Annotated in this window: 119 protein-coding genes, 2 tRNA genes, 2 pseudogenes and 1 riboswitch (1 of these 124 running past the window's edge); of the genes and pseudogenes, 76 read left to right on the top strand and 47 right to left on the bottom strand. The window is 64.0% G+C overall.

The genetic code is table 11. The features are described from left to right. Window positions 1–523: the 5' portion of a cob(I)yrinic acid a,c-diamide adenosyltransferase gene (locus Mspo_RS01910; RefSeq protein ID WP_159726266.1), read on the bottom strand. It extends 56 nt beyond the left edge of the window; 523 of the gene's 579 nt are visible here — the first part of the coding sequence; the start codon lies at window positions 521–523; the stop codon falls past the left edge of the window. 218 nt (window positions 524–741) lie between these two features. Beyond that, window positions 742–933: a twin transmembrane helix small protein gene (locus tag Mspo_RS01905; protein ID WP_201281605.1), complete on the bottom strand. Its 192-nt coding sequence runs from the start codon at window positions 931–933 to the stop codon at window positions 742–744. Window positions 934–1,383: 450 nt separating this feature from the next. Between Mspo_RS01905 and Mspo_RS01900 the strand changes: the two genes are divergently transcribed. The 3 genes from Mspo_RS01900 to Mspo_RS01890 all read left to right on the top strand — a co-directional run bounded on the left by Mspo_RS01900 (window position 1,384) and on the right by Mspo_RS01890 (window position 3,333). Beyond that, window positions 1,384–1,962 carry a hypothetical protein gene (locus Mspo_RS01900; RefSeq protein WP_159726264.1) on the top strand — a complete coding sequence of 193 codons (579 nt, stop codon included), beginning with the start codon at window positions 1,384–1,386 and terminating at the stop codon, window positions 1,960–1,962. 13 nt (window positions 1,963–1,975) lie between these two features. Continuing rightward, complete coding sequence (locus Mspo_RS01895) at window positions 1,976–2,215, top strand: hypothetical protein (protein ID WP_159726262.1); 240 nt, start codon at window positions 1,976–1,978, stop codon at window positions 2,213–2,215. A 299-nt stretch (window positions 2,216–2,514) separates the two neighbouring features. Beyond that, window positions 2,515–3,333, top strand: coding sequence for a lipopolysaccharide assembly protein LapB (locus Mspo_RS01890; RefSeq protein WP_159726260.1), 819 nt, complete (start codon window positions 2,515–2,517; stop codon window positions 3,331–3,333). 15 nt (window positions 3,334–3,348) lie between these two features. Here Mspo_RS01890 and Mspo_RS01885 read toward each other — a convergent pair whose 3' ends face one another. Together Mspo_RS01885 and Mspo_RS01880 are read right to left on the bottom strand one after the other, a co-directional pair. Continuing rightward, window positions 3,349–4,293, bottom strand: coding sequence for a DUF2778 domain-containing protein (locus Mspo_RS01885; RefSeq protein WP_306344915.1), 945 nt, complete (start codon window positions 4,291–4,293; stop codon window positions 3,349–3,351). A 690-nt stretch (window positions 4,294–4,983) separates the two neighbouring features. Beyond that, window positions 4,984–6,381: a DUF6270 domain-containing protein gene (locus Mspo_RS01880; RefSeq protein WP_159726259.1), complete on the bottom strand. Its 1,398-nt coding sequence runs from the start codon at window positions 6,379–6,381 to the stop codon at window positions 4,984–4,986. Between the two features lie 271 nt (window positions 6,382–6,652). Between Mspo_RS01880 and Mspo_RS01875 the strand changes: the two genes are divergently transcribed. From Mspo_RS01875 to Mspo_RS01850, 6 genes are all read left to right on the top strand, one after another. Next, window positions 6,653–7,642 carry a helix-turn-helix domain-containing protein gene (locus Mspo_RS01875; protein ID WP_159726257.1) on the top strand — a complete coding sequence of 330 codons (990 nt, stop codon included), beginning with the start codon at window positions 6,653–6,655 and terminating at the stop codon, window positions 7,640–7,642. 138 nt (window positions 7,643–7,780) lie between these two features. Beyond that, window positions 7,781–9,298 (top strand): aldehyde dehydrogenase, encoded by a 1,518-nt coding sequence (gene adh / locus Mspo_RS01870; RefSeq protein WP_159726255.1) that lies wholly within the window; start codon window positions 7,781–7,783, stop codon window positions 9,296–9,298. Between the two features lie 395 nt (window positions 9,299–9,693). Further along, window positions 9,694–9,885: a hypothetical protein gene (locus Mspo_RS01865; RefSeq protein WP_159726253.1), complete on the top strand. Its 192-nt coding sequence runs from the start codon at window positions 9,694–9,696 to the stop codon at window positions 9,883–9,885. Further along, the gene (locus Mspo_RS01860) at window positions 9,875–10,306 is read left to right on the top strand and encodes a hypothetical protein (protein WP_159726251.1); all 432 of its coding nucleotides are present in this window, start codon (window positions 9,875–9,877) and stop codon (window positions 10,304–10,306) included. Before Mspo_RS01865 ends, Mspo_RS01860 begins: the two co-directional genes overlap by 11 nt. 217 nt (window positions 10,307–10,523) lie before the next feature. After that, entirely contained in the window at window positions 10,524–12,215 is a 1,692-nt protein-coding gene (locus Mspo_RS01855) for a lysine--tRNA ligase (protein WP_159726250.1), read from the top strand. Window positions 12,216–12,326: 111 nt separating this feature from the next. Continuing rightward, a complete protein-coding gene (locus Mspo_RS01850) occupies window positions 12,327–12,875 on the top strand; it encodes an alpha/beta hydrolase (RefSeq protein ID WP_159726248.1) in 549 nt (182 codons plus the stop codon). Between the two features lie 58 nt (window positions 12,876–12,933). On the opposite strand, the gene Mspo_RS01845 is transcribed toward Mspo_RS01850, so the two are convergent. The 6 genes from Mspo_RS01845 to groES all read right to left on the bottom strand — a co-directional run bounded on the left by Mspo_RS01845 (window position 12,934) and on the right by groES (window position 18,349). Beyond that, window positions 12,934–14,331: an NAD(P)(+) transhydrogenase (Re/Si-specific) subunit beta gene (locus tag Mspo_RS01845; RefSeq protein ID WP_159726246.1), complete on the bottom strand. Its 1,398-nt coding sequence runs from the start codon at window positions 14,329–14,331 to the stop codon at window positions 12,934–12,936. 4 nt (window positions 14,332–14,335) lie between these two features. Continuing rightward, complete coding sequence (locus Mspo_RS01840) at window positions 14,336–14,785, bottom strand: NAD(P) transhydrogenase subunit alpha (protein ID WP_159726244.1); 450 nt, start codon at window positions 14,783–14,785, stop codon at window positions 14,336–14,338. A 45-nt stretch (window positions 14,786–14,830) separates the two neighbouring features. Next, a complete protein-coding gene (locus tag Mspo_RS01835; RefSeq protein ID WP_159726242.1) occupies window positions 14,831–15,961 on the bottom strand; it encodes a Re/Si-specific NAD(P)(+) transhydrogenase subunit alpha in 1,131 nt (376 codons plus the stop codon). A gap of 91 nt (window positions 15,962–16,052) precedes the next feature. Beyond that, window positions 16,053–16,190: an aa3-type cytochrome c oxidase subunit IV gene (locus tag Mspo_RS01830; protein ID WP_159726240.1), complete on the bottom strand. Its 138-nt coding sequence runs from the start codon at window positions 16,188–16,190 to the stop codon at window positions 16,053–16,055. A 183-nt stretch (window positions 16,191–16,373) separates the two neighbouring features. Beyond that, the gene (gene groL / locus Mspo_RS01825; protein ID WP_159726238.1) at window positions 16,374–18,011 is read right to left on the bottom strand and encodes a chaperonin GroEL; all 1,638 of its coding nucleotides are present in this window, start codon (window positions 18,009–18,011) and stop codon (window positions 16,374–16,376) included. A 50-nt stretch (window positions 18,012–18,061) separates the two neighbouring features. Next, a complete protein-coding gene (gene groES / locus Mspo_RS01820; protein ID WP_159726236.1) occupies window positions 18,062–18,349 on the bottom strand; it encodes a co-chaperone GroES in 288 nt (95 codons plus the stop codon). Between the two features lie 335 nt (window positions 18,350–18,684). Here groES and Mspo_RS01815 point away from each other — a divergent pair, with 335 nt between their 5' ends. Together Mspo_RS01815 and Mspo_RS01810 are read left to right on the top strand one after the other, a co-directional pair. Beyond that, window positions 18,685–19,104, top strand: coding sequence for a group II truncated hemoglobin (locus Mspo_RS01815; protein WP_159726234.1), 420 nt, complete (start codon window positions 18,685–18,687; stop codon window positions 19,102–19,104). After that, window positions 19,088–19,678 carry a hypothetical protein gene (locus Mspo_RS01810; RefSeq protein WP_159726232.1) on the top strand — a complete coding sequence of 197 codons (591 nt, stop codon included), beginning with the start codon at window positions 19,088–19,090 and terminating at the stop codon, window positions 19,676–19,678. Before Mspo_RS01815 ends, Mspo_RS01810 begins: the two co-directional genes overlap by 17 nt. Before the next feature lie 114 nt (window positions 19,679–19,792). Here Mspo_RS01810 and Mspo_RS01805 read toward each other — a convergent pair whose 3' ends face one another. The 3 genes from Mspo_RS01805 to Mspo_RS01795 form a co-directional block, all read right to left on the bottom strand. Then, window positions 19,793–20,551, bottom strand: a complete 759-nt coding sequence (locus Mspo_RS01805) for a 4Fe4S-binding leucine-rich repeat protein (RefSeq protein ID WP_256366334.1) — start codon at window positions 20,549–20,551, stop codon at window positions 19,793–19,795. Window positions 20,552–20,576: 25 nt separating this feature from the next. Further along, the gene (gene nifA / locus Mspo_RS01800) at window positions 20,577–22,322 is read right to left on the bottom strand and encodes a nif-specific transcriptional activator NifA (protein WP_159726231.1); all 1,746 of its coding nucleotides are present in this window, start codon (window positions 22,320–22,322) and stop codon (window positions 20,577–20,579) included. Between the two features lie 147 nt (window positions 22,323–22,469). After that, complete coding sequence (locus Mspo_RS01795) at window positions 22,470–22,949, bottom strand: hypothetical protein (RefSeq protein ID WP_159726230.1); 480 nt, start codon at window positions 22,947–22,949, stop codon at window positions 22,470–22,472. A 414-nt stretch (window positions 22,950–23,363) separates the two neighbouring features. On the opposite strand from Mspo_RS01795, the gene nifB reads away from it, so the two are divergent. From nifB to Mspo_RS01725, 14 genes are all read left to right on the top strand, one after another. Further along, window positions 23,364–24,923 (top strand): nitrogenase cofactor biosynthesis protein NifB, encoded by a 1,560-nt coding sequence (gene nifB, locus Mspo_RS01790; protein ID WP_159726229.1) that lies wholly within the window; start codon window positions 23,364–23,366, stop codon window positions 24,921–24,923. Window positions 24,924–25,069: 146 nt separating this feature from the next. Continuing rightward, a complete protein-coding gene (locus Mspo_RS01785; RefSeq protein ID WP_004448253.1) occupies window positions 25,070–25,303 on the top strand; it encodes a 4Fe-4S binding protein in 234 nt (77 codons plus the stop codon). Further along, window positions 25,300–25,650: an iron-sulfur cluster assembly accessory protein gene (locus Mspo_RS01780; protein WP_159726228.1), complete on the top strand. Its 351-nt coding sequence runs from the start codon at window positions 25,300–25,302 to the stop codon at window positions 25,648–25,650. Before Mspo_RS01785 ends, Mspo_RS01780 begins: the two co-directional genes overlap by 4 nt. A gap of 17 nt (window positions 25,651–25,667) precedes the next feature. Continuing rightward, a complete protein-coding gene (locus tag Mspo_RS01775) occupies window positions 25,668–26,210 on the top strand; it encodes a hypothetical protein (protein ID WP_159726227.1) in 543 nt (180 codons plus the stop codon). After that, entirely contained in the window at window positions 26,200–27,024 is an 825-nt protein-coding gene (locus Mspo_RS01770) for a 4Fe4S-binding leucine-rich repeat protein (RefSeq protein ID WP_159726226.1), read from the top strand. The genes Mspo_RS01775 and Mspo_RS01770 overlap by 11 nt, the downstream gene beginning before the upstream one ends. After that, window positions 27,005–27,301, top strand: a complete 297-nt coding sequence (locus Mspo_RS01765; protein WP_159726225.1) for a nitrogen fixation protein NifZ — start codon at window positions 27,005–27,007, stop codon at window positions 27,299–27,301. The genes Mspo_RS01770 and Mspo_RS01765 overlap by 20 nt, the downstream gene beginning before the upstream one ends. Further along, window positions 27,298–27,528 (top strand): nitrogen fixation protein NifZ, encoded by a 231-nt coding sequence (locus Mspo_RS01760; RefSeq protein ID WP_159726224.1) that lies wholly within the window; start codon window positions 27,298–27,300, stop codon window positions 27,526–27,528. The genes Mspo_RS01765 and Mspo_RS01760 overlap by 4 nt, the downstream gene beginning before the upstream one ends. 75 nt (window positions 27,529–27,603) lie before the next feature. After that, complete coding sequence (gene nifT / locus Mspo_RS01755) at window positions 27,604–27,816, top strand: putative nitrogen fixation protein NifT (RefSeq protein ID WP_159726223.1); 213 nt, start codon at window positions 27,604–27,606, stop codon at window positions 27,814–27,816. Window positions 27,817–27,819: 3 nt separating this feature from the next. After that, window positions 27,820–28,083 (top strand): hypothetical protein, encoded by a 264-nt coding sequence (locus Mspo_RS01750; protein WP_159726222.1) that lies wholly within the window; start codon window positions 27,820–27,822, stop codon window positions 28,081–28,083. Between the two features lie 6 nt (window positions 28,084–28,089). Then, window positions 28,090–29,241, top strand: coding sequence for a DegT/DnrJ/EryC1/StrS aminotransferase family protein (locus Mspo_RS01745; RefSeq protein WP_159726221.1), 1,152 nt, complete (start codon window positions 28,090–28,092; stop codon window positions 29,239–29,241). Between the two features lie 249 nt (window positions 29,242–29,490). Then, on the top strand, window positions 29,491–29,796 hold the full coding sequence (locus Mspo_RS01740) for a 2Fe-2S iron-sulfur cluster-binding protein (RefSeq protein ID WP_159726220.1): 306 nt from the start codon (window positions 29,491–29,493) through the stop codon (window positions 29,794–29,796). 19 nt (window positions 29,797–29,815) lie between these two features. Further along, a complete protein-coding gene (locus tag Mspo_RS01735) occupies window positions 29,816–30,031 on the top strand; it encodes a hypothetical protein (protein ID WP_159726219.1) in 216 nt (71 codons plus the stop codon). 38 nt (window positions 30,032–30,069) lie between these two features. Next, window positions 30,070–30,969 (top strand): SIR2 family protein, encoded by a 900-nt coding sequence (locus Mspo_RS01730; protein WP_159726218.1) that lies wholly within the window; start codon window positions 30,070–30,072, stop codon window positions 30,967–30,969. Between the two features lie 34 nt (window positions 30,970–31,003). Continuing rightward, on the top strand, window positions 31,004–31,336 hold the full coding sequence (locus Mspo_RS01725) for a ferredoxin (protein ID WP_159726217.1): 333 nt from the start codon (window positions 31,004–31,006) through the stop codon (window positions 31,334–31,336). A 129-nt stretch (window positions 31,337–31,465) separates the two neighbouring features. On the opposite strand, the gene Mspo_RS19770 is transcribed toward Mspo_RS01725, so the two are convergent. After that, complete coding sequence (locus Mspo_RS19770) at window positions 31,466–32,278, bottom strand: response regulator (RefSeq protein WP_244613045.1); 813 nt, start codon at window positions 32,276–32,278, stop codon at window positions 31,466–31,468. Window positions 32,279–32,298: 20 nt separating this feature from the next. Here Mspo_RS19770 and nifH point away from each other — a divergent pair, with 20 nt between their 5' ends. The 26 genes from nifH to Mspo_RS01595 all read left to right on the top strand — a co-directional run bounded on the left by nifH (window position 32,299) and on the right by Mspo_RS01595 (window position 55,999). Continuing rightward, window positions 32,299–33,186, top strand: a complete 888-nt coding sequence (gene nifH, locus Mspo_RS01715) for a nitrogenase iron protein (protein ID WP_159726216.1) — start codon at window positions 32,299–32,301, stop codon at window positions 33,184–33,186. 82 nt (window positions 33,187–33,268) lie between these two features. Beyond that, window positions 33,269–34,735 (top strand): nitrogenase molybdenum-iron protein alpha chain, encoded by a 1,467-nt coding sequence (gene nifD / locus Mspo_RS01710; RefSeq protein ID WP_159726215.1) that lies wholly within the window; start codon window positions 33,269–33,271, stop codon window positions 34,733–34,735. 122 nt (window positions 34,736–34,857) lie between these two features. Beyond that, window positions 34,858–36,417, top strand: coding sequence for a nitrogenase molybdenum-iron protein subunit beta (gene nifK / locus Mspo_RS01705; protein WP_159726214.1), 1,560 nt, complete (start codon window positions 34,858–34,860; stop codon window positions 36,415–36,417). 135 nt (window positions 36,418–36,552) lie between these two features. Beyond that, window positions 36,553–38,223 (top strand): nitrogenase iron-molybdenum cofactor biosynthesis protein NifE, encoded by a 1,671-nt coding sequence (nifE, locus tag Mspo_RS01700; protein WP_159726213.1) that lies wholly within the window; start codon window positions 36,553–36,555, stop codon window positions 38,221–38,223. Window positions 38,224–38,232: 9 nt separating this feature from the next. Further along, window positions 38,233–39,630, top strand: a complete 1,398-nt coding sequence (nifN, locus tag Mspo_RS01695; protein ID WP_159726212.1) for a nitrogenase iron-molybdenum cofactor biosynthesis protein NifN — start codon at window positions 38,233–38,235, stop codon at window positions 39,628–39,630. Window positions 39,631–39,645: 15 nt separating this feature from the next. Next, window positions 39,646–40,056, top strand: coding sequence for a nitrogen fixation protein NifX (gene nifX / locus Mspo_RS01690; protein WP_159726211.1), 411 nt, complete (start codon window positions 39,646–39,648; stop codon window positions 40,054–40,056). After that, window positions 40,049–40,516: a NifX-associated nitrogen fixation protein gene (locus Mspo_RS01685; protein WP_159726210.1), complete on the top strand. Its 468-nt coding sequence runs from the start codon at window positions 40,049–40,051 to the stop codon at window positions 40,514–40,516. The genes nifX and Mspo_RS01685 overlap by 8 nt, the downstream gene beginning before the upstream one ends. A 19-nt stretch (window positions 40,517–40,535) precedes the next feature. After that, window positions 40,536–40,736, top strand: a complete 201-nt coding sequence (locus Mspo_RS01680; RefSeq protein ID WP_159726209.1) for a CCE_0567 family metalloprotein — start codon at window positions 40,536–40,538, stop codon at window positions 40,734–40,736. Then, window positions 40,736–41,053 (top strand): ferredoxin III, nif-specific, encoded by a 318-nt coding sequence (gene fdxB, locus Mspo_RS01675; RefSeq protein ID WP_159726208.1) that lies wholly within the window; start codon window positions 40,736–40,738, stop codon window positions 41,051–41,053. The genes Mspo_RS01680 and fdxB overlap by 1 nt, the downstream gene beginning before the upstream one ends. A gap of 85 nt (window positions 41,054–41,138) precedes the next feature. Further along, window positions 41,139–41,735 carry a nitrogen fixation protein NifQ gene (locus Mspo_RS01670; RefSeq protein WP_244613044.1) on the top strand — a complete coding sequence of 199 codons (597 nt, stop codon included), beginning with the start codon at window positions 41,139–41,141 and terminating at the stop codon, window positions 41,733–41,735. A gap of 234 nt (window positions 41,736–41,969) precedes the next feature. After that, the gene (locus tag Mspo_RS01665; protein WP_159726206.1) at window positions 41,970–42,290 is read left to right on the top strand and encodes an iron-sulfur cluster assembly accessory protein; all 321 of its coding nucleotides are present in this window, start codon (window positions 41,970–41,972) and stop codon (window positions 42,288–42,290) included. Between the two features lie 20 nt (window positions 42,291–42,310). Next, complete coding sequence (nifU, locus tag Mspo_RS01660) at window positions 42,311–43,372, top strand: Fe-S cluster assembly protein NifU (protein ID WP_159726205.1); 1,062 nt, start codon at window positions 42,311–42,313, stop codon at window positions 43,370–43,372. A gap of 10 nt (window positions 43,373–43,382) precedes the next feature. After that, complete coding sequence (gene nifS, locus Mspo_RS01655) at window positions 43,383–44,585, top strand: cysteine desulfurase NifS (RefSeq protein ID WP_159726204.1); 1,203 nt, start codon at window positions 43,383–43,385, stop codon at window positions 44,583–44,585. A 14-nt stretch (window positions 44,586–44,599) separates the two neighbouring features. Continuing rightward, the gene (gene nifV / locus Mspo_RS01650; RefSeq protein WP_159726203.1) at window positions 44,600–45,772 is read left to right on the top strand and encodes a homocitrate synthase; all 1,173 of its coding nucleotides are present in this window, start codon (window positions 44,600–44,602) and stop codon (window positions 45,770–45,772) included. Next, the gene (gene cysE, locus Mspo_RS01645; protein WP_159726202.1) at window positions 45,769–46,512 is read left to right on the top strand and encodes a serine O-acetyltransferase; all 744 of its coding nucleotides are present in this window, start codon (window positions 45,769–45,771) and stop codon (window positions 46,510–46,512) included. Before nifV ends, cysE (Mspo_RS01645) begins: the two co-directional genes overlap by 4 nt. Next, window positions 46,509–46,844, top strand: coding sequence for a nitrogenase stabilizing/protective protein NifW (gene nifW, locus Mspo_RS01640; RefSeq protein WP_159726201.1), 336 nt, complete (start codon window positions 46,509–46,511; stop codon window positions 46,842–46,844). The genes cysE (Mspo_RS01645) and nifW overlap by 4 nt, the downstream gene beginning before the upstream one ends. Before the next feature lie 40 nt (window positions 46,845–46,884). After that, entirely contained in the window at window positions 46,885–47,736 is an 852-nt protein-coding gene (locus Mspo_RS01635) for an electron transfer flavoprotein subunit beta/FixA family protein (protein ID WP_159726200.1), read from the top strand. A 13-nt stretch (window positions 47,737–47,749) separates the two neighbouring features. Then, window positions 47,750–48,856: an electron transfer flavoprotein subunit alpha/FixB family protein gene (locus Mspo_RS01630; protein WP_159726199.1), complete on the top strand. Its 1,107-nt coding sequence runs from the start codon at window positions 47,750–47,752 to the stop codon at window positions 48,854–48,856. A 16-nt stretch (window positions 48,857–48,872) separates the two neighbouring features. After that, entirely contained in the window at window positions 48,873–50,180 is a 1,308-nt protein-coding gene (locus Mspo_RS01625) for an FAD-dependent oxidoreductase (RefSeq protein WP_159726198.1), read from the top strand. A 14-nt stretch (window positions 50,181–50,194) separates the two neighbouring features. Further along, window positions 50,195–50,488: a ferredoxin family protein gene (locus Mspo_RS01620; protein WP_159726197.1), complete on the top strand. Its 294-nt coding sequence runs from the start codon at window positions 50,195–50,197 to the stop codon at window positions 50,486–50,488. A gap of 53 nt (window positions 50,489–50,541) precedes the next feature. Next, window positions 50,542–50,709 (top strand): hypothetical protein, encoded by a 168-nt coding sequence (locus tag Mspo_RS19560; RefSeq protein ID WP_201281603.1) that lies wholly within the window; start codon window positions 50,542–50,544, stop codon window positions 50,707–50,709. A 160-nt stretch (window positions 50,710–50,869) separates the two neighbouring features. After that, a riboswitch (glycine riboswitch) is annotated at window positions 50,870–50,960 on the top strand. Between the two features lie 152 nt (window positions 50,961–51,112). Continuing rightward, window positions 51,113–52,267: a glycine cleavage system aminomethyltransferase GcvT gene (gene gcvT / locus Mspo_RS01615; protein ID WP_244613042.1), complete on the top strand. Its 1,155-nt coding sequence runs from the start codon at window positions 51,113–51,115 to the stop codon at window positions 52,265–52,267. After that, window positions 52,264–52,641, top strand: coding sequence for a glycine cleavage system protein GcvH (gcvH, locus tag Mspo_RS01610; protein ID WP_159726195.1), 378 nt, complete (start codon window positions 52,264–52,266; stop codon window positions 52,639–52,641). The genes gcvT and gcvH overlap by 4 nt, the downstream gene beginning before the upstream one ends. 3 nt (window positions 52,642–52,644) lie before the next feature. Beyond that, window positions 52,645–53,985 carry an aminomethyl-transferring glycine dehydrogenase subunit GcvPA gene (gcvPA, locus tag Mspo_RS01605; protein ID WP_159726194.1) on the top strand — a complete coding sequence of 447 codons (1,341 nt, stop codon included), beginning with the start codon at window positions 52,645–52,647 and terminating at the stop codon, window positions 53,983–53,985. Then, the gene (gene gcvPB / locus Mspo_RS01600) at window positions 53,985–55,496 is read left to right on the top strand and encodes an aminomethyl-transferring glycine dehydrogenase subunit GcvPB (RefSeq protein WP_159726193.1); all 1,512 of its coding nucleotides are present in this window, start codon (window positions 53,985–53,987) and stop codon (window positions 55,494–55,496) included. Before gcvPA ends, gcvPB begins: the two co-directional genes overlap by 1 nt. A gap of 206 nt (window positions 55,497–55,702) precedes the next feature. After that, window positions 55,703–55,999: a hypothetical protein gene (locus tag Mspo_RS01595; RefSeq protein WP_159726192.1), complete on the top strand. Its 297-nt coding sequence runs from the start codon at window positions 55,703–55,705 to the stop codon at window positions 55,997–55,999. A 23-nt stretch (window positions 56,000–56,022) separates the two neighbouring features. Here Mspo_RS01595 and cysE (Mspo_RS01590) read toward each other — a convergent pair whose 3' ends face one another. From cysE (Mspo_RS01590) to Mspo_RS01575, 4 genes are all read right to left on the bottom strand, one after another. Beyond that, window positions 56,023–56,874 (bottom strand): serine O-acetyltransferase, encoded by an 852-nt coding sequence (cysE, locus tag Mspo_RS01590; RefSeq protein ID WP_159726191.1) that lies wholly within the window; start codon window positions 56,872–56,874, stop codon window positions 56,023–56,025. Window positions 56,875–56,999: 125 nt separating this feature from the next. Beyond that, on the bottom strand, window positions 57,000–58,490 hold the full coding sequence (locus tag Mspo_RS01585) for a PLP-dependent aminotransferase family protein (RefSeq protein ID WP_159726190.1): 1,491 nt from the start codon (window positions 58,488–58,490) through the stop codon (window positions 57,000–57,002). Window positions 58,491–58,846: 356 nt separating this feature from the next. Beyond that, window positions 58,847–60,049 carry a murein L,D-transpeptidase family protein gene (locus Mspo_RS01580; RefSeq protein ID WP_159726189.1) on the bottom strand — a complete coding sequence of 401 codons (1,203 nt, stop codon included), beginning with the start codon at window positions 60,047–60,049 and terminating at the stop codon, window positions 58,847–58,849. Window positions 60,050–60,163: 114 nt separating this feature from the next. Beyond that, window positions 60,164–60,691: an adenine phosphoribosyltransferase gene (locus tag Mspo_RS01575; RefSeq protein WP_159726188.1), complete on the bottom strand. Its 528-nt coding sequence runs from the start codon at window positions 60,689–60,691 to the stop codon at window positions 60,164–60,166. Window positions 60,692–60,867: 176 nt separating this feature from the next. Between Mspo_RS01575 and Mspo_RS01570 the strand changes: the two genes are divergently transcribed. Together Mspo_RS01570 and Mspo_RS01565 are read left to right on the top strand one after the other, a co-directional pair. Continuing rightward, the gene (locus Mspo_RS01570; RefSeq protein WP_159726187.1) at window positions 60,868–61,500 is read left to right on the top strand and encodes a transglycosylase domain-containing protein; all 633 of its coding nucleotides are present in this window, start codon (window positions 60,868–60,870) and stop codon (window positions 61,498–61,500) included. 178 nt (window positions 61,501–61,678) lie between these two features. Next, window positions 61,679–62,335, top strand: coding sequence for a transglycosylase domain-containing protein (locus Mspo_RS01565; RefSeq protein WP_159726186.1), 657 nt, complete (start codon window positions 61,679–61,681; stop codon window positions 62,333–62,335). Between the two features lie 145 nt (window positions 62,336–62,480). Here Mspo_RS01565 and Mspo_RS01560 read toward each other — a convergent pair whose 3' ends face one another. Continuing rightward, complete coding sequence (locus tag Mspo_RS01560; RefSeq protein WP_159726185.1) at window positions 62,481–63,359, bottom strand: S-methyl-5'-thioadenosine phosphorylase; 879 nt, start codon at window positions 63,357–63,359, stop codon at window positions 62,481–62,483. Window positions 63,360–63,746: 387 nt separating this feature from the next. Here Mspo_RS01560 and Mspo_RS01555 point away from each other — a divergent pair, with 387 nt between their 5' ends. The 5 genes from Mspo_RS01555 (at window position 63,747) to Mspo_RS01535 (ending at window position 68,872) form a co-directional block, all read left to right on the top strand. Beyond that, window positions 63,747–64,310 carry a F0F1 ATP synthase subunit delta gene (locus Mspo_RS01555; RefSeq protein WP_159726184.1) on the top strand — a complete coding sequence of 188 codons (564 nt, stop codon included), beginning with the start codon at window positions 63,747–63,749 and terminating at the stop codon, window positions 64,308–64,310. After that, window positions 64,310–65,839, top strand: coding sequence for a F0F1 ATP synthase subunit alpha (gene atpA / locus Mspo_RS01550; protein ID WP_159726183.1), 1,530 nt, complete (start codon window positions 64,310–64,312; stop codon window positions 65,837–65,839). The genes Mspo_RS01555 and atpA overlap by 1 nt, the downstream gene beginning before the upstream one ends. Window positions 65,840–65,992: 153 nt before the next feature. Further along, window positions 65,993–66,874: a F0F1 ATP synthase subunit gamma gene (locus Mspo_RS01545; protein ID WP_159726182.1), complete on the top strand. Its 882-nt coding sequence runs from the start codon at window positions 65,993–65,995 to the stop codon at window positions 66,872–66,874. 29 nt (window positions 66,875–66,903) lie between these two features. Next, entirely contained in the window at window positions 66,904–68,340 is a 1,437-nt protein-coding gene (gene atpD / locus Mspo_RS01540; protein WP_159726181.1) for a F0F1 ATP synthase subunit beta, read from the top strand. Between the two features lie 133 nt (window positions 68,341–68,473). After that, complete coding sequence (locus Mspo_RS01535) at window positions 68,474–68,872, top strand: F0F1 ATP synthase subunit epsilon (protein ID WP_159726180.1); 399 nt, start codon at window positions 68,474–68,476, stop codon at window positions 68,870–68,872. A 168-nt stretch (window positions 68,873–69,040) separates the two neighbouring features. Here Mspo_RS01535 and Mspo_RS01530 read toward each other — a convergent pair whose 3' ends face one another. Together Mspo_RS01530 and Mspo_RS01525 are read right to left on the bottom strand one after the other, a co-directional pair. Then, window positions 69,041–69,754, bottom strand: a complete 714-nt coding sequence (locus Mspo_RS01530) for a hypothetical protein (protein WP_159726179.1) — start codon at window positions 69,752–69,754, stop codon at window positions 69,041–69,043. 59 nt (window positions 69,755–69,813) lie between these two features. Further along, the gene (locus Mspo_RS01525; RefSeq protein WP_201281602.1) at window positions 69,814–70,674 is read right to left on the bottom strand and encodes a hypothetical protein; all 861 of its coding nucleotides are present in this window, start codon (window positions 70,672–70,674) and stop codon (window positions 69,814–69,816) included. A gap of 362 nt (window positions 70,675–71,036) precedes the next feature. Between Mspo_RS01525 and Mspo_RS01520 the strand changes: the two genes are divergently transcribed. The 7 genes and pseudogenes from Mspo_RS01520 to cysN all read left to right on the top strand — a co-directional run bounded on the left by Mspo_RS01520 (window position 71,037) and on the right by cysN (window position 77,183). Next, window positions 71,037–71,354, top strand: a complete 318-nt coding sequence (locus tag Mspo_RS01520; RefSeq protein WP_159726178.1) for a 2Fe-2S iron-sulfur cluster-binding protein — start codon at window positions 71,037–71,039, stop codon at window positions 71,352–71,354. Beyond that, window positions 71,351–71,692 carry a DUF2849 domain-containing protein gene (locus Mspo_RS01515; RefSeq protein WP_159726177.1) on the top strand — a complete coding sequence of 114 codons (342 nt, stop codon included), beginning with the start codon at window positions 71,351–71,353 and terminating at the stop codon, window positions 71,690–71,692. The genes Mspo_RS01520 and Mspo_RS01515 overlap by 4 nt, the downstream gene beginning before the upstream one ends. Then, the gene (locus Mspo_RS01510) at window positions 71,689–73,413 is read left to right on the top strand and encodes a nitrite/sulfite reductase (RefSeq protein WP_159726556.1); all 1,725 of its coding nucleotides are present in this window, start codon (window positions 71,689–71,691) and stop codon (window positions 73,411–73,413) included. The genes Mspo_RS01515 and Mspo_RS01510 overlap by 4 nt, the downstream gene beginning before the upstream one ends. Then, window positions 73,397–73,834: pseudogene (locus Mspo_RS19555) on the top strand (DUF934 domain-containing protein); the annotation flags it as partial. The gene Mspo_RS01510 and the pseudogene Mspo_RS19555, both read left to right, overlap by 17 nt. A gap of 81 nt (window positions 73,835–73,915) precedes the next feature. Next, entirely contained in the window at window positions 73,916–74,644 is a 729-nt protein-coding gene (locus Mspo_RS01505) for a phosphoadenylyl-sulfate reductase (protein WP_244613069.1), read from the top strand. Continuing rightward, window positions 74,641–75,558, top strand: coding sequence for a sulfate adenylyltransferase subunit CysD (cysD, locus tag Mspo_RS01500; RefSeq protein ID WP_159726176.1), 918 nt, complete (start codon window positions 74,641–74,643; stop codon window positions 75,556–75,558). Before Mspo_RS01505 ends, cysD begins: the two co-directional genes overlap by 4 nt. Beyond that, window positions 75,558–77,183: a sulfate adenylyltransferase subunit CysN gene (gene cysN, locus Mspo_RS01495; RefSeq protein ID WP_159726552.1), complete on the top strand. Its 1,626-nt coding sequence runs from the start codon at window positions 75,558–75,560 to the stop codon at window positions 77,181–77,183. Before cysD ends, cysN begins: the two co-directional genes overlap by 1 nt. Before the next feature lie 203 nt (window positions 77,184–77,386). Here cysN and polA read toward each other — a convergent pair whose 3' ends face one another. Together polA and Mspo_RS01485 are read right to left on the bottom strand one after the other, a co-directional pair. Next, window positions 77,387–80,386: a DNA polymerase I gene (polA, locus tag Mspo_RS01490; protein WP_159726175.1), complete on the bottom strand. Its 3,000-nt coding sequence runs from the start codon at window positions 80,384–80,386 to the stop codon at window positions 77,387–77,389. A gap of 118 nt (window positions 80,387–80,504) precedes the next feature. Further along, window positions 80,505–81,134 (bottom strand): LexA family transcriptional regulator, encoded by a 630-nt coding sequence (locus Mspo_RS01485; protein ID WP_159726174.1) that lies wholly within the window; start codon window positions 81,132–81,134, stop codon window positions 80,505–80,507. 296 nt (window positions 81,135–81,430) lie between these two features. Here Mspo_RS01485 and Mspo_RS01480 point away from each other — a divergent pair, with 296 nt between their 5' ends. After that, complete coding sequence (locus Mspo_RS01480) at window positions 81,431–81,754, top strand: hypothetical protein (RefSeq protein WP_244613037.1); 324 nt, start codon at window positions 81,431–81,433, stop codon at window positions 81,752–81,754. Window positions 81,755–81,805: 51 nt separating this feature from the next. Here the strand turns inward: Mspo_RS01480 and Mspo_RS01475 are convergent, their stop codons facing one another. From Mspo_RS01475 to Mspo_RS01465, 3 genes are all read right to left on the bottom strand, one after another. Further along, the gene (locus tag Mspo_RS01475) at window positions 81,806–84,520 is read right to left on the bottom strand and encodes a valine--tRNA ligase (protein ID WP_159726548.1); all 2,715 of its coding nucleotides are present in this window, start codon (window positions 84,518–84,520) and stop codon (window positions 81,806–81,808) included. A 160-nt stretch (window positions 84,521–84,680) separates the two neighbouring features. Then, entirely contained in the window at window positions 84,681–85,964 is a 1,284-nt protein-coding gene (eno, locus tag Mspo_RS01470; RefSeq protein WP_159726173.1) for a phosphopyruvate hydratase, read from the bottom strand. Window positions 85,965–86,093: 129 nt separating this feature from the next. Further along, the gene (locus tag Mspo_RS01465; RefSeq protein ID WP_159726172.1) at window positions 86,094–86,900 is read right to left on the bottom strand and encodes a creatininase family protein; all 807 of its coding nucleotides are present in this window, start codon (window positions 86,898–86,900) and stop codon (window positions 86,094–86,096) included. A gap of 278 nt (window positions 86,901–87,178) precedes the next feature. Here Mspo_RS01465 and Mspo_RS01460 point away from each other — a divergent pair, with 278 nt between their 5' ends. From Mspo_RS01460 to Mspo_RS01450, 3 genes are read left to right on the top strand one after another with little or no spacing between them, the layout of a single operon-like run. Then, entirely contained in the window at window positions 87,179–88,198 is a 1,020-nt protein-coding gene (locus Mspo_RS01460) for an ABC transporter substrate-binding protein (protein WP_159726171.1), read from the top strand. Then, window positions 88,195–88,977, top strand: coding sequence for an ABC transporter ATP-binding protein (locus Mspo_RS01455; RefSeq protein WP_159726170.1), 783 nt, complete (start codon window positions 88,195–88,197; stop codon window positions 88,975–88,977). The genes Mspo_RS01460 and Mspo_RS01455 overlap by 4 nt, the downstream gene beginning before the upstream one ends. Continuing rightward, the gene (locus Mspo_RS01450; RefSeq protein ID WP_159726169.1) at window positions 88,974–89,777 is read left to right on the top strand and encodes an ABC transporter permease; all 804 of its coding nucleotides are present in this window, start codon (window positions 88,974–88,976) and stop codon (window positions 89,775–89,777) included. Before Mspo_RS01455 ends, Mspo_RS01450 begins: the two co-directional genes overlap by 4 nt. A gap of 38 nt (window positions 89,778–89,815) precedes the next feature. On the opposite strand, the gene Mspo_RS01445 is transcribed toward Mspo_RS01450, so the two are convergent. Further along, window positions 89,816–90,034, bottom strand: a complete 219-nt coding sequence (locus Mspo_RS01445; RefSeq protein ID WP_159726168.1) for a hypothetical protein — start codon at window positions 90,032–90,034, stop codon at window positions 89,816–89,818. Window positions 90,035–90,064: 30 nt separating this feature from the next. Further along, window positions 90,065–91,459, bottom strand: coding sequence for a murein L,D-transpeptidase (locus Mspo_RS01440; RefSeq protein WP_244613036.1), 1,395 nt, complete (start codon window positions 91,457–91,459; stop codon window positions 90,065–90,067). A gap of 260 nt (window positions 91,460–91,719) precedes the next feature. On the opposite strand from Mspo_RS01440, the gene ychF reads away from it, so the two are divergent. Then, on the top strand, window positions 91,720–92,817 hold the full coding sequence (ychF, locus tag Mspo_RS01435) for a redox-regulated ATPase YchF (RefSeq protein WP_159726167.1): 1,098 nt from the start codon (window positions 91,720–91,722) through the stop codon (window positions 92,815–92,817). A 26-nt stretch (window positions 92,818–92,843) separates the two neighbouring features. Here the strand turns inward: ychF and Mspo_RS01430 are convergent, their stop codons facing one another. Further along, on the bottom strand, window positions 92,844–93,200 hold the full coding sequence (locus Mspo_RS01430) for a hypothetical protein (RefSeq protein ID WP_244613067.1): 357 nt from the start codon (window positions 93,198–93,200) through the stop codon (window positions 92,844–92,846). 100 nt (window positions 93,201–93,300) lie between these two features. On the opposite strand from Mspo_RS01430, the gene Mspo_RS01425 reads away from it, so the two are divergent. From Mspo_RS01425 to Mspo_RS01415, 3 genes are all read left to right on the top strand, one after another. Further along, window positions 93,301–94,011, top strand: a complete 711-nt coding sequence (locus Mspo_RS01425) for an HAD-IA family hydrolase (protein WP_244613033.1) — start codon at window positions 93,301–93,303, stop codon at window positions 94,009–94,011. A gap of 49 nt (window positions 94,012–94,060) precedes the next feature. Further along, window positions 94,061–94,135, top strand: a tRNA-Val gene (locus Mspo_RS01420). Window positions 94,136–94,243: 108 nt separating this feature from the next. Next, window positions 94,244–94,318 (top strand) — tRNA-Thr (locus tag Mspo_RS01415). A 156-nt stretch (window positions 94,319–94,474) separates the two neighbouring features. Here Mspo_RS01415 and Mspo_RS01410 read toward each other — a convergent pair. The 15 genes and pseudogenes from Mspo_RS01410 to Mspo_RS01340 all read right to left on the bottom strand — a co-directional run bounded on the left by Mspo_RS01410 (window position 94,475) and on the right by Mspo_RS01340 (window position 105,811). Continuing rightward, window positions 94,475–94,765, bottom strand: coding sequence for a hypothetical protein (locus Mspo_RS01410; RefSeq protein ID WP_159726165.1), 291 nt, complete (start codon window positions 94,763–94,765; stop codon window positions 94,475–94,477). After that, a pseudogene (locus Mspo_RS01405) lies at window positions 94,756–96,353 on the bottom strand (terminase large subunit). Before Mspo_RS01405 ends, Mspo_RS01410 begins: the two are co-directional and overlap by 10 nt. Then, entirely contained in the window at window positions 96,350–96,682 is a 333-nt protein-coding gene (locus tag Mspo_RS01400) for a phage terminase small subunit P27 family (protein ID WP_201281601.1), read from the bottom strand. Before Mspo_RS01400 ends, Mspo_RS01405 begins: the two are co-directional and overlap by 4 nt. A 166-nt stretch (window positions 96,683–96,848) precedes the next feature. Continuing rightward, on the bottom strand, window positions 96,849–97,211 hold the full coding sequence (locus Mspo_RS01395) for an HNH endonuclease (protein WP_159726164.1): 363 nt from the start codon (window positions 97,209–97,211) through the stop codon (window positions 96,849–96,851). Between the two features lie 184 nt (window positions 97,212–97,395). After that, window positions 97,396–97,836 (bottom strand): hypothetical protein, encoded by a 441-nt coding sequence (locus Mspo_RS01390; RefSeq protein ID WP_159726163.1) that lies wholly within the window; start codon window positions 97,834–97,836, stop codon window positions 97,396–97,398. Between the two features lie 13 nt (window positions 97,837–97,849). Further along, window positions 97,850–98,107: a hypothetical protein gene (locus Mspo_RS01385; protein WP_159726162.1), complete on the bottom strand. Its 258-nt coding sequence runs from the start codon at window positions 98,105–98,107 to the stop codon at window positions 97,850–97,852. Between the two features lie 10 nt (window positions 98,108–98,117). Continuing rightward, the gene (locus Mspo_RS01380) at window positions 98,118–99,710 is read right to left on the bottom strand and encodes a phage major capsid protein (protein WP_159726161.1); all 1,593 of its coding nucleotides are present in this window, start codon (window positions 99,708–99,710) and stop codon (window positions 98,118–98,120) included. Next, window positions 99,707–100,939, bottom strand: coding sequence for a phage portal protein (locus Mspo_RS01375; RefSeq protein ID WP_159726160.1), 1,233 nt, complete (start codon window positions 100,937–100,939; stop codon window positions 99,707–99,709). The genes Mspo_RS01380 and Mspo_RS01375 overlap by 4 nt, the downstream gene beginning before the upstream one ends. A gap of 557 nt (window positions 100,940–101,496) precedes the next feature. After that, on the bottom strand, window positions 101,497–103,131 hold the full coding sequence (locus tag Mspo_RS01370; RefSeq protein WP_201281600.1) for a YfjI family protein: 1,635 nt from the start codon (window positions 103,129–103,131) through the stop codon (window positions 101,497–101,499). A 309-nt stretch (window positions 103,132–103,440) separates the two neighbouring features. Continuing rightward, window positions 103,441–103,620, bottom strand: coding sequence for a hypothetical protein (locus tag Mspo_RS01365; RefSeq protein WP_159726159.1), 180 nt, complete (start codon window positions 103,618–103,620; stop codon window positions 103,441–103,443). A 150-nt stretch (window positions 103,621–103,770) separates the two neighbouring features. Beyond that, window positions 103,771–104,553 carry a hypothetical protein gene (locus tag Mspo_RS01360; protein WP_159726158.1) on the bottom strand — a complete coding sequence of 261 codons (783 nt, stop codon included), beginning with the start codon at window positions 104,551–104,553 and terminating at the stop codon, window positions 103,771–103,773. A 299-nt stretch (window positions 104,554–104,852) separates the two neighbouring features. After that, on the bottom strand, window positions 104,853–105,086 hold the full coding sequence (locus tag Mspo_RS01355; protein WP_159726157.1) for a hypothetical protein: 234 nt from the start codon (window positions 105,084–105,086) through the stop codon (window positions 104,853–104,855). Window positions 105,087–105,161: 75 nt separating this feature from the next. Further along, on the bottom strand, window positions 105,162–105,389 hold the full coding sequence (locus Mspo_RS01350; RefSeq protein ID WP_159726156.1) for a hypothetical protein: 228 nt from the start codon (window positions 105,387–105,389) through the stop codon (window positions 105,162–105,164). Beyond that, on the bottom strand, window positions 105,386–105,577 hold the full coding sequence (locus Mspo_RS01345; RefSeq protein WP_159726155.1) for a hypothetical protein: 192 nt from the start codon (window positions 105,575–105,577) through the stop codon (window positions 105,386–105,388). The genes Mspo_RS01350 and Mspo_RS01345 overlap by 4 nt, the downstream gene beginning before the upstream one ends. 24 nt (window positions 105,578–105,601) lie before the next feature. Continuing rightward, the gene (locus Mspo_RS01340; protein WP_159726154.1) at window positions 105,602–105,811 is read right to left on the bottom strand and encodes a hypothetical protein; all 210 of its coding nucleotides are present in this window, start codon (window positions 105,809–105,811) and stop codon (window positions 105,602–105,604) included. Window positions 105,812–106,233: 422 nt separating this feature from the next. Here Mspo_RS01340 and Mspo_RS01335 point away from each other — a divergent pair, with 422 nt between their 5' ends. The 3 genes from Mspo_RS01335 (at window position 106,234) to Mspo_RS01325 (ending at window position 107,532) form a co-directional block, all read left to right on the top strand. Further along, window positions 106,234–106,650: a hypothetical protein gene (locus tag Mspo_RS01335; protein ID WP_159726153.1), complete on the top strand. Its 417-nt coding sequence runs from the start codon at window positions 106,234–106,236 to the stop codon at window positions 106,648–106,650. A gap of 199 nt (window positions 106,651–106,849) precedes the next feature. Further along, a complete protein-coding gene (locus Mspo_RS19765) occupies window positions 106,850–107,083 on the top strand; it encodes a hypothetical protein (RefSeq protein ID WP_244613031.1) in 234 nt (77 codons plus the stop codon). A gap of 137 nt (window positions 107,084–107,220) precedes the next feature. After that, window positions 107,221–107,532, top strand: a complete 312-nt coding sequence (locus tag Mspo_RS01325; RefSeq protein WP_159726152.1) for a DNA-binding transcriptional regulator — start codon at window positions 107,221–107,223, stop codon at window positions 107,530–107,532. A 31-nt stretch (window positions 107,533–107,563) separates the two neighbouring features. Here the strand turns inward: Mspo_RS01325 and Mspo_RS01320 are convergent, their stop codons facing one another. From Mspo_RS01320 to Mspo_RS01310, 3 genes are all read right to left on the bottom strand, one after another. Beyond that, the gene (locus Mspo_RS01320) at window positions 107,564–107,884 is read right to left on the bottom strand and encodes a HigA family addiction module antitoxin (protein WP_159726151.1); all 321 of its coding nucleotides are present in this window, start codon (window positions 107,882–107,884) and stop codon (window positions 107,564–107,566) included. Between the two features lie 14 nt (window positions 107,885–107,898). Continuing rightward, a complete protein-coding gene (locus tag Mspo_RS01315; protein WP_159726150.1) occupies window positions 107,899–108,180 on the bottom strand; it encodes a type II toxin-antitoxin system RelE/ParE family toxin in 282 nt (93 codons plus the stop codon). A gap of 194 nt (window positions 108,181–108,374) precedes the next feature. Further along, window positions 108,375–109,661, bottom strand: a complete 1,287-nt coding sequence (locus tag Mspo_RS01310) for a site-specific integrase (protein ID WP_159726149.1) — start codon at window positions 109,659–109,661, stop codon at window positions 108,375–108,377. Window positions 109,662–110,165: the final 504 nt, after the last annotated feature.

Here is a 110,165-nt window from a genome sequence, read left to right as displayed (position 1 = left end):
GTGCGGCGACGAAGAGAAAATCGGAGAGGCGATTGACATAGCGCAGCGCCGTCGCGCCGACGCTCTCGTCCGGCGCATTGGCGAGCGCCACCATCACGCGCTCGGCGCGGCGGCTCACCGTGCGGGCGAGGTGGAGATGGGCGGCGGCCGGCGTCCCGCCCGGCAGCACGAAAGATTTGAGCGGGGCGAGCGAAGAATTGAGCGCGTCGATCTCGCGCTCCAGCCGATCCACCTGCGACTGCACGATGGCGAGGCTGTTCTCCGGCGGCGTCGCGCCGGGCTCGACCGGCGTGGCCAATTCGGCGCCGAGGTCGAAGAGATCGTTCTGGATGCGCGCCAGCATGGCGTCGAGCGCCGCGTCCCCCGCCGTGGCGAGACGCGCGAGGCCGATGGCGGCGTTGGTCTCGTCCACCGCGCCATAGGCCTCGACGCGCAGATCGTCCTTGCGCCGGCGCTCGCCGCCGACGAGGGAGGTGGCGCCGGCGTCGCCGCCGCGTGTGTAGATCTTGTCGAGGCGGACCATCGTCAACTCTTCCAGTGTCGGCGGTTCTTCTAGTGGCCTGCGTCATTCGAACTGAAGATCCGAAGGCCCCCTCCCTCACCCTCCCCCGCTTCGCGGGAGAGGGGGTGGCAAACGCTACGCGAAGCTTCGATGAAGCGCCGGATCTGCCCCCTCTCCCGCATAGCGGGGGAGGGCTGGGGAGGGGGCTCGAGCATCTTCACTTTCATTGACGCAAGCCACTAGTGTCGAAACGCGAGGATCGCCAGGATCAGCAGCAGAGCGCAAAATTGCAAGCCCACGCGCCAGCGCATGAGCTTTTGCGAGAGATTGCCGTCGCCGCCGCGCAGCACATTGCCGAGACCGAGCAGCACGACGAGAGCGACCGCGGCGACCGCGCCCATGACGAAGAGATTGGACCAGCTGGACATCATGGGGCCGGGTCCTCCCGGAGGCGCGCGCTCTGTTGCGCTTTCATGACTAACGGAGCGGGGGGCGATGGGCAAGCGGCGATGGGCGAGGCCACGCTCCTGTTCGAATTTCCATTCGTGAGCCTGAGCGGAGCTCGGCGCCGCCCGCAAGCTCGTTGACGGAGCCGGCGAATCAGGAAACAATGGCTCGCAAATGTCATCCCCTCGAATACTCTATTTGTTGTCGTCTCGGAGACTGTCACGACGCTTTGGTTTTGCTCAGAACCAGCGTTACAGTCGGGTGCTGGCTCGTCATTCGTGAATTGCGCCTTGGATCTTGGCGTATAGAGCCCCTCCGATCACCATCCAAGCGCAAGAATTGCGCGTTCCGTGAAAGTTCCGCGTGCCGCTGCGAGCGGCGCAGACCGCCCAGTCGACACTGGGCGTCGATGGGGCTCGATTCGGGAGATGGAAATGACGGACACGCTCGAGGAATCCCAAACCATCGTTCAAGCATCGATCGAGGCTCAGCCCGCGAAGAGCGAAAGCAAGCTCGAGGCGGAGCCGGAGGCGGTTGCGGCGGCCGCCGAAACAGAGGAGGCCGTCGAAACTGCAGCAGGGGAAGAAGTCGTCGAGATCGAAGCCGTTGAGGCCGCTGCGGCCGTGACCGAGGATTCGGTCGACGCCGAAGCCGGTGAAGCGGAATCAGAGGAGGCCGTAGAGGCCGAGGAGGCCGCCGACGCTGTGGCGGAAACCGCCGAGGCGGAGGTCGTCGAAGCCGCGGATGAAACGGCGGCGGTCGGCGAGGCGGTCGAGGAGGTCGAGGCCGTTCAGGCGGTCGCCGCTTCGGATCCGCTCGAACACGTGCGGGAGCTGCTCTTCGGCGAGGCAAAATTTGCGCTCGAAACGAAGCTGGAGCACGCGCGAACGGAGCTTTCGGATCGAATCGCGGTTCTGGAGGCGCGCATGGAGACCGACCACGCGGCTTACTTCGGCATGGTCACGGCGATAATGCAGCTCGGGGCGTCGGTGCAAAATCTCAACGTGAAATAATGAGGGGGCGAGCATGACCACCCCCAGCGGAACGGACCCGGATCTCGATCGGATCAAGTCGCTCTCGCTGGGGGACGAGCTCTGCCGCCTCGACAAATTCGAGACGGCGGCCTTGCGCGTCGACGACAGCGCCCGCCTCACGGCCGCGACCGCGGAAGTTCTCGTCGACGCCTCGCGCGCGGCCGATATTGCGCGCGGCGTCGGGAATCGGCGAACGCCATCGCGCCGCGGCCGTGATCGCGACGCTCCGTGAGGATCTCGAGAAATCGAGAGAACCGCGAGCCGAGCCGCCGAGACCCGCCCGCAGAACGCCCTTCCTTCCGCTCGGCGTCCTCTTCATCTTCATCGCCGGGGCCGTTTGGGCCGGGATGCATCCGCCGCTGAGGCAGAAAAAGTCACGAGACGAGCGTTTCCAGCCGAGGTGGACGTCGGTTCGGCGTCGGAAACGCGTGAAAATAGTTGCCTAGAATCTTTCCGTGTTTCAATGAAGCACGAAAAGATTCTAGGCTTCGCCATCAATTGTCGACACGCGCATTTTCGGGATGACGGATCATGGAGATCGATCGCGGGGACCGTATCGTTCCGGCGCCTTCCGCGGAGAAAGGCCGTCTTTGGATCGGCGCCGCGGTCGCGATCGCCGGGGCTCTCACTGTCGCTTTCGCCGCATTCCCTGATCTGCGCGATTTTCTGCGCCGTGAGGCCTATTCGGCGGCGAGCGCCGTCGGCGCGCCGACGCCGGCCGACGAATATGCGCCGGTCTATGCGCGGCTCGAGGTCGAGCCGCTGCGAGCCGGCTTCGTCGCCAAGCCCAAAATTTCCACTGCGCTGGCCAAGCTGTTGCGCGAGCCCTGCGACAAGCGCGCGGTCGCCGCTCTCGCCGAGGCGCTGATTCTGGAAGGAGAAGAGCGCGTCGGCGCCCGAATCTATCGAGGCTTTTCCGCCGCCTGTCCGAACACCGCTACGGAGAAGGGACGCGCCGGCGAATTGTTCCTGCGCATCGGCGATACGGAGGCCGCCATAGCGATCGCCGATGTGCTGATCTCCGAGCAGCCGATCTTTCCGGATTTTCATTATCTACGCGCCCGCGCGCTCTTCGCGGCCAAGCGCTATGATGCGGCGATCGCCGAATATAAGACGACGATCGAGCTGTTCCACGACCGCGCCAGGGTGCATGAGCGATTGTTCGTCGAGCTCGCCAACGCCTATGTCGCCGTGGGCAAGCCCTGCGAGGCCGCTTTCTCCGTCTTTTCCTGGATCGCGCTCGACCCCGGCCGACGCAGCACGCCGGGCGCGCGCAAGCGTGTCGAGGAATATGGCGCGCTCGGCTGCCGCAATCTCCCCGCCTTCGACGATCAGCCGAAGAGGCTGTGAAAAGCCTCTTCGGCTTCAGCGCTTGCCGACGACGACGAGGCGCTTGATCTCGCCGCGCTCGAAGGCGCGCAGAAAGGCGGCGTAATTCTTGAACGAGATGCAGCCGTTGGAGTCGCCGCGCGGGCCGAGCATATAGGTGTGCGCGAGCAGTCCGGCGCGGCCGAAGATGGCGCTCTCGCCGCCCACCGGCGTCAGCCGGATCGCGCGCACGCCATGGAACAGGCGCTCGCGGAAAGTGAGATCATAAGTGTGCGGCGGCGTCGCGCCGCGCATGCGCACATGCACGAAGCGCGGATCGTCGAATTTGTCGCCGAGGCCCGAATGCGCCTCGAGACGCGCGCCGTCCGGCATATAGACCGTATGCGCGCTGATGTCGTAGACGGCCGTTTGATTGTCGTAAGCCGCCGTCGGATTGTGCGTCAGGGAGCGCAGGCCGTCGAAGAGGCCCGTCTCCGGCGCCGCATAGGCGAGCGCCTTGCCGGTCGGCTGCAGCGGGCCGAAGACCTTGTCGAAGAAGGAGCGATTGTCCTCCTCCTGCGCCGGCTCCGAAGCCGTCTTGCGCGCGCTTCGGACGGCGGGGACGAGGGGCGGACGCACGCCCAAGCCGAATTCGGAGGGACGCGGCGGCGGCAATGGCGCGCTCTCTTCCTCTTCTTCCGCAGTCTGCGGCCCGAGGCCGGCGTCCTTGCGGGCGGGCGGAACCGGCGCCTCTATCGACGAGGGACGAGACGAAAGCTGCGGCGCCTCGAGCGAGGCCACGACCGTCTTGGGCGCGGCACGCTCGGGCGCGGCATGCGCGCGTAGATCGCCGACGAGCACGCCGAAAGGAATGGAGAAGGACGGAGCCTCGATCGAGGCCGTGGTCTCCGTGGGAGAATCGACCTCGAGCGCGGCGGTCGCTGGCGGCGCCTCCACGACGATCTCGGCGCGTCGCATCGCCAGACCCGTCAGTCCGCCCACCGCGAGGGCGCCGGCGACAAAGAGGGTCGAAATCAGAATGCGGCGAGATGTTTCACGGCGGAGCAATGAATTGAGCAAGCATCGTTCACCGGGATTCTTTCTCATTCACCCCCACTTTCGGAAGGACTTCCGTTACTCACTCTGTCCGAGAGCTTCAAAGAGAAGACGCTCGACTACGCCACACGCGCCCGGAATGGAGTTTCGTCTCATCCATCCCGAGCATGGTTTAAGAAGCTGAAGTTACATTTTGGCGGTTTTTTGTCCGCTCTACGTAGCTTCAGCGCGACTATAGGTGAGCTCGACTTTGTTCGACTCGAGAATGACCGACGCGAGCTTCACCGAGCCCAAGAGCGAATTACGCCCGAACATAGTAAAAATTTCGGTAAACCCTTCGCATAATCCCGGTCGGCGCGAAGGGTCTAGAGCGCATTCGGACAAATCATGTCCGAATGCGCTCTAGAGCTATTTGAATTCGCATGTTCTTTTCCGAAAACCGCTTCGCGCTTTTCGGGAACAGGCCCTAAAGCGCTTCCAGCCGAAGTGGACGCCGGTTCGGCGTCGGAAACGCGTTAAAACAAAAGCCCAGGCTCGAGCGCGAGACCGCGCAGATCACGGTCTCGATCTCGTCGATGGAGAGAGCATGGGCGCGACGACCGGGCGCAATCTGTCGTCGCCTCACCGCGATCGGCGTCAGGAATGAAACGTCGCCGAGCGCCCCTCGCTGCGCCCGTGAAGGATGTAATGCGCCAGCGGATCGACGCCGGCGGCCGCCACGTCCGGATAGCGGAGGAGATAGCCTTCCGCGTCGAATTTCGCGCGACGCAACCTGTGCATCTCGCATCTTCGCGCCCACCAGACGAATAATCGGTCGAAAACGCTTCTCGCGGCGGCGCCGCTCCCGTCCGCCTCCGCCAGATATTTCTCTAACCAACTCTCGGATTGCGCCTGTTCGAGCCGGTCTCGCGCCTTGCGGAGGTCGTCGTGCGCTCGGGCCAGCTCCAGCCGCAATCGGCCCGTCTCGATCTCCGCTCGAGCGAGCCGCTCTCGCGCGTCCTGGAGATCATCGCGCGCTCGGGCCAGCTCCTGCCGCGATTGGTCTTTCTCGAGCGCAACGCCCTGGAGATCGTCGCTCGCCTCCGCCAGCTGCGGCCGCAATCGATCGATCTCGTAAATCAGTTCCTGGGCCAGAATCTGGGCCGCGTCCCGCTCCGCGCGCATCTTGCTGCGCTCGGCGGCCTGCTCCAGCAGAAAGTCGGCGGTCACATCCGCGACCAGCCGCGGCTCGACGAGCCGGAGCAGCTCCGCCTTCATCTGAAAATAATATTCGCGCTCTGGATGGAACTCCCATTCGCCCCAAGGGGCGTCGCGCGAGGTGAAAAACAGCTTCTCGTGGACGCCCAGCAGACGAATTCCCGGCGTGGCGCTCAAGCGTTCGTAGACCGACCGCAGTCGTCGGTTCCGCCGCCTGCTCGCCTCGATGTTTCCGTAGGGGAGGAAGCTCCCGCTCGACAAGCTCGTCTCGCACAAATATCGCTCGACGAAGAAAATCTTCGTGCCGGCTTTCCGCTTCGGCTCTAGAATTTCGCTGTGAAGCTTGGCGAAATGGGAAAACCACAAATCCCAATAGAAATCCGTATCCGCAGAAATGCTGTCGTAGGATGCGAGTTCCTCTATGCTGGAAAAATCGATCTGATCCTCGCCTTCCCCCAGGATGTCGCGGAAATCCGGAAAGATCGTGCCGCCCGTCACGACATGATTGGTCGCAAAATCCTGCGCGACGTCGAATGCCATGACATCGTAATGATTTTCTGAGATCCGCCGATAGAGAGGCTTCTCCATTTCACGCTGCAGGAGACGGAATGTCGTCCCGCTGCGGGAGGCGGTGGCGTGCAATGGGGTCGGCTCCGAAGCGAGGCCCGGAATCGTCGCCCGCCAAAAATGCTTATGGTCGAAGCGATCCGCGGGAAGCTCGACCTCGAAAAGTTGTTCGAGAGTGCAGCCGCCGAAGGACGCCGACTTCAGCACGGGCTCGCGAAGCGACTTCGTCTCCACGAGGAGCGGCGTGACGATCGAGTCGTGGGAATCCATCAGAGCCGTCCTCGCCCCAGTCGGCAAAATCGATTATTTCAAAAATTTTCGGGCGATATATTCGTTAGGTAGAAATTGTCAATGTGTTCCCGTTACAGGATGCGCTTTCGCGGGTCGCCGTTCGCTGGCGGCCGCCTGTCCGGCTCGACGCTGGAGCGAGACTCTCGCGGCGAGAGCCGGCGGGCGCAAGTCGCGCCGGCGCGACGACAGGTGAAAGCGTCCGCGCGTCGCGCTATGCTGGCCTCTCCTCCAACCGGAGAGAGACCCTGCAATGCGGCGCGAGGTGAGCCATGTCGACCGGATCCGCTCGGTCATCGATGACGACGCGGCCCCCGCGGCTTCGGCGGTCGCCGCCTCCTGGCGGCGCTGCGTCACGCTGCATGGGCTCGACCCGGAGGCGCGCCGCGCGCCGGATTTGATCGACGCGGCGGCTCTCCACGCGGCGCGCGAGCGGCTGGCCCCGTTGCTGCGCGCGGCGCAGAACCCGCTCGACCGCCTGTTCGTGGCTGTCGCCGAGCTCGGCTGCTGCACATTGCTCAGCAATGTCGAGGGCGTGCCTCTCGAGCGGCGCAGCGCCGAGGCGGATGCGGCGGATTTCGACGCGCGCGGCCTGCGTCCGGGCGCGGTCTGGAGCGAGGCGCGCGAGGGCACCAACGCGATCGGCGCCTGTCTCGCCGAAGGCCGCGCGCTGACCATTCACCGCGATCAGCATTTCCACACGCGCAACACGGGGCTGAGCTGCGCCGCGGCGCCGATCTACGATCACGAGGGACGGCTCGCCGCCGCGCTCGACGTCTCCTGCAGCCGCGAGACCCTGCCAGGCGGCATGGTCGCGCTCGTCGCCATCGCTGTCGCGGAGGCCGCCCGGGCGATAGAGGCGGCGCATTTCCGCGAGGCCTTCGCCGGGGCGCGCATCGTGACGGCGCCTTCCGAGCGCGGCGCGGCGCTTCTCGCCGTCGATCGGCACGATCTCGTCATCGGGGCGACGCGGGCGGCCCGCCTCGAGCTCGGCGTCACCGACGCGCGCATAGCGGCGCAGCTTCCCGCCGCCGATCTTTTGACCGGCGGCGGCGAGGCGCAGGCCGAGCTGCACAAAGCCGAGCTGCAAATAGCCGAGCTGAAAGACGCCGAGCGCGGCGCGATCCGCCGCGCGCTCGCCCGCGCCAATGGCAATGTGACGGCGGCGGCGCGTCTGCTCGGCGTCAGCCGCGCCACGCTGCATCGCAAGCTCGGCCGGCTCGGATTGTCGCAGGGACATTAGAAATTGTCCGAGTGTCGCAAATCTGCGACACCTCGCGGGCGTTCATGCGTTTACCCCGCTGGCGCTGCCGGCCGCGCGGGCGGATGATCCCCTCCGACGCCGCAAAGGCGCGCTCGAATAATGGCAAGGGGAAACGTCATGACGAGGCCCGAATTCCTCCGCTCCGCGAGCCCGAAGTTCAAGGCTCGATACGAGAATTTCATCGGCGGCCGCTGGGTCGCGCCGCGCGCCGGCCGCTATTTCGAGAATGCGACGCCGGTCAATGGACAGATTCTCTGTGAGGTCCCGCGCTCGGACGAATCCGACATAGAGATCGCGCTCGACGCCGCCCATGCCGCCAAGGACGCCTGGGGCCGCGCCAGCGTCGCCGAGCGCGCGCGCATCCTCCATGCGGTGGCCGATCGCATGGAGCAAAATCTCGCGACCCTGGCGGAAGCCGAGAGCTGGGACAATGGCAAGCCGATCCGCGAGACGCTCGCCGCCGACATTCCGCTCGCCATCGATCATTTCCGCTATTTCGCCTCCGCGATCCGCACGCAGGAGGGCGGCATATCGGAGCTCGACCACGACACGGTCGCCTATCACTTCCACGAGCCGCTCGGCGTCGTCGGCCAGATCATTCCGTGGAACTTCCCGCTGCTGATGGCGGCCTGGAAGCTCGCGCCCGCGCTCGCCGCCGGCAATTGCGTGGTGCTGAAGCCCGCCGAGCAGACGCCCGCCTCCATTCTCATATGGGCGGAGCTCGTCGGCGATCTGCTGCCCGCGGGCGTCGTCAATATCGTCAACGGCTTCGGCCTCGAGGCCGGCAAGCCGCTCGCCTCCTCGACGCGCATCGCCAAGATCGCCTTCACCGGCGAAACCAGCACGGGACGGCTCATCGGCGAATATGCCGCGCGCAATCTCATTCCCGTGACGCTGGAGCTCGGCGGCAAATCGCCCAACATCTTCTTCGCCGACGTCGCGGCCGAGGACGACGCCTTCTTCGACAAGGCGCTCGAGGGCTTTGCGATGTTCGCGCTCAATCAGGGCGAGGTCTGCACCTGTCCGAGCCGGGCGCTGGTGCAAAAGAGCATCTATGACAAATTCATCGAGAAGGCGGTGAAGCGCGTCGGCGCGATCGTGCAGGGCGATCCGCTCGACGCGAAAACGATGATCGGCGCGCAGGCCTCGAAAGAGCAGATGGAGAAGATCCTCGGCTATATCGACATCGGCCAGAAGGAGGGCGCGGAACTATTGATCGGCGGCGGACGCGCCGATCTCGGCGGCGATCTTTCCGGCGGGTACTATGTCGAGCCCACCGTGCTCGCCGGCAACAATAAGATGCGCGTGTTCCAGGAGGAGATTTTCGGGCCCGTCGTGTCGGTGACCGTCTTCGACACCGATGAAGAGGCGGTGGCGATCGCCAATGACACGATCTTCGGTCTCGGCGCCGGCGTGTGGACGCGCGACGTCAATCGCGCCTATCGCGTCGGCCGCGCGATCCAGGCGGGGCGCGTGTGGACCAATTGCTATCACGCCTATCCGGCCCATGCGGCCTTCGGCGGCTACAAGCAGTCCGGCGTCGGCCGCGAGAATCACCGCATGATGTTGGATCACTACCAGCAGACGAAGAATCTGCTCGTCAGCTACAGCCCGGACAAGCTCGGCTTTTTCTGAGCGTCCGGCCGGGGCGGCCGTTCCTCCCCGCGGCCGCCCCGCTCCCTTTTCTGCGCCGCATTTTGTCGGCGCTCGCGCGAACGCTCGGAGAGGTAGTGAGTCAGTTCGAAATTTGGGGGGTGATGGGAGTGGAATCCGACTGGCTCGGCGGCCGGCGTCTCCGATCGGCTTTGGGAGCTCGGGATATCGTGGCGCTCATGGAGGCGGAAGAGGCTAAAATTGTCATGAAACGCGCCTCTTATAAAAAGGCATAAAAACAATGGTATAAATATGCCGCTTAGAACGCCGCAAATTTATCGCCCTTGTCGGCTTGCCTTACGCAAGCCACTTAACATGTCGTCAATTCGAGTTCGGCAAGAATGCCAGACGAGAGTTGGCTAAGGGAGGAGGACGCAATGGCGATAAAATCAAACGCTTTCGGACGCGTCACCCTCACTGATAAAGATGCCGAAAAATTCAAAAATCAGATCACCTTCGGCAAGCCAAAGCGGGCTGCTGTCGAAAGTGTGAAACGTGGTGTGCTTCTAACGCAATCTTTGCGTGACAACGGAGGACGAATCACGTTTTGCTTGAAGCGTGACAGATAACGACATTTCAGTCGAAATTCGGCAAATCGAGCCCGGTGATAAGCTCACCGGGCTTTCGCTTGGCGGCGAAGAGTTCACTCCTCTGAAAACATTCTTGCAACGTCACGCAAAGTCATATCAGGAAAAAAGTCTTGCTCGCACATGCGCCATTTTTGATAAAGGCAAATCAAATAAAGTAGTTGGTTATGTAACTCTTGTGTGTGGAGAGGTTGTATTGCAGGATGGTGATGTATCGCCTCTTTGCAATGATAACGTCGATTACAAATATCTGCACTATCCTGCCGTAAAAATAGCTCGGCTTGCGATCGATCGTAGATACCAGGGGTTCGACCTTGGTTCAAATCTCGTTGATCTCGCACTAGGCGTCGCGAAGTGGACTGTTTGTCCGGCAGTCGGTTGCAGGTTTGTCGTTGTCGATTAAAAAAATCAGCGGTCGGTTTTTATCTAAAAGCGGGCTTCACCATGCTTGACACGGAAGCTAACCGAAATCGCTCCGACCCGGTTCTTTTTGTGGACCTGCAAAAAACGCCTTCCGAATAACTTCAAACTGACCCACTACCCCAAGAATGATGCGTTGACGCTTCCGCCCGGCGCCAATAGTGTGCGCGGCTCTTCGCGACCGCAACAAAAGCCGCATCATGCCCACGCCCGAGCCTCTGCCCGCCGATCTCCTCGAAGCCGCCCGCGTCTCGCCGGCCTGGCCTTTCGAAGAGGCGCGCAAGCTCGTCAAACGGGTGGAGGAGACAGGGCAGACGAAAGTTCTGTTCGAGACCGGCTATGGTCCCTCCGGCCTGCCGCATATCGGCACATTCGGCGAGGTGGCGCGCACCTCCATGGTGCGCCATGCCTTCGAGATTCTGACCGAGGGAAAGATCGAGACGCGTCTCATCGCCTTCTCGGACGATATGGACGGGCTGCGCAAGGTCCCCGACAATATCCCCAATAAGGAGCTCGTCAGAGCCAATCTCGGCAAGCCTCTCACCAAGGTTCCGGACCCGTTCGGCACGCATGAGAGCTTCGGCGCGCATAACAACGCCCGTCTGCGCGCCTTTCTCGACGCTTTCGGCTTCCGATACGAATTCGCCTCCTCGACGGAATATTACACGTCGGGCCGATTCGACGCGGCGTTGCTGCACATGCTGGCGCGCTACGACGAGGTGATGAAGATCATGCTGCCGACCTTCCGCGAGGAGCGCGCGGCGACCTACTCGCCCTTCCTGCCGATTCACCCCCATACGGGAATAGTGATGCAGGTCCCGCTCGAGCAGGTCGATGCGGCGGCGGGGACGATCTCCTGGCGCGATCCGGAGAACGGCGAAGCCTTCGTCACGCCCGTGACCGGCGGCCATTGCAAGCTGCAATGGAAGCCAGACTGGGCGATGCGCTGGTATGCGCTCTCCGTCGATTATGAAATGGCCGGCAAGGATCTGATCGACTCGGTGAAGCTGTCCTCGGCCATCGTGCGCGCGCTCGGCGGCCGGCCGCCGGAGGGCTTCAATTATGAGCTCTTCCTCGACGAGAAGGGCCAGAAGATTTCCAAGTCGAAAGGCAACGGCCTCACCATCGAGGAATGGCTGACCTACGCCAGCCCCGAGAGCCTCGCGCAATTCATGTATCAAAAGCCGAGCGCGGCCAAGAAGCTCTACTTCGACGTCATTCCGCGCAATGTCGACGATTATCTCTCCTTTCTGGACGCCTATCGGCGTCAGGCGTGGAAGGAGCGGCTCGGCAATCCGGTGTGGCACATTCACTTCGGCGCGCCGCCGGAGCCGGAGACGCTGGCCCATGAGGGCGAAGCCAAGGGGACGACGATCTCCTTCTCCATGCTGCTCAATCTCGCGACCGTCGCCAACGCCGAGGACCCTTCGGTTCTGTGGGGCTTTCTGCGCCGCTATGCGCCGAATGTGTCGCCGCAGAATCATCCGCGGCTCGACAGGCTCGTCGGCTATGCGGTCGCCTACTTCCGCGATTTCGTGCGGCCGGCGAAGCGCTATCGCGCGGCGGACGAGGTGGAGCGCGGCGTGTTGACGACATTGTCGGAGACGCTCGCCTCGCTGCCCAGGCAAGCCAGCGCCGAAGACATTCAGACGGCGCTCTATGACGTCGCGCGCGCCGTGCCGCGTTATCAGGATCTGAAGGCGAAGGGCGCGACGCCGGAACGGCCGGGCGTGTCGAACGATTTCTTCAACATGCTCTATGAGGTTCTGCTCGGCGAGAGCAGAGGCCCGCGTTTCGGCTCCTTCATCGCGCTCTTCGGCATGGAGGAGACGCGCGGCCTCATCGCCAAGGCGCTGAACGGAGAACTGGCGAAGGCCGAAACACAGGCGTGAGCCGACCGTCATCGCGAGGAGCGAAGCGACGACGCGATCCAGGGGCCGCCTCACGGCTCTGGATTGCTTCGCTTCGCTCGCAATGACGATGATCGAACAGGAGCGACGAAGATGCGCGCGGCGGATGCGGATATTCTGATCCTGCCGGGGCTCGGCGGCTCCGGCCTCGAGCATTGGCAGACGCGCTGGGCGAAGAAGCTCTCCACCGCGCGCTGCGTGGCGCAGGCGGATTTCGACGCCCCGCGTTTTGCCGAATGGATCGAAACCATCGAGCGGGAGATCGCCGGCGCGACGCGTCCTGTCGTGCTGGTCACGCATTCGCTCGGCGGGATCGCCGCGCTGCATGTCGCAGCGCGCGGAAGCGACAAGATCGCCGCCGCCTTTCTCGTCACGCCGCCGTCGGAGCGGGCGATCGAAGCGCTCACCGCGATCGATCGCGCCTTTCTTCCCATTCCGCGCGCGCGGCTGCGTTTTCCCGCCATTCTCGTCGCGAGCTCGGACGATCCTCATGCGGACGCCGACTTCTCGCGCGGATTGGCCGAGGAAATAGGCGCGGAATTGGTCGACGCCGGCGCGGCGGGGCATGTCAACGCCGAGAGCGGCCATGGGCCTTGGCCCGAGGGCTCGCTGCGCTTTGCGGGATTCCTCTCGAAGCTGTAGAGCGCCCCCGCCTCGCCCTCTCCCGCGGCGGGGGAGGGCCGGGGAGGGGGCTTCCGCGTCAGTGGGCCAGCGATTTGACGATCGATTCCACGGTCTTCTTCGCGTCGCCGAACAGCATCATCGTATTGGGGCGGAAGAACAGCTCGTTCTCGACCCCGGCGTAGCCGGAGCCCATGCCGCGCTTCAAGAACAGCACCGTCTTCGCTCTTTCGACATCGAGGATCGGCATTCCATAGATCGGCGATTGCGGATCGGTCTTGGCGGCGGGATTGGTCACGTCGTTCGCGCCGATGACGAAGGCGACGTCGGCCTGGCCGAATTCCGAATTTATGTCCTCGAGCTCGAAGACTTCGTCATAGGGAACATTGGCCTCGGCGAGCAGCACATTCATATGTCCCGGCATGCGGCCGGCGACCGGATGAATGGCGTATTTGACCTCGACGCCTTCCTTTTTCAAAAGATCGGCCATCTCGCGCAGCGCGTGCTGCGCCTGCGCCACCGCCATGCCGTAACCCGGCACGACGATGACCTTGCCGGCGTTTTGCATGATATAGGCGGCGTCCTCCGCCGAGCCCTGCTTGACCGGGCGCTTCTCCACCGCGCCGGCCGCCGCCGCCGTCTCGCCGCCGAAGCCGCCGAGAATGACGGAGACGAAGGAGCGGTTCATGCCCTTGCACATGATGTAGGAGAGGATGGCGCCGGAGGAGCCGACCAGCGCGCCGGTGATGATGAGCGCGAGATTGCCGAGCGTGAAGCCTATGCCCGCCGCCGCCCATCCCGAATAGGAGTTGAGCATGGAGACGACGACCGGCATGTCCGCGCCGCCGATGGGGATGATGAGCGTCACGCCGAGCGCGAGCGAGACGAGGATGATGAGGAGGAGCCAGAAGCCGCTCTCCGTCGTGGCGAAGAGCACGATGAAGCCGATGAGCGCGACGCCGAGCAGAATATTGATCGTGTGACGCTCGGGCAGCAGGATCGGCTTGCCGGTCATGCGTTCGTCGAGCTTCAAAAAGGCGATGACCGAGCCGGTGAAGGTGATCGCGCCGATCGCCGCGCCGAGCGACATTTCGAACAGGCTGCCGCCCTCTATGTGGCCCGGAGCGCCGATGCCGAAGGCCTGCGGCGCGAAAAAGGCGCTGCCGGCGACGAGCACGGCGGCGAGGCCGACGAGCGAATGGAAGAAGGCCACGAGCTGCGGCATCTTCGTCATTTCGACATGCTTCGCCACATAGGCGCCGACGCCGCCGCCGGCGCCCGCGCCGATCAATATGAGGATCAGCGCGCCGAGGCTCGGCAGGCGCAGCAGCAAGGTCGTGCCGACGGCGACGCCCATGCCGATCATGCCGTAGAGATTGCCCTGCCGCGAGGTCGCGGGCGAGGAGAGGCCGCGCAGCGCGAGGATGAACAATATGCCGGCGGCGAGATAGAGAAGGACCGCGAGATTGGCGCTCATGCCGTCAGCCCTTCTTCTTGTACATCGCCAGCATTCGCTCGGTGACGAGGAAGCCGCCGAATATGTTGACGCTCACCAGCGCGAGCGCGATGAAGCCGAGCCAACAGGCGACCGAGGAGCCGCCGGAGGCGTCCGCCGCCGTGTCGACGCCGACCGAGAGCAGCGCGCCGACGACGATGACCGAGGAGATCGCGTTGGTGACGGACATCAGCGGCGTGTGCAGCGCCGGCGTCACCGACCAGACGACGTAATAGCCGACGAAAACCGCCAGCGCGAAGATCGCGAGGCGGAACACGACGGGGTCGACGCCGCCGGCCAGACCGTGCGAGGAGGCCGCCGCCGCCACCTGGGCGAGCTGATCGGAATAAGATTGCGCCTGATCGGCGAGCTGGCGTGTCGCCTCGGCTGCGCGACGCGCCGCTTCGAGCAATTGCTGTGTCGTGTCGGTTGCCATGTCACAACGCCCTTTCTTCGCGCGCGACCCTCGGGGCCGTCGCGATCAAGCCGCAAATCGCGAATCGATGACGGCGCCGTCGCGGGTGAGGGCCGTCGCCTTCACCAATTCGTCGTCCCAATCGATGGCCAGAGTCTTCGTGTCCTTCGAGATCAGCGTCTCGACGAAGGCGTAGAGATTTTTTGCGTAGAGGCTCGAGGCGGTGGCCGGCAGGCGGCCGGCGAGATTGACCGCGCCGATGATTTTCACGCCATTGTCGACGATGGTTTCGCCCGCCTTCGTCAGCTCGCAATTGCCGCCGCGCTCGGCGGCGAGATCGACGATGACGGAGCCCGCGCGCATGGAGCGCGCCGCCGCCGCCGAGACGAGCCTCGGCGCCGGGCGGCCGGGGATCAGCGCCGTCGTGACGACGATATCCTGCTTGGCGATATGCGCGGCGACGAGCTCGGCTTGGGCTTCCCTGTATTCCGGCGACATTTCCTTGGCGTAGCCGCCTGCGGTCTCGGCCTGGCGGAATTCGTCGTTCTCGACGGCGATGAATTTCGCGCCGAGCGATTCCACTTGTTCTTTCGTCGCAGGCCTGACGTCGGTCGCCGAGACGATGCCGCCGAGGCGCCGCGCGGTGGCGATCGCCTGCAGGCCGGCGACGCCGACGCCCATCACAAAAATTCTGGCGGCGGGAACCGTGCCCGCCGCCGTCATCATCATCGGAATGGCGCGGCCATATTCGGCCGCAGCGTCTATGACCGCGCGATAGCCTGCGATATTCGCCTGGGAGGACAGAACGTCCATCACCTGCGCGCGTGTGATGCGCGGCATGAGCTCCATGGCGAAGAGCGTCGCGCCGGTCTGCGCGAGGGCGGCGAGCTCCTTCTCATGGCCGAAGGGGTCGGCGATGGCGAGGACCGCCGCGCCGCGCGCAACGCCCGCAAGCTCGCCCGGCGCCGGTCGGCGTACCCGCAGCACGATCGCGGCGTTATCGGCGGCCGCAGCGGCGCTCTGCGCGACGGTCGCGCCGGCCGCGGCATATTCGGCGTCGGCAAAGCCGGATTTCGCCCCGGCCCCCGACTGGATGACGACCTCTGCGCAGAGACCCCTGTATTTTTTTACGGTTTCCGGCGTCGCGGCGACGCGCGTCTCATTCTTGTCAGTCTCGGATTGAACAGCAATGCGCATGACGAAACTCCATTGCGCGGAGATTCGGTTCCCCGCGGCCGGATGGCCGCGCGGTTCGCATTCGGTCAAAAACTGTCGGAAAACCGGTCGGTCAGCGTGCGAGGAGGAAATACATCAGCAGCAGGCTGACGACGGAGGCGGCGGTTCCCACCTTCAGCAGCGTCAGAAAGCCGCGATAGGTGGCGAGATGTTCCGCGAGGTCCGTCGAAGTCTCGTGATGATCGGCCATTCCGCTCCCCCTCGTTTTCTCGAATCCCGGTTTCGCCCGTCGAGGGGCGTAACGCGATCATGCTAGACGAGGACGCTCGATCCTGCAACGGCGCAATCGTCGCGGCTCGCGCCCGGCGCGGCGGCGGATATGAAAAAGGCCCCGGATCGCTCCGGGGCCTTCTTCGTCTTTCTGGAACGGCGATCAGAAGTCCATGCCGCCCATGCCGCCGCCGGGCGGCAGCGCCGGGCCGGCGTCCTTCTTCGGCTGCTCGGTGATCGTCGCCTCGGTGGTGACGATGAGCGCCGCGACGGAAGCCGCGTCCTGCAGGGCCGTGCGGACGACCTTGGTCGGGTCGATGATGCCGAGCTTCACGAGATCGCCATATTCGCCGGACTGAGCGTCATAGCCGAAGCTGTAGTCCTTCGACTCGAGCAGCTTGCCGACCACGACCGCGCCGTCGCCGCCGGCATTGTCGACGATCTGACGGGCCGGAGCCTGGATCGCCTTGCGGACGATCTCGACGCCGGTCTTCTGGTCGGAATTGGCCACCTTGACGTCGCCGAGAACGGCGATGGCGCGCAGCAGGGCGACGCCGCCGCCGGGCGAGATGCCTTCCTGCACCGCGGCGCGGGTGGCGTTCAGCGCATCGTCGACGCGGTCCTTCTTCTCCTTCACCTCGACCTCGGTCGCGCCGCCGACGCGGATCACCGCGACGCCGCCCGCGAGCTTGGCGAGACGCTCTTGCAGCTTCTCGCGATCATAGTCCGAGGTGGTCTCCTCGACCTGCGCCTTGATCTGGGCGACGCGGGCCTCGATGTCCTTCTTCTCGCCGGCGCCGTCGATGACCGTCGTGTTCTCCTTGTCGATGCGCACGCGCTTGGCCTTGCCGAGCAGCGGGAGCGTGACGCTCTCGAGCTTGATGCCGAGATCCTCGGAGACGACCTGGCCGCCGGTCAGGATCGCGATGTCCTCGAGCATGGCCTTGCGGCGATCGCCGAAGCCCGGCGCCTTGACGGCCGCGATCTTCAGACCGCCGCGCAGCTTGTTGACGACCAGCGTGGCGAGCGCCTCGCCCTCGACGTCCTCGGCGATGATGAGCAGCGGCTTGCCGGTCTGCACCACGGCCTCGAGGATCGGCAGCAGCGGCTGCAGCGTCGACAGCTTCTTCTCGTGGATGAGGATGTAGGGGTCCTCGAGCTCGGCGACGAGACGCTCGGCGTTGGTGATGAAGTAGGGGGAGAGATAGCCGCGATCGAATTGCAGGCCCTCGACGATGACGGTCTCGGAATCGAGGCTCTTGGCCTCCTCCACCGTGATCACGCCCTCATTGCCGACCTTCTGCACCGCCTTGGCGATCTCCTGGCCGATGAACGAGTCGCCATTGGCCGAGATGGTGCCGACCTGGGCGATCTCGTCGTTGGAGGTGACCTTCTTGGAGTTCTTCTTCAGATCGGCGACGACCGCCTCGACCGCGAGGTCGATGCCGCGCTTCAGATCCTGCGGGTTGAGGCCCGCCGCGACGGCCTTGGCGCCTTCACGGGCGATGGCCGCGGCGAGGACGGTCGCCGTCGTGGTGCCGTCGCCGGCGGTGTCGTTCTGCTTGGAGGCGACCTCACGAACGAGCTGGGCGCCGAGATTCTCGAACTTGTCGGCGAGCTCGATCTCCTTGGCGACGGTGACGCCGTCCTTGGTGATGCGGGGAGCGCCGAAGCTCTTTTCGATGACGACGTTGCGGCCCTTGGGGCCGAGCGTGACCTTCACAGCATTGGCGAGGATGTCGACGCCGCGCAGAATCCGGTCGCGCGCGTCGGAGGAGAAACGGATGTCCTTGGCTGCCATTGTCGTTCAGCTCCGTTGGAATAGGAAAATGTCGGGAAAGGCGGGGCGCGTCAGACCACGACGCCCAGAATGTCGCTTTCCTTCATGATGAGGAGATCTTCCCCGTCGATCTTGACCTCGGTGCCGGACCATTTGCCGAACAGCACGCGGTCGCCTTCCTTCACGTCGAGGGCGACGAGCTTGCCGGTTTCGTCGCGGGTTCCGGGGCCGACGGCGATGACCTTGCCTTCGGCGGGCTTCTCCTTCGCGGTGTCCGGAATGATGATGCCGCCTTTGGTCTTGTCCTCGCTCTCGAGGCGCTTGACCACGACCCGGTCGTGGAGGGGACGGAACGCCATATCGTCTTCCTTCGTTACAGCCCGGCCGGAGCGCGCGGGCGAAAGATTGCGTAAAATGCTCGTTGGCACTCGCCGCGGGCGAGTGCCAACGAGCTGTCGGTGAGATAGGGAGCCGCCCCCGGCGATGTCAAGGGCGCACGGCGCCGAAATTCGGGCGCCGAAAGCTGGAATGCATAATATTGCGCCTTGCCCTGCCTCTTTATGCGCGTTCGGCGGCGAAATCGGGGCGACCCTCTCGCCCGCGCGGCTTCGCCGCGGTCCTATGGCGCGCGTCGCAGAAGGAGCCTATGGGCGAATGCCTCGGCATATGAATTGCTAGCTCGCGAGACATGACAATGGACGCCGTGCAAACGACAAAGACCGCATTCGACGTCATCGGAGGCCAGGTTGCGATCGATCGTCTCGTCGAGACGTTCTACCGCAATATGGACGTGCTGCCGCAGGCGCGCGGAATTCGCGCGATGCATGCGGCCGACCTCGGTCCCACAAAGGCGGTTCTGAAGCTCTATCTCGCCGAATGGCTGGGCGGGCCGAAGAGCTATTCCGAACAGCGGGGACATCCGCGATTGCGCATGCGTCATATGGGTTTCGCGATCGGGCCGGCCGAGCGCGACGCGTGGATGGCCTGCATGACGGGCGCGCTCGAAGAGGTGGTCGATGATGTGAGACTGCGTGAAACCCTGAAGCAGAACTTCGCCAAACTGGCGGATTGGCTACGTAACGATCCGGACAATCAACATGACAAGCATCACTGAAACGGCGTTCGCGACTTTGGAAGAGCAGAAGCGGCTGCTGAGCCCGGTTCACAAGGGCCCGACCGAAAAGCCCGGGCGCTTCGGCTTCCGCGGCAAGCTCGCCTTGAAATTCGCCCAGCAGTTCGCCGATGAGGCGCGGCCGCCGGAACTCTGCTCCGATCAGGTCATCGCGGTTGCGGAGGCCGCCAAGCCGACTTTCGACTTCTTCGCGCAGTGGGTCCTCTCCTTCGAGCATCTGGGCAACGTCCACGAAGTGCTGAAGAACCTCCTGAGCCCCACGGGCAAATATTTCATCTTCGCCAACAATATCGATCTGCTCAGCAAATATCAGGTCGAGCTCGATGGCATCAATTACTACGTGCTGCCGATCGACGAATCGACAGTCTACAACGAGCTGCTCGAGCTGTTCTATATCGAGAAGAACGATCTGAAGAAGCTGTCGACCGCCGGCAAGATCGACGCCGTCGCCAATGCGGGCATCGCCTTCGACCAGAAGTTCGAGAAGATCACCTTCGAGAAGGGCTTGGAAGTGATGGGCCCGGTGCGCAACCGCAACGAGAACCGCCCCGTCTGACGGGTCCGACAATCTCGATTTCGACCACGCAATCCAGGGGCCGATCAAGGCTCTGGATTGCTTTTTTTTTCGAGCAGACCGGCTGTCGATGGAAGGCGCGCTCGTCTCGGCTGGTCAGGCGCCTTCCAGCCGCGCCTTGGCGCAGGCGCGCACCAATTCGTCCTCGTCCTCGAGGAAAGATTGCAGCAGAGCCGGGGAGCAGCGCTCGGCGACGGTGAAGCGGACGCGCAAATCTTCGTCCTTGCTCATGGCGTCGAGCCGATCTTCGGGCAGGCGTTCGGCGACGACGAGGCGCACCAGCGGCTCCGAATCCTTGACGAGAAGATGCAGTTTCTCCACCGGGATGCGTCGCGCCACCCAGCGCCGCACCTCGGGATCCTCGTCGCGAACGGCGATCGGGAGCAGATCGGGCGAAAGCCTGCGGACGACATGAATGCGGACCAGATAATCCGGGTCCGAATACATGGCGAGCAGAGCGGCGCCTTCGAGCCTGTTGGCGACCACGATCCGAACGCGCGGCTCGGGATCGTGGACCAGCCGGGCGACTCGCGACGCCGGCAGGCGCGAGGCGGCGGTGGCGCGCACCTCGGGCTCGGGATCGTCGAGCAGCGGCGGCAGCCGCAACACGGAAGCATATCGTGCGGCGCGCGCGCGCACTTCGAAATAGGCGTGATCGAGATAGGAATCCGCCAGATGAGGATGCCCGCGGAAGAAGAGATCGACGCGTCTCGCCCGGCGGTCGCGCACGCAGGCTGAACCCTTGCGGCACAGGCCTTCGAGGTTCAGCGCCACATGGGAGCACTCCCTGCAGCGGATGGGACGCCCTCGCCAGTCCAGCGGGTCGTCGCTCAGGCTTTCTGGTTCCGCGGCCATTGGCGAGCCGTCTTCTTTCCTCGAATCAGAACTTCTTCACCGGAATGTCGTATTTTTGCAGCGCATAGCCGATTTGTCGAGGCGTGAGGCCGAGAAGGCGGGCTGCTTTGGCCTTCACCCATCCCGCCTGTTCCATCGCTTCGATGAGCTTGTCGCGATCCGAGCGGTGGTCGCTCTCAATGACCGTACAGTTTTCCGCGCCTGGACAGGCGGCCGGCGCGGCCGCGCTGACCGGAGCCGCCTCCTCGACAGGAGGGCGAACGGGAGCCGCGGGCCGTGGAGGGGGCGCCGGCGGCTGCGGCTTTGACACGATCGGAAGCGGCGTGAAGCTCGGCGCATGGAGGCCGCCGATCGTCGACTCGCGCGAGCCGTTCCACAGCACGGAGGACAGGCAGCCGTCGTTGCGGCAGGAAAAGTCCCTATCGGCGATCGCGTCGCCGCGGGCGAGCGTCGCCGTGCGATAGACGCAATTCTCGAGCTCGCGGATGTTGCCGGGGAAGCTGCATTCGTTGAGCACTTCCATCGCCGATTCGGAGAGCGTCAGATTGACGTTCTGCTCATTGTTGAAACGGCGGAGAAACTCATTGGCGAGCGGCGCGAGGTCGCCTTTGCGCTCGCGCAGCGGCGGCAGGAAGATCGGCACGACGCTGATGCGATAATAGAGATCGGCGCGGAACTCGCCTTTCTGAACCGCTTCTTCCAGATTGCGGTTGGTCGCGCAGACGAAGCGCACGTCGACCTTCATCGTCCGCGTGCCGCCGACACGCTCGAACTCGCCCTCCTGCAGCACGCGCAAGAGCTTGGCCTGGAAGGCCGGCGTGATGTCGCCGATCTCGTCCAGGAACAGCGTGCCGCCGTCGGCGAGCTCGAAACGACCCTTGCGCAAGGCCGCCGCGCCGGTGAAGGCGCCGCGCTCATGGCCGAATAGTTCGGATTCGAGCACGCTCTCGGGCAGAGCGGCGCAGTTCAGCTTGACGAAAGGCTTGCTCTGGCGCGGCGAGAGATTGTGGATCGCCGCGGCGAACAATTCTTTGCCGGTGCCCGACTCGCCGCGCAGCAGCACGGTCGACTTCGCCTTGGCGACGATGCGGATTTTGTCGACGACCGCGCGCACCGCCGGGCTCTCGCCGACAATGCCCTTGATCCCGTCGAACCGGGCCTCGATATGCGCCGGCCGGTCGCCCTTCTCGAGCCGCGCCTTCTCCTGCATCAGCCTCTCGCGGTCCCGCGCGATCAGCTTGTGCAGCCGCAAGGTCTGGCCCACCAGATTGGCGATCATTGTCAGGAAGCGGACGTCCCGATCGAAACGCACGGAGGAGCGGTCGCTATAGACGCGGTCCACCGTCAAGGTGCCGACGACGGCGTCGGCCTCCTTGATCGGCACGCCGATCAGCGAGAAGGGCCGCCCATCCGTCGGCCCCCATTCGGAGAGGTCCGTTCCCTCGAAGAGCGGCGAGGCGGCGACATTCTCGACGACGAGCGGCATCTTCGTCGCCACGATCTGGCCGACCGCGCGCTCGGGGAGATGCTCGAAGAATTTTTTGGCGTTGACCTCGCTCCAGCCCGAACCGACGACCACCTCTGGGTCGCCATGCGCATCGAGCAGGGCGATGAGGCCGTGGCGCATGTCGAGAAAGCTCGACAGGAGCGCCAAAACGCCGGCGAGCGTTTTCTCGAGACGATTGGGAGACGCCAAGAGTTTCGAGATTTCGTAGATTCCGACGAGAGCAGATTCGCTCGGGTCGAACGCGCGAGCCTGAGCCGTGTTCATGCCGCTTCCAGCTTCGTATCCCATCGACGTGCCTGACGTTGCGCGGGAATCGATCGTTCACCCTGGAATGATTAGCAACTAACGTGCCGTTACCGTGACAAAACCTTGGCCCGAACCGAGAGCGCTGCGCGCCTTCGTCTCAATGTTTTACGCAACGCCTTGGGCAAGCTCGAATATCACGGTCCAGCCAACGTATCCTTGCGGATCGAGAACCTTCAAAATCGCGAGGTTTTCCATCGCTTGCGCCTTGTTGCCCCGCTTCAACTGGATGAAGCTCAAAGCCTTTAATGTGTACAATGCAAAGCGTTCCGGCGAGCCCGGCGCCGTTTCTTTCGGCGGCCACAGATGTGGATCGAGCGGCCAGCCCGCCTGTCGCGTCGCTTCCGCGAGCCCTTGATTTGCGACGATCCAGGCGAAATCCAAGTTCCCCATATAAGTGTGAATCTTATAGAGGCAGTAGTAGGCCGGCAATTCGTGGGGCGAGAGCTCCAGCGCCTCCCGAAACAGTTCGTCTGCGCGCGCCCGGTCGGTCCGATGGGCGAGGACGCCTTTTTGCAAGAGTTCGTTGACGGCAGGCGAGAGTTCGCCGAAGTCGACGAGATCGTTTTCGCGAGTGAGGTCGTTCATGCCGCGCCCGCAGGCAAATGTCGCGCCACGCGGCCGGCCCGATCGCGCGCTCCGAGCGGCGTCGCTCGGCCGCTCCGGCCCCGCAGGGAGATGCTCGGATCGTCCCTTCGAAAGCGCCGGCGACGCCGAGCGGCGGCCTCGTCCGAAGGCAGGAGGCGCCGGCGGCAAAGTGTCGCGTTATCGACAGGCTGCTGAGGCGCTTTCCGACATGTGTCGGTATCTGGACAGGTTCCAAACAAATGAAACTCGTCTTATAATTTCAAGTTGTTAGAGAAATATTCTCGCATGGCATGCTTGTTGCGAACCTCGTGTCCGGACACCGCTTCCGCGACAGCGCCGGCGCAATGGCAGACGGATATGTCGCGACTGCGTTCCGCAAGGGTTTGAAACTCTTCAACTCGTGAGGAACCGAACATGGAATCTCTTTCTACCGAAACTATCGACGTCGGTCAGGCTCAATCGATCGACGATGTGATGCAGAAGGTCGCCGAGCACAAGGGTTGCGGCACCTCCGGCGGCAGCGGCAAGGCGAGCTGCGGCTCGGGCGCCGGCGAGAACGACCTTCCGCAGGAAATCTGGGACAAGGTCAAGAACCACCCCTGCTACAGCGAAGAGGCGCATCACCACTATGCGCGCATGCATGTCGCCGTCGCTCCGGCGTGCAACATTCAGTGCAACTACTGCAACCGCAAGTATGATTGCGCCAACGAGTCGCGTCCCGGCGTCGTTTCCGAGAAGCTGACGCCCGAGCAGGCCTCCAAGAAGGTGCTGGCTGTCGCGTCGACGATCCCGCAGATGACCGTTCTCGGCATCGCCGGCCCGGGCGACCCGCTCGCCAATCCGGAGAAGACCTTCAAGACCTTCGAGCTGATCTCGCAGACGGCGCCGGACATCAAGCTCTGCCTGTCGACGAACGGCCTCGCTCTGCCCGAGCATGTCGACACGATCGCCAAATACAATGTCGATCACGTCACGATCACCATCAACATGGTCGATCCGGACATCGGCGCGCAGATCTATCCGTGGATCTTCTGGAACCGCAAGCGCATCTTCGGCCGTGAGGCCGCCGAGATCCTGACGCAGCACCAGATGCGCGGCCTCGAGATGCTGACCGAGCGCGGCATTCTCTGCAAGGTCAACTCGGTGATGATCCCGGGCATCAACGACAAGCATCTCGTCGAGGTGAACAAGGCGGTGAAGTCGCGCGGGGCGTTCCTGCACAACATCATGCCGCTCATCTCCTCGCCCGAGCACGGCACCGTGTTCGGCCTCAACGGCCAGCGCGGCCCGACGGCTCAGGAGCTGAAGGCGCTGCAGGACAGCTGCGAAGGCGAGATGAACATGATGCGCCATTGCCGCCAGTGCCGCGCCGACGCGGTCGGCCTGCTCGGCGAGGATCGCAGCGCGGAGTTCACCACCGACAAGATCATGGCGATGGAAGTCACCTATGATCTCGAGTCGCGCCAGGCTTACCAGGCGCAGGTCGAGATCGAGCGTCAGAAGGTTGCGGCGGCGAAGAACGCCGAGCTCAACACGCTCGCCGGCGAGGGCAATGAGGACATCAAGATCCTGATCGCCGTCGCGACCAAGGGCTCGGGCCGCGTCAACGAGCACTTCGGCCATGCGAAGGAGTTCCAGATCTACGAGCTCTCCACCAAGGGCGCGAAGTTCATCGGTCATCGCCGCGTCGACCTCTACTGCCAGGGCGGCTATGGCGAGGAGGACAGCCTCGAGACGATCATCCGCGCGATCAATGATTGCACGGCCGTGTTCGTCGCCAAGATCGGCGGCTGCCCGAAGAACGACCTGCTCAAGGCTGGCATCGATCCGGTCGACGAATTCGCCTTCGAGTTCATCGAGCAGTCTGCGATCACCTACTTCAAGCGCTATCTCGACAAGGTGAACAGCGGCGAGATGGAGCATAAGGAGCGCGGCGACGCCACGATCCGTCAGGGCGCCTACATCACGGCCTGACGCGGATCGACCAGTATCCGCGAAGATCGAAGCGCGCGCCGCCCGGCGGCGCGCGTTTCGATCGAAACCGCGAATACGCAGAGAATGTGAGTTTCTAGAGTCGGCGACTCTCGAGCTCAGTGACGATGAGATGGAGGAGCAAGCAAATGACCTATAAGATCGTTGCTTCGCAATGCACGTCTTGCTCGGCGTGCGAAGCGGAATGCCCCAATGTGGCGATCTCCGAGAAGAACGGAACTTTCGTCATCAATCCGAAGAAGTGCACCGAGTGCATCGGCTACTTCGATGTGCCGCAATGCGTCGCGGTCTGCCCGGTCGACGACACTTGCGTCATCGACACGTCTCTCCCGCGTTACCAGGCTGCCGGGGGCGCGGCATGAATATCCAATTCACTCCCGCCGCGGAAAAATTCATCCGTCGCCTCGTCATGTTCGACGGCGGTCCGGGCTACGGGCTGAGCCTCATGGTCTCTCCGGGCGGATGCTCGGGAATGAGCGCCGAGTTCTCGGTGCAGCCGGCCCCGCGCGATGGCGAGCAGGCGTTCGACTTCCCGAGCTTCAAGCTGTTTCTGCCGGCGCAGAGCCGCTTGCTGCTCGACGGTGTGACGATCGACTTCAAGGAGACGGCCACTTCCACTGGCTTTTCCTTCATAGATCCCAAGGCGAAGGCTTGCGGATGCTCCTCGACGCAGAGCGTCGTCGAGCTGCCGGAGATTCCCGTGGCGTGAGTGGATAGGGACGCTTTATGTTGAACGGAGATGGCGCTCTACGCAGCGAGGCTTTCGATACGGGAGACGAAATTCTCTCTTCTCCCGTGTTCGGGGCCGGATTGCCGGCGGAAGCCGAGCGCCATCTCCGCGAAGCGGCGCTGTCCTATCATCTCGACGACATCGCCGAGCAGCATCTGTTCGAGGCGCGCCGGCTGGCTCCCGATCATGTGGCTGTGCTGATCGGCCTCTATCGATTCTACTTTTACAAAAATCGGCTCCAAAACACTCTCGAGATCGCCAGAACCTGTCTCATTCGGGCGGCGATCGACAATTCTCTGCCGCTCGACTGGCGCGACGTGCGTAAGGGCGACGCCGATTTCGCCAATTACGAAGCGGTTCTGCCGCGTTTCTTCATGTTCGTTCTCAAAGGCTATGCTTATCTGCAGCTGCGCCTCGGCGAATATGAGGAAGGGCGCGAGGCCGCGCAAAAGCTCCTGGAGCTCGATCCGACCGACAAGGTCGGGGCGACCCTTCTCCTTTCCGTTCTTGCGGAAATGGAGGCCGACGATGTCGACTGACGAAATCGACGAAGCCATCGATTGGCGCGGCGTTCCCGTCGATTGCGGCGCCTGTCCGCATAATGAGCTGCTGGCGCAAGAGCGTTGCAAGCCGCTCAGAGCCTGTGTCTTCGACCGCTATGCGCGCCGCATCGATCGGTTCTTCGACTGGAATCCCGAACTCGCGCGTCATTATCTGACGCACCCCTATTTCGAAGTGCGCGCCTGGGCCGCCAAGGCGGCCGAGATCTTTCTGTTGCCGGCGCTGCTCGACGATCCCGAAGAGGCGGTTCGCTGGAGCGCCGCGCGGAGGCTGCCGGATCGCTATCTCCTGAAGCTGCGCAATGACCCGCATCGCGAAGTGCGGATCAGGGTCGCTCATCGGCTCGATCCAGTCGATCTTCTGCCGATGATCGAGGATCGCGATTACTATGTGCGCCAGGTCGTCGCCCGACGCATTTCGCCCGATCTCCTCGTGCTGATGATCGAGGACGACGATGTCGAGGTCCGGCGGGTCGTGGCGAAGCGCATCTCGCCGCAGGCGCTGAAACGCATGACGACAGACGCCGACGCGGGCGTCCGCTTCGAGGCGGCGCAGAGGCTCGACGCCGCTCAGCTCCCCGACCTCATCGGCGATGCGGATTGGCGCGTTCGCTATGAGGTGGCGCGGCGCGCCTCACTTTCCGGCATCGAGCCGCTTTTATCGGACGAAGATCCGATTGTCAGGGAAACGGCCGAAGCGCGTCTCGGAAAAAGGCCGGACCCGTCCGGGGGAAGTCTTTCGAGCGCAACCACAGCCAGATCGAGGAACGGATATGAGCAATATCAACCGTGACGACGGCTCCGTCGAGCTCAACGACCCGCCCGCCTTCAATTATGGCGAGAAGGTCAAATCGAAGAAAGTGGTCCGGAACGACGGAACCTTTCCCGGCAAGGACGTCGGCGAGATTCTCGTGAAGAAGGGCGAGATCGGCTATGTGTCGAGCATCGGCACATTTTTGCAGCAGTTCTACATTTATGGCGTCGAATTCGTCGAGACCGGCTATAAAGTAGGCATGCGCAAGAAAGAGCTCGAGCCTGTCGAAGTGGTCACCGAAGAGGCGGCCCGATGAGCGGCGGAAGATACGACTGGGGAATGCGCGTGCGCGCCACCGTCGATCTGTTCAACGACGGCTCCCATCCGGGCCATGAGCCGGAAGCGCTCCTCGTCAAGGCCGGCGATCCCGGCGAGATCGTCCAGATCGGTCAGCACATGGAGACCGACACGCCGATCTACATCGTGGAGTTTTCCGAAAAGCTGGTGATCGGCTGCTTCGAGGAGGAGATCGAGCCGGCGTGACGCGGCGATTTTTCACACGACTCGCGGTATGAACATTGCTAAACGATTTGGGTAAATCTAACAGCGAGGCGCAATGTGAAAGTCATGATCCGCAGAGGCTCCGACGGTGTTCTTTCGGCCTATGTGCCGAAGAAGGATCTCGAAGAGCCGATCGTCGAGCAGGAAAGCCCCCAATTGTGGGGCGGCACGGTGACCCTCGCCAATGGTTGGATTCTTCAGCTGCCCGAAATGGCGGCGGAGACTTCGCTTCCCATCACGGTCGAAGCGAAGAAAGTAAGTGGAGACTGAAAAATGCCGATCGCGACCGAGCAACTCGAGGCGATCGATGCGACGCTCGCGACGGCGGCCGCCGATCAGGCGGCCGTTTCCGCTCTGAAGCAAGTCGCGCCCGGCCTGAGCGCGATGCGCTGCGACAAAGCGGACATTCAGGACGAGACGCCGTTTCGCAGCTATGAGAAATGCGATCTCTTTCTGATCGACGGGCGCGATCATTGCGTCAAGATCACCTCCGATCCTTCTATCGCCACAGGATTGGTTGTTGCCCCGAAAAGGTGAGAGCGGATGCAGACGACCTTTTTGCCGCTGAATGATCCGGACCTCGCCCAGAGCGATCTCGACGCGGTCGTCGAGACGATCACCTCGCCTCGGCTCTCGTCCGGACCCAAGGTCGAGGAGTTCGAGGCGGAATTCGCCAGCTATCTCGGCCGCAAGCATGCGATCGCGGTCTCCAGCGGAACGATCGGCCTAATGCTGACGCTGAGGGGCTATGGGATCGGGCCGGGCGACGAAGTCGTCGCCTCGGCGCATTCCTTCCGCGAGACGACGCATGCGATCGCGCTGGCCGGCGCGCGGCCGGTCTTCGCGGACATCGATTATTGGGCCGGCACGCTCGCGCCCGAAAAAGCGGACGCCGTCATCACCGAACGGACCAAGGCCATCGTCGCCGGCAACACCAACGGCCACCCGGCGCCCTGGGAGCCATTTCGGCAGTTGGCTGACGCGAAGAAGCTGTTTCTCATCGAAGATTCGACGGAGGCGATCGGCTCGGTCTACAAGGGCAAGCTCGTCGGCTCCTTCGGCGATTGCGCCGTATTCGATTTCTCGCAGCCCGGAGTCATCGCCTGCGGCGAAGGCGGAATGATCGTGACCGACGACGACGATCGGGCCGCGACGATCCGCAATCTGCGCAGCCGCAGGATCGCGGAGCGCTCTTCCGTCGTGCTCGGCGCCTATCCGCCCATGCAGGCGGCGATGAGCGACATCACCGCGGCGCTCGGCCTCGCGCAATTTCGTCGGCTCGAGCTGCTGCTCGCGCGCAGGACCCGGGTCGAGCGCTGGTTCTATCAATATGTGAAGTCCTTCGAAGGGATCAAAGATCCTTACATCGCGCCGGATGTCGACGAGGTTCACTGGTTCCTCTATGTCGTCCATCTGGGCACGCGCTTCTCTCGCTCGAGCCGAGACCAGATCATCGAAGACCTGCATACGGAAAAGATAGAGGCGGCGGCCTATTCTCACCCGCTGCATCTGCAGCGCTACTATTTCGACCTCGGCTATCGTCGCGGCAATTTCTTCGTGACCGAGAAGGTCGCGGATCGCGCCGTCGCCCTGCCGTTCCATGCGCATCTCACGGAAAATCAGGTCGCCTTCATCGTCGGCACGATGAAGGACGCGTCGATCAATGTGGGCGCGGGCGCGGCGATCTATCTTTAGAAAGACGCGCCGGCCTCGCCGTCGGCGCGTCCACTTTTCCCGCGTCATTGTCCAAAAACGGACGCGATGACAGAGCCGGCCGGTTCGAAATTTCGAGCGCGCGACGCGAAACTCTCCAAAACTGACGTTTTTCTGCGGGATTTCCGGGAATCCGCGCGTTTGCGCGGCTTTCTCGTCCCGTAATTTAGAGTGGTTCGAAACTTGCTGGACGAAGGTCGTGAGGACCTTTGGCAAGGAGGAGTGAACGACATGCCGGTACTGACCATTCTGCCGTCAGGCAAAACCATCGAGGCCGAGCCGGGCAGCAGACTTCTGGATGCGATACTCGCGGCTGGGGAAAGCATTCCCAGCAAATGCGGGGGAGAGGCCAAATGCGGCACATGCCATGTTTTCGTCCAGGAGGGAAAGAAGAGCCTGTCGAAGACAACGCGCGCCGAAAACGAGCGTTTGGATTCGATCGTCGGCGTCGGCTCGAAGTCGCGTCTCGCTTGCCAATCCAATTTCGGATCTGAAAACGTCACGGTCGAGCTGCTGGGCTTCGACTCGGGTCGCTGACAACCGGAGGGGAATCGAAATGAGCGATAAATCTGTCGTGATCCACGTCCGTTTCTACAATGACGGCTCGGTCCACGAGATCGGCGAGCGGCCCGCCAGCCTGTCCGGTCAGCAGTGGTTCGACAAGCTGAGCAACACCTACGCCATGGACTACATGGCTCTGTCCGGCGGCCGCGGCGCCTTCAAGCTGACGCCCGAAGAACTCGATACGGTCAAGAGCGCCTCGCTTCAGTGACCGATAATGCCACCGGGTTCGACGAGAGGAGAACACACGTGCTGAGCGAAATCAAAACGGGGTTTGAGCGAGGCCTCGTGATTCCCTATCTCGGACCCGGCGTGCTGACGCTGGCGACGGACGGGACCCCAATTCCCGCCTCACCCGAAGAATTGGTCGTGCAGCTGACCAAAGCTGCGACCGTGCCGCACAAGATTCGCAACAATCTGACCGCCGCGGCGCAATACATAGAGAACTTCAAGCACCGCAAAACCATCTCCGCGGTGATGAGCAAGGCTTTCGAGCAGACGCCCGAGCCGAGCGTTCTGCACAAATGGCTCGCGGAACAGCCGAGTCTGCCGCTCCTCGTCAACGCCTGGTACGACGATCTTCCGCAAAAGGCGCTGGTGGCGCGAAAGAGCTGGGGCATTGTGCAAGGCGTGTCGCAAGCCGAGCATTTCGGCTATTGGGTGAACTACTTCCGCTCCGACCTCTCCCTCGTCCCCAACAAGGAGTTCCTGCGCGACGGTTCCGGCGCGAAGGCTCCCGCCGAGGCGCCGGAAGAGACCTTGTCTTGGGCCACGCTGCTCTATCAGCCGATCGGCTCGGTCACGCCGGCCGCCAATTACATCGTGTCGGACTCCGACTATGTCGAAGTTCTGACAGAGATCGACATTCAGACGCCGATCCCCGAAACCGTGCAAACGGTCCGAAAAGGCCGCAACTTCCTTTTCCTCGGTTGCCGCTTCTCCACGCAGCTCGAACGGAATTTCGCCCGCCAGATCATGAAACGTTCCTCCGATCGCCATTGGGCCGTCATCGAGGGAAGCCTGACGAAGAACGAAACGAAATTCCTCCGAGAACAGAACATCGAGCGCATCGACACGCCGCTCGCCGAATTCGTGTTGGGTCTCACCGGCCGACCCGTCTCCGTTTCGAAGGCGGACGCCGCGGCCTGAGGGCCGGACGAAATCGACAGTCCAGGAATAGAAAATGCTCGAAGAACTTCCTGTCGTATTCAAATATCATGTGTTCACCTGTTTCCAGCAGCGTCCGCCGGGACATCCGCGCGGCAGCTGCACGACATCGGGCGCCAAGCCGCTGTGGGATCGCCTGCAAGCGAAGCTCGGAGCGCAGCCTCTTCCGGACGTGTCGATGACGGCGACGGGCTGTCTCGGCTTTTGTCGCGCCGGCCCGCTGATGGTCGTCTATCCGCAAGGCGTGTGGTATGCGCCGCGCACGCCGGAAGATATAGACGAGATCGTGCAGTCGCATTTCATCGAAGGAAACCCTGTCGAACGCTTGATCATCGTGCCGCAATTGTAATCGACACGACCAATGAAAAGAAAAAGCCCGCGGCTTGCCGCGGGCGTTTTCTTTTTGCGATGGCTCGGTCGAAACAAAAAGCCGGAGCGCGTGCTCCGGCTCTGTTTCTGTAATTGAATTTTGCCGTCTTCAGAGAACGTTCAACGGGATGGCGACGCCCTGCCGGCGACCGAGCAGAACATCGACTTTTTGTCGCACGAATTCGACGGTCAGCGGCTTCACGATATAGCCATGCGCGCCGGCGGACTGGCATTCTTTGCCAAATCCGCTTTCGAGCGAATCGACGATCACGAGAACTTTCACGCCGCCGATCCGCTTGGGGATTTCCGCCAAAACAGCAGTTCCGGCGGTCTTCACGACGTTTTCCGACAAGATGAGGAGATCGGGCTTTTGCGCTGCGGCTTTCTCGAAAGCCGCGTCGAGGCTCGTCACCTCGTGAGTCTCATATTCGTCGTGCAGCATGAACTGAAGCGCCGCCCGAATGATCTCGTCGTCGTCGACGACGAAAATTCGCTTGTTTTCGACCGCACGGGACGTTTCGACGCCGATTTGCATCTCGTCTGCTCCAAGGTTTACCTGCACTCTTTGAAAGCAATCGCTATGCCGTCGAAGGGAAGCCGGCGCCGCGAGCGAGCGTGCAAAACTTACAATCGCTCCAAAACAAAGGCCGCCAAAAAGCCCTTCGTCCGATTCCGCGCACGACTGTCGGCTTTGACACACCTGCCGCCAACCGTTGCCGTCGCATGGATAACATCTTGAAATCATAAGTCTTGCTTGGTTGTCGTCAGGCTGGCACGCCGCTTGCGAGACAGGGCCCGCAAGGCGAGTGGCTGCGGATTGGGCGGCCCCGAACACCAAGGGGGCGATCCCGCAACCGGCGCCGGGCTCGGTCGGACAAGACGACTTCGGCCTGCGCGCCGTGCGCGCCGATCGCAATGACACGGTATCTTAAGGAGACAGAAATGTCAGAACTTCGACAGATCGCGTTCTACGGCAAGGGCGGTATTGGCAAGTCCACGACCTCCCAGAACACTCTCGCGGCTCTCGCGCAGACCGGCAAGAAGATCCTGATCGTCGGCTGCGACCCCAAGGCCGACTCGACGCGCTTGATCCTCCACGCCAAGGCGCAGGACACCATCCTGTCGCTCGCGGCCGAGGCCGGCTCGGTCGAGGACCTCGAGATCGAGGACGTGATGAAGATCGGCTTCGAGGATATCCGTTGCGTCGAGTCCGGCGGTCCGGAGCCGGGCGTCGGCTGCGCCGGCCGCGGCGTCATCACCTCGATCAACTTCCTCGAGGAGCAGGGCGCTTATGACGGCGTCGACTACGTCTCCTACGACGTGCTCGGCGACGTGGTTTGCGGCGGCTTCGCCATGCCGATCCGCGAGAACAAGGCCCAGGAAATCTACATCGTCATGTCCGGCGAGATGATGGCCATGTATGCGGCCAACAACATCTCCAAGGGCATTCTGAAGTATGCCAACTCCGGCGGCGTGCGCCTGGGCGGGCTGGTCTGCAACGAGCGCCAGACCGACAAGGAGTACGAGCTGGCGGAATCCCTCGCCAAGAAGCTCGGCACCCAGCTCATCTACTTCGTGCCGCGCGACAATATCGTTCAGCACGCCGAGCTGCGCCGCATGACGGTCGTCGAGTACGCTCCCGACTCCGCGCAGGCCGGCCATTACCGCAACCTGGCCAATAAGGTCCATGCGAACAAGGGCAACGGAATCATCCCGACCCCGATCACCATGGACGAGCTCGAAGACCTGCTCATGGAGCATGGCATCATGAAGGCGGTCGACGAGTCGCAGGTCGGCAAGACCGCGGCCGATCTCGCCGCGATCGCGTAAACCGTTTGAAAGCATGCGGCCCGGCCTCGCACGGGGCCGGGCCGATCTTTCAGGCAAGGACTAATCAGAAAGGGATGGCGTCATGAGCCTGGCTCAACCCGAATCCATCGAGGACATCAAGGCGCGCAATAAGGCGCTGATCAAAGAGGTCCTCGAAGTTTATCCTGAAAAGACCGCCAAGCGCCGCGCGAAGCACCTCAACACCTTCGAGGATGGCAAGCCGGATTGCGGCGTGAAGTCCAACATCAAGTCGATCCCCGGCGTGATGACGATCCGTGGCTGCGCTTACGCCGGTTCGAAGGGCGTCGTGTGGGGCCCGATCAAGGACATGATCCACATCAGCCACGGCCCGGTGGGCTGCGGTCAGTATTCCTGGGCGTCGCGCCGCAACTACTACATCGGCACGACGGGCATCGACACCTTCGGCACGATGCAGTTCACCTCGGACTTCCAGGAGAAGGACATCGTCTTCGGCGGCGACAAGAAGCTCGCCAAGCTGATCGACGAGATCCAGGAGCTGTTCCCGCTGAACAAGGGCATCTCCGTCCAGTCCGAGTGCCCGATCGGCCTCATCGGCGATGACATCGAGGCTGTCTCCAAGGCCAAGACCAAGGAGTACAACGGCCACACGATCGTTCCGGTGCGCTGCGAAGGCTTCCGCGGCGTGTCGCAGTCGCTCGGCCACCATCTGGCCAATGACGCGATCCGCGACTGGGTGTTCGACAAGATGGAGGGCAAGCCCGCTCTCTTCGAGCCGACCCCCTATGACGTGGCGATCATCGGCGACTACAACATCGGCGGCGACGCCTGGTCTTCGCGCATTCTGCTCGAGGAAATGGGTCTTCGCGTCGTTGCGCAGTGGTCCGGCGACGGCACGATCGCCGAGCTCGAGGCGACGCCTCGCGCCAAGCTGAACGTCCTGCACTGCTATCGCTCGATGAACTACATCTCCCGTCACATGGAAGAGAAGTACGGGATTCCGTGGGTCGAGTACAACTTCTTCGGTCCGTCCAAGATCGAGGAATCGCTGCGCAAGATCGCCAGCCATTTCGACGACAAGATCAAGGAAGGCGCCGAGCGCGTCATCGCCAAGTATAGTCCGCTGATGGACGCGGTGATCGCCAAGTACCGTCCGCGTCTCGAGGGCAAGAAGGTCATGCTGTTCGTGGGCGGTCTGCGTCCGCGTCACGTGATCGGCGCCTACGAGGATCTCGGCATGGAGATCGTCGGCACGGGCTATGAGTTCGGTCACAACGACGACTATCAGCGCACGACTCACTATGTGAAGGACGGCACGCTGATCTATGACGACGTGACCGGCTTCGAGTTCGAGAAGTTCGTCGAGAAGATCCAGCCAGACCTCGTCGGTTCGGGCATCAAGGAGAAGTACGTCTTCCAGAAGATGGGCGTGCCCTTCCGTCAGATGCACAGCTGGGACTATTCGGGCCCGTATCACGGCTATGACGGCTTCGCGATCTTCGCTCGCGACATGGACATGGCGATCAATTCGCCGGTCTGGAAATTCGCCAAGGCGCCGTGGGCGGCTTGATCGACTGAGTTGCAAAAGCTCTCTTCGCGAACGGGGCTCGCCCCCGTTCGCATTCGAGAGGCTGGTGATCTTCGCCCGAATCTCGAGAGAGCGGACGCGCGCGGACAACGAGGGGAACCGAGATGCCACAGAATGCAGATAACGTCCTCGACCATTTCAACCTATTCCGCCAGCCGGAATACATCGAGATGTTCGAGAAGAAGAAAAGAGAGTTCGAGAATCACGCCCCCGACGCCGAGGTGGAACGCGTCCGCGAGTGGGCCAAGACCAAGGAATATCAGGAGAAGAACTTCGCTCGCGAAGCTCTGACCGTCAATCCGGCGAAGGCCTGTCAGCCGCTCGGCGCGGTGTTCGCCTCGCTCGGCTTCGAGCAGACGATTCCCTTCGTGCACGGCTCGCAGGGTTGCGTGGCTTATTATCGCTCGCACTTCTCGCGTCACTTCAAGGAGCCGACGTCCTGCGTCTCCTCCTCCATGACCGAAGACGCGGCGGTGTTCGGCGGCCTCAACAATATGATCGACGGCCTCGCCAACACCTACAACATGTATAAGCCGAAGATGATCTCCGTCTCCACGACCTGCATGGCGGAAGTCATCGGCGACGACCTCAACGCCTTCATCAAGACGTCGAAGGAGAAGGGCTCGGTTCCGCAGGAGTTCGACGTTCCGTTCGCGCACACGCCCGCCTTCGTCGGCAGCCATGTCACCGGCTACGACAATGTGATGAAGGGCATGGTCGAGCATTTCTGGAACGGCAAGGCGGGCACGGCCCCCAAGCTCGAGCGCGTTCCGAACAACAAGATCAACTTCATCGGCGGCTTCGACGGCTATGTCGTCGGCAACATCCGCGAAGTGAAGCGCATGTTCGACTCGATGGGCGTCGAATATACGATCTTCGGCGACCCGAGCGATGTGTGGGATACGCCCACCGACGGCGAGTTCCGCATGTATGACGGCGGCACGACGCTCGAGGACGCGGCCAATGCGATCCACGCCAAGGCGACCTTCTCGATGCAGCATTTCTCCACCGAGAAGACGCTGCCGCTGATCGCCGAGAGCGGCATGGAGACCTACTCCTTCCATCATCCGATCGGCGTTCGCGCGACCGACGAGTTCCTGATGAAGGTCTCGGAAGTCACCGGCAAGCCGATCTCCAAGGAGCTGACCCGTGAGCGCGGCCGTCTCGTCGACGCGATCGCCGACTCTTCCGCGCATCTGCACGGCAAGCGCTTCGCCATCTATGGCGATCCGGACCTCTGCTATGGTCTGGCCGCCTTCTTGATGGAGCTCGGCGCCGAGCCGATCACCGTGCTCGCCAGCAACGGCGGCAAGGCCTGGGAAGAGAAGATGAACCAGCTGTTCGCCAGCTCTCCCTTCGGCAAGAACTGCAAGGCCTATCCCGGCAAGGATCTCTGGCACATGCGTTCGCTGCTGTTCACGGAGCCGGTCGACTTCCTGATCGGCAACACCTACGGCAAATATCTCGAGCGCGACACGGGCACGCCGCTGATCCGCATCGGCTTCCCGGTCTTCGATCGCCATCACTATCACCGCTATCCGGTGTGGGGCTATCAGGGTGGCCTGAACGTCCTCGTTTGGCTGCTCGACAAGGTCTTCGACGAGATCGATCGCAACACCAACGTCGTCGCGAAGTCGGACTATAGCTTCGACATCATTCGCTGACGTTTACGAATTTCCGCCGGGCCGCGTAGCGTTTCGGCCCGGCGGAACAACAAGAGCCTGATCCGTCGGGTCGATCGCCGCGCTGGCGCAATGCGTGCGCAGAGTGGGAGGCGATGGCCGTTGCAGGAGGCGCGGATGAGCACGCTGGCCGCAAAAGTTCAAGACGTTTTCAACGAGCCCGGTTGCGACAAGAACAAGGGCAAATCCGAAAAAGAGAGAAAGAAGGGCTGCACGAAGCAATTGGCGCCAGGCGCCGCTGCGGGTGGGTGCGCCTTCGACGGAGCCAAGATCGCGCTTCAGCCGATTACCGACGTCGCCCATCTCGTCCATGGCCCGATCGCTTGCGAGGGCAATTCCTGGGACAATCGCGGCGCCAAGACCTCGGGCTCGAGCCTCTACCGCACAGGATTTACGACCGACATCGCCGAGACCGATGTCGTGTTCGGCGGCGAGAAGCGGCTCTACAAGTCGATCAAGGAAATCATCGACAAATACGATCCGCCCGCGATCTTCGTCTATCAGACCTGCGTGCCGGCCATGATCGGCGACGATATAGACGCGGTCTGCAAGGCCGCGGCGAAGAAATTCAACAAGCCGGTCATTCCGGTGAACTCCCCCGGCTTCGTCGGTCCGAAAAATCTCGGCAACAAGCTCGCTGGCGAAGCGATCCTCGATCATGTGATCGGGACGCAGGAGCCGGAATATACGACCCCCTACGACATCAACATCATCGGCGAATATAACCTCGCCGGCGAATTGTGGCAGGTGAAGCCGCTGCTCGACGAGCTCGGCGTTCGCATTCTCTCCTGCATCTCCGGCGACGGCAAATATAGCGAGGTGGCGTCATCGCATCGCGCCAAGGCGGCGATGATGGTCTGCTCCAAGGCGATGATCAATGTCGCGCGCAAGATGGAAGAGCGCTACGACATTCCCTTCTTCGAAGGATCGTTCTACGGCATCGGCGACATGAGCGACTCACTGCGCGAGATCGCGCGGCTGCTGGTCGAGAAAGGCGCGCCTGCCGAATTGAAGGATCGCACCGAAGCGGTGATCGCCCGTGAAGAAGCGCGCGCCTGGGCGCGTATTGCGCCTTACCGGGAGCGCCTCGAGGGCAAGAAAGTTCTGCTCATCACCGGCGGCGTCAAATCGTGGTCCGTCGTCGCCGCTCTGCAGGAAGCCGGCATGGAACTCGTCGGCACGAGCGTCAAGAAGTCCACCAAGGAGGACAAGGAGCGCATCAAGGAGCTGATGGGCCAGGACGCCCATATGATCGACGATATGACGCCGCGTGAAATGTATAAAATGCTAAAAGACGCGCAGGCGGACATCATGCTTTCGGGCGGTCGATCGCAGTTCATCGCGCTCAAGGCGAAAATGCCCTGGCTCGACATCAACCAGGAGCGACATCACGCCTATGCCGGTTACGAAGGCATGGTCGAACTCGTCCAGGAGATCGACAAGGCGCTCTACAATCCGGTTTGGGAGCAGGTGCGCCGGCCGCCGCCGTGGCAGGAGAAGACCTGGGAAGAGCGCGCCAATGAGGCGATCGCGGCCGAGGCGGCCGCTCTCGCAGCCGATCCCGTCAAGGCGGAAGAGGTGCGGCGGGAGAAGCGCGTCTGCAAGTGCCACAATGTGAATGTCGGGGCGATCGAGGATGCGATCAGGGCCGGCTCTCTCACGACAGTCGACGCGCTCGCCGAGGCGACGCACGCCGGCACGGGCTGCGGTGGCTGTCGCGACGCGCTGGAACAGATGATCGAGGCAGCCAACGCCGATGGCGCGGTTCCTGCATCGAAAGCGGCGTGAGGCGCTCCGATGGCTAGAGTCGAATTTTCAAAAAAGGCATGCACGGTCAATCCGTTGAAGATGAGCCAGCCGATCGGCGGCGCGCTCGCTTTCATGGGCGTTCAGGGTTGCATGCCGCTGTTGCATGGGTCACAGGGCTGCACATCTTTTGGGCTCGTGCTCTTCGTGCGGCATTTTCGCGAGGCTATTCCGCTGCAGACCACCGCGATGAGCGAGGTCGCGACGGTTCTGGGCGGATTGGAGAATGTCGAGGAGGCGATCGTCAATATCGCCAAGCGCGCGAAACCCGAGGTCATCGGCATCTGCTCGACCGGCGTGACCGAGACGAAGGGCGACGATGTCGATGGCTATATTCAGCTCATCCGCAAGCGCCATCCCGAGCTCGATCACATGGGCATCGTCTATGTGTCGACGCCGGACTTCAAGGACGCGTTCCAGGACGGTTGGGAGAAGACGGTCGCCAAGCTGATCGAGGTCTTCGTCCCGGCGAATGTCGAGCCCGCGCAGCGCGCGCCGCAACGGGTCAATGTGCTGCCGGGTTGCCATTTGACGCCGGGGGACATCGACGAGCTCCGTGACATCATCGAGAGCTTCGGTCTCGAGCCGACTTTTCTTCCCGATCTCTCGGGGTCGCTGGACGGACATCTTCCCGAGGATTTCACGCCGACGACACTCGGTGGAACGTCTCGCGAAGGGATGGCGGCCATGGGCTCGGCCGCTTGGACGATCGCCATCGGCGAGCAGATGCGCCTCGCGGCCACCACTCTCGAAAAGCGCGGGGGCGTGCCCTTCGTCCTGTTCGATCGGCTGACGGGTCTCGCGCCCAATGATGAGCTGATGGCGTTCCTGTCTCGCATCAGCGGGCGTCCGGTTCCGCAAAAGCTCCGTCGCCAGCGCGGCCAGCTCGTCGACGCTATGCTGGACGGACATTTTCATTTCGGCGGCAGGAAGGTCACGGTCGGCGCCGAGCCCGATCTGCTCTATGCGATCGGATCATGGCTCACCGAAATGGGCGCTCATCTGCAGGCGGCGGTCACGACGACGCAATCGCCCGTGCTGGAAAAGCTCGACATCGACGAGGTGCTGATCGGCGATCTCGAGGATCTCGAGTCGCGTTCCGCTGGCGCCGATCTGATGATGACCCATTCGCATGGGAGGCAAGCGTCGGAACGGCTCGGAGTGCCGCTTTTCCGCCTCGGCCTTCCGACATTCGATCGGCTCGGCGCCGGTCACGAGCTGACCGTCGGCTACCGCGGAACGCGCACCTTGATCTTCACGATCGGCAATATGTTCATCGCGCAGGCGCACGAGCCCGATCCGGACACATGGCGGACGAGTGACGAGAACGTCAGCCATTTCGGCGCCGAAAGCAGTCCGGAGCTCGTTCAGTTGACGACGATGGCCTGACCACGAGGAGGCAGCATGAAAGTCGCATTCGCCACGCAGGACCTCGAGCGGGTCGACGCCCATTTCGGATGGGCGAAGAATATCGCGATCTATGAACTCACGGCCGAAGGATACACCTTCATCGAGGCGATCCAGTTCCAAGGGGATCTCCAGGAGGACGGCAATGAGGACAAGTTGCAGCCCAAGCTGGAAGCGATCAAGGATTGCGCAATCCTCTATATCGCTGCGATCGGCGGCTCGGGCGCGGCGCGCGTCGTCGCCCAGGGCATTCACCCGATGAAGGTGGCTCAGCCCGAGAACATCACGGATCTTTTGGAAAAGCTCAAGGTTGTCCTGCAAGGCGCGCCGCCGCCCTGGCTGCGTAAGGTCATGACGAAGGGTCAGGAAAGAACCTTCGATTTCGAGGAAGAGGCTGCAAATGGCTGAGACCGAGACGATTACGGCGAATGACGCGGCGGACAGCGTCTTCATCAAGGAACTCATCAAGCAGTGGCGCGCGCAAGACACGCACGGCACCTGGGAGAACAAGAAGGACCTCGATCTCATCAAGCCTTACATCGTCGACAAGGAGGCGCGCAAGGCGCTGCCTCTGATCGGAGATCCGGATCCCGAGATCCTGTGGCGCGTCGAGCTCTTCTACAATGCGGTCGCTCTTTCCATCGAGCGCGCCACCGGCGTGATGGTTCAGCCCATGATCAAGATGAGCCATGAGGGCTTCGGCCGTCAGGTTCTCATCGCGGGCCGTCTCATCGTCGTCAATAAGCAGCTGCGCGACGTTCATCGTTTCGGCTTCGACAATCTCGAGAAGCTCTCCGATGAGGGGACCAAGCTCGTCAGCGCCGGCGTCGAGATGATCGAGAAATTCCCGGAAGTCGCGCGTTACTGATATCGGAGGAGAGACGAAGATGTGCTCCGTCGACGAGCTGAAGGCCGAGATCAAGAAGCTCTCCGCCAAAGCGACGAATATGAAAATGAACCTGCACGATCTCTCGGAAGAGCTCCCCATCAACTGGGGCAATATTCTCACCATCGCGCAGGAGACACATGACGCTTATTCGGCGCTCGAAGCCGCGCGTCAGAAGCTAAAGGAATTGGAGGCGGCGTGATGGCGGAGTTCAAGACGAGAGGCGGCTCCGATTGGACGCCGTCCTATTTGACCGATATCAATCCGGGAACCTGCATTGGTTGTGGTCGCTGTTTCAAGGTCTGTCCGCAGAACGTCATGGCGCTCTACGGGGTGGATGCCGAAGGGACCATTCTCGGCATCGTCACCGAGGATGACGACGATGATTTCGACGGCGAGCTCAACCGCAAGATCATGAAGGTCGAGCGTTCCGAGGATTGCATCGGGTGCACGGCGTGCTCGAAGGTATGTCCGAAGGACTGCCAGACGCATGTTCCCGTGGATCAGCTGGTCGGCTGATCCAATGGCGTTCCTCTCCGAACACCATCGATCGGAGAGCGGGCTCGGACAGCCTAACCGGGACCCAGCGGACATCTACCTTCGATTGCAGTCGCGTCCGAGCAATTTCGGACGCGACGATCCTTTCGTTGCGCATGTCTTCTGCTGTGTGCTGGCGCTCGGATTGAGCGAGGCCGGATATCGAAGCGGAACTCTCGGCCAGGCTTTGGCGCTCAACCGAGGCGAGCTCGCGCAGCTCATCGAGCGTTGGGCGCCGCAAGCGCTCGATCTAGTCGATCTCGAGCATGAAACCGAAACGATCTCGCTCGACGATGAGGAAGACCAGATTCGGCAGTTGTTGGAACGATCTCGCGGCGACGCCTCGGAAGAGACCGGCTGGCTCGCGTCGATTTTGACCAAACGGTCGATGCAGCCGCGGCATTTGTGGCAGGACCTCGGCCTGACGACACGTGACGAGCTCGGGCGACTGATGAGCGAGCGCTTTCCGAAGCTCGCCGAGCGCAACGTCAACCACATGAAATGGAAGAAATTTTTTTATCGCTCTTTGTGCGAGATGGAAGGCTTCGTGCTTTGCGCCGCGCCCAGCTGTCGAGAGTGCAGCGATTTCCATGATTGCTTCGGCGACGAGAGCGGTGAAAGCGCCTTGGCGCGGCTCTCCCGCGGCAACCCCTCGAATTCCTGATCAGTCTCGAGATTTCCTCCAATTTCGCGGCCTTCTATCCGCCGGCTCGGGCTCGGCTCGGGAACGATTCGGGCGTATTTCGAAGCAGAATCGCCAACCGTGTCGGAACTCCGACAATGTGGGAATGCAAACAGCCGGCGGGCCCTCAAATCGATTGATTCACGATAGGATCGCCGTCTGGCATAGCGGTTGCTTCTTCTAGCTCGGGTAGTTTTCCGGGAAGAGGTTAAGCAAATGATCGAACTCACAGACAACGCCCTGAACGCAGTGCGTTCGGCCATTGCAGGCGCCGGGCAGGAGGTCGAGGGCCTTCGCCTGATGGTCGAGGCCGGCGGCTGTTCGGGTTTCAAATATATGATGGGTCTCGTCAATGAGACCAATCCCGCCGACCATGTGTTCGAGCGCGACGGCGTCAAAGTGTTCGTGGAAGAAGGCTCGCTCGCCTATCTCGACGGCACGCGTGTCGATTTCGTCAGCGGACTCGAGGGCTCCGGCTTCACTTTCGACAATCCCCAGGCGAAATCGAGCTGTTCCTGCGGCAAGTCTTTCGGTTGATCGGGTTCGGGAGCGCGGCGATGTGGGAATATTCCGAGAAGGTCAAGGAGCATTTCTTCAATCCGAAGAACGCGGGCGTTCTCGCGGGCGCCAACGCCATCGGCGAAATCGGCGCGCTCGCCTGCGGCGACGCCCTCAAGCTGATGCTCCATATCGATCCTGTCACGGAAATCGTTCTCGAAGCCAAGTTCCAGGCCTATGGCTGCGGCTCGGCGATCGCGTCGGCGTCCGGTCTGACGGAGCTCGTCATCAACAAGACTCTCGCGCAAGCGCGTGCGATCACGAGCCGCGAGATCGCCGAATTTCTCGGCGGTCTGCCTCCGGAGAAGATGCATTGCGCGGTGATGGCTCACGAAGCGTTGCAGTCGGCGATCGCGAATTTTCGCGGCGAAGATTGGAATTCCGATCATGAGGAGGCGGCGCTCGTCTGCAAATGTCACGGCGTCGACGCCGCGATCATCGAGCGCGCGATACGCGACAATGGTCTGACCGCAGTGGAGCAAGTGGGGGCCTGCACCGGAGCCGGCACGGGCTGCACCACTTGTTACGAGAGAATAGAAGATATTCTGCTGCGCGTGACATCGGAAGTCGCCGCCGCCCAAGCGATGGCCCGCCAAACGGAAGGGCGCGCGCATTCGGCGGAGGCCGTCGCCGAGACGGGCCGCGCGTCGCGGGCGCCCGCGGCGAGCGAGGGATCGCGCGCCGGCTCGGTCAATCTGTTCAGCGCCGCTACGCGGCCGGCCAGCGCGGCGCCGGCGCGTCCGCCGGCTCAGCGGCCGGCCGCGGAAGCGTCGCCGCTGTCGCCCGCCTCGCCATTGCCTCCGCCTTCCGCCGGCATGACCAATCTCAAGAAGATCCGCCTGATCGAGGAGACGATCGAAGATCTCCGCGTCTATTTGCGTAAGGACGGCGGCGACTGCGAGCTGATCGATGTCGACGGCTCCAATGTGCTCGTCAGCCTCACCGGCGCCTGCGTCGGCTGTCAGATGGCGAGCGTCACCGTTTCGGGAATTCAGGAGCGGCTCATCGCCAAGCTCGGCGTTCCCGTGCGCGTGATTCCGGTCGGACGCAGCGCTCATTGAGGAGTTCGTCATGAAGGCGATTTATCTCGACAATAATGCGACGACCCGGGTCGATCCGGCGGTCGTCGAGGCGATGCTCCCCTTCTTCACGGAGCATTTCGGCAACGCCTCCTCGGCCCATTCCTTCGGCGCCGAGGTCGGGACCGCGGTGAAGGCGGCTCGCCAGCAGCTCCAGCAATTGCTCGGCGCCGCGCATGACCATGAGATCATCTACACATCGGGCGGCACGGAGAGCGACAACGCCGCGATCCTCTCGGCGCTGGAGGCGGCGCCCGATCGGCGTGAGATCGTGACCTCCAAGGTCGAGCATCCGGCGATTCTGTCGCTCTGCGAGCATCTCGAGAAGACCGGCCGCGCCAAGGTGCATTTCATCGGCGTCGATAAGGTCGGCCAGCTCGATATCGAGGCCTATCGCGCGGCCCTGTCGGAAAAGGTCGCGATCGTCTCGCTGATGTGGGCGAACAATGAGACCGGCACGATCTTTCCGATCGAAGGTCTCGCCGAGCTCGCCAAGGAACATGGCGCGCTGTTCCACACCGACGCCGTGCAGGCGGCGGGCAAGACGCCGATCTCGCTCAAGGACAGCGCGATCGACATGCTGTCGCTGTCCGGCCACAAGCTGCATGGGCCAAAGGGGATCGGCGCGCTCTACGTCAAGAAGGGCGTGCGCTTCAAGCCGCTGATCCGCGGCGGCCATCAAGAGCGGGCCCGCCGCGGGGGAACAGAGAATGTCCCCGCGATCATCGGCCTCGGCAAGGCGGCGGAGCTGGCGCTCGGGCATATTGCCGATGAGCAGGGCCGCGTGCGCGAGCTGCGCGATCGCCTGGAAAAGGCGGTGCTGCAGCGCGTGCCCAATTGCATCGTCAACGGCGACCGCCACGATCGGCTGCCGAACACCTCCAATATCGCTTTCGAGTATGTGGAGAGCGAAGCGATCCTGCTGCATCTCGATCGCAACGGCGTCGCCGCCTCCTCCGGCTCGGCCTGCACCTCCGGCTCGATGGAGCCGAGCCATGTGTTGAAGGCGATGGAGATTCCCGAGGCCGCGCTGCATGGCGCGGTGCGCTTCTCTTTCTCGCGCGACAATGTCGCCGAAGATGTCGACCGCGTGATCGAGGCGCTGCCCGGCATTGTGGAGAAACTCCGCGAAATGTCGCCCTTCTGGGCGGACGCGGAAAAGAAGATCAACGACTCCAAGACCGTTTTTGCGTGATAGGCGCGACCACAGTGAACCGCGACGAACCCCGCATCTTCATCAATGACACGACGCTTCGCGACGGCGAGCAGGCGCCGGGCGTCGCCTTTACTGCGGCGGAGAAGCTCGCGATCGCTCGCGCGCTCGCCGCGGTCGGGGTCGATGAGATCGAGGCCGGCACGCCTGCGATGGGGCGCGACGAGATCGAGGCGATCGCCGCGATTGCCGGAGATGGTCTGCCTTGTCGGGTCATGGCCTGGTGTCGTCTCAGCGAGAGCGACGTCGACGCCGCGCTCGCCGCCAATGTCGCGCATGTGAATATTTCTTCGCCCATGTCGCGTCTGCAGATCGGCGTGAAGCTCTCGACGGATGTCGACGGCGCCGCCGCGCGCGTCGAGCGGGTCGTGTCCTATGCGCGATCGAAGGGGCTCGGCGTCGCTCTCGGCGGGGAGGACTCCTCGCGCGCCGATCCGCGCGATATCGGCCGGATCGTTCGCGCCGCCGCGGCCGCCGGCGCGACGCGCTTTCGCTTCGCCGACACGCTGGGCGCGCTCGATCCTTTCGCGACCTATGAGTCGATCCGTTGCGTGCGGGAGGAGACCGACCTTCCGATCGAGTTTCACGGCCATGACGATGTCGGCCTCGCGACCGCCAACACGCTCGCGGCGGTGCGCGGCGGCGCGACGCATGCGTCGGTCACGGTGCTCGGTCTCGGCGAGCGCGCCGGCAACGCCGCGCTGGAAGAAGTAGCGGTCGCGCTCGGCCATGTCGCCCATGGTCGCACGAATATCGACCTCAAGCGGCTGCAAGGCGTCGCGCGGCTGGTGGCGGCGGCGGCGCGGCGGAAGATCGGACGCGCCAAGGCGGTCGTCGGCTCGGACATATTCACCCATGAGTCGGGCATTCACGTTTCGGCGCTGATGAAGGATGTCCGCACCTATCAGGGCATCGATCCCGCCCATCTCGGCCGGCGGCATCGAATCGTCATCGCCAAACATTCGGGCCTGAGCGCTATTCAGAAGAAATGCGCCGAGATCGGCGTCGATCTCGACCGCGACACCGCGGCGCGGCTGCTCGATCACGTCAAGCGGCGCGCTCTGGATCAGAAACGGCCGGTCAACCGCGGCGAGTTCATTGTCCTCGTCGATCGCGCGCAGGCGGAAGCCGCCATGGCGGCGCGAAATGATGTCGGAGGCGTGTCGTGAGTCCTATTTCGATCGTCGCCGCCTCGAGCGGCGCCTCCACGAAGAGCCTCTTGGCGCTGATCCGCGAAGACGTCGGCTGCGTCGCTCAGCGCGATCCTGCGGCGCGCAGCACATGGGAAGTGGTGTTGCTCTATCCGGGCGTGCATGCGCTGATATGGCATCGCATCGCCAATCGGCTGTGGCGTGGCGGCCATAAATTTTCGGCGCGCGCGCTCTCCTGGTTCGCGCGTCTCGTCACCAATATCGACATTCATCCCGGCGCCACGATCGGCGAGCGCTTCTTCATCGATCACGGCGCGGGCGTGGTGGTCGGCGAGACGGCGACGATCGGCGACGATGTGACGATGTATCATGGCGTCACGCTCGGCGGCACGTCATGGTCGGTCGGCAGGCGTCATCCGACCGTGGGCGATGGCGTGCTGATCGGCGCCGGAGCGAAGATTCTCGGGCCGATCAGCGTCGGTCCGCGCGCGCGCATCGGCGCCAATTCCGTCGTGATAGAGGATGTGCCGCCGGAGATGACCGTGGTCGGAATTCCCGGCCGCGTCGTGCGCGAGCAGCGCCGCCGCTCCGGTTCGGACGGGCGCATCGATCTCGAGCATCACCTCATTCCCGATCCGGTCGGAGACGCGATCTCCGTGCTCATCGACCGGATCGATTTTCTCGAAGCGCGGCTCGTGCATCTTCAGGCGCGGGTCAGCGAAGGCGCCACGCGGCAGCTCGGAGACAACAAGCCATGAGCATTCTGGAAGATCTGCGCAAATTGTCGGCGGCCGAGGAATTCTTCGACATTCTCGGCGTCGAGTATGATCCCACCATCGTGCGGCACTCGCGGCTGCACATTCTGCGCCGCATGGGCGAATATCTCCACAAGGCCGCTCCGGAGGGCGCGACCGACGAGGAGGTGCGCGAATCCTGCCGCAATTTCCTCGCGCAGGCCTATCAGGACTTCACCACCTCGACTCCGATCGAGCAAAGGCTTTTCAAGGTGCACAAGGACGCTGTAAAGCCGAAGGAGGAGCCGAAGAAGCCCTTCGTGCCCCTCAACACGCTCACCACGTCGAACGGATGACGATAGAACCACTAGTCGGGATGGCGAGAGGAAGAGTCTCATGAAGATACTGGTCTGCATCAAGCAAGTTCCCGACAGCGCCCAGATCCGCGTGCATCCGGTCACCAACACGATCATGCGCCAGGGCGTGCCGACGATCATCAATCCTTATGATCTCTTCTCGCTCGAGGAGGCGCTGAGGCTGCGCGACAAGTTCGGCGGCGAGGTGACGACCTTGACCATGGGCCCGCCCATGGCCGCGGAATCGCTGCGCAAGACGCTGGCGATCGGCGCCGATCGCGCGATTCTGCTGACCGATCGTTTCTTCGCCGGCGCCGACACTCTGGCGACGACCTACGCGCTCGCCCAGGCGATCCAGAAGATCCAGAAGACATGGGGCGATCTCGACCTCGTCTTCACCGGCAAGCAGACGATCGACGGCGACACCGCGCAGGTCGGTCCGGGCGTCGCCAAGCGTCTCAACCTGCTGCAGCTCACCTATGTCTCCAAGATCGTCGAGGCCGACGCGGAGAAGCGCGAGGTCGTCATCGAGCGTCGCGCCGAGGGCGGCACGCAGGTGCTGAAGACCAAGATGCCTTGTCTCATCGCCATGCTCGAAGGCACCAATGAGGTGCGGCGCGGCTCGATCTCCGACTCGCTGCGCGCCGCGCGCGCCGAGATCATCACCTGGAGCGCCAAGGACGCCGAGATCGAAGACCTCGGCAAATGCGGACTGAAGGGGTCGCCGACGATCGTGAAGAAAGTGTTCGCTCCGCCGGTGCGGACCGATCGCGCCGCCTTCGTGGAGCCGGGAAAGAACGCAGGCGAATCCGCCGACGTGCTGATCGAGGCGATCTTCAAGCGCCACCCTGCGCTCGAGGAAGACATGACGAAATTGGCCAGTGGGTTCTAAAGGAGAAGCGAAAATGTCCGACAAGCCCGCCCCCGCCGCGCCGCAGCAGAGCCGCGCCAGCGCGAAGAAGGAGCTCCCGGAGCATTTCCGCGGCTACAAGCACGTCTGGGTGTTCGTCGAGCTCGAGCGCGGCGAAGTGCATCCGGTGTCTTGGGAGCTCCTCGGCGCCGGCCGCAAGCTCGCCGATCAGCTCAAGGTCGATCTCGCCGCCGTCGTGCTCGGCGCGCCGGGCGAGGCGACGCGCAACGCCGTCAAGGAGTCCTTCGTTTACGGCGCCGATCTCGCCTATCTGGTCGAGGACTCGATTCTCGGCGATTATCGCAACGAGCCCTTCTCCAAGGCCGTGACCCAGCTCGTCAACACGCATAAGCCGGAGATATTGCTGCTCGGCGCGACGACGCTCGGCCGCGATCTCGCGGGCTCGGTGGCGACGACGTTGCTCACCGGCCTCACCGCCGATTGCACCGAGCTCGCGGTCGACGCCGACGGCTCGCTGGCGGCGACGCGTCCGACCTTCGGCGGCTCGCTGCTCTGCACGATCTACACGCTGAACTATCGTCCGCAGATGGCGACGGTGCGGCCGCGCCAATTGCCGACGCCGGTGCGTGACGAGACGCGCGTTGGTCGCGTCGTCGAGTTCAAGGCCGATCTCGACGAGGATAAGATCATCACCAAGCTGCTGAAGTTCATCCCGGACCGTGAGTCGTCGAAGAGCAATCTCGCCTTCGCCGATGTCGTCGTGGCCGGCGGGCTCGGCCTGCAGAGCGCGGAGAATTATCAGCTGGTGCGCAATCTCGCCTCCGCGCTCGGCGCGGAGTTCGGCGGCTCGCGTCCGCTGGTGCAAAAGGGATGGATCAGCTCCGATCGTCAGATCGGCCAGACCGGCAAGTCGATCCGTCCCAAGCTCTATATCGCCGCCGGGATTTCCGGCGCGATTCAGCATCGCGTCGGCGTCGAAGGCGCAGATTGCATCGTCGCGATCAACACCGACAAGAACGCGCCGATCTTCGACTTCGCGCATATCGGCATCGTGACCGACGCCATTCGCCTTTTGCCCGCGCTGACCGAAGCCTTCCGCAAGCGGCTCTCGCCCGAGAACGCCGACCGGCTCGCCGGCTGAACCCGAGGAGATTGTCATGATCGAAGAAAAATTCGACGCGATCGTCATCGGGGCCGGCATGGCCGGCAACGCTGCCGCCTATACGATGGCCTCGCGCGGTCTGAATGTCCTGCAGCTCGAGCGCGGCGAATATCCGGGCTCCAAGAATGTGCAGGGCGGCATTCTCTACGCCGACATGCTGGAGAAGATCATCCCGGACTTCCGCGAGGAGGCGCCGCTCGAGCGGCATCTCATCGAGCAGCGCTTCTGGATGATGACGGATCGCTCGCATACCGGCATGCAATATCGTTCGGACGACTTCAACGAGGAGAAGCCGAACCGCTACACGATCATCCGCTCGCAGTTCGACCGCTGGTTCAACAAGCAGGTGCAGGCCGCGGGCGCGATCGTCATCAGCGAGACGACCGTCACCGAGCTCGTCAGCGACGCCTATGGCAAGGTGATCGGGGTGCGCACGGATCGCGCCGGCGGCACGATTTTCGCCGATGTCGTCGTGTTGGCGGAGGGCGTCAACGGCCTGCTCGGCGCGCGCGCCGGCCTGCGTCCGACGCCCAAGCCCGAGCATGTCGCGCTGGCCGTCAAGGAAATGCACTTCCTGCCGCGCGAGACGATCGAGGCCCGCTTCAATCTGCATGGCGACGAAGGCGTCGTCATCGAAGCGGCCGGCACCATCTCCAAGGGGATGACCGGCATGGGCTTCGTGTACACGAACAAAGAGAGCATTTCTGTCGGCATGGGCTGTCTCGTGTCGGATTTCGCCGAAAACGACGAAACGCCCTACGGAATGCTCGAGGTTTTCAAGAAGCATCCGTCGATCGCGCCGCTGATCGAAGGGTCCGAAGTGAAGGAATATGCCGCGCATCTCATTCCGGAGGGCGGCTACAAGACAATTCCGGAGCTTTTCGGCGACGGATGGGTCGTCGTCGGCGACGCGGCGCAGCTCAACAACGCCATACATCGCGAAGGCTCGAATCTTGCTATGACGTCGGGCAGGCTCGCGGGCGAGGCGATCTTCCAGGTGAAGTCCCGCCGCGATCCCATGACGAAACAAAATCTGGCGCTCTACAAGAAATACCTCGACGATAGTTTCGTCATGAAGGATCTGAAGAAATACAAAGACATGCCGGCGCTGCTGCATACGCAGGCGCAGAATTTCTTCCTCACCTATCCGACGCTCGTGTCGAAGGCGATGGAGAATTTCCTACGCGTCGACGGCACGCCGAAGATCGAGAAGGAAAAAGCGTCGGTCCGCGCTTTCCGTGAGAAGCGCTCGCTGACGGGATTGTTCGGAGATGCATGGCGTCTGGCGCGCGCCTGGCGCTGAGAGGAGGAATTGCGATGTCGACGCAAGCTGCGCGAGTCGAGGAGAAGCTGTTCCAGAACCGCTATCTCGTCGACCAAGGAAAACCCCATATCGTCGTGCAACCGCACACGACGCCGTCCAAGAATCTCTTGGCGATGACCAAGATCTGCCCGGCCGGCTGCTATGAGAAGAACGCCTCGGGCCAGGTCGAGATCACGCCGGACGGTTGCCTCGAATGCGGCACCTGCCGTGTGCTCTGCGAGCCGCAGGGCGACATCGTGTGGAACTATCCGCGCGGCGGCTATGGCGTGCTGTTCAAATTCGGCTGAACGCGACCGACGCGCCGCGCGTCGGCGCGTCGGGCAATAGACGCGAGGAACCTATGACGGTCGCGCAACTGATCGATGCGCTCGCGGCAATGCCGAGCGAGGCCGTGGTCATTCTCGAGGGAGACGGCGCCTTCGCCCGTCTCGTCGGCGTGAATTTCGAGAAGAGCGCCGTGGCGGGACTGCCGGACGAAGTGATCCTGTCGACCGATTGCGAAGAGTGAACGCCCGACGAGAGCGTTTCCAGCCGAAGTGGACGCCGGTTCGGCGTCGGAAACGCGTCAAAAACGGAAAGATCCTGGGGTGCGACCGGCCGACGCGGGCTTTCCTCGCCGGCGAGGCTTGACGGGCGGGCCATTCGATCTCATCTTTTGAGATGTCTCCACGATCTTGGCGGGAGAGACCGGCGTTCTACGCCGGAGCCGAAGGCGAAACCGCCCCGGAAACGCTCAGGCAAAAGGACCGCAAAGAATAGAGACACTCTGGAAAGCGGCGCGGCGAACCCGCGCCCACCGACGGGCGTAACCTGCGGCAAGCAGGGAAATCTCTCAGGTCTCCAGACAGAGGGGGCGCGAGCCGGGTGGAGAAATCCGCCCAATGCCGAACGCCGACTGTCGGGAGCGCCTTTTGAGCGAAGACTTCGCCCCACGCAGGCTCACGCCGCTGCAAATGACGCCGCTCGACGGATTGCACCGTCGTCTCGGCGCGCGCATGTCGCCTTTCGCCGGCTACGAGCTGCCGCTTCACTATAAGGCCGGCGTCGTCGCGGAGCATCTCCACACGCGCGCGAAAGCGAGCCTTTTTGATGTCTCGCATATGGGCCAGGCGATCCTCGGCGGCCGTGGCGCCGCCACGGCGATCGAGTCCCTGGTTCCCGCCGATATTCGGGATCTCGCCTCGGAGCGCACGCGATACAGCCAGTTCCTCGCCGAGGATGGCGGGGTTCTCGATGATCTGATGGTCACGCGTCTGCCGGGACGCGAGGAAAGGCTGCTGGTCGTCGTCAACGCCGCCGCCAAGGCCCAGGATTTCGCGCTTCTGCGAGAGCAATTGCCGCAGCTCGAGCTCGGCGTCCTCACCGGCCGCGCATTGATGGCGCTGCAGGGGCCGTGCGCCGCCGCCGCGCTCGGGCAGGTTCTTTCCGATCTCGAGGATATGCCTTTCATGGGCTGGCGCGCGGCGGAGTTTCGCGGCGCCGGCCTCTTCGTGTCGCGCTCCGGCTATACGGGCGAGGATGGCTTTGAAATTTCCGTTCCCAATCATCTCGCCGAGCCATTCGCCGAGGCTCTGCTCGCGCAGCCCGATGTCGCGCCGGCGGGCCTCGGCGCGCGCGATTCGCTGCGCCTGGAGGCGGGCCTGTGCCTCTACGGCCACGATCTCGATGCGACGACCGACCCTGTCGAAGCCGGCCTCGCCTGGTCCATCGGCCGGCGGCGACGCGAAGAGGGCGGCTTCCCAGGCTATGAGCGGGTCCGCGCGGCGCTCGATCGAGGCCCGGCGCGTAAGCGCGTCGGCCTTCTTCCGCAGGGCCGCGCGCCTTTGCGCGAAGGCGCGACGCTGACGGCGCCGGACGGCCGCCTCGTCGGACGAATCACCTCGGGCGGCTATTCGCCGACGCTCTCGCGGCCGATCGCCATGGGCTATGTCGAATCCGCTTTCGCCACGCCCGGCGTCACGCTGGAAAGTCGCTTGCGCGACAATCGCGTCGGCGTCGAAGTCGCGTCACTGCCCTTCGTTCCCCATCGCTATTTCCGCGGCCACACCGGAAAGGACAGACCATGAGCGGCGAGCGCTACACCAAGGATCATGATTTCCTGCGCGTCGAAGGCGACGCCGCCATTGTCGGGATCACCGATTTCGCCCAAGCCCAGCTCGGCGACATCGTCTTTGTCGAGTTGCCGGCGCCGGGCAAGCGCGTCGCCAAAGGCGAGCAATTGGCGACGATCGAGAGCGTGAAGGCGGCGAGCGAAGTCTATGCGCCCGTTTCCGGCGAGGTCCTCGAGGTCAACGCCGCGCTCGAGGCCGCGCCCGCCAAAGTGAACGAGGATCCGCTCGGCGAAGGCTGGCTGGTGAAGCTGCGCGTCACCGATGCGGCCGAGCTCGAAGAGCTCATGGACGAGGACGCCTATCGCGCTTTTCTCGAAAGCGAGGGGTGAGCCATGCGCTATCTGCCATTGACGCAAGCGGATCGGGCCGAAATGCGCGCCGTGATCGGCGTCGGCGATGTCGACGCGCTCTACGCCGATGTGCCCGCGGAGCTGCCGCTCGCTCCCTCGCTCGATCTGCCGCGCGCAAAATCCGAGATGGACGTCGAGCGCCTGCTCGGCGAAATGGCGCGGCGCAATGTTCCGGCGTCTCGCGCGCCCTTCTTCATCGGCGCGGGCGCCTATAAGCATCATATTCCGGCGACCGTCGATCATCTCGTCCAGCGCTCGGAATTCCTGACCAGCTACACGCCCTATCAGCCCGAAATTGCGCAGGGCACGCTGCAATATCTCTTCGAGTTCCAGACGCAGGTCGCCATGCTGACCGGCATGGAGATCGCCAACGCCTCCATGTACGACGGCTCGACCGCCTGCGCCGAGGCGGCGCTGATGGCGCATCGAATCACCAAGAGGCGCAAGGCCGTGCTTTCCGGCGGGCTGCATCCGCACTACGCCGAGGTTCTGCGCACGATCTCGCATTTCGCCGGCGACGAGATCGTCGCCCTCGCGCCCGATGTTCGCGCGCGAGAGGACATTGCGGCGATGATCGACGACAGTGTCTCCTGCGTCATCGTGCAGACGCCGGACGTGTTCGGCAATCTCCGTGATCTCGCCTCCCTGTCAGAGGCCTGCCATCGTCGCGGGGCTCTGCTGATCGCCGCCTTCACCGAGGTCGTCTCGCTCGGCCTGGTGACGCCGCCCGGCGAGATGGGCGCCGATATCGTCGTCGGTGAAGGCCAGTCGCTCGGCAATCCGCTCTCCTTCGGCGGGCCCTATCTCGGTCTGCTGGCGACGCGGCAGGCCTATCTGCGCCAGACGCCGGGGCGCCTCATCGGCGAGACCGTCGATGCGGAGGGGCGCCGCGGCTATGTCGCGACGCTCTCCGCGCGCGAGCAGCATATTCGCCGCGACAAGGCGACGTCCAACATCTGCACCAATTCCAATCTCTGCGCGCTCGCCTTCAGCATTCATCTGAGCCTGCTCGGCGAAGCGGGACTGCGCCGGCTCGCGCGGGCCAATCACGCGAGCGCCGTCGATCTCGTCGACCGGCTCGCGGGCGTCGCCGGAGTCGAAACGCTCAACGAGAGCTTCTTCAACGAATTCACGCTGCGCGTTCCGCGCGATGCGGCGGGGCTCGTCGAGGATATGGCGGAGGCGGGCGTGCTCGCGGGCGTTCCCGTCTCGCGTCTGCTTCCAGACGCGGGGCTCGACGATCTCGTCATCGTCGCCTGCACAGAGGTCGATACGGTCGAAGATCGCGAGGCCTTCATCGCCGCATTGAGAGGAGCGCTCTGATGCTCGATCATAAAGAGGATCTCGCTGTCGGGACCTTCTCGGGAAATCGCGGGCTCGATCAGGAGGAGCCGCCGATCTTCGAGATCGGCCGCCCGGAGACGAGCGGCGTCGACATGGAAGAGCCGGCGCATTTCGAGCCGCGGCTCGGCGGGCTCGAGCGCGAGCGGCCGATCGGCCTGCCCGGAGTCTCCGAGCCCGAAGCGATGCGCCATTATGTGCGTCTGTCGCGCAAGAATTATTCGATCGACGCGGGGCTCTATCCGCTCGGCTCCTGCACGATGAAGCACAATCCGCGCCTCAATGAGAAAATGGCGCGGCTCGAGGGCTTCGCCGATATTCATCCGCTGCAGCCGCAGTCCACCGCGCCGGGCGCGCTCGCTCTGATGGAGGAGCTTTCGCGCTGGCTGCTCGCGCTCACCGGAATGAGCGCCATCGCTCTTTCGCCCAAGGCCGGCGCGCATGGCGAGCTCTGCGGCCTCATGGCGATCGAGGCGGCGCTGGAGGCGCGCGGCGAGGCGGAGACGCGAAAGACGATTCTCATTCCACAATCGGCGCATGGCACCAATCCGGCGAGCGCCGCCCTGCTCGGCTTTCGGCCGCGCGCGATCGAGGCCGGCGCGGACGGCGTGGTGAGCGAGGAGGCGGTCGCCAAAGAGCTCGGCCCGGATGTCGCGGCGATCATGCTCACCAATCCCAACACATGCGGCCTGTTCGAGCGCAATGTCGTCGCCATTGCGCGGCGCGTGCATGAGGCGGGCGGCTATTTCTATTGCGACGGCGCGAATTTCAACGCCATCGCCGCAATCGCGCGTCCCGGCGACATGGGCGTCGACGCGATGCATCTCAATCTGCACAAGACCTTCTCGACGCCACACGGCGGCGGCGGCCCCGGCTCCGGACCCGTCGTCCTCTCCGAGCGACTCGCGCCCTTCGCGCCGGTTCCGTTCCTTTCGCGCGACGGCGAGACGATTCGGCTCGTCGAGCACCGCGAAGGCGCGCAGAGCTTCGGCCGACTCACCGCCTTTCATGGGCAGTTCGGAAGCTTCGTGCGCGCGCTCGCCTATATTCTGTCGCATGGGTCGGACGGGCTCGCCCAGGCCTCGCGCGACGCCGTGCTGTCGGCCAATTATCTGCGCGCCGCGCTGCGCGATGTGATGACGCAGCCTTTCGGCGATCGCGCCTGCATGCATGAGGTTCTGTTCGACGACGCTTTCCTCGAGGGGACCGGCGTCACGACGCTCGATTTCGCCAAGGCGATGATCGACGAGGGCTATCATCCGATGACGATCTATTTCCCGCTCGTCGTTCACGGCGCCATGCTGATCGAGCCGACCGAATCGGAATCGAAGCGCTCGCTCGATCTCTTCGTCGCGACTCTGCGCGATCTCGTCGCCAGCGCGAAGCGCGGCGAGACAGATCGCTTCACGCGCGCGCCGCGCCTCGCGCCGCGCCGCCGTCTCGACGAGACCGCCGCCGCGCGCAAGCCCGTGCTGCGCTGGAGCGGGGCTTGAGTGTTTCGCAAGAGTGGGGCTCTCTTTTCTCCCACGAGTGAGGGAAGGAGACGCGCGTCATGATTTCTCGCTCAGCCCGTCATTGCGGCCACGCGGCTTTGGACGCTTCCTCGCGAGGACGGTCTCGTGAATAATTTTTCTCCGCCGATGGATCGAATCGCCGCGCCGGCGGTTCCGCTCGGTGGGGGCGCAAGCGGAGGCGACATATGAACACGGCCAATCTTCAGCTCGAGGGCGTCTACGCCATACTGGCGGCTCTCTTCGGCGCGTTGCGCGACAAGGGCGTGCTCGGCGCCGAGGAGATCGACTCGCTGCTCGTCGACGTCGAGCTCTCGCTCGCCAGCGATCCGCTGCGGCCGCGCGAATTGCGCGACGCCAATGTCGACGCCATCTGCTTTCCGCCACGGCTGCTGCGCCTCGCGTTGCGCGGATCGGCGGCCGGCGAGGGTTTTTCCTTCGCGCAGCTCGCCGGCCGCGTCGGCCAGGAGACGCCGCCGGAGTAGATGCCGCCGGAGCGCTGACCTCGTCAGATGGAATAGCTGAAAGAGTCGTAGGACAGGCCGTTCAGGAATTGGTCCATGTCGCGCGCCGGCTCGGCGCAGCCCGCGGTTCCGACCACTTTGGCCGGGACTCCGGCGACGGTGGAGTTGCGCGGCACGGGATGCAGAACGACGGAGCCCGCGGCGACGCGCGAGCAGGCGCCGACCTCTATATTGCCGAGAATCTTCGCGCCGGCGGCGATCATCACGCCGCGCCTCACCTTGGGATGACGGTCGCCGCTCTCCTTGCCGGTGCCGCCGAGCGTCACGCTCTGGAGAATGGAGACGTCGTCCTCGACAATGGCCGTCGCGCCGACGACGAGTCCCGTCGCATGGTCGAGGAATATGCCGCGGCCGAAGCGCGCCGCCGGGTGGATGTCGGTCTGGAAAGCATCGGACGAGCGGCTCTGCAGATAGAGGGCGAAATCCGTCTGGCCGCTGGTCCACAGCCAATGCGCCAGCCGATGCGTCTGAATGGCGTGGAAGCCTTTGAAGAAGAGCAGCGGCTCGATCAGCCGACCGCAGGCGGCGTCGCGCTCGACGACGGCCTTGATGTCGGCGCGAAAACCCGCGCCGATCGAAGGATCGGCGTCGAGCGCGCGGGCGAAGGCGTCGAAGATCAAGTCCTCCGTCACCGCGCCGGCGAGCCGCGCCGCGCATCGTCGCGCGACGGCGTCCTCGAAGGAGGCGCGGTGGAGGACGAAAGTCAGCAGCAGGCCGGCGAGCGCCGGCTCGCGCGCCAGCATATCCTCGGCCTCGCGGAGAATATGGGTCCAGAGCGCGTCTCGAGGCGCGGCGTCGGCGACGATCGCGCGACCATTCTCCTGCGTCGCTCTCATCGGCGTCTCCCTGTTTCGTCCCGGCCGGCGGCCGCGCCAGAATGCCCCTCAATCTGGCTCGAGCGGCCGATTTCGTCCAGATCGGCGGATTTCATCAATTTCGAATATATGCGCGCTCGCGCCGCTCATCCGACCGCTGTGGCGCGCTCGAGGATGGCCGCGCCGGCCGCGCGCCGCAGCCGCGCGATCGCGCGCTCGGCTTCGGCGGCGTCGAGGCTGCCGAAGCCGAGGCGCAGCCCGCGCCCGCGATGCGGCGGGGCGGCGAAACAGGTGGAGGAGAGAAAACGCACGCCGCTGCGGACGGCGCCGTTCTCGAGCGCGTCGAGCGTCGCCTCGTCGCGAAATGTCGCCCAAAAAGCGAGGCCGCCGGCGGGAGTCGAGAAACGGATGGCGTCGCCGAAGGCTCGGCCCAGCAAGCGCCCGAAATCGTCGCGCCTCTGCGCGTAGATCTGGCGCGCCTTGCGCACATGGCGGCGCAGCTCGCCGGATTCGATGAGATCGGCGGCGGCGAGCTCGGTCAGCGCATTGCCCTGGCGGTCGACGCCGGCGGCGGCGTTGGCCATGGAGCGAGCGACCGGCGCCGGCGCGGCGACATAGCCGATGCGCAGGCCCGGCAGCAGCAGCTTGGACAGGGAGCCGACATAGATCACGCGCCCCGGCGCATAGCTCGCCATGGGCAGGAGCGGCTGGCGCTCGAAGTGGAATTCGTGATCGTAATCATCCTCTATGATGGCGAATTCGAATTTCGCGGCGAGGTCCAGGAGCCGCAGGCGCCGCTCCGGCGTCAGCGAGACGGTCGTCGGAAATTGGTGATGCGGCGTTACATAAATCGCGCGCACCGGCCGCCGCCGGCACTCGCGCTCGACATCGTCGACGTCGACGCCCTCCGCATCCAGGCCGACGCCGACCACCTCGGCTCCCGCCGCCGCCAGAGCCTCGCGCGCCGCCGAATAGCCGAGGCCTTCGACCAGAGCGACGTCGCCCGGCGCGACGAGAATGCGCGCGGCGAGAAAAATCCCCATCTGGCTGCCGCGCGTGATGCAAATGTCGTCGGCCTCGACGACGAGACCGCGATGCGAAGCGAGCATGTCGGCGACGGCGCGCCGCAGCTCGAAGGCGCCGCGCGGATCGCCATAAGAAAGCCTTCCGCCGCGCGCCGCGCGCCGTCCGGCGTCGCGATAGGCGCGCATGAGCGTGTCGATCGAGAAAAGCCGCGCGTCGGGAAGACCGTCGTCGATCGCGAGGCCGTCGCCCGCCGGCACGAAGGCCGGGTCGGGCGCCGCGCGGAAGGGAAATTCCGGCGTCTTGGGATCGACGGGCGCGCTCTTGCGCGGCGCCGGCAGCGCCTCGGGAAGCTCGGCGGAGACGAAAGTGCCGCGCGTGCCCTGCGTCGTGAACCAGCCCTGGGCGACGAGATCGTCATAGGCGAGCATGATCGTCTTGCGATTGACGCCGAGCGATTCGGCGAGCTCGCGGCTGCTGGGCAAGGCCACGCCCGGCGCGAGACGTCCGCGCCTTATGTCGTGAATCAGCGCATGGATGATCTGGAGATAGAGCGGAGCGCCGCGGCGCGGGTCGATCTTGCGCGACAGGCTGAAAGTAGAGGGGCGCTGCATTGGACCCCTCCATTCGGCGTTATTGCTCTTTTCGATGGGTCGAGCTCAGCTTCGTTCGAGCGCCTTCGCCCTGTCAAGCCGGGCTCTCGCGACGGCATGCTGGACCCGTCGCCTCGTGAATCTTGGCGGTTTAATGCTGGCTCGGCTCCGCTAGCGTCGATCTCGTCGCGGACGAATATGGAGCGGGAGCCATGCAGACGAACAATGCCGGCGTCGTGAAAGCTTTGGTGGGGATCGGCGCGGTGCTCGCCTTCTTCCTCGTCGTCATGCATCAGCTGTCGCAATTGTTTCGTTGACCGAGGGACGCCGGGATGGTCGGAGCGGCCGCTGAGGAAGCTCCGAATCGAGGCGTCGCCTCACCAGCCGGCGATGCGGCGGCAGGAGCCGCCGGAAGCGTCGAAAGCGTAACGGGAGCCGCAGGCGTAAGCGGTCGGCGGCTCTCCGGTCTGCTCGAACAGATCATAGCCTTCCTTCAGATTCCGCCAGAAGGAGCTCCACTGCTGATGCTCCGGCGGAATCGACCACAAATTCGTCCACTCGCCCTGGGTCTCTTTGGCGAAGGCCGTATCGGTCATACGGAAGGGAAAAATATGCACCGGCACCTCATGTTGGCCGCCGCGCAGCGCGGCTTCCACGACGCCGTAGATTTCCTCTATGGCCTTGTCGGTCATGGCGAAGCAGCCGACGGATTTGCAGGCGCCATGGACCATCAGAGCGCCGCCGGTGCGGCCGTTCTGCCGGTCGAAGGCGTTGGGAAAGCCGACGTCGAAGGCGCGATGATAATGGGAGTTCGGGTTGAGCTGGCGCGCGGAGACGCTATAAAACCCTTCAGGTGATTGATAATCTCCGGATTTCAGCTTCGGGCCGAGATGGCCGGACCATTTGCAGATCGGATAGGTGCGGGAGAGCGAATAGCGCCCGCCCTGCTTCTGCCACAGCTCGAGCTCGCCCTCCTTTTTGAAGATGCGGACATAGACCGCGGCGCCGAGGCGAAAATTCCCGTCGTCGCGGCGGGGAAGGGCCGGCGTCTCATTGATCGCAGGCGCCGCGGCGAGGGCGAGAGCCGTCGAGGCGGCGGGTCCCGACGGCGGCGAGACGGCGATCGGCGGCAAGGGCGTGGAGAAGGGCTCGCTCGCGATATCGCGCGGCCGGGCCGGCGGCAGCGGCGCGTCGCCGGGCGGAACGGCGATCGAAAGCTCCGGGGGCGAGGGCCGCGCAAGCGGCGGCGCCGCGAGGAAGGCGGGGGCCGGCGCGAATGGCGCGAGCGGCTCGGCGACGGCCGGCGCCGCCTCCGGCGAGGTCGGCTCCGCGAGCCGCGCGATCTCGGCGAGGCTGCCGCGCAAATTTTGCAGCAGCGCGCCGAAGGGGCCGGATCGCCGCTCGGCGGCGCGCGGCGGCGCGTTCTCGTCCGACGTCGCGATCATCGATTCGCGCGAGGTCGACGCCTCCGCTTGCGGCGCGGGTCCGCGCGACGCAAAGGCCGCGAAGACGCCGATCTCGACGAAGCTCAGCAGGAGCGCCGTTGCGAGCAGAACGGGGCGCGACGGTTTCGACGTCATGGCGGCCGTTACCGATTCTTCTAAATACGCATTACCGAACGCGATCTTGGCGAAGGAAGGGCCGAGGCGCGACAAAAAGCGCTCCGGCCGACGAAATCGATGGCCCTCGTAAAATCAATGGCCCTCGAACGAGACGAGCCGGCGCACCGGCACGCCGAGCGATTCGATCTTCCGCGCGCCGCCGAGCTCCGGCAGGTCGATCACGAAACAGGCGGCGACGACTTCCGCGCCGATTTTCTGCAACAGCTTCACCGCGCCTTCCGCCGTGCCGCCCGTGGCGATGAGATCGTCGACGAGAATCACCCGCTCGCCCTTTGCCACGGCGTCCTCGTGCACCTCCATCTCGTCCACGCCATATTCCAGCGAATAGGCGATGGAGACGGTCGTGTGCGGCAGCTTGCCTTTCTTGCGCACCGGCACGAAGCCGGCCGACAATTGATGCGCCACGGCGCCGCCCAGAATGAAGCCGCGCGCCTCCATTCCCGCCACTTTGTCGATCTTGGTGCCGGCCCAGGGCTGCACCAGCTCGTCCACCGCGCGGCGGAACGCCCTGGCGTCGCCGAGCAGGGTGGTGATGTCGCGGAACATGATCCCCTTCTTCGGATAGTCGGGAATCGTGCGGATCGTGGAGGCGAGGGTCATGTTTTAAATCTCGTCGGAATTTGTTGTGCTCGGCGTCTCATAGCTCATTCTCGGCGGAAAGACATCTCGGCCGCCCGGCGCCGCGCCCGCCGCATTGCGGCCGCGCCGTCGTCGGGACGCGGCCCATTTTCACTGTAAAGGTCAGGATGTTCAAGTTTTTGAAAGGAGATATGCATATGGCCGATTCGAAAAGCACAATTTTCAAGCTCCTCGCGGCGGCCGCGGCCGTCGCGCTGCTCGGCTTCGTCGGCTATGAGGCCGTCTCCGTCGCGCTCGCCCGCGCGGCGACGCCGGAAATCTTCGCGCGCTACGAAGCGGAGACCGACAATGGGGCGAAGCCGCCCGCGGGGCTCTCTGGCGAGCGGATCGAGACGTTGCTCAAAGTGCAGGATCCGAGCTTCTGGACGCATGGCGGCGTCGATTGGAGCGCGCCCCTCGCCACCACGGTCACGCAATCGATCGTCAAGAGGCTCTATTTCGAGGATTTCAAGCCGGGCTTCGCGAAGATCCGCCAGACGCTGATCGCGCAATTCGCGGTGGGGCCGCTGACCTCCAAGAATGCGCAGCTCGCCGCTTTCATCGATGTGAATGGATTCGACGGCGCCTCGCGCAAATGGTTCGGCAAGCCGCTCGCGGAGCTCGGCGACGAAGAATTTCTCTCGCTGGTCGCGACGAACAATAGTCCCAATGATTACGCGCCGGGCACGCAGGCCAACGCCGAGCGTGTGCGCCGCATCGAGAAATATCTCGCCGGGCTCTGCCAGAGGCAGGGCTTCGCCGATGTGTGGCTCGAGGGCTGCAAGGATTGACGCGCGTTCTTTGCGCCTTCGCCTTCATCTCGGCCGCGGCCGCCTTCGAAGGCCGCCCGGCCTTCCGATCGCCACAAAGACACCGGTTGCGGCCGCGACTCGGCCACGGCCTCGTCGAGCCCTCGCCCATTTTCGCCGTAAGTCTCGCGGGCGCGGGAAGTTTCGGCGGGAGTCGCGGATGTTGGATGCAAGACGAAGGGCGCGGGCTTTCGGGGCGGCGACCGCAGGCTCGGCGCTGGCCGCCTTCGCGGGGGCGGCGCTCGCCGGCGTCATCGGATATGAGGCGGTCTCCGTGGCGCTCGCCCGCGTCGCCACGCCGGCGCTGTTCGCGCGCTATGAGGCGGAGACCGAGCATGGCGCGAAGCTGCCGCCCGGATTTTCGCGGGAGCGGATCGAGACGCTGCTGAAAGTGCGGGATCCCGGCTTCTGGACGCGTGGCGGCGTCGATTGGAGCGCGCCGCTCGCCACCACTGTCGCGCAATCGGTGGCGAAGAAACTCTATTTCGCGGATTTCAAGCCGGGCTTCGGCAAGATCCGCGAGACGCTCATCGCGCAATTCGCCGTCGGCCCGCTGACTTCCAAGAGCGCGCAGCTCGCCGCCTTCATCGATGCGAACGGATGGGGCGAGGCGGCGCGCAAATGGTTCGGCAAGCCGCTCGCCGATCTCGACGACGACGAATTTCTCTCGCTCGTCGCGACCGTCGATCGTTCCAAGGACGATGCGCCGGGCGCCCCGGCCGACGCCGAGCGCATGCGCCGCATCGAGAAATATCTCGCCGGCCTCTGCGAAAAGCGCGGGCTCGCGGATGTGTGGCTGGAGAATTGCGGCGAGTGACGCTTCGCGCATCACGCTCGCGGCAAAGCCGTCTTTGCGAGGAGCGCAGCGACGAAGCAATCCAGGAGCCGCCCCGCGGCTCTGGATCGTTTCGCTATGCTCGCGGCTCTCTAGACGCGATCGCTCGAAATCTATTCGCCGAAAGTCACGCGGCCGCGCTCACCCGCTCGACGATGACGCCGAGCTTCTTCATGAGCTCCGCATCGCGCGCGCCCGGCGCCGTCAGAATGGCGTTGTCGAGGGCGCGGTCGGAGCCGATGGGGCAGGGCTCGTGCTCCTGCGGGAAATCGGCGAGCAGGCGCGCGAGCAGGCGGCTCGCCTTGTCGGCGTTGGAGCGCACCACTTGGATGACGGCGGCGACGTCGACATTGTCGTGCTCGGGATGCCAGCAGTCGAAATCTGTGACCATGGCGATCGTCGCATAGGAGAGCTCCGCTTCGCGCGCGAGCTTGGCCTCCGGCATCGCCGTCATGCCGATCACGTCATAGCCGGCGCCCTTGTAGGTGAGCGACTCCGCGTAGGACGAGAATTGCGGGCCTTCCATGCAGACATAGGTTCCGCCGACGGAATGCTCGATATTCTCCGCTCTCGCCGCGGCGGCGATGCGTTCGGCGAGCAGCGGCGCGACCGGATGCGCCATCGACACATGCGCGACGCAGCCATTGCCGAAGAAGGTGGATTGCCGCCCGAACGTGCGGTCGACGAATTGATCCGGCAGCACGAAGAGGCCCGGATAGAGCTCCGATTTGAACGAGCCGCAGGCCGAGACGGAGACGAGATCGGTGACGCCGGCCTGTTTGAGCGCATAGATATTGGCGCGATAATTTATGCCCGAGGGCGAGAACACATGTCCGCGTCCGTGACGCGGCAAAAAAATAACCTCGGTCTCGCCGATGCGGCCGAAATGCAGCGCGTCCGAAGGATCGCCCCAAGGGGTCGACACGCGCTCCTCGCGAAGATCCTGCAAGCCGGGCAGATGATAGACGCCCGATCCTCCGATGATGCCGACCACCGCGCGAACCATGCGAATTCTCCGAATAACGCTTCGTTTCGCACTGCCACGCGCCGGCGGCGAGCGCAAGTCGGGACGCCGCGCGCGCCGCAGCGGACAGAAGCGGGAACGTTCAAAAAAATCAGAGAAGTCAAAGGCGAAGACGGCGCTCTCGGCGCGCCGAGACGAATGTGACGCTTTTTTGGGCGATCGATCGAAACTGCCCTCGTCGCAGCCTTCGCAGGGTTGCGCCGCAAAATGTGCTGTGTTAGGGGACGATCGCCTTGGAGCTGGGGCGTCGCCCTCGGCTCCTTCCCCCGACAATACACGTTGTTCGAGGCCATTGCGGATTTCGTCGCACGCTGATCTGCGTTGCGCGCGAGGCGCCTCGAGTGACGGCGATCCGAGAGCGATACGCAAGTGGCTTCAGGCGGAGACGATCTATCCGGAGTAGCGGGGCGATACGCCTCGGCACTTTATGATCTCGCGGTGGAGAAAGGCTCCACGGAAGAGGTCGCAACGGCGCTGCGGGGCTTCGCCGCGCTGATCGAGGAGAGCAAGGACCTGGAGCGTCTCGTCAAGAGCCCGGTCTTCTCCGCCGAAGAGCAGATCAAGGCGCTCGGCCCCATTCTCGACGCCGCCGGCGTCACTGGCGTCGCCGCCAATTTCGTCAAGCTCGTCGCGACGAAACGTCGCCTCTTCGCTCTCCCCGCCATCATCGCCGCCTATGGCAAGCTGCATGACGCGGCCAAGGGCATCGTGCGCGCCGACGTCACCGTGGCCGCGCCGCTCGCGCCGCATCACGACCGCGCGCTGCGCGAGGCCGTGGCCGGCGTCGCCGGCGGCAAGTCGATCGATCTCGCAGTGAAGGTCGATCCGGCGATCATCGGCGGTCTCGTCGTCAAAATCGGCTCGCGAATGCTCGACGCATCGCTGAAGACCAAGCTCAATTCCATTCGAACACGCATGAAAGAGGTCGGCTGATGGCTATCCGCGCCGCAGAGATTTCCGCGATCCTCAAGAATGAGATCGCCAATTTCGGCAATGAGGCCGAAGTCACCGAGGTCGGTCAGGTCCTCTCCGTCGGCGACGGCATCGCCCGCGTCTATGGCCTCGACAATGTCCAGGCCGGCGAGACGGTGCAGTTCGAGAACGGCGTCACCGGCATGGCGCTCAACCTCGAGAGCGACAATGTCGGCGTCGTGATCTTCGGCTCCGACCGCGACATCAAGGAAGGCCAGACCGTCAAGCGCACCGGCGCGATCGTCGACGTTCCGGTCGGCAAGGCGCTGCTCGGCCGCGTCGTCGACGCGCTCGGCAATCCGATCGACGGCAAGGGCCCGATCCACGCCGAGACGCGCGCCCGCGTCGATGTGAAAGCGCCCGGCATCATTCCGCGCAAATCGGTGCATGAGCCGATGGCCACGGGCCTGAAGGCCATCGATGCGCTGATCCCGATCGGCCGCGGCCAGCGCGAGCTGATCATCGGCGACCGCCAGACCGGCAAGACCGCCGTGGCGCTCGACACGATCCTGAACCAGAAGTCGCTGAACGACGGCGACGACGAGAAGGCCAAGCTCTACTGCGTCTATGTCGCGGTTGGTCAGAAGCGCTCCACCGTCGCGCAATTCGTGAAGGTTCTGGAGGAGCGCGGCGCGCTCGATTATTCGATCATCGTCGCCGCCACCGCCTCCGATCCGGCGCCGATGCAGTTCCTGGCGCCCTTCGCCGGCTGCGCCATGGGCGAGTATTTCCGCGACAGCGGCCTGCACGCTGTGATCGTCTATGACGACCTTTCGAAGCAGGCCGTCGCCTACCGCCAGATGTCGCTGCTGCTGCGCCGTCCTCCGGGACGCGAGGCCTATCCGGGCGACGTCTTCTATCTGCACTCCCGCCTGCTCGAGCGCGCCGCCAAGCTCAACGACGATCGCGGCGCCGGCTCGCTGACGGCGCTGCCGGTCATCGAGACGCAGGCCAATGACGTGTCGGCCTATATTCCGACCAATGTCATCTCGATCACCGACGGCCAGATCTTCCTCGAGACCGACCTCTTCTATCAGGGCGTCCGCCCGGCGGTGAACGTCGGCCTTTCGGTGTCGCGCGTCGGCTCCGCCGCGCAGACCAAGGCGACGAAGAAGGTCGCCGGCAAGATCAAGGGCGAGCTCGCGCAGTATCGCGAGATGGCCGCCTTCGCTCAGTTCGGCTCCGATCTCGACGCGGTGACGCAGCGCTTGCTCAACCGCGGCGCGCGCCTGACCGAGCTCCTGAAGCAGCCGCAGTTCTCGCCGCTGAAGATGGAAGAGCAGACGGCGGTGATCTACGCCGGCGTCAACGGCTATCTCGATCCGCTGCCGGTGGGTCGCGTGCGCGCTTTCGAGGACGGGCTGCTGGCGCTGCTGCGCACCCAGCATCCGAACATCCTCGAGACGATCCGCACGACGAAGGATCTCCCGGATGCGACGGCCGCCGAGCTGAAGAGCGTCCTCGACTCCTTCGCCAAATCCTTCGCCTGAGCGCGCAAACCTCGAGGACCAGAAACAATGCCTCCGTCATTGCGAGCGAAGCGAAGCAATCCAGGAGCCGCCCCGCGGCTCTGGCTCGCTTCGTCGCTCCGCTCCTCGCGATGACGGCGGCGCGGTTCTGGTCAGAATGAGACGGGTTCTCTCATGCCTTCGTTGAAGGATCTTCGAAACCGCATATCTTCCGTCAAGGCGACGCAGAAGATCACCAAGGCCATGCAGATGGTCGCGGCCGCCAAGCTGCGCCGCGCGCAGGCCGCCGCCGAGGCGGCGCGTCCCTATGCGCAGCGCATCGAGAAGGTGCTCGTCAATCTCGCCGGCGGCGTCTCTTCCGGCGCGCCGCTGCTGCTCTCCGGCAATGGCCGCGACGAGACGCATCTGCTCATCGTCGCCACCGCAGAGCGCGGCCTGTGCGGCGCCTTCAACTCCTCTATCGTCCGCCTCGCCCGCGAGCATATTCAGCGTCTGCAGGGGCAGGGCAAGACGGTCAAGATTCTCTGCGTCGGCAAGAAGGGCTATGACCAGCTCCGGCGCAATTATGAGAAGAACATCATCGAGCTGGTCGAGCTGCGCGGCGTGCGCCAGATCGGCTTCGAGCAGGGTGACGCCATCGGCCGCAAGGTGATCGAGCTCTTCGAGAGCGGCGAGTTCGATGTGGCGACGCTGTTCTTCTCGCAGTTCAAATCGGTGATCCAGCAGATCCCGACCGCGCTGCAGCTCATCCCGGCGCAGATTCCGGCCAATGAGAATGATGTGGCGGCGAGCGGCCCACAGGCCTCTTACGAATATGAGCCCGGCCAGGACGAGATTCTGGCCACGCTGCTGCCCCGCAATATATCGGTGCAGATTTTCCGCGCATTGCTCGAGAACGCCGCTTCCGAGCAGGGCGCGCGCATGAGCGCGATGGACAACGCCACGCGCAACGCCGGCGACATGATCAAGAAGCAGACGACGCTCTACAATCGTTCGCGCCAGGCGATCATCACCAAGGAACTCATCGAGATCATCTCGGGCGCCGAGGCGCTCTGACATAGAACAACAGTCGAGAGGACGAGACAATGGCTACCCCCACGACCTCGGGTCACATCACGCAGGTGATCGGCGCTGTCGTCGACGTGAAGTTCGACGATCACCTGCCGGAAATCCTGAACGCGCTGGAGACCACCAATCAGGGCGCGCGCCTCGTCCTCGAAGTGGCGCAGCATCTCGGCGAGAATTCCGTGCGCACCATCGCCATGGACTCGACCGAGGGTCTCGTGCGCGGCCAGAAGGTGACCGATACGGGCGCGCCGATCTCGGTTCCGGTCGGCGACGAAATGCTCGGCCGCATCATCAATGTCATCGGTGAGCCGGTCGACGAGGCCGGTCCGATCAAGACGACCGCCCGCCGCGCCATCCATCAGCCGGCTCCGTCCTACGCCGAGCAGGCGACCGAGGCGCAGATCCTCGAGACGGGCATCAAGGTCGTCGATCTGCTCGCGCCTTACGCCAAGGGCGGCAAGATCGGCCTGTTCGGCGGCGCGGGCGTCGGCAAGACCGTCATCATCATGGAGCTCATCAACAATATCGCCAAGGCGCACGGCGGCTATTCCGTCTTCGCCGGCGTCGGCGAGCGCACGCGCGAGGGCAACGACCTCTATCACGAGATGATCGAGGGCGGCGTGAACAAGAAGCCGGTCGACGGCTCCGCCGCCGGCTCCAAGGCCGCTCTGGTCTATGGCCAGATGAACGAGCCCCCGGGAGCCCGCGCTCGCGTCGCGCTGACCGGCCTCACCGTCGCCGAGGACTTCCGCGACAAGGGCCAGGACGTGCTGTTCTTCGTCGACAATATCTTCCGCTTCACCCAGGCGGGCTCGGAAGTGTCGGCTCTGCTCGGCCGCATTCCTTCGGCGGTGGGCTATCAGCCGACGCTCGCCACCGATATGGGCGCGCTGCAGGAGCGCATCACCACGACGACCAAGGGCTCGATCACCTCGGTGCAGGCCATTTACGTGCCGGCCGACGATCTGACCGACCCGGCGCCGGCCGCCTCCTTCGCCCATCTGGACGCGACGACGGTGCTCAACCGCTCCATCGCCGAGAAGGGCATCTATCCGGCGGTCGATCCGCTCGACTCGACCTCCCGTATGCTCTCCCCGGCGATCGTCGGCGAGGAGCATTACGAGGTCGCCCGCAAGGTGCAGTCGACGCTGCAGCGCTACAAGTCGCTGCAAGACATCATCGCCATTCTCGGCATGGACGAGCTCTCGGAAGAGGACAAGCTGACCGTGGCGCGCGCCCGCAAGATCGAGCGCTTCCTGTCGCAGCCCTTCCACGTCGCCGAAGTGTTCACCGGCGCGCCGGGCAAGCTCGTCGCGCTCGCCGACACCATCAAGGGCTTCAAGGGCCTCGTCGAGGGCCAATACGACCATCTCCCCGAGGCCGCCTTCTATATGGTCGGCACGATCGAGGAAGCGGTCGAGAAGGCCGCCAAGCTCGCCAAGGAAGCGGCTTGATCCTCAATAACTGAAGTGGACATGCGTTGGCGCGCCAACGCATGTCCACTCAGAGTCCTTTGGTTTTGCAGGATTTTAATCGGAAAGCCGGTTCCCGCTTTTCCGAAATCCCGCATAGACGACGGAGCCCTTCATGGCCACGTTCCACTTCGAACTCGTCTCTCCCGAGAAGCTCTTGTTCTCGGGAGAGGTGGACGCCGTCGTCGCGCCGGGCGCCGAAGGCTTGTTCACGGTTCTCAAAGACCATGCGCCGGTGATGACCGTGCTGAAGCCCGGCGTCGTCGAGATCGACGAGGCCGGCAAGAAAGAGAAGCTGTTCGTGCGCGGCGGCTTCGCCGACGTCGGCCTCGGCGGCTTCACCATTCTGGCCGAATACGCCATTCCGGTCGCCGAGCTCGACGCCGCCAAGATCGGCGCCGACATCAAGGACGCGAGCGAGGATGTGGCCGACGCCAAGACGGATGAGGCGCGCCGCCTCGCCGCCGAGAAGCTCAGTCAGTTGCAGGAGCTGAAGGCCGCTCTGGGGCTGTGAAGCCATGGGCCTGGAGAGCGATCTCCGGGGCTCGTCAGCCGATGTGAAAAGCGAGCCTGAAGGCTTGCGGCCCGCGCATTCCGGGTGCAAGCCTTCAGGCTCGTTTCTTTTTTCAAGCCTCGAGTCTCGGACGTGTCATATGATCGAGACGGATGCGTCTGCGTCGCCCTATTTCAGGAATTGTGCGCCGTCGAGCTCGTGCCGCAGCTCGAAGCTGCGGAATTGCATGAAGATCGGGGTGATCCATGCCTTCAGCGCCGCGCGGATGACGATCGACATTTCCGGCGGCGGCGAGACGATCACGCGGCTCAGCGACAGATTCGGCTGCTCCAGGATTTTCGCCACGGCGCCATCCAGTGGGCCGACGACGAATCTGCGCGTCGACGGATAATAGCCGAGCGTCTCATGCGCATAGGGTCCCAAGGGCGCGGCGCCCTCGTTCTGCACTACCACCATAGGAAGATCCCGCCATGCCGCCGAGAGAGCGCGCGCGCTGGCGAGCGAGGAATCGGACTGGTCCGCGTGAAAGAGAAGGATCGGCTCGACGCCGCGCAGATGCGCCTCCTCTACGAAGCCGATGTCCTTCACTGTCGTGAAGAAACGGTCATAGGACCGTTGCCAGACGTCGACGATCTTGGGGATCCCGTCATCGACCAGCAGGCGATCGAACAGGGAAATCTGGCCCCTTATGTCGGCCGTGTCGATGACGCGGGTGCGATCCGGAAACAATTCGTGATAGCGCGGTGCGTGAGGATCGGTGTCGAATCCTTCGACCTCGGCCCGGCGCGAGAGATAGAAGTCCGTCAGCAGCCGGGCGGTCGTCGAAACGCCCGAACGCGGATGCGGGGAACAGGCGACGAACACGAGAGTGCGTCGACTCATTTCTCATTCTCTCGGCGCCGACCGAGGCTCACGCGCGGACCGTTCACCCGACTTCGGCGCTATGCGCCGTCCCTCCCGGCGATCCGATCCAGCAGACGGATGCGATCGAATTGCTCGGCGATCCTGTTCTGCCAGGTGCGGACATAGCCACGAAGGACGAAGGAATGGTCCGCCGGCTCTCCTTCCGCCGTCCGATTGGCGACGAAGGTCGAGAAAGGCGCGCCGGCGATCTCCACTTGTTCATAGGACAATTCATTGAGCTTGGGGATGGTGATCTCGCCCGCCGTCTCCACTTTCTCGAAATATTTGCGGTGCGTCACAGGGTCCCATTCGAAAAAGGTGGTGTCGTTGACATGGTTCTTCACGAGGAAATAGTCCGCGTCCTCGACATAGGGCGCGACTTCTGCGATCTCGTCGAGCGAAGCGATGGACGATCCGAGCACATGGAACAGAATGAAGCCGACCTCTCCCTCCGCCACCGCATCGAGAAAGCCCGTATCCTGCAACGCCTGCAAGGCCGGCTCCAGCCCGCCGGCGCGAACGTCGACGATGCTGACCTTGACCTGAGCCGTCGCCAGAGTATCGATGATCTTCATCTGGTCCGAGGTCGAGGTGAGGTCGACGACGCTCGTCTGCTCGGGATGAAAGCGATAGAGCGTGCCGCGCGGCGTCTCCGTGTCGAAGGCCCGGCTCAAGACATTATTGGCGGCGAGATAGTCGAGCAGCACGCGCGCGATCGTGGTTTTGCCCACCCCGCCTTTGTCGGCGCCGACCAGAATGAGCGTCGGCCGGCTTCTCTGAGGAGCGAGCGCGGGCGCCTTTTCCCGCTCCCGCGCGATCGGCGGCCGCTCTTCACGCGTCGAACTCGGCTTGGAGTCTGTCGAACTCTGCTTGGAGTCTTTGGTCGGTCGTTGAGCCATGGCTTAGCACCTATATCGCTCGTGCCCGAGCTTGGGCCGCAGGAACAGAAATTCCTTACCATTTATGCGTTGCGCGCGCCTCGCCTTTTCTCGACGGCGTCGCCGCGATCGAAACCTCGCCGGCCGATATCACGCAGGCTGTTTGTAGTTTATCGCGAAGACGCGACGCCGTATAGTGAATTGACTTTCTCGCGACCTCGAATATTTAGGTCGCGCAATTTCGAAGGATCGCGGTTTTCTGGACGGTCGTCGCTGCGAGCGGCGGTCAGCGAGGCCGCATTGCCCCGCGCGAGACGCTCGCGCAGGGCCGACAGCCGAATGAAAGGCGCCACGGCGGCGAAGGCGCCTGCTCGGAGAAAAGGATGAGCGTGATCCGTGTCGAGGACGCAGAAGGCGTCACCCACGAACTCGAGCCTGTGGAAGGCTGGCGGTTGATGGAGATTTTGCGCGACTATGGAATGGGCATGGAAGGCACCTGCGGCGGCGCGGTCGCCTGCGCGGCCTGCCATATCGTGCTCGATCCGGAATGGGCCGACAAGGTCGCGCCGCCGCGCGAGGAGGAGATCGACAAGCTCGACGAACTGCCTTTTCTGCACGAGACTTCGCGGCTCTCCTGCCAGATCATCTGGTCGGACGAGCTCGACGGGCTGAAGCTCACTCTGGTGAAGGAGCCGACATGACCCGGCCCACCGATTTGAAAATCCAGCCGAAAATCCTTCTGGCTTCCGACCTCGCCGAAGGCGACGTCGTGTTTCTGGGGTCCGAGGGCTGGGAGCGCGATTCTTCGCGCGCGAAAATTGCTTATGACGACGCCGAGGCGGCGGCGCTCGACGCCAAGGGCAAGGCGGATGTCGCCGCCAATCGCGTTGTCGACGCCTATCTCGTCGAGGTGGAGGTGAGCGAGGCGGGGGAGCCGACGCCGCTGCATTTTCGCGAGAGGTTCCGCGCCGTCGGCCCGAGCGTCAGGCGCGACCTCGGGAAACAGGCGTGGCTGCAACGATCTGGGGATGGCCGATGACTGCGCATGATCCAGCCCTGCCGCCGCGTCCCAACGCCGCGCCGACGATCTACGCCTATGACGATTATGATCGCGCCTTTGTGCGCGAGCGCGTCGCCGAGTTCCGCGGCCAAGTGGAGCGCCGCCTCGCCGGCGCGCTGACCGAGGACGAATTTCGCCCATTCCGCCTGATGAACGGGCTCTATCTGCAATTGCACGCCTATATGCTGCGCGTCGCCATTCCCTATGGCTCGCTGACTTCGCGGCAAATGCGCCAGCTCGCCTATATCGCCGACAAATGGGACCAGGGCTACGGCCATTTCACCACGCGGCAGAATCTGCAATTCAATTGGCCGAAGCTCGTCGATGTCCCCGATATGCTCGAGGCGTTGGCCGATGTCGACATGCATGCGATCCAGACCTCGGGCAATTGCATCCGCAATGTCACGGCCGATCATTTTTCCGGCGTCGCGGCGGATGAGATCGAAGATCCGCGCCCGACGGCGGAATTCCTGCGCCAATGGTCGAGCGCCCATGCGGAATTCAGCTTTCTGCCGCGCAAGTTCAAGATCGCGGTGAGCGGCGCCGAGCATGACCGCGCGGCGATCAAGATCCACGACATCGGTCTGCGCATCGTGAAGAGCGCGGCCGGCGCGATCGGCTATGAGGTGATCATCGGCGGCGGGCTCGGCCGCACGCCCTTCGTCGGCAAGCTGTTGCGCGAGTTTCTGCCGCGCGCCGATCTGCTCGCCTATCTCGAGGCGATCCTGCGCGTCTACAACCGCTTCGGCCGCCGCGACAACAAATATAAAGCCCGCATCAAGATTTTGGTGCATGAGACCGGGCTGGACGAGATCCGCTCTCAGGTGGAGGCGGAATTCGCCGCAATGGACCGCGCGCCTTTCGCCTATGACGCGCAGGAATTCGCGCGCGTCGTCGCCGCTTTCTCGCCGCCGCCCTATGAGGCTCCGCCCGCGCGTTCCGAGGCGTTCGAAAAGGCGAAGACGGAGAATGCCGAATTCGCCGCTTTCGCCGCGGTGAATGTCGCGCCTCACAAGATTTCCGGCTACGCCATCGTCACGGTCTCGCTGAAGCCGATCGGCGGCATTCCGGGCGACGCCGCCTCCGGGCAGATGCGCGCGCTGGCCGACGCCGCGGATAAATATGGCTTTGGCGAATTGCGCGTCAGCCATGAGCAGAACATCATTCTCCCGCATGTGAAGCAGGATGATCTCTTCGCTCTGTGGCGCGATCTCGAGGCGGTGGGCCTCGCGACCGCCAACGCCGGGCTCATCAGCGACATCATCTCCTGCCCGGGGCTGGACTATTGCGCGCTGGCGACGGCGCGCTCCATTCCGATCGCTCAGGCGATCTCGCAGCGCTTCGCCGATCTCGAGCAGCAGAGGCTCATCGGCAAGCTCGGCATCAAGATTTCCGGCTGCATCAACGCCTGCGGACATCATCACGTCGGCGCGATCGGCATTCTCGGCCTCGAGAAGAAGGGCGTCGAATCCTATCAGATCACGCTCGGCGGCGATCCGACGCTCGAAGCCTCGATCGGCGAATTGCTCGGACCCGGCGTTTCGGCGGAAGAGGTTCCCGATGTGATCGAGAGCCTCGTGCAATTCTATCTCGCCGAGCGGCGCGACGGCGAGGCTTTCATCGACACATGGCGACGCTTGGGCCATAAGCGCTTCAAGGAATCGGCGCGCCGGGAGGGCGAGGATGGCTCTGGTATCTGACGGCGCTTTCATCGCCGACGAGTGGCGCCGCCTCGCCGATGAGGAATCTCTGCCCGGCTTTGGCAAGGTCATCGTCTCGCTCGCCCGCGCGGCCGCCGCGCTCGACGATCCGCGGCTCGCTGCGGTCGGCGTCTATATCGCCAACACCGCCGATCCGAAGACGCTCGCGCCTCATCTGTCGCGGCTCGCGCTCGTCGACATCGCTTTTCCGGCTTTCACCGACGGGCGCGGCTTCTCGCTCGCCCGCCTGTTGCGCCGTGAAGGGTTCTCGGGGGAATTGCGCGCGAGCGGCAGGCTGACGCCGGATCAATATCTACATGCGATCGGCTGCGGTTTCGACGCGATCGAAATTCCCGACGATCTCGCCGCCCATCATGGCGAAGCCAATTGGGCGAAGGCGCTGCATGCGCGCAGCCTTTCCTATCAGCGCGGCATTCCCGGCGGCGCGTCTATTCTCGAGCAGCGGCGGCACGCCCATCACGCCAAGCCTTCGCTCGTCGACATTCTCGCGCCGCGTCTCGCCGCGCTCGATCTCGATCATAGGCTGAGGCTCGCGCGCGAGCTCATTCCCGGCCGCATCGTCTTCACGACGAGCTTCGGCATAGAGGATCAGCTCGTCACCCATTCGATCTTCACGCAAGGGCTCGATATCGATGTGGCGACGATCGACACCGGCCGCCTCTTCGAGGAGACGATCGAGCTCTGGGAAAAGACCGAGGCGCGCTATGCGCGGCGCATTCATGCGGTCTTTCCGCAGGCGGCGCCGCTCGCGGATTTCGTCGCCGAGCATGGGATCAACGGCTTCTATCGCTCCGTCGAGAATCGCAAGGCCTGCTGCCACATTCGAAAGGTGGAGCCGCTGTCGCGCCTGCTCGCCGGCGTCTCCGCCTGGGTGACGGGGCTGCGCGCCGATCAGTCGCAGGCGCGCGAGGCCGTCGGCCTCGTCGAATTCGATGCTGGCCGCAAGCTCGTCAAGCTCAATCCGCTCGCCGATTACACGCGCGAGGCGATCGTCGCGGCGACCGAGGAGCTCAGCGTGCCGGTGAATGATCTGCACGCCAAAGGCTTTCTCTCCATCGGTTGCGCGCCTTGCACGCGCGCGGTGCAGCCCGGCGAGAGCGAGCGCGCCGGCCGCTGGTGGTGGGAAGAGGACGAGAAGAAAGAGTGCGGCCTGCATGTCGGTCCGGACGGGCGCCTGACGCGCGGTCCGGCGCCGGAGGGCTCGCGATGAATGCGCTCGCGGCCAAGCCGCTCGGCCATCTCGATCGGCTGGAGGCGGAGAGCATTCACATCCTGCGCGAGGTCGTCGCCGAATGCGAACGGCCGGTGATGCTCTATTCGATCGGCAAGGATTCGGCGGTGATGCTGCACATCGCCATGAAAGCCTTCTATCCGTCGAAGCCGCCCTTTCCGCTGCTGCATGTCGACACGACATGGAAGTTCCGCGAGATGATCGCCTTTCGCGACCGCCGCGCCGCCGAGACGGGCATGGAGCTCATCGTCTACACAAATCCGGAAGGGGTCGCGATGAATATCGACCCCACCGTGCATGGATCGCAGCTCCATACGCAGATCATGAAGACCGACGCGCTGAAACAGGCGCTCGACAAATGGAAATTCGACGCGGCCTTCGGCGGCGCGCGCCGCGACGAGGAAAAATCCCGCGCCAAGGAGCGCGTGCTCTCCTTCCGCAACGCCCAGCATCGCTGGGACCCCAAGGCGCAGCGTCCGGAATTCTGGCGGCTCTACAACGCCCGCAAGGGGCCGGGCGAGAGCCTGCGCGTGTTTCCGCTGTCCAATTGGACCGAGGCGGATGTGTGGGACTATATCGCGCGCGAGGGCATAGACGTCGTGCCGCTCTATTTCGCCAAGGAGCGGCCCGTCGTCAATCGCGACGGAATGCTCATCATGGTCGACGACGATCGGCTGAAGCTGCGTCCCGGCGAGACCATAGAGAACAGAATGGTGCGCTTCCGCACGCTCGGCTGCTATCCGCTGACCGGCGCCATAGACAGCGCCGCGGCGACGCTGGAAGAAATCATCGCCGAGATGCGCGCGAGCCGCTCTTCCGAGCGCCAAGGCCGCCTCATCGACCATGACGGCTCCTCCTCCATGGAGCAGAAGAAGCAGGAGGGTTATTTTTGATGCACGGCGGCCTCGCCACGCCTGCGCCGCTGCGCGCGCCCGCCGGGCCGGCGCCCGCCGACAAGCCCTTGCTGCGCTTCATCACCTGCGGCTCGGTGGACGACGGCAAGTCGACGCTCATCGGCCGCCTGCTCTATGATGCCGATCTCGCGCCCGACGATCTTCTCGCCGCGCTCGAGCGCGACTCGAAAAAGCACGGCACGCAGGGCGACGATCTCGATTTCGCGCTGCTCGTCGACGGTCTCGCGGCGGAGCGCGAGCAGGGCATCACCATCGATGTGGCCTATCGCTATTTCGCGACGGAGAAGCGCAAATTCATCGTCGCCGACACGCCCGGCCATGTGCAATATACGCGCAATATGGCGACGGGCGCCTCGACCGCCGAGCTCGCCGTGCTGCTCGTCGACGCGCGCAAAGGCCTGCTCGACCAGACGCGCCGCCACAGCGTCATCGTCTCCATGCTCGGCGTGCGCCATGTCGTCGTCGCCGTCAACAAGATGGATCTCGTCTCCTATTCGCAGGAGACATTCGCGGCGATCGAGCGCGATTTCCGCGCCTTCGCCGAGCATTTGCGCTTTCTCACCATCGCCGTCATTCCGCTCGTCGCCAAGGACGGCGACAATCTCGTGCACGCCAGCAAAATGATGGACTGGTATTCCGGTCCGCCGCTGCTCGCCTATCTCGAGAATGTCGCGGCGGACGACAATGCGCGCGTGTTGCCTTTCCGTTTCCCCGTGCAATGGGTGAACCGCCCGAGCCACGACTTCCGCGGCTTTTCCGGCTTCATCGCCGGCGGCAATGTGAAGCCGGGCGACATTGTGCGCATATTGCCTTCGGGACGCGATACGACGATCGCGCGCATCGTCACCTATGACGGCGATCTCGCCCATGCGGTGGCGGGCCAGTCGGTCACGCTGACGCTCACGGAGGAGATCGATATTTCGCGGGGCGACATGCTGGCCTCGCCCGTGTCGCCGGCCAAGATCGGCGATCGTCTGTCGGCCAAGCTCCTGTGGCTCGTGCGCGAGCCGCTCGCCGTCGAGAAGAGCTATCTGCTGAAGCTCGGCACGCGCACGACTCCGGCTTTCGTGAAGCAGGTCTCGTCTCACATCAAGATCGAGACGGGGCTCGCCGAGCCGCTCGATGATCCGAGCGTGACGCTCGCCTTCAATGAGATCGGCGAGGCGGAGCTGTGGCTCGATTCGGCCATCGCTTGCGATCTCTACGAGGACAATCGCGAGACCGGCGGCTTCATCCTCATCGATCGCGTGACCAATGAGACGGTCGCCGTCGGCATGGTGCAGCGATCGGCCTGGACGGAGCGCAGCGCGCGCAATGGCGTCGAGGCGAGCTACGCCTCCATGGAGGGCGTTCCGCCGCCGGAGCTCTTGCGTCAGACGCCGCTGCGCAGCCTCATCAAATCCCTGTCCTGGCGCGTGCCGGGAAGCCTCGTCACCTTCGGCGTCGCTTATCTCTTCACGCAGGATTCGAAAATCGCGGCGGCGATCACCGGCGCGGAGATCGTCTCCAAGATCGCGCTCTATTACGTCCACGAGCAATTGTGGGCGCGCTTCGGCATTGGGCTCGAGAAGAGCGAGCAGCCGCGCGACGACACGGGGCTGTGAGCCGATAAGTCGAGAGTCTCGCCGCGCGCTCCTTCTCCCACTCGTGGGAGAAGGTGGCCCGCGCGTCAGCGAGGGTCGGATGAGGGCTCCATCCGCCGCCGTGATATTTGTAATGCGAGGCGCTGCGAACCGCGGCGGCCCTCATCCGACCCGGCTTCGCCGGGCCACCTTCTCCCGCAGGCGGGAGAAGGAAGGGCAGTGAATCAATGCGCCTCGTCCCAATTATGGGCGGCGCGGGCTTCCACTTGCAGCGGCACGGAGAGCATGACCGCCGGATGCGGCGCCTCTTCCATCACGCGCTTGACGAGGCGGATCGTCGCCTCGGTCTCCTCCTTCGGCGCCTCGAACACCAATTCGTCATGCACTTGCAGCAACATGCGCGCGCGGAGCTTTTCCTGCGTCAGCGCTTCGTCCATGCGCGCCATGGCGCGGCGGATGATGTCGGCCGCCGCTCCTTGAATGGGCGCATTGATCGCCGCGCGCTCGAAAAAGGCGCGCTCCGAGGCGTTGGAGGAGCCGATGCGCGGGAAATGGCATTTGCGTCCGAAGATCGTCGTGACGACGCCGTTTTCCCGCACGGCCTTGCGCGTCATGTCCATATAATCGCGAATGCCGGGGAAACGCTCGAAATAGCGCTTGATATAGGCCGCCGCCTCCTCGCGCGGAATGGAGAGCTGATTGGCGAGGCCGAAGGCGGAAATGCCATAGATGATGCCGAAGTTGATCGCCTTGGCGCGACGGCGCACTTCCGAGGGCATTCCCTGCACCGGCACGCCGAACATTTCGCTCGCCGTCATCGCATGAATGTCGATTCCATCGGCGAAGGCCTGCCGCAATTGCGGAATATCGGCGATATGCGCGAGCAGGCGCAATTCGATCTGCGAATAATCCGCCGAGATCAGCGCATTCCCGCGCTCGGCGACGAAGGCCGTGCGAATCTTGCGTCCGGCCTCGTTGCGCACCGGAATGTTCTGCAGATTGGGGTCCGAGGAGGAGAGCCGCCCGGTCGTCGTCGCGGCGAGCGCGTATGAGGTGTGGACGCGATGCGTCGTCGGATTGACGAAGGAAGGCAGCGCGTCGGTATAAGTGGATTTGAGCTTGGAGAGCTGCCGCCAGTCGAGAATGCGCGCGGCGAATGTATTGCCGCTTTCGGCCAATTCGTCGAGCACGCTCGCCGAGGTCGACCAGGCGCCGGTCGCGGTCTTCTTCGCGCCGGGCAAGCCCATCTTGCCGAAGAGAATATCGCCCAATTGCTTGGGCGAGCCGAGATTGAAGCTCTGGCCGGCGAGCTCGTAGATCTCGGCCTCCAGCCGCGCCATGTCCTGCGCGAATTCTCCCGAGAGGCGCGAGAGAATATTGCGATCGATGGCGACGCCGCGCCGCTCCATCTTCGCGAGCACGCAGACCATGGGGCGCTCCAGCGTCTCATAGACGCTCGTCATATGCTCGGCGGCGAGGCGCGGCTTCAGCACGCGCCACAGGCGCAGCGCGACATCGGCGTCCTCCGCCGCATATTCCGTCGCTCTGTCGAGCGGCACGCGCGCGAAGCCGATGAATGTGCGGCCCGAGCCGGCGACGGCGGAGAAGGGAATGCATTCGTGGCCGAGATGCTTCTTGGAGAGCTCGTCGAGGCCGTGATTGTTGCGGCCGGCGTCGAGCACGTAAGAGACGAGCATCGTGTCCTCGATCGGCGCGACATCTATGCCGCAGCAGGCCAGAACGAGGAGATCGTATTTCATATTATGCGCGATCTTCAGCACGCTCGTCGCTTCGAGCAGCGGCTTCAAGCGCGCGAGCGCTTCCGCAAAGGGAATTTGCGCGGGCGGCGGCTCGGCGCCGAGCAGATCGGCGCCGGCGGGCGAGACATGCTGCAACGGAATATAGCAGGCGCGGCCCGGCGCCGTGGCGAGCGAGACGCCGACGAGATCGCAGGACATGGGATCGAGCGAGGTCGTCTCCGTGTCCATGGCGACGACGCCGGCGGCGAAGGCTTGCCCGATCCAGGCGTCCAGGCGCTCCAGAGTCGTCACCGTCTCATAGAGCGAGCGGTCGATCTTCGTCGCGACGCCTTGCTCGCGTCGCGCCTCGGCGAGCGCGGCCGGCGTGAAGGCGCCTCGCTCGCCTCGTGTCGGCAGAGCGGCGGCGGGCGCGGGCGGCGCGGGCAGGGCCGGCGCCTCGGCGACCTCGCCATTGCGCGCGCGCCAGCCCGCCGGGCCGACGAAAGCCGGGTCCGGCTCGATCTCGTTCGCTTCGACGCCATAAGTCTCCGCCGCGCGTCGCGTGAGCTGCGTGAACTCCATCGCCTGGAGAAAGGCGACGAGCGACTTGCCGTCCGGCTGATGCAGGCCGAGATCGTCCAGCGGAATCTCGAGCGGCGCGTCGTCGACGAGCTTCACGAGCTTTTGCGAGGTGCGGATCAGCGCGACGCTCGCAGGATCGGTCAGCGCCTCGCGGCGTTTGGGCTGCTTGATCTCGCCGGCGCGCGCGAGCAGCGTGTCGAGATCGCCATATTCATTGATGAGCTGCGCGGCGGTCTTGACGCCTATGCCCTTGGCGCCGGGCACATTGTCGGTGGAATCGCCGGCGAGCGCCTGCACATCCACCACCTTTTCCGGCGGCACGCCGAAATAGTCGACGACTTCTTCATAGCCGATGCGCCGCTCCTCGCGTGCGCCCTTCGCCCCCGCCGTTCCAGAGGCGGGATCGTACATCGACACTTTGTCGTCGATGAGCTGCATCAGATCCTTGTCGGCGGAGACGATCAGCACATCGGCGCCGCGCGCGCGCGCTTGGCGGGCATAAGTGGCGATGAGATCGTCCGCCTCATAGACGTCCTGCTCGATCGGCAGAAGGCCGAAGGCGCGCACGGCGGCCCGCATCAAGGGAAATTGCGGAACGAGATCGGCGGGCGGGTCCTGACGATGGGCCTTGTAGTCGGGATAGATTTCCTTGCGGAAGGAGTTCTCCGATTTGTCGAAGATGATGGCGAGATGCGTGGGCATGACATCCGCCGCGCCCTCGCGGATGAATTGAAACAGCTTGGCGCAGAAGAGCCGCACGGCGCCGGTCGGCAGGCGGTCGGCGCGGTAATTATATTTCGCGTCCTGGCGGATGGACTGGAAATAGGCGCGAAAGACGAAGGACGAGCCGTCGACGAGAAAGACGTGGCTGCCGGGACCGACGGGCTTGTGTGTGAGAGTCATCGCGGGAGGAGCTGGTGGCGCCGAGCCCTCTCGGCGAGAGGGCGGCAAGGGCGTGGCAAGATAGCCCCGATCCCGCGCCATGGATACCCCCGGCGGCCCGCCGGAGAGGCGCGAGCGTTTAGAGCAGCGTCTCGGTCCAGCGGATACGGCCGTGCACGCGCAGCCTGTCGGCGTCGGCGCGCTCCAATCGCTCGGGCTCGTAGCAGGCGCGATTGTCGGAGATGAGCGAGATCGCGCCATCGACATTGCGGCGCACGCGCCGGATCAGCGGTGCGCCGTCGAGCGAGACGAGATAGATCGCGTCGCCGATAATGTCCCGCTGCGAGCGGTCGATCAACACGATCGCTCCGTCCTCTATCGTCGGGCGCATGGAGTCGCCGCGCGCGCGCATGAATTCGAGCGCCTCCGCCTCGGTTCCCAGACGCCGCAGCAGCGCGCGCGGGAGGGCGAGCTTCTCGCCTCCCGCCAGTTCGCCGCCGCCTTCCTCGCCGATCCGGCACAGGGGGATTTGCGCCATATCCGGGCCGAGAGGCATCGCCGGAGGCGGCGCGCCGGCCTCGAATATGGGAGGGCCGCGGTCGAGAATCAGCCAGTCGAGCGAGACCCCCGCCGCTTCGGCGATCCGGCCGAGCTTCTCGGCCGACGCCTCGCTTTCCCCATTGAGATAGCGGCTATAGGTGGAGGAGGTGACGCCGGCGTCCCGCAGGATTTTGGAGGGACCGCCCGCCAGATCGACCGCTTGGCCCAATCTGTGCGCGAGGCCGGCCCTGTCGAATACGGGATATATTTTCGTTTCCGGCACACATGATCTCATATATGCTTGACAGAGGCGAGCGAATGCGGGATTTTCGGCGCAGAGCTTGTTTCCATTTACGGTTAACACGCCGGATGTGGCGTGTCACCGTGCGGCTTGTTGCGCCCATGATTTATAGTTGGAAAGACTTTGTTAGAGCCTCGGCGCGTTTCGCGGAATTGCCCGGACGATGCAATCGCCGCCGCGCCGCAGGATCGGGCCTCCCGCCCATAGGCAATGACAATCGGGCGATGCAGAGGCCCGGCGCGGCTCCGCGCGGAGGCGCGCCAAATGGCGAGCGGCAATTCGCGCTCGCTTTGTCTTTGGCGAAGACGCTTCTGGCGACGCGCGCTCAATTCGTTCGCGCTTTATGCGACGCCTCCCTCGCCCAGTCGGGACGCGAGCGGCCGGATGCGCTCTTTCTCCATATGGTGGAGCAGAATGTGGACGATGCGCTCTACGCCATGGGGCGCGACGGTCCGGCCATTCTCGAGGAGATCGTGCGTCGCGCGATCGACGATATCGTCAGCGAAGCTTCGGTCGCGCGGAACGGCGCTCCTCATCTCGCAGATTAGTGTGATTTTTTCCGCCCGCGATTTTTTCCGCCCGATTGAAGGATGGGCTCCTCAGCCGAGCCGCTTCGCCGCCGCCGTCAGCTTCTCTATGCGCGCGCGCGTTTCCTCGAGGCGCTCGCGATTTTCCTCCACAACCTCTTCCGGCGCGCGCGCGACGAAATCGGCGTTGCCGAGCTTGGCCTCGATCTTCTTCGCCTCGCTCTCGAGCTTGGCGGTCTCCTTGGCGAGACGCGCCTTCTCCGCAGCGAAGTCGATGACGCCCTCGAGCGGGATGGCCGCCAGAACGCCGCGCACGATGAGCTGCGCGCTGCTCTTGGGCCCGGCGTCGACGAAGCTGATCTGCGAGAGGCGCGCGAGCTTGCGCGTCGTCTCGTCCCAGCGTTTCACCCGCGCCTGCACGTCGGCGTCGGCGCCGACGAGAGCGAGCGGCACTTCCGCGCCGGCGGGCAGATTCATCTCCGAGCGCACGGAGCGCACTTCCGAGACGAGATCGACGATCCAGCCGATTTCCGCTTCCGCGGCCGCGTCCTCGAGTCCGGCGAGATCGGGCCATTGCGCCAGCGCCAGCGGCGTCTCGCGCGCCGGGCCCTCGAAGCCCTTTATGCCCCACAGCTCCTCGGTGATGAAGGGCATGAAGGGATGCAGCAGCGCATAGACTTGATCGAGCAGAAAGGCCGCCGTCGCGCGCGTCTCGTCCTTGGCGGCGCCGTCCTCGCCTTGCAGCAGGGGCTTCGCCAACTCCAAATACCAGTCGCAGAACACGTTCCAGACGAAGCGATAGGCCGCGCCCGCCGCGTCGTTGAAGCGATAGGCCTCGATCGCCGCGGCGACTTCGGCGGCGGCGCGCGCGGCCTCGCTGACGATCCAGCGATTGAGCGTGATCTGGTTGTTCTTCGGATCGAAGCCTTCGACGCGCGCGCAGCCGTTGATCTCGGCGAAGCGCGAGGCGTTCCACAGCTTGGTCGCGAAATTGCGATAGCCTTCGACGCGCTGCGTCGAGAGCTTTATGTCGCGTCCCTGCGCCGCCATGGCGGCGAGCGTGAAGCGCAGCGCATCGGCGCCATATTCGTTGATGAGATGCAGCGGGTCGATGACATTGCCCTTCGACTTCGACATTTTCGCGCCCTTCTCGTCGCGGACGAGGGCGTGAATGTAGACGTCGTGGAAGGGAACCTCTTTTTTGAAATAGAGGCCCATCATCATCATGCGGGCGACCCAGAAGAAGATGATGTCGAAGCCCGTCACCAGCACATTAGTGGGATAGAAGCGCGAAAGCTCCTTCGTCTCGTCCGGCCAGCCGAGCGTCGAGAAAGGCCAGAGCGCGGAAGAGAACCAGGTGTCGAGCACATCCTCGTCGCGCGTCAGCGCAACGTCGCTTCCGTGTTTTTGCCGCGCGGCGGCGAGGGCCGCTTCTTCGCTGTCCTCGACAAAGACATTGCCGTCTTCGTCATACCACGCCGGAATGCGATGGCCCCACCAGAGCTGGCGCGACACACACCAGGGCTGGATGTTCTCCAGCCACTCGTAATAGGTCTTCTCCCAATTCTTCGGCACGAAATTGGTGCGGCCGGAGCGCACGGCCTCGAGCGCCGGTCCGGCGAGCGTCTTGGCGTCGACATACCATTGGTCGGTCAAGCGCGGCTCCAGCACGGCGCCGGAGCGGTCGCCATGCGGGACCATGTGCTTATGGTCCGACACTTCGGCGAGCAGCTCGCGCTCCTCCATCATCGCCACGACGCGCGCGCGTGCGGCGTTGCGGTCGAGGCCATGCAGCGCTGCGACGGTCATGTCGAGCTCGGGAGAGGGCGCGACATGCTCGAAGAAATCGTGATTGTCCTTCAGCGTCACGCAGGCTTCGGCGTCGAGCACATTGATGAGACGCAGCCCGTGCCGGCGGCCGACCTCGAAATCGTTGAAGTCATGCGCCGGGGTGATCTTCACCGCGCCGGTGCCCTTCTCGGGGTCGGAATATTCGTCGGCGACGATGGGGATGAGGCGCCCGACCAGCGGCAGGCGCACATTCTTGCCGATGAGCTTCTCGTAGCGCTCGTCCTTTGGATGCACGGCCACCGCCGTGTCGCCGAGCATGGTCTCGGGGCGCGTCGTCGCCACTGTGATGTATTCGCCGGTCGGATGGCCGTCGTGATAGACGATCGGATATTTGAAGTGCCAGAGATGACCCTTCACCTCGATCTGCTGCACCTCGAGATCGGAGATGGCGGTCAAGAGCTTCGGATCCCAATTGACGAGGCGCTTGTCCTTGTAGATGAGCCCGTCGCGATAGAGCTGCACGAAGACTTTCACCACCGCGCGGGAAAGTCCTTCGTCCAGCGTGAATCGCTCGCGCGACCAGTCGCAGGAGGCGCCGAGGCGCTTCAGCTGCTCGACGATGACGCCGCCCGACTCGGCCTTCCAGGCCCAGACTTCCTCCAGGAATTTGGCGCGGCCCAATTCGCGGCGATGCTGCTGGCGCTCCATGAGCTTGCGCTCGACGACCATTTGCGTCGCTATGCCGGCGTGGTCAGTGCCCGGCTGCCACAGAACGTCGTCGCCGCGCATTCGATGATAGCGCGCCAGAATGTCCTGCAGCGTATTGTTGAGCGCATGGCCCATATGCAGCGAGCCGGTGACATTGGGCGGCGGAATGACGATGGAAAAAGGTTTCGCGCCGGCGCGCTCCGGCCGGCCGGCGCGAAAGGCGCCCGCCTCCTCCCAGAGCTCGCGCATCCGCGCTTCGATGGTCGAGGGGTCGAAGGTCTTTTCCATGGGCATGGGGGAGAGCCGAATATCCGTATCGAAGGGCCCCTCCCCGACCCTCCCCCGCTTCGCGGGAGAGGGAGCAGATTCGGCCCTTCATCAAAGTTTCGCGTAACGTCGCCGATCCCCTCTCCTGCGTGAGCGGGGGGAGGGTAAGGGAGGGGGCGCTCTAGGCCAGCGCCTTCAGCGCGCTGCGGCCGGCGTAGATCGCCGCCGGGCCGAGCTCTTCCTCGATGCGGATGAGCTGATTGTATTTCGCCACTCTGTCCGAGCGCGCCAGCGAGCCGGTCTTGATCTGGCCGCTGTTGGTCGCCACCGCAATGTCGGCGATCGTCGAATCCTCCGTCTCGCCGGAGCGATGCGAGATCACCGTCGTATAGGCGGCGCGATGCGCCATCTCCACGGCGGCGAGAGTCTCGGTCAGCGTGCCGATCTGATTGACCTTGACCAGCAGCGAATTGGCGACGTCCTCGTCTATGCCGCGCGCCAGCCGATCGACATTGGTGACGAAGACGTCGTCGCCGACGAGCTGGATCTTGTCGCCGAGCGTGTCGGTCAGGAGGCGCCAGCCCTCCCAATCGTCCTCGGCCATGCCGTCTTCTATGGTGACGATCGGATAGGCCTCGACGAGCTTCGCCAGATAGGCGACCTGCTCCTCGACCGTGCGCGTCGTCTTCTCGCCCTCATAGACATATTTGCCGTTCTTGAAGAACTCGGTCGAGGCGACGTCGGCGCCGAGATAAATGTCCTCGCCCGGCACGAAGCCCGCCGTCACGATCGCCTCGACGATGACGTCGAGCGCCGCCTCCGCGGAGGGGAGATTGGGGGCGAAGCCGCCCTCGTCGCCCACGGAGGTGGAAAGGCCGGCCTTCTTCAGCGCGGCTTTCAGCGTGTGGAAAACTTCCGCGCCCCAGCGGATCGCCTCGCGCACCGTCGGCGCGCCGACCGGCAGGATCATGAATTCCTGAAAGTCGATCGGATTGTCGGCGTGGACGCCGCCATTGATGATGTTCATCATCGGCACCGGCAGCACGCGCGCCTGCACGCCGCCAATATAGCGGTAGAGCGGTAGGGAGGAGGCGTCGGCGGCGGCCTTGGCGACGGCGAGCGAGACGCCCAGAATGGCGTTGGCGCCGAGCCGCGATTTGTTCGGCGTGTCATCGAGCTCGATCAGCGCCTCGTCGACCGCGACCTGATCCTCGGCCTCGAATCCGGTGAGCTCGGCCGCGATGTCCTCATTGACGCTCTGCACCGCGTCCAGCACGCCCTTGCCGAGGTAGCGGGTCTTGTCGCCGTCGCGCTTCTCCACCGCCTCATGGGCGCCGGTCGAGGCGCCGGAGGGCACTGCGGCGCGGCCGAAGGAGCCGTCCTCCAGCGTGACCTCGACCTCGACCGTGGGATTGCCGCGCGAATCGAGTATCTCGCGGGCGTGGATATCGATGATTTCGGTCATGTCGGCCTCTTTAGAGCGTCTGGCTGCGCGGTTGCGCGCTTTGTAGACCGAACCGCGCCCAGGCGAAAGCCTCCAAAGGCGGCGGAAGGCCGCTTAGCTGTGGCGTTTTCCGGCTGGAGCCGCGGTTCCCTATTTCGGCGGATCGCCGGCGAAACGCTCGAGATCGAAGGCTTCGACGTCGCGCAGAAGCTCGACGAAAGCGGTCGCCCAATAATCGGCGGCGGCCTCGCCCTTGGCGGCGCTCGCCGCCGCGGCGTCGCCGATCGCGCCCTCCTTGGAGAGGTCCTGCGTCATCCAGCCGAAGCCGATCGGCCGGTCGGCGCGCAGCCAGGTGAAATCGCGCTCGAAATCGAGGCTCGCGGAGCGGAAATGCCGCGCCCGCGCCATATCCACGAAATCCGGCGCGAGCGAGAGCATCAGCGAGGTCTCGATCTCCCCGCCATGAATGCCGAGGCGGATCTCCTCCTCGCCGAACAGCCCATCCGGATAGCCGAAGCGGTGCCAGGAGCAGGAGACGGCGAGCAGCTCATGGCGGGCGCGCAGCTCCAACGCGGCCTGCGAGAGGAGCGCCGAGTTGCCCCCGTGCGAATTGAGGAGTACGAGCTTGCGGCAGCCGGCGCGGGCGACGCCTGCGCCCAATTCGCCGAGGAGGCGCAGCGCCGTCTCATGCGAGAGGGAGAGCGTGCCGGGAAAATCGCCATGCTCGATGGAGACGCCGATCGCCTGCAATGGCAGGAACAGCGCGTCGAGATCCTCCCGCAGGCGGTCCACGACGCGCTCGATCATGCCGCGCATGATCGCCGAGTCGACGCCGACCGGCAGATGCGGCCCATGCTGCTCCACCGCGGCGATGGGCAGCACGGCGATGACGCGCCCCATGTCGAGGTCGCGGAAGTCGTTGGTTGTGAGGTCGATCCAATAGCGGGACGGGAGCATGGGGAGAAGGGTAGACCTTTCGAATGCAGTTCGCCATAGCGACGCCGTGGGGCGCGTAATCCTTCTCCCGCTTGCGGGAGAAGGTGGCCTCGCGAAGCGAGGTCGGATGAGGGCTCGTCGGCCTCGCGTCTTCTTCCTGCTCTTTGTGTCTTCGTGGTTCATTTCACCGCAAGGACACGAAGGGCCCTCATCCGACCCGGCTTCGCCGGGCCACCTTCTCCCACAAGTGGGAGAAGGGAGAGCCCCACGTCTGTTGAAAAATTAAGATGAGGCAGTCGATGACGAAACGCTTCACAGCAAAGATCGCGGCCTTGGTTTTCATCTTCGCCGCCCTCCCGGCCTTGGCGCTGGACAAGGTCTCCTTCGCCACCAATTGGCGGGCGCAGGCCGAGCATGGCGGCTTCTATCAGGCGCTCGTCGACGGCACTTACGCCAAATATGGCCTCGACGTCACCATTCTGCAGGGCGGCCCGCAATCCAACGCGCGGCTGCTGCTCGCCGCCGGCCGCGTCGATTTCTGCATGGGCGCCAATCTCATCCAGACCTTCTCCGCCGTGCAACAGAAGGCGCCCATCGTCGCCGTCGCGGCCATTTTCCAGAAGGACCCGATCGTCTTCATGTCGCATCCGGGCGAGGGCTTCGACCGTTTCGAGGATCTGCCCAAGGCGACCGCCTTCGTCGGCAATGACAATCTCGTCTCTGTCTATCAATGGCTGAAGCAGGCCTATGGCTTCAAGGAAGAGAAGATCAAGCCCTATACTTTCAACTCGGCGCCCTTCCTCGCCGACAAGAAGTCGATCCAGCAGGGCTATCTGACCTCCGAGCCTTTCGAGATCGCCCGTCAGGGCGGCTTCGAGCCCAATGTCTTCCTGCTCGCCGATTATGGCTATGACAGCTATTCGACGACGATCGAGACGCGCAAGGAGACGATCGCGGCCAAGGCCGATCTCGTGCAGCGTTTCGTCGACGCCTCCATCATCGGCTGGTATCATTATCTCTATGGCGATAATTCCGCCGCCAACGCCGCGATCCGCAAGGACAATCCAGAAATGTCCGAGGGCCAGCTCGCTTATTCGGTCGAGAAGCTGAAAGAGCGCGGCATCGTCGATTCCGGCGATTCCCTCACCCTCGGCATTGGCGCGATGACCGACGCGCGCGCGCGCAGCTTCTTCGAGAAAATGGCCAAGGCCGGCGTCTTCCCGGCCGATCTCGACATCGCCCAAGGCTATACGACTCGCTTCGTGAATAAGAAGGTCGGGCTGGAACTGCGGCCCTCGCGGGCGGCGGGGGCGCCGTGACGGCGGTTGTCGAGACCGAGGCGCGGCCGCTGGTCTCGCTGCGCGGCGTCGGCAAGAGCTTCGCCAATGGCGTCGCCGCGCTCGAGCATTTCGATCTCGATCTTCGCGACGCGGAGTTTCTCACCCTGCTCGGGCCTTCGGGCTGCGGCAAATCGACGGCGCTGCGGCTCATCGCCGGCCTTGCGGCGCCGAGCGCCGGCGCCATCGACTGGCGCGACCCATCGGCGGCGCATAATATCGGCTTCGTGTTCCAGGAGGCGACGCTGCTGCCCTGGGCCGACGTCTTCTCCAATGTCTATCTGCCGCTGCGCCTCGCCGGCAAAACGCGCGACAACGCCGCGCCGCTGGTGCGCGAGACGCTCGCTCTCGTCGGTCTCGCGGAGTTCGAGACGGCGCTGCCGCGCCAGCTCTCCGGCGGCATGAAGATGCGCGTCGCCATCGCCCGCGCCCTGGTCACGCGGCCCAAGCTCTTGTTGATGGACGAGCCCTTCGCCGCGCTCGACGAGGTGACGCGCTTTCGGCTCGGCGACGATCTCCTCGCCATGAAACAAAGGCTCGAAACGACGATCGTCTTCGTCACCCATTCCATTTACGAGAGCGTCTATCTCTCGACGCGCATTCTGGCGCTCGCGGCGCGGGGCGGGGCGATCGTCGACGAGATCGACATCGATTCGACAATCGCGCGCGACGAGGAGTTCCGCACGAGCCCGCAATTCGCGCAATTCGCCCGGCGCGCCTCGGCCGCTCTGCGCGGCGCCTATGGGGAGGAATTGCGATGAGCGGCGCTCGGCCGAAGGAAGCGCCGCGTCTTCGCGACGCGCTGCTGCCGTTTGCCGTTCTCGCGGGCGCGCTCGCCGCCTGGGAGGCGGTCGTGCGCATCTCGTCCATTCCGCCCTATGTGCTGCCGGCGCCGAGCCTCATCGGCGAAACCCTGGTGAAGGATCGCGAAATTCTCTTTTCGTCGCTGCTCGTCACTCTGACGACGGCGCTCGAGGCGTTGGCGCTGGCGACGATCGGCGGCGTCGCTCTGGCGCTGCTCATCTCGCGCTCGCGCTGGATGGAGCGGGCGCTCATGCCCTTCGCCATCGTGCTTCAGGTGACGCCCATCATCGCCATAGCGCCGCTGCTGCTGGTCTATCTCGCGCCGGCCGAGGCGGTGCTGGTCTGCGCCTTTCTCGTCGCCTTTTTCCCCATTCTCGCCAATACGTCGCTCGGCCTCGCCTCGGTCGATCGCGCGCTCGTCGAGCTCTTCGATCTCTATCGCGCCTCGCCTTGGCAAAAGCTCGTCTATCTGCGCGCTCCGGCCGCGCTGCCGCAATTTTTCGCGGGGCTTCGCATCGGCGGCGGCCTCGCGCTCATCGGCGCCATAGCGGCCGAGCTCGCGGCGGGCGCCGCGGGGCAGGGGGCCGGCCTCGCCTTCCGCATTTCCGAGGCCGGCTACAGGCTCGATATTCCGCGCATGTTCGCGGCGTTGGCGCTGGTCTCGCTCGGCGGCGTCGTCATCTATGCGGCGCTGACGGCCCTGTCGCGCCTCGCGCTCTCCCGCTGGCACGAGAGCGCGCGCGGGCTGGACGATTAGCGAATCCTTCTTCCGCTCGCGGGAGAAGGATTCACGCCTCACCGCCCCACGCCCACTTGCGCGCAGCGCGCATCGGCGGTCTTGAAATAGACGGGGTCGCAGGGCGCGAAGTCTTCCGGGCACAGTTTCGCGCAATATTGCACGGGAGCGACGACATAGGCCTCCGCCGGCTGCGGCTGGCGGGCGCGGCTCTCGGCCGCCTGCGCCGCGCCGAGGGCCGCCGCTAGGGCAAAAGCGAAGACGATTCCACGGCGCATCGAACGTCCCTTCGACCGGGAAAGAGCGAATCAACGATCTCCGCGCGCTTCGCCCACCGCGTCCACTCCGTATATATCATTGCGGAAGTGGACGGTTCCATTCGCGGAAGCCCATCCGGTCATATACACCCAGACGACCGGCACGGGCTTTTGCAGCGTCACGTCCTGGCGCTCGCCGCCGGCGATCTTGGCCATGATCGCGGGCTTGTCCCATTGCCCGTTCGGCGCGCCGGGAGCGCCCTCGAGCAGCCAGGCGGCGAGGTCATAGACGCCTTCGACGCGCACGCAGCCATGCGAGAGAAAGCGATAGTCGCTCGCAAAGAGCCGCTTGCTCGGCGTGTCGTGCATATAGACGGCGTGCTTGTTCGGCATGGCGATGCGGATCGAGCCGAGCGAGTTCTGCGCGCCGGAATCCTGGCGCAGCGTGTAATTGGCCGCCCGTTCATTCGCCCAATTGATCGATTTCGGCTCGATCTCGGTCCCGCGATTGTCGAAGACGCGAATGCGCGCCTTGGCGAGATAGGACGGGTCCTTCTGCATCTTGGGCATGATCTCGTTCTTGATGATCGAGACCGGGACCGTCCAGGTGGGGTTGAGATTGACCGCGCCGATCTTCGCCTCGACCTCGGGCGAGGGATGCTCGACATCGCCGACGATCGCCGTATAGCGCCGCGCGACGCGGCCGTTCTCCACCGCATCGACGGCCGCCGAAGGGATGTTGACGACGACATAGCGCGGCCCGAAGGGGAAGTCGTTGCCGGCGAGCCGCTGCGCCGAGGAGGCGAGCTGGCGGAAGCGCACCGAGGCCGGCACGTCCAATTCGCGCAGCGTCGCGCCGGCGACGACGCCCGTCTGCTTCAGCCCCATGCGGAATTGGAAATGCTTGACCGCGGCGGTGAGCGCCGCGTCCCAGGCTTCGCCGCCGGCGGCCTCGGCGGGCAGATCGCCCTCCGCCGTGAGGCGCTTGCGCAGCGCCGCCACCACCTTGCCGCGCGCGCCGGGCGCGAGGGTCGTTCCGATTTTCGGCCAGCCGCCGGCGTCGGCGATCGCCGCATAGCGCTCGGAGGCGAGCGAGGTGGCGAAAAAGGTCTCGGGCTGCAGCGCCGGCGTGGGGTCATCGGAGAGCGCCATCTCGCGCGGCGGCGCGGGCTTCGGCTTGGGCTTGGGTTTCGGCGCAGCCGCCCGAGCCGCGGCCGGAACCGCGCCCGGCTCGGCCGGCCCGGTCGCCGCCGGGGCGGCCGCAGGCGCAGGAGCCGGTTGCGGAGCCGGGGTCGCCGGAGCCGTGGCGGCGGGCGCAGGCGGCGGCAGGGCCGGCTCGCCGGCGTTCTGGGCCCGCGCGGGAAGCAGCAAAATTGCGAGAAGACGAGCCGCCGCGATCGTCGCCGCGGCGAAACGTAAATGTCGAATCGTCAAGTCGAGTGGCATGGTGTTCCGCGCCAAGGTCGCGTCCGAACCGCCGACGCATTGCTTTGTCGGAGCTTTTCCGCCTTGCGAAGCGCGCGGTCAACCCGCTTGGCGGCGATGCGGCTCGTCGTCTGCGCCGCAATGGCCGATTGCGACCGTTTCGACGCCATCGCCTCCCCGGAGGGGGGCGAGCATCGCCTTCCTGCGCGGCCCTTGCCTTTTCCGCCCGTCCCGCCCATACCGCGCCGCAGCGAGCTTTCACTTCTCAGGAAACCGGGCGCATGGGCTTCAAATGCGGAATCGTCGGCCTGCCGAATGTCGGCAAGTCGACCCTCTTCAACGCGCTGACGCAGACGGCGGCCGCTCAGGCGGCCAATTATCCGTTCTGCACGATCGAGCCCAATGTCGGCGAGGTCGCCGTGCCCGATCCGCGCCTCGACAAGCTCTGCGAGATCGCAGGCTCCAAGCAGATCATTCCGACGCGATTGACCTTCGTCGACATCGCCGGACTTGTGCGCGGCGCCTCCAAGGGCGAGGGGCTCGGCAATCAGTTTTTGGCCAATATCCGCGAATGCGACGCCATCGCCCATGTCGTGCGCTGTTTCGAGGATGGCGACATCACCCATGTCGAGGGCGGCGTCGATCCCATTCGCGACATAGAGACGATCGAGACCGAGCTGATGCTCTCCGACCTCGAGAGTCTGGAAAAGCGCGTGATCCCGCTCGAGAAAAAGGCCAAGGGCGGCGATAAGGACGCCAAGGAATTGCTCGATCTGATGAGCCGCTGCCTCGTCCTCTTGCGGGAGGGCAAGCCGGCCCGCCTCGTCGAGCTCCAGCCGGAAGAGCGCGGCGCGCTCGCCGGGCTCGGCCTGCTCTCCTCCAAGCCCGTTCTCTATGTCTGCAATGTCGAGGAAGGGGCGGCGGCCGAGGGCAACGGCTTCTCCGAAAAAGTTGCGGCGCGGGCGCGGGAGGAGGGGGCGGCGAGCGTCGTCGTCTCGGCCAAGATCGAGAGCGAGATCGCCGTTCTGCCGGCCGAGGAGCAGAAAGACTATCTGGAGGCCGTCGGGCTCGCGGAGCCGGGGCTCAACCGCGTCATCCGCGCCGGCTATGTGCTGCTGAAGCTCGTGACCTATTTCACTGTCGGCCCCAAGGAGGCGCGCGCCTGGACCATCGAGCAGGGCACGCGCGCTCCGCAGGCGGCGGGCGTCATCCATACGGATTTCGAGAAAGGCTTCATCCGCGCCGAGACGATCGCCTATGAGGATTACGTCGCCCTGCGCGGCGAGGCCGGCGCGCGCGACGCCGGCCGGCTGAGGCTCGAAGGCAAGGACTATGTCGTCGCCGACGGCGACGTGCTGCATTTCCGCTTCAACACCTGAGACCGGCGCACGCCCTCGGACCAGACTTATTTCGCCGGCGGCGTGCAGACGACCGAGCTCTCGTTCAGCACGAAGCAGATCGACATCTGCCCCGAGCGCAGATCGACGCGGAACACGCCGCCCTCGCCCGTATGGCGCGAGGCGACGAGGGCGTATTCGCTGAACGGCCCGGCCTTGGCGCCCTCGCCCGGCGGGTAGCAGAGCGTGACGCCGATGGCGGCGCCTTCCTTCAGCCCATATTGGCAGGCCCCCACCTCGCCGCTGGCGCGGTCGAGGCGAAAGACGCGATTGAGATCGGTCTGCGGCGCGGCGAGGAATTCGTAATTGCCGGCGAGCGCCGCGCCCGGGCTTGCGAGAGCGGCTCCGAGAGAGAGGAGACGAATGGCTGCGCGCAAGGTTACACTCCTTCGACGAATCACAGGGCGCAGTCTACAAGGGCGACGCGGCGATCGCGAGCCTGCGGCCTAAGAGGGGGCGGGCGGGATGGTCGGGGGCAGGCGGATGGTCGGCGCGCCGATGCTGGTCTTCGATCTCGACGGCACGCTCGCCGACACCGCCGGCGACCTCATCGCGACGCTCGGCGCGCTGCTGGAGCAGGACGGCCGCTCGCCGCTGCCGGTTTCGGCGGTGCGCTCCCTCGCCGGGGCGGGCGCGCGGGCAATGATCGAGCGCGGCTTCGCGGCGACCGGCGCGCCGCTCCCGCCGGAGCGGGTCGAGGAGCTGTTTCACGTTTTTCTCGACCATTATCGCGGGCGAATCGCCGAGGAGACGCGGCTCTTTCCCGGGGCGGAGGCGGCGCTGGCGCGTTTTTCCGAGGCGGGTTTTGCGCTCGCCGTCTGCACCAACAAATCCGAGGAGCTCGCCATTCTGTTGCTCGAGCGGCTCGGCGTCGCGCAGCGATTCGCCGCCATCTGCGGCCGCGACACTTTCCCGGTCCACAAGCCCGACGGCCGCGCGCTGACGCTGACGATCGAGAGAGCCGGCGGCGCAGCGGGATGCGCGGTGATGGTCGGCGATTCGAAGACCGATATCGAGACCGCCAGAAACGCCGGCGTGCCGGTGGTGGCGGTGGATTTCGGCTACACGGAAACGGCGGTCGCCGCCCTCGGCCCGGATCGGGTGATTTCGCATTTCGACGAATTATGGGAGGCCGTGGCCTCGCTCGGAGCGCTCGAAGCTTCGCCATGCACTTGACGGGATGCGGGGTCGTCTCGTACAGGATGGATCGGCCTTCGCGGCCCCCGGGCGGCTAGCTCAGCGGGAGAGCACTCCCTTCACACGGGAGGGGTCACAGGTTCAATCCCTGTGCCGCCCACCATTTCTCGGTTTTTCGACCTATCGACGTCTTTGCGCTCGCCGGCTTCGCGGTCGGCGAAGCGCGAATGTCTTGCGCCGCCGCGATCACTGTGGCACAAGGCCGCCCGACGCTGCAGTAGCTCAGTGGTAGAGCACTCCCTTGGTAAGGGAGAGGTCGAGAGTTCAATCCTCTCTTGCAGCACCATCAAATCAAGCACTTATGACGACAACGCGGCGAGGCCGGCAAATCCGGTCACACCACAGGGTCACCGCGGGTCGGAAGCTCACGTGCGGTCCGTGACCGCAGAAAAATTTCCGCGAAAGCGCCATTTGGCGAACTGACAAAACTGACGAAACCCCTTCAGCCGTCCCGCACCATCGCGGCGACGACTTCAGCCGCGAGCCCTTCGGCGAGGTCCGGCGGGAGGATAGCGGCCGGAAGCCATCGGCCATCCGGCGCTCTGAAGCATGGCGCCTCACACGCCAGCCCGCCGCCCGGCCGCTTCACCGCCTTGACGCCCTGCAAGAGGATGACGACGCCCGCGACCTCGATCTCGACGACGGCCATCGCGACCAGCTTGTCAGAGCTGGCAACACGATCGATGAATTGGACGGTGACGACGGCCTCGGTCGTATCTGCGCTCAAACCCATAGGAAGCCCTCGGGGCGTTCCTCTGTCTCATAGACGCTCGGCCCGGCGTCATCATTGGACGCGACCGAGACGGCGATAGCGCAGGCGACGGCGCCGTCGATTCGCTCCCGAGCCTTGCCCTTGGTGAAGAGGCGATTGCCGGCCCGATCGGTCTCGACGACGACGTTGTCAAAGCACCAGCGCAGCACAGGATGGCCGCCGTGCTGGAATTGCCGGCCGACGATCGCGCGTTCCAGCTCTTTGATGGCCGGCGCCATGGTGACCCACCCTTGGCGAACCTCGACCGCGGGGAAACCGTCCTCGAGGAGGTTGTTCAGCGTTGAGCGGGCAAGGTGCGGGTCGAGGCCGATCTCTCGCACGTCGAACCGGCCGCACAAGTCCCGGATGCAATCCTCGACGGCGCGGAAATCGACGACGTTTCCATGTGTCGGCTCGATATGGCCTTCGTCCGCCCATCGGACATAGGGAACCGCGTCCCGATCCTGCCGGCCTCTGAGATTGTCGCCCGGACAGAAAAAATGCGGCAGGAGCGCATAGCCGTCGCCCACGCGCCAGAGCGCCACGACGACGGTCAAATCCGAATTGCTGGACAGGTCGACGCCCACATAGCAGGGCTCGCCGGCAAGCGCCTCGAGGTCGAGAGGCGCAGCGCCCTCGTCGTAAATCTGCATGTCGACGAAGGGGTCGACCGAGTGGTCGAGCCAAACATTCAAATGCAATTGCTTGAATGCTTCCCGATCGGCCGGGCGCGCTTCGGCCTCGAGGGCGAGCTGGCGCAGCCCTTCTATGTCGGGGAAACCTTGGGCGAGCCCCGGATTCGCTCGACGCCAAACCTCTTCGCTGCGCCAATCCGCGTCCGCCGCCGTCTCGAATAGAATGGGCAGCGTGCCGGGGTCGTCTATCTCGCCGCGGGCCACGCGCCGGGCGTAATCGACGACGTCGTGAGCGACGTTCTGTTGCCCTCGGCCGGCCGTCGTGATGACCACCAGCAGCGAGCCGGGCGTCTTCACAAGGCCGGTTCGCAGCACGTCCCAGAGATCGCGCTTTGGCCATGCGTGTAATTCGTCGACCAGAGCGAAGGTCGGGGTCGAGCCATGCTGCCGCGCCGCGTCACATGAAATAGCGCGAAGGCTGCAACCGCTCTTCGGGTGTTCGATCCTGTGGCGGTAATCGACGAAGTTGAGCGCCTTCGCTATGCGCTCGTCCTCTCGACAGATTGCGGATGCCTCTTCGAAGGCGATGCGCGCCTGTTCGCGATCGGACGCCGCGAAGAGCGCGAGGCCGCCCGGCACGCGCTCCGGGCCGATCGCATGTAGGAGGCCGAGTCCTGCCCCCAGAGTCGTTTTCCTCGAGCCTCGAGGCAATAGCGCTATCACATTGCGGACGATGCGCCGGCCGTCAGCATGGCACGGGCCATAGATGCGCCGGACGATGCGTTCCTGCCAGGGCGCGAGGTCAAATGCGCGCTGCGGGGGCGGGTCTTCGGATGGCGCAGCAGGCGCAGGAAGCGGACAGCGCGCTCGCCATGGCCGAGCGGATCGGCGATCGGCGAGCCGTCGAATATCCATTCAGGATAGGTGCTGCTCATAGGTCAAAATCCGAGAGGTCGTCGTCGACGGCTGCGAGGGCCGCCTTGTTCCGGCTGGCAGGCGTGAGGCCGAGCTCGGCCGCGAGGCGACGGGATTCCGTGAGCGCCTGAAACAAGGTTTGATGCGCCGGATGACGTTTCTTCTCCCCGCGCGTCGTCACCACCAGTTCGCCCTCGGCGGCGATCAGCTTTTGCGAGCTGCGGACAAGGCCGCAGGCGAGGCAATAGGATTCGAGCGTCGGGAGGTCCGCCTTCGTGATGGTCCTGCGCTCCCTCAGGCCCCCGGAACAACGCGCCGCCACTCCGCTTTCGCTTCGGCTGGCAACCATGCGGGCGCCGGCGGGAGACGAGAGAGGCCCCCGGCGATGGCCTCGAGTTTCGGTTTCGCGCCCCTCATATCAAGGCTCCTTTGTGTTTGCTCAATTCTGTTCTCTCGGGAGCGCGCCCCCCCGGCCGGTGACGGCCCCCTCGCTCGACCTCGGACCCCGCCCCCGGTCATCGCGCCGTCTCGCATCGGATCGGCCGTCCGAACGCGCCGTCATGCGTCGCAGTCTTGCGGTCATGGCAGCGTTTGCAGAGGGGTTGCCAGTTCGAACGCGACCAGAACAGCGCTTGGTCGCCCTTGTGCGCGACGACATGGTCGACGACGGTTGCAGGCGCGCGGCAGTGTGAGCAGGTCGGATGCGCATCGAGGAATTCGGCCCGAGCCTTGCGCCAATCGCCGCCATAGCCGCGTTCGCCTGCGTTCGGCCTCCGCGCCTCGGCGCGCTGTTTCGACTCCTCCGCGCATTCCGGGCAACGCGGGCCGGTGAAGAGGCGATGATGCCGAGGGCAATGGCGGGGCGCAGCGTAAGGCATTTTCGATCCCGTGAATGAAGTGCGGCTTTGCGCGATTGAGCGGTATCAAACCCATCACAAGGCCGGAGGCCCGCATCGCGCTTTTCGTTTTTCGACTAGCCGCTTCGCCGTCAGAAATTGCCCCCGAAGATTCGCGATGCGCGCCTTTACATCCGAGGTCGCGCATCGCTGCCATTGCTGGCAATTACGAAGTCGCCTGCGTCACCGGCGCGATATGCGGATGGCCGAGCACGGCCGAAGCGGACATGAGCGCGGCGCTGGCGTTGTTCGCGGGCGTGATCGTCAATCGCGTGTAGCGCTTGTTTCCGATGTAGCCGAGCTTTCGAACCTGATTGTCGGAATCATATTGAAAGCTTGCCGCAGTCTCCGGCGCCGTGCCGCTCGTCTGCGAGATCATGTCGGCGTCCGCTACGGCCGCAGCGCCGGTCATGTCGGAAGCGTCGGACTCCTCGAGGAGAGTGACGAAGGTCGCATCCGCGTCGGCGATCGAGCCCAGATTGATGATGTATGTGAGCGCGTCGTATCCGAGCCGATCGATGATTTGTCCGACCTGCGCCGTGTCATCCGCGACGGACACAGGCGAGATGACTCGCTTCAGTTGAATGTTGTTCGTCAGATCGCGCATGGCGATGTTCCTTTCAATACCAGCCGACAAGCGTCGCCGTCGTGCCGGTCAAGAGAATTCGGACGCCACGGAAGGGCAGGATTTGCCCCTGCGTGAGCGTGTATGTGATGTCCGTTCCGCCCTCGTCGCGGATCGCCACGTCGCCCGCTACCTTGCAAAAGATCGCGCGCGGCTTGATGGCGAGGTCGGTCGAGTCCGACGGCGTGACGGCGAAGTGTCGCGTCGCAATGTCGGACAGGCCGGGTTGAAATGATGCGAAGGTGTCGGCCATTCCGAAGCCCTCAGCTCGTCGCGATCTTCAGCTTGCGGATCGCCTCGGCGCGCACCACGGCGCCGCCGACGCGACGGCGAGCGTGAAAGCGCGTGAGGCCAGAGGTCGCGACGCTGTAGGGGTCGCGCAGCAAGCTCAGCGTCACGCGATCGTAAATCCGATAGCCGGCCGCGAAATCGCCGAACGCGATCGGATAGGCATTGCCGGCGACCGAGGGCATGTCGACGGCCTCGACCACGGGATGGCCGAGGATCATTTCCGGCTGGCCCGCGGTAAGCGACGGCTGCCAGAGATACTGTCCCGTAGAGTCCTTCAGCTTGCGCACGGCCGCGAGCGTCGAGCCGTTCATGATCCACGTGCCGCGCTGGCGATAGGCGGGCGCGAGAGCATAGAATAGGTCGATGAGTCCGTCCGTCTGAACGGCGCTCGCATGGCCGCCGGCCGTGTAGCCGACGTTCGTGTCGCTCATGAAGCCGAGCGGCTTCTTCACGCCATCGCCGGACACGAAGGCAAGGCCCTCGATCCGACCGAACTCTTCCGCGAGGTCGAAGGCGACTTCCGCGGCGATATCGACGGCCGCGTCTTCGAGCAATTTGTTGCTGACGTCGATATAGGCCGCGGCCTCTTCAATATCGATTTCGATCTGGCCGTAGGCCGAGCCCGTCGCCGATCGCGTTTCCGTCTCGCCGGTCCATACCGCGGTCGGCGCGCCGGTGCGGCGGGGAACAATCACACTGCCGCTCGACGTGGCGCCGACGCGCGCCGCCTGCCGAACCGGCGAGAACTGCACGAGGTTCTTGTCCACCTCGCGCGAGAATTCCGCCGGGGCGAGATAGCCGCCGGCCGTGTCGTCGCTGACGCGAAGCGATTTGAACTCGGTCGCGTCGAGCGCTTCGCGGCCACGACGGATGAAGGTTGCGAACGCCTTCGACTCCAGCTCGCCGCGATCGTCCTTCTTGATGACAGCGCCTGGACGATTGAGCTTCAATTCGAACGCATCCGCGCGCTTCTCCGCATCGGCGAGCTTCTTCTCGATGTCGTCGAGCTTGGCGCTCTTCGCCTCCAGCTCCTCGACCTTCGTCTTCAGCTCGGCGACGCCGTTGAGATCGTCTTCGTTTTCCATGCTTGCACCTTTGATGCTCGTCACCTTCGCCCTAATGTTCGCGGCGAGCGTGACGACAGAAATCTCGCCGAGGTAAGCGTTCTTGATCGTGCGGACGCCGCGCGCATCGCGTGTCGCGTCGATCGTGCGGAAGCCGATGGAAAGGCCCTTGATGGCGCCCGACTTGATGAGCGAGTGCGCCTCGGCGCCGCGTCGCACGTTCAAGTCGAGCCGGCCCTTGATATGCAGGCCGGCGGGCGTCTCATAGAGCGCATCGATAACGCCGATCGGCTCGGCCATATTGTGCTGCCAAAGCAACGCGGGCCATGTTCCGGCGGCCTTATGATCTGCAAGAGACGCAGCGAATGCGCCCAGCGCGATGACGTCGCCGGCCGAGTCGATGTTTCCATATGCAGCGGCGAGACCTTCGAATGCGCCGGCGTGAAGAGGCTCGGACGTGAACTTGAATTCGAGTGCGTGGTCCTTGAATTCCAGCGTCATTGCGTCGGCTCCTTCGCGGGCTGTGGAGCTGGCGCTGCGTCGAGCGGAAGCACCTGGACGCTGCGCATCGGCTTGTCGCCGCCCTGGACGGGAGGAAGCCCTTCACGCTCGCGCGCCTCGTTCAGGGTGAGAACGCCGCTCTCAATGCCCGTCTTGAGTGCAGAGAAATGCTTGTCGAGATCGGCGCGAACGAAGTTCTGTGTGCAGAATTCGATCTCATAGCCCGCGTCGCGCTCTTCGTCGGTCAGCAGCGTGCGCTCCAGCGCATCCTCAAATAGCTCGAGGATCGGCGAAATTGTTCGATCGAGGAATAGTTGCGCCAGCGCGGCGCTGTTGTTCAGCGTCGCATTCTCCAAGTCGTTCAGGAGCACGGCGGGAATATTGAGCAGCCTCGCGATTTCGAGGATTTGGAATTTCCGCAGCTCAAGGAATTGCGCATCGACAGACGAGATTTGCAGTGGCGTGAATTTGACGCCAGATTCCAAGATCGCAGTTCGCCCGGCGTTATGCGTTCCTTGATAGACCTGCGCGAAGCTCTCACGTAGGCGCGTCATCACGTCGGGGTGAATTTTCGTCGGCATTTCGAGCACGCCAGCGGGGCGAGCGCCGCGGCTGAAGAGCTTGACGGCATGTTCCTCGAGGATCAGCGAGAGGCCGATCACTTCGGCGCCGAGGTTGACCAAGCCGAGCCCGCGCGCGCCGTCGAGCGTCGGCGCGCGAAGATGAACGATGTCTCTGAAGCTGCAATCCTGCATCCCGCCCTGTTGCAGGGCAACGGAATAGGTCGGCTCGCCCGTCAGCAGGTCGACGATGATGTTGCAGCTTCGCGGATCAATGCGCGGCAACTCGCGCGGCTCGCCCCGCACACGGTTCACGAGCGCAAGGCCGTTTCCCCAAAGGAGCGCATCGGCAACAACAATTTGCCTCTTCCACTCGCTCTCGCCGAGCCAGGGAACCGGGCGCTCGAGCACGCGAGCGACAGGATGATCTGCCGGCTTGACCTTCTCGCGGCCGGTCACCGTCTCGCGGATCAGATGCGCGTCCAGCGTCGCAACGGAATCGGAAATCAGCCGGACGCCAGCGGCGACAGCCGGGACGCGCAATGCGGCGAGGGCGTCGACATGGACGCCGCTCCCGGACGCGGGCACGCCGAAGATATCGATGGCCGCCGGACTGGATAGCAGGACCGCGAAGGCTTTGCGCACGAATGATTTGAGCGAGTCGAGCATGGCGACCAGTTCGCCGCGCGCGTGAGACGAAGATCAACAGCTTCGGACAAAAGTAGTTTTTCGCGAATATGCGTGAATGTTCGCGGCTATTATTATACGTGATTAATGTAGCGTCCGCCCTCTCGGAAGATAGACGGTCGTCTCCTCTCCGGTTAGCGCAGAGCGGATAGTGAGCCGACCGTCACGCCAGCCATCGACGGGTTTCGTCCACCAGTCGCGCCGCTTGGCATTCTCGGCGGCCATGGCGTCCAGGCGGCTGGCGACGGCCGCCTCGGGTGCCTCGACCGCTACAACCGACGGGCGAGTGTCAGGCTCGGGAGCGGTCGCGGGCGCGGGGAAATTTTCTGAGAACGCGCCCTTTGGCTTACCCCCAAAACCTCCCGCACGTAGCTTGGTCGGCTCGGTAAATTTTTCGGAAACGCCGAGATCGGATACCCCCAAAACCCCCAAAACCCTATCTGGCGAGGTTTTGGGGGTTTTGGGGGTATCGCAAACGGGCGTTTTCGCATTTTTTTCGTCCGACTCGACGCGAGCAAGGGAGAGCCATCGCCCCATGATCAGCCCTCCACCTTGAGTTGCGAATTCCAGATGTAGGAGACGGTCGGCCGGCCGCCCGAGGGCGAGGCGACGGGAGGCGCTTCGCGGCAGTAGCCGGCGGATATGAGGAGATCGATCGCGGAATCGGCCGAGTCTCGGTCATAGAGGCCTGCCCATGATTTTTTCCAAACGTCCCGCGCCGTGAACGCCTCCGGCAACTGCGCCCGGCGCTCGACGATCAACTTCGCGCCGTTCTCCGCTGCGACGGCCCCGGCCGAATAGAGGCGGTTCGCGTGGCTGCGCAGATAGTCAGCGAAGTCGAGTGCGCGCCCCGTGGCCTCGGCGCCGATCGCATCGCGCCCGCCATCGACAAGATGAAAGATCAGCGCCAGCGATGCGACAGTCTTCGGCATTTTCAGAAGGTGACTCTCGAGTGCAGATGCGAGCTTGCCGGATCGCGCCTCCGTCTGAATCTCCGTCATCCATTGACGGAACATATCCTGCGCCTTGGGCGCAAAGCCGAAGATGGCCTTCTCGTCGAGCCCCTGTGCGAACTGGTGGAGATCGCGGAAGGCTTGATCGTATCGCTCCCGCGCCCGCGCGCTTGGAATACGATCTGTCCACGTCCACGAAGAGATATGGTCGGGCCAGGTGACGAGCTGCAGGCGCTGAACGAGTCCGTCGTCGCGCTCGCCTGTCATCGCCCCTTTGACCAGCGGAGCGATGCGCGCCGGCTGGACGCCGCCGATCATGGAGAGCGTGCAGTTTTCTATAAGGATCGTGCCACGACCGATACGGTCGTAAGTGAACTGCCCGTCTCCGTTGAAGGATTCCAGATAGAACGCGCGCTCGCTCTGAAACTCTTCCGACTCCATGCGCGCGAGGAAGCCCGGCAATTCGTCGCGGATCAGCAGGAGGCCGCGAGGATTCTCGTTCAGCAACTCGCCGAGCTTTTCGACCGTCGCGTCATTGACGATCAGGCGCGGGCATGGCGTCTCCTCTTCATCGCCCTTTGAATGCTCGGCCATCAGACGCTTGGCCTCTTCGCGGTTGCCAGCCTTGATCGCCTTCGCGGCCTTCTTGCGCGCCTCGCCCGCGTCGAGGTCGGACAGCGCCGCGTTGATATCTGCCTCGCGTTGCGCCGCTTCCCATTCCTTGCGCAGGTCATCCTGCAACGCAAAGACGGGCGCGAGCGCCGAGCGCATCGCGGGGGACTTCATCGCGCTCGGACGTCCGACGATCGCGCCCCAGAGGTTCGGGACCACTTCCCAGTCGTCATGCTGCTTCGGCCGAACGCGCGCGGCATTGCCGACGATCGAAGCGAGGCCGCAGAGCGCAGCGATGGCCGCGAAGTCGGGCGGCGATTGCTGGCGATCGGCGACATCAAGCACATAATCCCGGATCGCCTCAGGCAGGAGGTCAGGGTCGAGCGGCGCGACGCGCGGCAGCGAGGACTCGATCGGCTTCGGCGTGGGCCAGGAGGCGCTTGGCGGCGCGTCGGAGCGTCCATCGGCCCGCGCCGCCGGCTTCGACAATTTGAATGCCTCTGAGATGACGCCCTTCTGCTTTTCGGCATAGGCGCGCGCGCCCTCGGCCGCCCATGTGTCGCGTTGCGCTTGCGTCCAGTTTTCGTCAAACCCGACAGGTCCAGCCATTACGCAACCTCCCCGTCGAGAATTTCGCGGAAGGCTCCGCAGGCCGCGCGAGCGTGCGCTGCGAAGCGCTGGACGTGATAGCGGCCGGCGGCGAGGCTTCTCGCTTCGATCGCGTCGGCGGCAATCGCGGCCTCGCGCGCGGCGTCATCGAGGTTTTCGACGATGAATCGCAGAGAGCCGATCAACTCGGCGATCTCTATTTTTTGCTTGCATTACTTGGCATTCATAGCGACAAACGCATCGTGGTTTTTGGCGATTTGAGCGCCGCCGACTTCGCGAGAGTCGGCGGCGTTTTCGTCTGTCAGCATTTCAGTCCCCCGCGTCCGAGGTCGACGATTTCAGCCCGCCGAGCCGTGCAAGCGCCCATTCGTCGAGCGCTTCGCGCGGATAGAGCGGCGTCGCGCCGCACTTGTTGTAGCGAGCGCCGCCGCCGATGCTGCGGAGCTTGCTCATGGTCGCCGGTGCGCACTTCACGCCGTGCTGAAGCATCAAATACTCGCTCGCCTCGGCGGTGTTGAGGCGCGGCTTACGCAAGCGCGGCGGGAGACAAAGCTCTCCCGTTCCCGCCGAAGCGGGCTGAATTTCGTTCGCCATGATGTTGGTCTCCTACGAGGGATTAGCCGTCGTCACGACGGGCGATTAGGAGGTGTTCGGTTTGCCTTCGGCCGCGATACGCGCGATGCGCGCCAGATTGTGCTTGTCGTGAAGCTGCAACAAGCGATCATTTTCTTGGTGCATTTCCTCGACAGACGCCCAGGGGAGGCAATGTTCCGACATACGGTTGGCCAAGTCTCGCGCGTTCAATTTGATGAATTCTTCGGTCTCATCCGCGGAGAGACCAATCATCACCCTGGCGCCGCGATCGTCTGTCGACCATGCGCGCATAAAATCATCGTCGTCGCCCTGCGGCTTGCGAGAGGCGTCGCGCCATGCGCGCGCGTAAACATGTTTCGCTTCCAACTCGCCATAACGATTAAGCTGCGCTTCTGACGCTCGGTCGTCGGCAACGAGCGCCATCAAGTTCGTATATTCTTCACTCTCGGCCCTCGTGAGGCCGATCAGAACGCGATGGCCGTCTGCGTCGACCGAAAAGTCGCCGGTCCAATTTTCGGCTTCATCCTGCTTAATTAGCTCTTCCGCCAAGAGCCCCGATTTCACACGCTCCATGCGTTCGACGATTCGATCGATAAAGCGGTCGACTCGGAAAAACAGATGGAGGTCTGGAACTGACTTCTCATTGATCCCGCCGGGATCGTCGTCGGAAGATTCAGAAACAACAATTTGCATCAACTCGAAGCTATGAGGATGCAGATAAAAGAAAGCGGAAAGCGGCCCCGCAGCGAACGCAGCTAGCCCCGTCTGCCGAGCGATGATTCGACCTTGAACCATCTGCCATATGAAGTTGAACTTGTAAGAAAACACACCGAAGTTAGACAGTTCGTGACGAAAAAGGGGACAGCGTCACTTTTTTGAAACTCGCCGCCGGAGCGATCCGCCATCGGGCGATCTTCAGCCGCACCGCGCCCAGGTCGAGGGCAGCGCTTCCGCAGGCTCCTCATAATCGGGAGCCGACCAAGGCGCGATCTATTCTGCGATTCGGACAGCGGCGCGCGTGACGCGTCGGGCGAGCACGCCAACCCGATTCAGTGTCAGTTTCGCGGCCGAGAGCGGGCGCGCTCTGCAAGAGGAGCACGCCCGCCGATTTTGTCTTGGCGGCGGTGTCAGGCCGCCTTGCTCGAACCGACGATGATTTCGCCAGCCTCGGCGGCGTCGATAAGGGCGGCGATATCGCGCTCGAGAGCAGAGTGAATTCCTCGAAGCCCTCCCTCTGCTATTTGCGTGCTGGCGTTCGTATCGCCGACCGCGTAGATCGCGTCGACAAGCCCGGACATCCGGTAGAGCGATGTGGTCAAATCGTCCTGGTCGGCGAAAGCGGGTTTCGTTTCTGTCGGCATGTTTTCTCCTCCTTCAGGGTATTTGCCGGAACGGTGCTCCGGCGGCTGTTGATCCGCGAAGAGTTGGAGCGCCGATCAGTCTCCATCGTCATCCGGCTCGAGGTCCGCGTCGCCTTCGAGATCATCCGCAATTTTGATGAGCGCGTCGGCGATCTCGGCGAGACCGGGGAGCGAGGCGAATTCGTCCGGGAGATTGCCGAGCGCATCGAGCGCGCGGGCGATGCGGCGTCCGAGGTCCGCCGGCGGCTCCACGAAGAGGCGCGGGGCCGGCCGGCGGCTTGGAAATTCGATGATCCGGGTCATGACGACGGCGCGAAAACGGCGCAGGCGAGCGCGCGGCGTAGCTTGGCGGCAGCGGCGGCCATCGGATCGGCCACTGCATGACTCTTCGAGTCGGATCGGGGCGTCGACTTGACGAGTTGCGCGAGTGCAAACGCCTCGTCGTCATTCAATAGCAGGATGATTTTCTTGGTCTTTTGTGCGCGGCTCACTGTGTCGTCTCCTATCGATGGTGCTCAGCGCGGGGCGAAGCCGGCGTCGGCGAGCGCGCTGCGCAGCGAAATCACGGCGTCGATCATCGCGTCACGCTCTTTCCCGCCGTCGTAGGCGTCCGAGAGACGTTTCGCCTCGTCGTAGCCGAAGCGCTTGCACATCTGGCCGAGCACGCGAGCCTCCTCGTCGTTCAGCGAGACGGTGATCTTCCGGACCTTTGGGGTGCGGGCCATAGCGATGTCTCCTATCGATTGCGCGGGGCGCGGATCGCGACGACGACGCGGGCGGTCTCGACGACGAAAAGGGCGAGAAAGCAGAGTTCAGTGGTAATCTTCCAGGACATGGCGCAATTCCTCAGGCAAAGCGGGAGCGATCGCCGCAAATGTGAATTGCGGCCGTGAAACTCGCTCTCGGTATTGTCTTGATCGTTTGTTAGCGCTATAAAACCATCATGTCAATAGATAGCGCTAAGAAACCGAAAAAGGGTAGGCCGGCTGTCGACAGCGAAGCTGTCAACGTCCGTCTCGACCGGGCGGCGCTGCAATCCCTCGACGCGTGGCGGAAAGAACAGCCGGACCTCCCGACGCGCCCTGAGGCGATCCGACGGCTGCTCGAGAAAGCGTTCGGCGGTATAAAATAACGCAGAGACACGTCGATGGAACATGTTATTAAGAAGGTTAGTGCGATTGCGCGACAAAATCTCGACGTCTTTTTTATAGTGTTAACTATGTTGTTTTGCGCTATCGCCATTCGTAAATTTGATAATCAATATGTGGTGACATTGGCCGCGATTGTTTTAGGCGCTTGTCTGTTTTGTATTCGTGAGACGCGAAGAGTATATTATGGCGCAATCGAAATTGCATTTTCAGTTATTGTCATTTTTGATGCCGCATCGAAGGGGCGCAGCATTTTCGAAATCGAAGACGTATTTTCAATGCCGGACGTTTTTGATGCTTTTCAGCCGCGGATCGTGCTGATTCAGCTTGGTGCCGCGATCTACGTGCTGATTCGTGGCTTCGACAACGTCAAGCAAGGCTGGGAAAAGCGCAACATTACCACTTCAAAGTCGTAGGCCGCAGGCGTGATCTTCGTCGACGAGAACGGCGAGGGGCCGGGCCTGAGGCTTAGGAAGGCGCGAGCGCCTTGATCGTCACATTGAACGGCGCGAATTAAGCGGCGCGAATTGAATCGCACGAATTGCGTGTGACCGGATTGACGCAACTATGTGAGTTACGTATATGTGAACCACATAGTAACGGCCGGACTTCAGAATGCACACTGTCTGCGAAACGCATTCGTTTAAGCGCGCCGCCGAGGAAGCGGGAATGTCCCGAGCCGAAGTGGAGGAGTTTACCGATTTCATCGCCTGCAACCCGCAGGCTGGCAACGAAATGCAGGGAACCGGCGGTTGCCGCAAGGTGAGAGTCGGCGGACGTGGCAAGGGGAAGAGTGGCGGCTTTCGAGTCATCACCTTTTTCACCGGCCCCGATCTTCCGATTTTCTAGATAACAGTGTTCGGAAAAGGTGAAAAAGCAAACCTCACGAAGGCGGAACGGAATACTCTCTCCAAACTCGCTGCGGTTTTGGTGTCTGAATACAGTGTGAAAGTAACGAGCGTAGAAGTAGCAAGAAAGGGCCGGTCATGACCAAGAGAGCTTTCGACAAGATCGCCACGGGCTTGAATGAGGCCATTGCCATCGCTCGCGGAGAAACTGCGCCTGCTCGTCTGCATGTTCCGCCGGAACTCGATGTGAAGGCCATTCGCAAGAAGACTGGACTGTCTCAGGAGAACTTCGCCTATTCGTTCGGCTTCACGGTCGAGCAAATTCGGGCATGGGAACAAGGGCGCAGCCGTCCGCTCGGTGGCGTGCGCGCATATCTCATGTTGATTGATCTCGATCATAAGTCGGTCGAGCGCATCCTTGGCGGAGCGCGCAAAGAAAAAGCGGCTTAAAGAGTCCGTCACGGGGCTGAGCGCGCCGCCTTCACGCCGCCGTCGCCTCATACCGCGCGATCTTCGCCAGCTCGGCGCCGGCGGCGCTCTCGACCGTCGCCAACTCATAACGAACCTGTAGGTTCATCCAGAATTCCGCGGTCGTTCCGAAGAAGCGGGCCAGCCGCGCGGCCGTGTCGCCGGTGATGCCGATCTCTTCGGCGGCGATGCGCTCGATTCGCGTCCGGGGCACGCCGCAAGCCTTGGCGACGCGCCCGGCGGAAAGGCTTAGCGGCTCGAGGAATTCCTCCCGCAGCACTTCGCCGGGGTGCATCGGCGGGAGCGTCTCGACGATCTCTATCTTGCTCGCCATGTCTGCAACTCCCCTCAGTGATAGTCGACGAACTCGACCTGTTCGGCGCCTGCGTCGGTCCAGACGAAGCAAATGCGCCAGCGGTCGTTCACGCGGATCGAATGTTGCCCGGCCCGATCTCCCGATAGCGCCTCGAGCCGGTTGCCCGGCGGAATGCGGAGGTCGTCGAGCCGAGCCGCGGCGTTGAGCATTTCCAGCTTGCGCCGCGCCACCTTGAACACGTCCGCGGGATATCCCTTCGGAAGCCGCCCGCGGAAAAGAGCCTCAGTCGCCGGGTTCCGGAATGATCGGATCATAGCAGCCTTGTTACCGGCCTTTATGTATCGCTGAGCGATACGGAAAGCAAGACGCTTGTATCAGTCTCCGATACGTCTGGCGAGGTTTTGGGGGTTTTGAGGGTATCGCAAACGGGCGTTTTCACGAAAAATTCCGCCGCCCCGAGGGTTTTGTCAATTTCGTCAGTTCGCCGGAATGGCGTTTTCGTGAAATTTCACGCCTCGGCCTTCCTCCGGCGCCGCGGAAGCTCCACCACCTTCGCCGAGGCTCCGTTCATGTAACCGTCGATCGCCCGAGCCACCTTGTCGGCCGCGGCGATCAGGACCGCGTCGAGATGATGAACATAGCGCGAGGTCACACTCCCCGACGCATGGCCGAGCATGGCCGAGATAGTGGATTCCGCGAAGCCGAGATCGCCCGCGACGCTGGCGAGGGAATGTCGCATCACATGAGGCGTGACGCCCTCGAGGCCGGCGCGGGCGATCAGCCGTTCGAAAGCGCCGGACAGCCCGCCGAAGTGTCCCGAGCCGCGCGCCGCCGGAAGCACATAGACGTCGGCCTCTTCGTGTTCGAGGCCGGATAGCAGGTCGAGCGCTGGACGGCCGATCGGCCGTGTCGACGCCCCTTCCTTCGTATCCTCGAGCCGGAAGCAGCCGCCCGCGTCGTCGACCTCGGACCAACGTAGCTTGACGATCTCCCCCAAGCGGCAACCCGTGAGCGCCAACAGCCGGGCGCCGGCGACGCCCTGCCAGATTTCTCGCTCTTCTTCCGCCTGCCGCAGCGCGTCGCCGAGCTTGCGATATTCGTCGGGCGTGAGCTGGCGGGGCCGCTTCTTGTCCGCTTGGCGCTTCACGCCATGGGCGGGGTTGCTCTCGATAATGCCTTCGTGAACCACCCATGTCAGGATCGCGCCGAGGAAGCTGGCGGCCCGTGCCGCAGTGCCGCCGCCGCCGCGAACAATGACGCGGCTCCGCTTCTTCTCTGTCATGATGTCGACGGCCGTCTTCCCCGTCGTCACGTCGCGGATGAACTTCGCCACGTCGGCGCGAGTCAGCTCTTTGACGAGCTTTTTCCCGAGCAGGGGGGCGATGTGGCGATCGATCCGGGCGTGATCCTGGACGATCGTATAGGGCTTCTTCGGCTGGCGCTTCTTACCGAAGATCAGCCCTTTCTCGGCCGCGGCCATGTAGTCGGCGCAGAGTTCCTTGACGGTGAGCGAGTTCCGCCGGGTCTGGCGTTCGGTCAACGGATCGTCGCCTTTCACAACGCCGCCGAGCGTCGCCATGGCGAGCTTACGCGCTTCCTCGCACGTCACAACGCCGTGCCGGCCAAGCGTCATCCGCTTCCGACCGCCGTCCTTGTTCCTGTAGTCGACGAAATAGGCCCGCTTGCCGGTCGGATAGATATAGACGCCGAAGCCGGGAAGGTCGCCGCACCATACGGTGAACTTATGCGCTCGAGGCTCCGCAGCCCCGACGATAGTTTTCGTCAATCGGGCCATTCGACCGCTCCCTTGAAATCCAGGTCACCAATAGGTCACCACGAAAAGGGAAACAGTGGAATAGGCTGGAATAGGCGAGCAATGGGAACAGATCACGAAATCTGCAGTAAATCAGCCTGTTGCGATAGGACAGAATATTCTGGAATAGCGGAGAATATTCCCAAAATCTCCCTTGGTAAGGGAGAGGTCGAGAGTTCAATCCTCTCTTGCAGCACCAGCTTCTCTTGCAAACTCGACGAGCGCCCGGAAGTCGCCTTGCCGCGATCCGGTTCCAGGCGAGCGCCGTAGCGCCCCCTCCGCAAAGCTCGTCGCGAATGGCGGCGCTATTGCCGCCGACGCGCTCGAATTTTGCCTGGGTTTTCGGCGCGCGCGCCGCAGCCGCGCGGACGGTGCGAAATAACGAATATTTTTCAATATGATGCAAATTTGACGACGGTTTCGTGAAAAATTTTGGGAGGGGTTGTTGACAGTGAGCGTTGGGTGGACCTATAACGCACCCATCGA

This window comes from Methylosinus sp. Ce-a6, assembly GCF_009811655.1.
In the GTDB taxonomy this organism is placed as follows: domain Bacteria; phylum Pseudomonadota; class Alphaproteobacteria; order Rhizobiales; family Beijerinckiaceae; genus Methylosinus.
Note: the sequence above shows the minus strand (reverse complement) of the source record. Positions and strands in the feature narration are given on the sequence as shown.

Coding starts and splice junctions, on each gene's coding strand:
- Mspo_RS01395 (WP_159726164.1), bottom strand. CDS start 97,211: ATGCCTTACGCTGCGCCCCGCCATTGCCCTCGGCATCATCGCCTCTTC.
- nifD (WP_159726215.1), top strand. CDS start 33,269: ATGAGCCTGGCTCAACCCGAATCCATCGAGGACATCAAGGCGCGCAAT.
- cysN (WP_159726552.1), top strand. CDS start 75,558: ATGCACGGCGGCCTCGCCACGCCTGCGCCGCTGCGCGCGCCCGCCGGG.
- nifK (WP_159726214.1), top strand. CDS start 34,858: ATGCCACAGAATGCAGATAACGTCCTCGACCATTTCAACCTATTCCGC.
- Mspo_RS01840 (WP_159726244.1), bottom strand. CDS start 14,785: ATGGCAACCGACACGACACAGCAATTGCTCGAAGCGGCGCGTCGCGCA.
- Mspo_RS01350 (WP_159726156.1), bottom strand. CDS start 105,389: ATGACCCGGATCATCGAATTTCCAAGCCGCCGGCCGGCCCCGCGCCTC.
- Mspo_RS01680 (WP_159726209.1), top strand. CDS start 40,536: ATGTGCTCCGTCGACGAGCTGAAGGCCGAGATCAAGAAGCTCTCCGCC.
- nifW (WP_159726201.1), top strand. CDS start 46,509: ATGAGCATTCTGGAAGATCTGCGCAAATTGTCGGCGGCCGAGGAATTC.
- gcvPB (WP_159726193.1), top strand. CDS start 53,985: ATGCTCGATCATAAAGAGGATCTCGCTGTCGGGACCTTCTCGGGAAAT.
- Mspo_RS01805 (WP_256366334.1), bottom strand. CDS start 20,551: ATGGCCGCGGAACCAGAAAGCCTGAGCGACGACCCGCTGGACTGGCGA.
- Mspo_RS19560 (WP_201281603.1), top strand. CDS start 50,542: ATGACGGTCGCGCAACTGATCGATGCGCTCGCGGCAATGCCGAGCGAG.
- Mspo_RS01865 (WP_159726253.1), top strand. CDS start 9,694: ATGGCGATAAAATCAAACGCTTTCGGACGCGTCACCCTCACTGATAAA.
- nifS (WP_159726204.1), top strand. CDS start 43,383: ATGAAGGCGATTTATCTCGACAATAATGCGACGACCCGGGTCGATCCG.
- Mspo_RS01410 (WP_159726165.1), bottom strand. CDS start 94,765: ATGGGTTTGAGCGCAGATACGACCGAGGCCGTCGTCACCGTCCAATTC.
- groL (WP_159726238.1), bottom strand. CDS start 18,011: ATGGCAGCCAAGGACATCCGTTTCTCCTCCGACGCGCGCGACCGGATT.
- Mspo_RS01475 (WP_159726548.1), bottom strand. CDS start 84,520: ATGGAAAAGACCTTCGACCCCTCGACCATCGAAGCGCGGATGCGCGAG.
- Mspo_RS01400 (WP_201281601.1), bottom strand. CDS start 96,682: ATGGTTGCCAGCCGAAGCGAAAGCGGAGTGGCGGCGCGTTGTTCCGGG.
- nifB (WP_159726229.1), top strand. CDS start 23,364: ATGGAATCTCTTTCTACCGAAACTATCGACGTCGGTCAGGCTCAATCG.
- Mspo_RS01315 (WP_159726150.1), bottom strand. CDS start 108,180: ATGATCCGATCATTCCGGAACCCGGCGACTGAGGCTCTTTTCCGCGGG.
- Mspo_RS01310 (WP_159726149.1), bottom strand. CDS start 109,661: ATGGCCCGATTGACGAAAACTATCGTCGGGGCTGCGGAGCCTCGAGCG.
- Mspo_RS01845 (WP_159726246.1), bottom strand. CDS start 14,331: ATGAGCGCCAATCTCGCGGTCCTTCTCTATCTCGCCGCCGGCATATTG.
- Mspo_RS01835 (WP_159726242.1), bottom strand. CDS start 15,961: ATGCGCATTGCTGTTCAATCCGAGACTGACAAGAATGAGACGCGCGTC.
- Mspo_RS01635 (WP_159726200.1), top strand. CDS start 46,885: ATGAAGATACTGGTCTGCATCAAGCAAGTTCCCGACAGCGCCCAGATC.
- Mspo_RS01320 (WP_159726151.1), bottom strand. CDS start 107,884: ATGGCGAGCAAGATAGAGATCGTCGAGACGCTCCCGCCGATGCACCCC.
- Mspo_RS01905 (WP_201281605.1), bottom strand. CDS start 933: ATGATGTCCAGCTGGTCCAATCTCTTCGTCATGGGCGCGGTCGCCGCG.
- Mspo_RS01830 (WP_159726240.1), bottom strand. CDS start 16,190: ATGGCCGATCATCACGAGACTTCGACGGACCTCGCGGAACATCTCGCC.
- Mspo_RS01365 (WP_159726159.1), bottom strand. CDS start 103,620: ATGCTTCAGCACGGCGTGAAGTGCGCACCGGCGACCATGAGCAAGCTC.
- gcvH (WP_159726195.1), top strand. CDS start 52,264: ATGAGCGGCGAGCGCTACACCAAGGATCATGATTTCCTGCGCGTCGAA.
- Mspo_RS01625 (WP_159726198.1), top strand. CDS start 48,873: ATGATCGAAGAAAAATTCGACGCGATCGTCATCGGGGCCGGCATGGCC.
- Mspo_RS01375 (WP_159726160.1), bottom strand. CDS start 100,939: ATGCTCGACTCGCTCAAATCATTCGTGCGCAAAGCCTTCGCGGTCCTG.
- Mspo_RS01460 (WP_159726171.1), top strand. CDS start 87,179: ATGACGAAACGCTTCACAGCAAAGATCGCGGCCTTGGTTTTCATCTTC.
- Mspo_RS01740 (WP_159726220.1), top strand. CDS start 29,491: ATGCCGGTACTGACCATTCTGCCGTCAGGCAAAACCATCGAGGCCGAG.
- Mspo_RS01855 (WP_159726250.1), top strand. CDS start 10,524: ATGCCCACGCCCGAGCCTCTGCCCGCCGATCTCCTCGAAGCCGCCCGC.
- nifN (WP_159726212.1), top strand. CDS start 38,233: ATGGCTAGAGTCGAATTTTCAAAAAAGGCATGCACGGTCAATCCGTTG.
- Mspo_RS01565 (WP_159726186.1), top strand. CDS start 61,679: ATGTTGGATGCAAGACGAAGGGCGCGGGCTTTCGGGGCGGCGACCGCA.
- Mspo_RS01875 (WP_159726257.1), top strand. CDS start 6,653: ATGCGGCGCGAGGTGAGCCATGTCGACCGGATCCGCTCGGTCATCGAT.
- eno (WP_159726173.1), bottom strand. CDS start 85,964: ATGACCGAAATCATCGATATCCACGCCCGCGAGATACTCGATTCGCGC.
- Mspo_RS01880 (WP_159726259.1), bottom strand. CDS start 6,381: ATGGATTCCCACGACTCGATCGTCACGCCGCTCCTCGTGGAGACGAAG.
- Mspo_RS01325 (WP_159726152.1), top strand. CDS start 107,221: ATGACCAAGAGAGCTTTCGACAAGATCGCCACGGGCTTGAATGAGGCC.
- Mspo_RS01795 (WP_159726230.1), bottom strand. CDS start 22,949: ATGAACGACCTCACTCGCGAAAACGATCTCGTCGACTTCGGCGAACTC.
- Mspo_RS01815 (WP_159726234.1), top strand. CDS start 18,685: ATGGACGCCGTGCAAACGACAAAGACCGCATTCGACGTCATCGGAGGC.
- atpA (WP_159726183.1), top strand. CDS start 64,310: ATGGCTATCCGCGCCGCAGAGATTTCCGCGATCCTCAAGAATGAGATC.
- Mspo_RS01370 (WP_201281600.1), bottom strand. CDS start 103,131: ATGGCTGGACCTGTCGGGTTTGACGAAAACTGGACGCAAGCGCAACGC.
- Mspo_RS19765 (WP_244613031.1), top strand. CDS start 106,850: ATGCACACTGTCTGCGAAACGCATTCGTTTAAGCGCGCCGCCGAGGAA.
- Mspo_RS01440 (WP_244613036.1), bottom strand. CDS start 91,459: ATGCCACTCGACTTGACGATTCGACATTTACGTTTCGCCGCGGCGACG.
- Mspo_RS01900 (WP_159726264.1), top strand. CDS start 1,384: ATGACGGACACGCTCGAGGAATCCCAAACCATCGTTCAAGCATCGATC.
- Mspo_RS01620 (WP_159726197.1), top strand. CDS start 50,195: ATGTCGACGCAAGCTGCGCGAGTCGAGGAGAAGCTGTTCCAGAACCGC.
- nifE (WP_159726213.1), top strand. CDS start 36,553: ATGAGCACGCTGGCCGCAAAAGTTCAAGACGTTTTCAACGAGCCCGGT.
- ychF (WP_159726167.1), top strand. CDS start 91,720: ATGGGCTTCAAATGCGGAATCGTCGGCCTGCCGAATGTCGGCAAGTCG.
- Mspo_RS01530 (WP_159726179.1), bottom strand. CDS start 69,754: ATGAGTCGACGCACTCTCGTGTTCGTCGCCTGTTCCCCGCATCCGCGT.
- Mspo_RS01765 (WP_159726225.1), top strand. CDS start 27,005: ATGAGCAATATCAACCGTGACGACGGCTCCGTCGAGCTCAACGACCCG.
- Mspo_RS01340 (WP_159726154.1), bottom strand. CDS start 105,811: ATGGCCCGCACCCCAAAGGTCCGGAAGATCACCGTCTCGCTGAACGAC.
- Mspo_RS01580 (WP_159726189.1), bottom strand. CDS start 60,049: ATGACGTCGAAACCGTCGCGCCCCGTTCTGCTCGCAACGGCGCTCCTG.
- Mspo_RS01685 (WP_159726210.1), top strand. CDS start 40,049: ATGGCTGAGACCGAGACGATTACGGCGAATGACGCGGCGGACAGCGTC.
- Mspo_RS01585 (WP_159726190.1), bottom strand. CDS start 58,490: ATGCAGCGCCCCTCTACTTTCAGCCTGTCGCGCAAGATCGACCCGCGC.
- Mspo_RS01480 (WP_244613037.1), top strand. CDS start 81,431: ATGCAGAGGCCCGGCGCGGCTCCGCGCGGAGGCGCGCCAAATGGCGAG.
- Mspo_RS01895 (WP_159726262.1), top strand. CDS start 1,976: ATGACCACCCCCAGCGGAACGGACCCGGATCTCGATCGGATCAAGTCG.
- Mspo_RS01535 (WP_159726180.1), top strand. CDS start 68,474: ATGGCCACGTTCCACTTCGAACTCGTCTCTCCCGAGAAGCTCTTGTTC.
- Mspo_RS01390 (WP_159726163.1), bottom strand. CDS start 97,836: ATGCGCGATCTGACGAACAACATTCAACTGAAGCGAGTCATCTCGCCT.
- Mspo_RS01515 (WP_159726177.1), top strand. CDS start 71,351: ATGACCCGGCCCACCGATTTGAAAATCCAGCCGAAAATCCTTCTGGCT.
- Mspo_RS01810 (WP_159726232.1), top strand. CDS start 19,088: ATGACAAGCATCACTGAAACGGCGTTCGCGACTTTGGAAGAGCAGAAG.
- adh (WP_159726255.1), top strand. CDS start 7,781: ATGACGAGGCCCGAATTCCTCCGCTCCGCGAGCCCGAAGTTCAAGGCT.
- Mspo_RS01770 (WP_159726226.1), top strand. CDS start 26,200: ATGTCGACTGACGAAATCGACGAAGCCATCGATTGGCGCGGCGTTCCC.
- Mspo_RS01335 (WP_159726153.1), top strand. CDS start 106,234: ATGGAACATGTTATTAAGAAGGTTAGTGCGATTGCGCGACAAAATCTC.
- Mspo_RS01725 (WP_159726217.1), top strand. CDS start 31,004: ATGCTCGAAGAACTTCCTGTCGTATTCAAATATCATGTGTTCACCTGT.
- Mspo_RS01595 (WP_159726192.1), top strand. CDS start 55,703: ATGAACACGGCCAATCTTCAGCTCGAGGGCGTCTACGCCATACTGGCG.
- Mspo_RS01355 (WP_159726157.1), bottom strand. CDS start 105,086: ATGCCGACAGAAACGAAACCCGCTTTCGCCGACCAGGACGATTTGACC.
- Mspo_RS01465 (WP_159726172.1), bottom strand. CDS start 86,900: ATGCTCCCGTCCCGCTATTGGATCGACCTCACAACCAACGACTTCCGC.
- nifU (WP_159726205.1), top strand. CDS start 42,311: ATGTGGGAATATTCCGAGAAGGTCAAGGAGCATTTCTTCAATCCGAAG.
- Mspo_RS01745 (WP_159726221.1), top strand. CDS start 28,090: ATGCAGACGACCTTTTTGCCGCTGAATGATCCGGACCTCGCCCAGAGC.
- Mspo_RS01665 (WP_159726206.1), top strand. CDS start 41,970: ATGATCGAACTCACAGACAACGCCCTGAACGCAGTGCGTTCGGCCATT.
- Mspo_RS01775 (WP_159726227.1), top strand. CDS start 25,668: ATGTTGAACGGAGATGGCGCTCTACGCAGCGAGGCTTTCGATACGGGA.
- nifX (WP_159726211.1), top strand. CDS start 39,646: ATGAAAGTCGCATTCGCCACGCAGGACCTCGAGCGGGTCGACGCCCAT.
- gcvPA (WP_159726194.1), top strand. CDS start 52,645: ATGCGCTATCTGCCATTGACGCAAGCGGATCGGGCCGAAATGCGCGCC.
- Mspo_RS01735 (WP_159726219.1), top strand. CDS start 29,816: ATGAGCGATAAATCTGTCGTGATCCACGTCCGTTTCTACAATGACGGC.
- Mspo_RS01850 (WP_159726248.1), top strand. CDS start 12,327: ATGCGCGCGGCGGATGCGGATATTCTGATCCTGCCGGGGCTCGGCGGC.
- Mspo_RS01525 (WP_201281602.1), bottom strand. CDS start 70,674: ATGGCTCAACGACCGACCAAAGACTCCAAGCAGAGTTCGACAGACTCC.
- Mspo_RS01510 (WP_159726556.1), top strand. CDS start 71,689: ATGACTGCGCATGATCCAGCCCTGCCGCCGCGTCCCAACGCCGCGCCG.
- Mspo_RS01575 (WP_159726188.1), bottom strand. CDS start 60,691: ATGACCCTCGCCTCCACGATCCGCACGATTCCCGACTATCCGAAGAAG.
- nifH (WP_159726216.1), top strand. CDS start 32,299: ATGTCAGAACTTCGACAGATCGCGTTCTACGGCAAGGGCGGTATTGGC.
- cysE (WP_159726191.1), bottom strand. CDS start 56,874: ATGAGAGCGACGCAGGAGAATGGTCGCGCGATCGTCGCCGACGCCGCG.
- Mspo_RS01380 (WP_159726161.1), bottom strand. CDS start 99,710: ATGACGCTGGAATTCAAGGACCACGCACTCGAATTCAAGTTCACGTCC.
- Mspo_RS01780 (WP_159726228.1), top strand. CDS start 25,300: ATGAATATCCAATTCACTCCCGCCGCGGAAAAATTCATCCGTCGCCTC.
- groES (WP_159726236.1), bottom strand. CDS start 18,349: ATGGCGTTCCGTCCCCTCCACGACCGGGTCGTGGTCAAGCGCCTCGAG.
- cysD (WP_159726176.1), top strand. CDS start 74,641: ATGAATGCGCTCGCGGCCAAGCCGCTCGGCCATCTCGATCGGCTGGAG.
- Mspo_RS01890 (WP_159726260.1), top strand. CDS start 2,515: ATGGAGATCGATCGCGGGGACCGTATCGTTCCGGCGCCTTCCGCGGAG.
- atpD (WP_159726181.1), top strand. CDS start 66,904: ATGGCTACCCCCACGACCTCGGGTCACATCACGCAGGTGATCGGCGCT.
- Mspo_RS01570 (WP_159726187.1), top strand. CDS start 60,868: ATGGCCGATTCGAAAAGCACAATTTTCAAGCTCCTCGCGGCGGCCGCG.
- Mspo_RS01545 (WP_159726182.1), top strand. CDS start 65,993: ATGCCTTCGTTGAAGGATCTTCGAAACCGCATATCTTCCGTCAAGGCG.
- Mspo_RS01785 (WP_004448253.1), top strand. CDS start 25,070: ATGACCTATAAGATCGTTGCTTCGCAATGCACGTCTTGCTCGGCGTGC.
- polA (WP_159726175.1), bottom strand. CDS start 80,386: ATGACTCTCACACACAAGCCCGTCGGTCCCGGCAGCCACGTCTTTCTC.
- Mspo_RS01560 (WP_159726185.1), bottom strand. CDS start 63,359: ATGGTTCGCGCGGTGGTCGGCATCATCGGAGGATCGGGCGTCTATCAT.
- Mspo_RS01760 (WP_159726224.1), top strand. CDS start 27,298: ATGAGCGGCGGAAGATACGACTGGGGAATGCGCGTGCGCGCCACCGTC.
- Mspo_RS01445 (WP_159726168.1), bottom strand. CDS start 90,034: ATGCGCCGTGGAATCGTCTTCGCTTTTGCCCTAGCGGCGGCCCTCGGC.
- Mspo_RS01750 (WP_159726222.1), top strand. CDS start 27,820: ATGCCGATCGCGACCGAGCAACTCGAGGCGATCGATGCGACGCTCGCG.
- Mspo_RS01630 (WP_159726199.1), top strand. CDS start 47,750: ATGTCCGACAAGCCCGCCCCCGCCGCGCCGCAGCAGAGCCGCGCCAGC.
- nifA (WP_159726231.1), bottom strand. CDS start 22,322: ATGAACACGGCTCAGGCTCGCGCGTTCGACCCGAGCGAATCTGCTCTC.
- fdxB (WP_159726208.1), top strand. CDS start 40,736: ATGGCGGAGTTCAAGACGAGAGGCGGCTCCGATTGGACGCCGTCCTAT.
- Mspo_RS01520 (WP_159726178.1), top strand. CDS start 71,037: ATGAGCGTGATCCGTGTCGAGGACGCAGAAGGCGTCACCCACGAACTC.
- Mspo_RS01450 (WP_159726169.1), top strand. CDS start 88,974: ATGAGCGGCGCTCGGCCGAAGGAAGCGCCGCGTCTTCGCGACGCGCTG.
- Mspo_RS01425 (WP_244613033.1), top strand. CDS start 93,301: ATGGTCGGGGGCAGGCGGATGGTCGGCGCGCCGATGCTGGTCTTCGAT.
- Mspo_RS01385 (WP_159726162.1), bottom strand. CDS start 98,107: ATGGCCGACACCTTCGCATCATTTCAACCCGGCCTGTCCGACATTGCG.